The following is a 115,343-nucleotide window of genomic DNA, read 5'->3' as shown; positions in this document are numbered from 1 at the left end:
GTAGTGCCTCTTAGCTCTCGAGTTCGCTCCGAAGAAGCTGGTTCACGTCGCCGGGATCCGCGCTGCCGCCGGTCTTCTGCATGACCTGACCCACGAGGAAGTTGATTGCGCCGTCGTCGCCGCTCTCGTAGTCGTCGACGGCGTCGGGGTTCTCGTCGATCGCTTCGACAACGGCCTGCTGGACTTCGTCTTCGTCGGTCTTCCCCAGCCCCTCCTCTTTGACGACCTCGTCTGGCGTCCGGCCATCGTCGAGCATCGACCGCAGGACGGTCTCGCGGGCGTTTTTCGCCGTGATCTCGTCGTCGGCGACGAGTTCGACGAGTCGTTTGACCTCCTCGAGTCGGCTCTCGATCCCGGTGATTTCGATGTCACGATAGTTGAGTTCGCCCAGCAGGTTGTCCGCGACCCACGTGGCGGCGAGGTCGGGGTCGAACTCGCCTGCGACGTCCTCGTAGAAGTCCGCGACCTGCTTGGTCGAGGTGAGCTTCGAGGCGGCTTCCTCGCTCAGGCCGTATTCGGCCTGGAACCGCTCGCGGCGGGCGGAGGGGAGTTCCGGAATCGAAATCTCGTCTTTCCAATGCGAGACGCGAAGCGGCGGTAAGTCGGCCTCCTCGAAGTATCGGTAGTCCTTCTCCTCCTCTTTCGAACGCATCGAGACCGTGATTCCGCGGGACTCGTCCCAGTGGCGGGTTTCCTGTTCGACCGCGCGCCCGCGTTGGATGGCGTTCTTCTGGCGGGTCTCCTCGTAGGCCAGGGCCTTCTCCGCGCCCTTGTGACTCGAGATGTTCTTGACCTCGGTCCGATTCGCGGCCTCGAGTGCGTCCATCCCGATTTCGTCGGTATCGTCACCGTCGATATCTTCCTCGGGGATGATCGAGAGGTTGGCGTCGATGCGTAGGCTGCCGTCGCGCTCGGCGTCGAAGACGCTCAAGTACTCGAGGACTTCCTCGAGTTCGGCGAGGAAGGCCCGAACCTCGCTCGGACTGCGGAAGTCGGGTGCCGTGACGATTTCCATCAGGGGCGTGCCCGCGCGGTTGTAGTCGACGAGGGTGTACTCCGCCGAATCGATACCGCCACCGCCGCCGACGTGCTGGAGACTACCCGGGTCTTCCTCGAGATGGGCGCGCTCGATCGCGACGGAACGGCGCTGGCCCTCGACGGCGACCTCAAGTTCGCCGTCCTGACAGATCGGCTCGTCGTACTGGGTGATCTGGAAGTTCTTGGGCAGATCGGGGTAGTAGTAGTTTTTCCGGTGGAACCGCGTCTCTTCGGGGATGTTGGCGTCGATCGCCTTACCGATTTTGACGGCAGCCTCGACGGCGGCCTCGTTGAGCACGGGCAACGCCCCCGGCAGCCCGAGACAGACGGGGCAGACGTTCTCGTTCGGTTCGTCGGTCGGCTCGGTCGAACAGCCACAGAAGATCTTCGTGTCGGTCTCCAGCTGGACGTGGACCTCGAGCCCGATGACGGTCACGAGGTCGCCCTGCTGGGCGGTCTGGGCAGTCATTGGACCTCGATTCGGGCCGGGTGGGGTAAAACGTAACGGGACGCGGTTGCGAGCCGGTGCTGGGTGAGTGGGTGCAGATTGAGAGACCGCACAGCCGAGCGAGACGAGTCTCGGGGTCCGTCAGTATCGCCGTTCGAACACCGTCCCCGACTCGCCGACGACCAGTTGCGGCGATCGAGCGGTCCCGAGCGCGACCGCGAGCAGTTCGTTCCCTGCCTCGAGCGCCACGGGTTCGGTCCAGCCGTCGAAGCCGCGTTCGTAGATCACCCCCGCCGACGAGACCGCCAACGCGGTGTCGCGGTCGCGCGCGAGCGCTGCAATCGGCTGCTCGCCGAGGGTCGTTCGCGACCAGTTGACGCCGTTGTATGCGTAGACGACGCCGTTCCCGCCGGCGACTGAAACATGACCGCTATCCGTCGCCGCGACCGTTGCGAAGTCGATTCCCGCTCCCTCGAGCCCGATGCGAGTCCAGGAGACGCCGCCGTCTCGAGACTCGAAGACACCGCTGTCGGTGTCGACGACGTAGCCGTACCCGAGCGGCGTGAGGTCGATATCGGTGACGCTCGAGCCGCTGCCGGGCTTGGTCACGTCGCCCCACGCGACGTCCGCGCCGTCGCGCCGACCTCGAAGGAGTTCGCCGGAGCTGTTGATCGCTGTGAGTCGTTCGTCGCCGGCCAGTCCGGCGGCCGCGATCGCCGTCCAGGAGGTCGTCTTCTCCTTCGGAGCCGAGAAATCGACGGCGCGGTCGGCGACGACGTCGTAGAGCCCGAGCGCGCCGCTGTCGCCGGCGACCCACATCGCTCGTCCGTTACTCGTGACCGCCGTGGAGCGCAGGCCATCGCCCCGTCCGCCGAGGCCGTGCTCGAGGCGGACGGTCCACTCGTCGCCATCGCGGGCGAGGACGGTTCCGTTTTCGCCGACGGCGTACGCTCCGTCGGCGGTCGTCACGACGTCGTACAGTGTCGCGTCGGTGGGAACGTCGGCGGGGACCCACTCGCTGTCGGCATCGATGCAGCCCGCGAGCGACAGCGACCCGGCTGCGGTGCCGACCATTGCGAGGAAGGCGCGACGGGACGTGTGGCGGCCGTCGGTCGTCATTCGTCGTCACGCGCCGGAGATTCGGCGTCGTTCGTCCGGTTCGGTCGATCGGAATCGGCCCGTCGGACCGTGCCTCGCGCGTCGTTCGTCCGGTGGTACTCACCCGGCGGCGTGAATGCACCCGGTGCGGAGGTCCGTTTGAGGATCGCCGAGATACGAACGACGTACGCGAACAGCACCGCGAGCGGGCTGAACGCGACCGCGAGCGCGAGGCTCACGAGCACGAGCAGCCACCCCTCGAAGGCGACCGGCGGGTAGCCGCTCGCGTAGATCATAATGACCAGCGTCGAGAGCAAGATCGCGGCGGTGCCGCTGTAGGTGATCAGCCGCGATAGTCGCGCGAGTTCGCGCTGGAGGTAGATCGTCGTGAAGTACTGTCGCGTCGCGTCCGCAGTGACGAACAGTTCCCGGAGTTCCGAGAGCAGCGACGCCGCTCGACCCGATAGCTGCTCGTCGAACCGCTGCTCGAGCCGTCGCGCCTCGTTCGCAGCGCCGGCGTAGTCGTGGTCGATTGTCGGGAGCACGACGGCGAACACCGACGTCGTCTCGCCGGTGAGCCGCGCGGAGAGGTCGCGGGTGTGCTCGCGGGTTCGCGCGGCGAAGCCACAGATCGACTCGAGGGCGGAAATCGGTGTCTCGTCGGGCCGATCGACGCCCGTTCGACTGCGCTCGTTACTGTCGTCTGTCGGCCGATCCGCGTCCCCGCACTCGGTCGCGAGTTCGTCGGCGCGGCTTCCGAGCGTACCGGCAAGCCGAGCGAGGAAGGGGGCGGGATCGGTTGGGCTGACGCCGTCGCCCTCGGTCTGGGTCTCGACGCGGCTGCGAAACTCCTGAACGCCGTCGATGCGGTCGGTGAGTCGATCGGGCGTCCCGAACAGCCGGGAGATGATCAATTGGTTGACCGCGACGACGATCGGGATGAACGAGAACAGCCCCGCGATCATCGTACTGAACATCGTCGTGACGAACCGGCTCTCCCGGACGCCGATGACGTCGCTCACGCCGAGGAGGAGTGCGATGGCGAAGATGCCGGCGACGAATCCGCCGACGATAACCCGCCGATCACCCTCGAGCAGGAGCCATCGCTGGCCCCGGCGACGCGACGGCGTGTCGGTGACGTACTGGAAACCAATCCGGACGCCGGTCCAGAGGAGGCGGCCGCTGACCACCAGCGCGGCGGCCGTCAATCGGAGCACGTAGCCGACGAGGGAGAGACCGAGCGAGGACTCGTTCTCGGTATCGTGGTCGTCGCTATCGCGGCCGTCACCAATGCGGTCGTCGCCGTCACTGGGGACATCGGTACCGGCGTTCTCGGTGACGCTCGAGGGACCGCTATCGGTCCGTTTGGCTCGGTCGTCGGAGTCATCGCTCGAGCGGCCGGATTCTCCGGCCGCCTCGGAACCGGGGGTAGTTCCTGCCTCGGGAGGTGGGGACGAATCGTGACCGTGTTCGGAATCGGACTGTGGGGGGTCGTCAGTCATGAGTGTTGAGTGTCGGAATGGGTCAGAGGCCGTCGGAGACGACCTCGAGGAGTCGAATCGCGACCAGTAGCAGCGCCGTCAGCAGGACGACTCGCCGGAGGATGGCACCTCTGGTCGTTCGGATGCGCGAGCGGTCCGAAGGGTGAAAGCCCACGGTCCACAGGGTCGCGATCGCGCCGACGTTGATCGCGATGACGTTGACCGCGACGACGACGAGCGAGCCGAGGACTGCCGTGGGTTCGGTCCAGGCGACGCCGACACCGACGACGCCGATTGGGGGCATGATCGCGGCCGCGATCATCACGCCGATGAGATCCGTGATGCCGGTGGTCGCCATCCCGAGTCCCGCGGCGATGCCCGAGCAGACCGCGACGGTCACGAGCAGCGACGGCGGCAGGCCGTGGCTGCCGAGTCCGAGGCTCGCCTGGAGGTCGACCGCGGCCGTGATAACCGCTGATGTCCGCGCGAACGCCGCGAAGGCGAGGGAGCTCGTCATGGCGACGCCGATCCCGACGAGCTGGAGCTTGACCCCGCGGACGAACAGCCGGCGCTCGTCGAGGACAGTTGCGGCGCTCGAGGCCATCGCCGGCCCCAGGAGGGGTGCGATCACCATCGCGCCGACCAGGACCGCCAGCGAATCCAGCAGGACGCCGGTCGTGGCGACGACGCCACTGATCGCCGTCATCGCAGCGAAGATGACGAATGATGGCAACTGCGACTGGGCCTTCGATCGCAGCTCGCTCCGCGAGATGCGTTCGAACGAGAGCCACTCGCGTCGCCGGTCGAGCGGTGAGTCGTCCCAGTCGCTCCCGACGATCGCCATCGGTTCCTCGACGACAACAGTGACGTCGCCAGTGACCGTTGCCAGATCGTCCTCCAGCGGTTCGACCGCGTGTGCGGGAGCAGGGACGGTGATCGTCCTGCATTCGCCGTCCGTGTGGTCGGTGAGACTGTACTCGAGATCGTGGCGCTCGATGATGGCCGTGACCTCGTCGGTGTTCGACTGCGAGGCGGTGAGAACCGTCAGGAGTCGCATATTCGACGTTCCCGTTGCAAGGGTAGACCGGCGATACCCGTCGCGGTCGATCACAGTAGTGTGAGTGCATCGGAGTCTGGGGTCGGATCGTCGGGGAAGGTTCGCGCGAACAGCGAGCAGACGGTCTCCCGGATCGTTGTGAGCCGATCGTCACGGGTCCCGTGGCACGAGCCGCCACAGTGACCGATCGGTCCGTCGGGCCCCGCGACGTACGTCAACCGGCCGCCACACTCCGGACACCGCGGTTCGGCGTGGGATGTCATCCAGGTCACGCTGAATCCGTCGCGGGCCAGCCGTTCGCCCAGCGCGTACCAGACGATGACGTCGCGCTCCTGGCAACCCGTCGCCGCTCGTTTGAGTCGGGCGAGCAAGAGCGCGGCGTGACAGTAGAGGTCGTCGTTCGCGTCGGCGTGTCGGCGGTGACACCGCCGGAAGTATGTCGTGAGCGCGCGCCTCGAGGAACGACGTTTCCCCATCGTGAGCGGGGCGTCGAGGGATGCGTTCGGCGAGAGGTCGTCGGACTGTGGAACGCGTTCCGGACGGCCGCGTTCGTCATAGTGAACCTCTCGTGAGAGAGATGCACCGCTGGTCGGACAGAATGCGTGTTCACCGATCATTTGTCTGGGGGTCGATCGAACCGTCAGCGCGGTCCGACCGGGTACACCGGGATAGCGGTGCCAGCGCCATAAGGTGACACAATACTGAGAGTATTTAGAATAAAGATCCGGACCCATTGCTTGCTATAGGCGTATTTCTCGGTTATTTTGTGCGATTATATTATGAATCTAGACACCTTATCAAGGGGCAGTCCATACGGCGGATGCGTCATGTCACGCGGTGATCTCACAGCCGTCGATCCGACCGATCGCGCGCCGTGGTATTGGTACGTCCTAATCGGCTATCCCGTCCTGAGTCTGCTCGGGATCGTCTCGCTCGCTCGCCTCACCGGCGGTGGCTCGGTGCTGGCCTCGAGCCTGGGGAGCGTCGCTCTCCTGATCGCCATCGCCGCCGCGGGAGCCGTCACGCTCCCCGCGATTTGGCGCGACGTCGAATTTGTCGCGGACGAAACCGACACATGGTCGCCTGACCGGCAGATCTACGTCGGGGCAGCGGTCGCTGCACCGCTGCTTCTCGGTGTGCTCTCCGGGCTGGCGGCCGGATTCGGAATCGCGATTGCGATCGCCGTCTTCGCATTTCTCCTGTCGACCGTGGCGGTCTGTATCGCCTACCTCTACAATCGCCACCGTGCGATCGGGTTGTTGACCCGCTGAAGACCGATTCGGCGAGCCGCGGCTCGTGAACGAAGCGGCCCCGACTCGTCGCTCACTCGGTCCACATCCTCTAGGTTTCGCCTATTTTATAGGGTACAGACTATTGGTTATGACTGTTGGCTGGCCCGGACGACGCGCCCCCGGCGCGGATGATCTCCCGGCCCGACAGCATAGCCGCCACTGTCCGATCGACGGCCGTGGTCGGACGCCCCGCTTCCTTCGGTCCTCGACGATCACTTCGCGCTCCCACTATGCTCTCAGCGTTCCACCCCATGACCGACGCGTCCAGCCTCGCGCTACAGGGACGACCGCTCGCCTCGCTGGCCCTGACGGTGATCGAGCACGGACAGGGCCGTCCGGTCTCGATCGGAGGGCAGCTAGCTAGCACCGGGATCGTCGTCCCGAACGACGGCGGACTCGATCTCGCAGCCCGGCTCGTCGGACTGTTCGGTGCGTTCTTGCTGGCCATCGTCGAGGGCACGATCATCGCGTTCGAGATGGCCTGGGAGACGTGGTGGGCGCTCGTGCTCGGCTTCACGCTCTCCGGCGCGATCCAAGAGTTCCTCTCCGAGGACCAGATCACTGGCTACCTCGGCGACGACAGCTGGCGAGCCGTCGCCTACGGCTCGTTCTTCGGCGCGTCGTCCTCGAGCTGCTCGTTCTCGGCAGTCTCGATGACCCGGTCGCTGTTCACGAAGGGTGCCTCGGCCGCGGCCAGCCTGGGTGCGTTCCAGTTCGCGAGTACGGATCTCGTGCTGGAACTCGCCTTGGTCGTTCTGCTCCTGCTGGGCTGGCAGTTCGCCGTCGCCGAGATCGTCGGCGGCCTCGTGGCGATCATCGTCCTCGCGATCGTCTACCGTCGGTTCGTCCCCGAGGCGTGGATCGAACGCGCACGAGAGCACGCCCGGGCGCTCGAGGAGACCGAGTGTGCCACCTGTGGCATGCGTGCGGATCCGGCCGACGAGGACACGATCGTACGGGAGGTCGATGGCGAACGGCGGTACTTCTGCTGTGAGGGCTGTCGGGGCGCGTACGATCCGGCGACTGACCGAGAGGCAGTCACCGCCGGTCCCGAACTTCTCTCGGGCGACCGCTGGCAGGCGGCGGCCGCGAATACGATCCGCGAGTGGGACATGCTCTGGCGGGACATCCTGCTGGGCTTTCTCATCGCCGGCCTGCTGGCCGCGCTGGTGCCGAACGCTTGGTGGACAGCCGTCTTCGGCGTCGGTGCCGAGGGCAGCGTCGTTTGGCTCGTCTCGAACGTCATCCTGGGTGCTGTCGTCGGCGTCGTCACCTTCCTCTGTTCGGTCGGGAACGTCCCCTTCGGGGTCGTCCTCTGGCAGAACGGCGTCTCCTTTGGCGGCGTCCTCGCGTTCATCTTCGCGGACCTGCTGATCCTCCCGCTGGTTCAGGCCTATCGCCGCTACTACGGGGCCCGGATGGCTGCCGTGATCTTCGTTGCGTTCTTCCTCGCAGCAGTGACTGCCGGTCTCGCCGTCCAACTGCTGTTCGGCGGGCTCGGGCTCATCCCGCCCGTGAGCGCAGCCGGCGGCACCGTCCCCGGGACGTACACGGCCCTCCTCAACGCCGTCACCGTCCCGATCCTCGCGGTGCAGGTCTACGTTGCCCTCGAGCCGGACCAGCGTGCCCGACTCGGTAACCGGCTCGCACCCCACGTCGCCGGCGTCCTCTATCACGCCCACAAGGCCCTCGAGCGGATCGCCTACGCGCTCGAGGACCGCGGGCTGAAGTGATTTTGCGCCGGTCAAGCCCGACTCTCATCACGTCCCATCCGTCCATCCAGCGGTGGCTGTCCGAAGACAGCAATCACCCGCGATGCGTCGCCGCGCGGGCACTCCTGCAGACGTCGCTTCCCACGACTCGCGGCGACCGCATTACAGCCGCCAACCGACGACTCGAGACGCCCGCAACTCCAGCCGATTCCCTGTTCCAAGTACCCATGACCCCACGATCGATAGATACCGTCGAACGGAGCGATCCAGTCCGACTCATCTGCCTCGCCACGCTCGTGTCGACACACGGGCTGGTTCGGCTGGCCGAACGCTACCTCCCCGAGTTCCTGTCCGCGCTCGGCTACGGGCCAATCGTCGTCGGCTCTCTGGTGAGTCTCGGCCTCGGACTGACCGTCGCCGTCTCCGAATACTCGAGCGGCTCGATCGATAGCGACGCGACGTCAGGCCTCGAAACGGCGGCGGTCGCGGTGCTGTCAGCACTGCTCGCCGCGGTCGGCCTGCTCGCCTGGGCGGGCGCGCCCACGATCGATTCGCTGCTGGGGACCCCCCTGTCGGCGCTCGGCTGGCTCACGGTCGGTATCGTGCTCCTTCAGGTGTGGCACGTTCGCGGTCCTACTCGGGAGCTGTGGCCCACCGATAGCCGCGCGACGCCACCACCCTCGAACGCCGCCGACGATGACCCCGATCGATCGAACCGGCGAGCGGTCGTTCCCGACCGGCGGACGCACATCGTCCTCGGAGCGCTCGGCGTCGTCGCTGCAGCGGTGTTCGCCACGACGGCCGTCGCGAGCGTCGACACCGTCCATGCGGGCTTCGCGCTCGTCGCTGCCACCGGTGCCGCGGTCGCGGTCGTTGGCGCGGTCGCGCGCGGAACCCTCGGCGATCGATCGCTGCTCCTCGGTGACCGATCGGAGAGCGAGGGGCGAGCGGACGGCGCAGCGACGGACGACGATCCGTCGCTCGAGGTCGTCCGGCGCGCCGTCTCGCGGTTACCAGACCGCCGTCGATGGGCTGTCATCGGCGACGCGCTCGTTCGGGTTGCAATCGCCGGAATTGCGCCGTTTCTGGTCCTGCTGGTCGTCGAGTACCGATCGATCGTCCTCTCAATCGGCGGACTCTCGCTCGCGCCAGCCGCCGTCTTCGGGCTGTTCGTCCTCGCGGAGGGCGTTGGCGCAATCGCCGGCGCGGTTTCGTTCCCGGCGCTCGCCGCACGCGTCGACCGTCGAGCACTCCTCGCTGTTGGCCTCGCGGTCGTCTCGCTGCTCCCGATAGCGCTCGTGGCGGCACCGGCCAGCGCCGGCGTCGTCGCCGTTCTGTTCGGGTTGCTCGGCTGTCGCACCGCGATCGAGCCGCTCCGACCGACCGTCGGCACGAGCGCTCAAGCGGCACCGATCCCCGGCCCGCGGCTCCCTGACGAAATCCGGACGGCGGTTCGAATTGCCGTCGTCCCCGCGCCGCTGGTCGGTGGGCTGCTGTACGCGATCAATCCCCTCGTAGCGTTCACCTTTGCGTCGACGGTCGGCCTGCTCGGCGTCCGTGAACTGGGTCGCGCGTTCTCGTTCGGACGGGACCGATGACGCGATCGTCCACGCCCAGACGCGCACTCGAGGAGGCGAGCGGCTCGCTTGCGGGCCTCTCGAGCGTCGATCATCGGCGGATCGCCCGCTGGCACCTCGTGTTCGCGCTGGTGATGGGGTTGTGGGGTGGGCTCGACGCCCTGTTCCTCCGAACGGCACTCGTCACGCCGGGACTAGACCGCTGGACGGCTGAGACCTACAACGCGTTCTTCACGACCCATGGGCTGACGATGCTGTTCCTGTTCGTACTGCCGGCGATCTGGGGGTTCGCGTACGCCGCCGTCCCGCCGCTGATCAAGGCCGAGGGGACCGCGTTTCCGATGCTCGGTGTCTGGGCGTTCTGGCTGCAGGTACCGGCGGCGCTGGCGATTCGAGCGGGTACCATCGGCGGCATTCTCGGATTGGCGGGGCTCGAGCCGGTCGCGAGCGGATGGACGCTGTACCCGCCGCTAAGCGTTCTGTCACTTAATCCCGCGGTCGACGCGCTGCTCGTCGGCCTCCTGCTCGTCGCGGTCGGGACCGCGGTGACGGCGGGGAACCTCGCCGTCACGGTCCTGCAGTGTCGCGGGATCCGGTGGCTCGACGTCGATACGTTCACCTGGACGGTACTGACGGCCAGCGCGATGGCAGTGGTCGCGTTCCCGGTGCTAGCCGTGACAGTCGCGCTGTTACTCGCCGACCGGTCGCTCGGAACCGCGTTCGTCGTCGGCGGTGGCGGGCCGCTGGGCTGGCAACACCTGTTCTGGTTTTTCGCCCATCCGCTGGTGTACGTGCTGGTACTGCCGCCGATGGGAATCGTCAGCCACGTTCTGCCACGCTTCGCCGGGCGGCGGCTGTTCGGCCGTCGATCGTCGGTGTACTCGACGCTCGCGATCGGCGTCGTCTCGTTCACCGTCTGGGGTCACCACCTGTTCGTGACAGGGATGAGCCCATCCGTTCGGACGGTCTTCATGCTCTCCACGCTGGCGGTGGCCCTGCCGAGTTCGGCGAAACTCTGTACCTGGCTCGTGACGCTGTGGGGCGGCTCAATTCGATACACTGCCCCCATGCTCGCGACCCTCGCCGCCGTCGGCTTCTTCGTCGTCGGCGGCGTCACCGGTGTCTTCCTCGCCGCCGTGCCGATCAACATCCGCTACACCGGGACCTACTACGTCGTCGCCCACTTCCACCTGCTGCTCGCCGGCTTCGTCGGGCTCGCGCTCGTCGCCGGCGCGTACTACTGGTTCCCGCTCCTGACCGGTCGCCGGCTCGAGCCGGGGCTCGCCCGCTTACACGGCTGGCTCACGGTCGTCGGCGTCGCCGTGACCTTCGGTGCGCTCCTGCTCGTCGGGCTCGCACAGCTCCCCCGGCGCGTCGCGACCTATCCAGCGGCGTACGCGCCCCTCCACCAACTCGCGACCGTCGGCGCGTACGTCATCGCCGCCGGCCAACTTGTCTTCCTCTTGGCCCTCGGCCGGTCGCTGTGGGTCGGCGAACCGGCCCCCGACGATCCGTGGGACCTCGAGGGTGCCCCTTCTCACACGCGCGAATGGCGGTAGAGCCGGCTTCCGACACGGCCGGGTTCGCCGCCCGCGCGGCCGGTGGACGGAATCCGACTATCGACCAGCCGAATCGACGGCTGACCGTCTCGATCGCACCGAGAGCCGACCGTACTCAGTCGTATTGCCCACTGATTGTCGCAGTTGCGCGCGATCCGACCACCTACGTAGCACCCAAAGTCAAACCATGTCAACGACTGCCAGTACTGACGTCGCACTGATGCTCCTGCAACTGATCGCCCTGACGATTCCGCCGGTCGTCGTCCTGATTCGATTGCTGAACCGCTCGGAGAACCTCACGTGGCAGTTCCGAAAGCTGAGCTTTGGCCTCGTGGTCTCGAGCGTGGCGCTGTTGATCGCGGCCGCGATCGCAGTCATGGCCTACTTCGTCGCGAGCGTTCAACTGCCCGGAACCGTCGTTGTCGGGCTGTTACTCGTCATTATCGGACTCTTTCCGCTCGGGGCCTTCCTCGCCATTCTCTACCGAGAACACCGGAAGGAATACGGCCCCTGACGCCGCTCGCTACGCTCGGATCTGGCCGGCTGCGGGTTCGATCCCCGCGCGTAGTTTCGGCGGTTCCGCCGCCGATGACGAACCGATGTCCAATCACACCCCACCGAACACTGACGGCGGTGACGAATCGAGTCCCAACGACAGTGACGAGCCGCTTCCCGACGACGGCGAGCACCCGGCGACGGACGACGGCACAGACCCTCAGCCGTTGACGAACCTGACCGGCTTTAAGCGAGATCAGCTGTTCGTCATTCGGATGCTCGCGGACCGCAATCCGCACGGCCTCGTTATCAAGGACGAACTCGACTACTACTACGACGATGAGATCACCCAGGGACGGCTCTACCAGAACCTGGCGGAACTCATCGAAGAAGGGTATGTCGAGAAACATCCTCTCGACGGCCGAACCAATGCCTATCGGCCGAGTACGCGCGGCAACGAGCGCCTCGAGGAACACTACGAGTGGGAGCGGCGCTGTCTCTTTTGCGACTGCCCATGAGCGTCAGCCGTCCGCGTTCGCACCGGGTAGCGGTCGCGGACGGCTACTCGAATCAGCGCCGCAACTCGACCGTGTGAACCGGCTTAACCGACCGGTTCGAGGTCGACCGATGGGTTCGGTCGACTGACCGAACGGGTCGGCCGAACTGACGACCCGATCCATTCACGATGACAACAGACACAGATCCTGCCAACGACGAACAGAGTCGGACAGATCCCGATCTCGACGCCCCATGGACGTACGCGATGACCGCCGCGCGGCGGCTCTCGCTTCCAGACGAGATCGAGCAGCGACTCCTGTATCCGCGTCACCGCCAGCGGATCACGGTCCAGTTCGAGCGCGACGACGGCACGCTCGGCACCTGTGATGGCTACCGTGTCCGCCACGACGGCGTTCGCGGACCGTACGTCGGACCGCATCGATATACCCCTGGGCTAACCGGTGACGATTGCGCCGGGCTCGCGGCCGCAACGACCGTCAGCGCCGCGCTCGCAGGAATCCCGTTCGGCGGCGCGGCGGGCGGGGTCGCGGTCGATCCGGCGACCCTCTCGCGGGACGAACGCGTCCGCCTCACCCGATCCTACGCGGCCAGCGTTACCGGCGTTGGTCCCGACAGCGACGTCTTCGTCCCGGACGTTGGGACCGACGAGCGCACGATGGCGCAGTTTGCCGACGCCGTCGCCGACCGTGTCGACGGTCCGCGCAACGCGACGGTCGCCGGCAAACCGCCGGCAATCGGTGGATTCCGAGAGATCACCCGGGCGAGTGGGCAGAGCATCGCCCACGTGACACAGGACGTCCTCGAGACGGACCGCGACCGGTCGCTATCCGACGCGACGATCGCCGTCTACGGTACCGGCCCCCTCGGCGCGACGGCCGCCCGCCTGCTCGAGTTTCGGGGTGGCACCGTCGTCGCGATGTGCAGCGATCAGGCCGGCCTCACCGCTCCCGACGACGAGGACGGGCTCGACGCGGACCTCGCCCCGAGCTATCTCGAGCGGCCGGGAGCGCTCGCCGAGTACGACGACGGAGAGATGATCGGTACCCGGAACGTCCTCGAACGGAACGTCGACGCGCTGGTCCTTTCGGCACCCGCGACGGTGGTGACCGCGAAGAACGCGGACGCGATTCAGGCCGATCTCGTCGTCGAAGGCGCGACAGGGAGTGTAACCCCCGGCGGCCAGCGCGCCCTTGAAGACCGCGATATCGCCGTCATTCCCGACGTGCTGGCGACGGCCGGGACGATGATCGCGGCCCACCTCGAGTGGGTCCGGAGCGTCGGTCGCGACCGACAGAGCGACGCCCGCGTGAGCAACGAGTTCGGCTACGCGCTCACGGACGCGGTCGATGACGTTCGAGACCGCCGCAAGCGGTGCGAACTGAGCTGGCGAGAGGCCGCCTACAGCGTCGGCGTCTCGCGAGTCGCAGCGGCACACGAGGTGGTGCAATGATCGACCGGTTCGACGAGTCACTGTCCGACGCGATCGACTGGCTCCAGCGCGTCAGCCCGGTGGTAGCGGACGAGGGCGACGAACCCAGCGGGAACGGCGACGCCGAGGGAACGCGGCGGTCCAACGGTGGGTCCGCGACCGAGGGTGAACCCCGCTCCGACGAGCGCGAGCGCGCCGACGAACGGCCGACCGGGAACGAAGCTGGCGACGAGAGCGATGACGAGCGAGGCGGCTGGTCGGCGGTCGAGTCGCCGACATCGCGGACGCTCCACGGCGTCGCTCACGGACAGGACGGCCCCTACGCCTGCGGCGAAGGTGGGCTCTTGCTCCACCGGACCGCTGAGGGGTGGCGCGTCCTCCTCGAGCGCGGGCCGGGCGTCTCGGAGAACACCCTCCGATCTATCGCGACGACCGACGACGACTGCCGGCTCTGGTTCGCCGGCGATAGCGGCGCGCTCGGCTACTATGACGTGGCCGACGGCCACCTCAGCGACTACTCCGCGCCGATGGAGAAGACGAGCACCTGGGAGGCGATCGCCGTCACCGGTTCGACCGGCGAAGAGCGGGTACGGGTCGCGAACGGCTCCGGGGAAGTCCTCGACTGTCTCGTCGAAGACGGGTGCCCAGTCTGGGGTGACGTAGTCAAACCCGGCGGCGGGTCGACGATCCCCGGCCTGACGGCGGGGCCGGACGGGTTCTACGCCGTCGACACGAGCGGTGGGGCCTACTTCGAATCCCGGAACGACGAGTCGGCGGACAGCGACGCCGCAACTGACAACTCGACGGATAGCGGTCCCAGAGACGGCGAGCCAGCGGATACTGAACCCACGGACAGCGATCCGGAAGACGAGTGGGAGCGGATCGGCGTCCGAAACGCACAGGTCGACTTCCAGGACATCTGGGCCGACGACGGCTCCGTGTTCATCGCCGGTGCCGACGGAATCGCCTACCGGTACGACCCCAAGTGCGAGAACTGGACTCCGCTCTACGTCGGGCAGGGGGCGCTTCAGGCGATCCGGTCGGTCGGAACGGACGCGATTGCGGTCGCGACCGGTGGCCGGATCTACGAACGCGAGAAGAGCGTCCGCTGGACCGAACTCGAGGCTCCCACCGAACAGTCGCTGCTGGACCTTGCGCTCGCCCGCTCGAGCGCCGACGTCGATGACGGGCTGGCGACCGTCTCCGTTGACGTCGCCGTCGGCGCAGGCGGTGCCATCCTCGAGCGTGATCGACGAGATCGGTCGAACGGTAGCGACAGAAGTCCGTAACCTGCCACCGCGATTGCGACGGCCAACACCCCGTCTCCGGGGCCGACTCCGAATCGAACTGACAGCCCGTCGACCGTCCCGCTGCGCACCCGATGATTTCGATAATACATTCCCGTTCAGTGATCGTATCGATTTCGACACCCTCCCGGTCGCGGACACGCTCGTCCTCTCGCTGTCCGCCCTGCTGTGGCTCGTCCTCTTCGAGGAATGGCTCCCCGGGCTCGGACCGGCCCCGGCCGGACTCGAGGCACCGATGCGCGCTCCCGGCGTTCCCGAGGCGCTGGCCGCGGCGAACGGATTTGCCGGCGTCGCGGCGTACCTCCTCATGTGGGGACGATGATGCTGGCGATGATGCTCCCGGCGCTCGTCCCCGCCGTTCGTCGGTATCGGGACGTCTTGTGCGACGAGCCGTCCGTCTTCCTCCCCTCGATCGCCGCGTTCCTCGGGGCGTACGGCCTCGTCTGGACGCTGGTCGGCGCAGTCCCGCTGGCGATCGAGTTCCTCGTCTCGATTCACGGCCTACTGACCGCGACGGTACTGGGCGTCAGCGTCGGCACGTTCGTGGTCGGCGGGCTGCTCGCGTTCGCCGGCGGCTACCAGTTCACGTCGCTGAAACGCGACGTCCTCGAGCGGTGTGGCTGCTGTCGGTCCGTCCCGCACCGTCCCGCAGCCACCCACATGGCTCGCGACGGCCTCGAGTACGCTGTGAACTGCGTCACCTGTACCTGGCCGCTATTCGCGCTCATGGTTGTGCTGGGTACGATGAATCCCCTCGTGATGGTCGGCCTGACGCTCGTCGTCTCGCTCGAACGGCTGGCTCCCGACGGCGAGGACGTCGCTATTGCTCTGGGCGTGGTACTGCTCGGAGCCGCCGCGTTCACGCTCCTGTTCGGTGTTCCAGGTCTCTGATCTCGGGTCCAACTCACTACTGGGAGCGCCCGGTTCACTGCGCTCGTCTCGGTCATCGTACTCGGGCACTCACATCCCGTTCGTCCGCCACAGCGGTGTCGGTATCGGAAGCGTTTCCGACGACGGTCACCCGTTTTTGAACTGCGATACGATAGACGAGAAGGCGTGTTAAATGGCAACAAGCACCGCTAATTGTTCTGGCAACGATACCGCTCGGTCCCGATCGTCTACCGAATCGGCGCGGCGTTCGTGTTGGGATCGATCGTCGGCTTGCTCGTCGGTGAGCCCGCGACGAGGCTCGACCCGCTCCAGTCCCTTTCTTCGATGTAGTTGCCATGCTCACTCACCAGACTAATTGCGGACCGTTGCACGAGGGCGTGAAAAGTGCTGGGTCAATGCGGGGCAGCCCGAATCAGATACTAGAACGCCCCCTCCTCCCAGAGTATAACGATTCCCCACACCGTCGGGAGAGACCAGCCCGTCAACAGGACGGCGACCCGGTGTCTACGGCGCGGTTGAATTCCTGCGACCCCAGTTCTATCGCGCGTCCTCGAGTTCCTCGAGCGCTTTGGGATTCTCGATGCTGCTCATGTCACCGAGGTCCTCGTTGGTATAGGTGGCCTGGATGGCCCGCCGAATGATCTTGCCGGACTGCGTTTTGGGGAACTCGTCGACGAACAGCACCTCGCGCGGGCGGAACGGTTTCCCGAGTTCCTCGCCGACCTGAGCGCGCAGTTCCTCGCGGAGATCGTCCGTTTCCTCGACCCCCTCCTTGAGGACGACGTAGGCGACGACGGCAGTCCCAGTGGTGTCGTCGGGCGCACCGATGGCGGCGGCCTGGTTGACGGCCTCGTGGTCGATGAGCGCGCCTTCGACCTCCGCCGGACCGACCTTACGCCCGGCGACGTTGAGCGTGTCGTCGGCCCGACCGTGGAGGAACCAGAAGCCGTCCGCGTCCTTCTGGGCCCAGTCGCCGTGGTTCCACATGTCCTCGAAGGTCGACCAGTACTCGTTGAGATAGCGCTCGTCGCCCGACCACAGCGACTTGGTCATCGACGGACAGGAGTCTCGAGCGACGAGGTAGCCGCGCTCGTTGTCCTCTCTGATGGAGTTCCCTCGCGATCGACGATATCGATATCCATCCCGAGACCGGGACCGCCGAGCGTACAGGGTTTGAGCGGTTCCGTCGGCATCGGCATCAGGAAGCAGCCACAGATTTCGGTGCCGCCAGAGATGTTGATGATCGGGCACTCGCCGCCGCCGATGGTCTCGTAGAACCAGTGCCAGGACTCGGGGTCCCAGGGTTCGCCCGTCGAGCCCAGAATCCGCAACGAGGAGAGGTCGTGGCCCTCGAGCCAGTTGTCCTTTCCAACTCCGGCGGAGCCGGCTGGCCCGTCAGACGTCGTCTGACGCTTGCCGTGCTTTCGGAGCGCACGAATCGCGGTCGGTGAGATGCCGAACTGGGTGAGGTTGTGGCGGTCGATCATCTCCCAGAACCGATCGGGCTCGGGGTAGTCGGGCGCGCCCTCGTACATGAAGACGGTCCCGCCGAACGTGTGGGTGCCGATCAGGCTCCACGGGCCCATCATCCAGCCGATATCCGAGACCCAGAAAAAGCGATCCGCGGGTTTGAGATCCATCCCGAAATAGACCTCCTTGGGACACTGGACCTGGATGCCTGCGTGTGTGTGAACGATTCCTTTTGGTTTCCCAGTCGTGCCCGACGAGTAGAGCAGCATCGACTCCTGGCTCGAGTCGAGTGATTTCGTCTCGTACTCGTCGTCCTGCGTTTCGACGGCGTCGTCCCACCACTCGTCGCGGTCGTCTGTCCACGGAATTTCGTGTTCGCTCGTCTTGGCGCTTGAGCCAAGCCGATCAAAGACGATCGTCTGCTCGACGTGGCCGGCCTCTGCGATCGCCTCGTCGGCCGCGGACTTGAGAAAGATCGGGTCGCCGCGGCGGTAGAAGCCGTCGCCGGTAAAGAGCACGGAACACGCCGAATCCGCGATCCGGGTGGCGGCCGCGTCGACGCCGAAGCCCGAGAAGATCGGGACCGCGATCGCGCCGACCTTGAAACAGCCATAGAGGATCGAGACGACCTCCGGTACCATCGGCATGTAGAGCCCGACGGTGTCGCCCGTTCCGATGCCGCGTTCCGCGAGTGCGTTCGCGACCTGATTCGCTTGCCGGTGGAGTTCGTGGTACGTTATCTCCCGAATCTCTCCGTGTTCTCCCTCCCAGATGGTCGCGACCTTGTTTCGTCGCTCCTCGTCAACGGCCGCGTGGCGATCCACGACATTGTGGGCGATATTGAGTTCACCGCCAGGGTACCAGTCGGTGAACTGCGGCCCCTCGCTATCCTCCCGGATCTCGTCGTACGCCTCATAGAACTCGATCCCGAGGTAGTCGACCAGTTCGTCCCAGAACCAGTCGACGCCGCTGTCGGGCTCGCCCTCGAGATCCGTCGTCGTCCGTTCGATCAGTTCCTCGTAGTCGTCGATACCGTACTCCTGCATGAAGTCATAGACGTTCGTGGACTCGACGAACTCCTGGCTGGGCTCGTGAGCGATCTCGTCGATGTCCTCGAGACTAGGACTAGTGTTTCTCGCCATCCTTACTTGGTGGTAAGAGACATGCCACCATCAAACAACAGGTCACCCCAGGGTGTCGTTCCCGATCGGCGATATCGGACGGAGTCCACATCGATCGATTCCGACAGCGCCGTCGCACAAGACTGCCGAGCAGACAACCGACGGTCGCCTCGTTGAGACTCGCTCAATGACGGATCTCGACCGTCATTGGCGCCCTCTCTGATGTCTCCCCCATCGACCAAGGGCTCGAGCCGCCGTCCAGAAACGGTGACGACCGTCTCGAGCGGGCGAGACGCTGCTTGCGAGCGGCAAGGGTTTTTTGCTACTCAGTGGGTATCAAGACGACATGAGTACTCGAGCGGACGCGGACAATGCGGTATTCTGGGGGGATGTCGACGACGATGTCGCGCTCAACCGCTATCGGACGCTCGTCAACACGATCGACGACGGAATCTACCAGCTCGATGCCGACGGGCACTTCGTTGCGGTCAATGATGTTATCGTCGAGACGACCGGCTATACGCGCGAGCAACTCCTCGGCGAGCACATCTCGCTCGTGCTCGGGGACGACGATATCGACCGTATCAAACGCGAAGTCGCGAGCCAGATCGAGGCGAACGACGACGACGATATCGCGACCTTCGATCTCGCCGTTCGAACCGTCGACGACGACACGATTCCGTGCGAACTGCGCGTCAATCTGTTGGTCGAGGACGGCGAGTTCCAAGGGACCATCGGCGTCGCTCGCGATCGCTCCGAGAAACACCGTCGACAGGACACGCTCACATCGGCAGTGGCATCCTATGAATCGATCACCAGCATCATCGACGAGGCCGACATCGGCGTCGTCGTCCTCGACGAGGAGTACGAAATCGAGTGGGCCGACGAGACGATCGAACGATATTTCGACCTCGATCGAGCGGCCCTCATCGGGCGAAACAACCATACGGTGGTCGACGATGATCTCAAACACCGGTTCGCCGACCCCGGCTCGTTCGCGGCGACCGTCCTGTCGTCGTACGATGACGATCGCTACGTCGACCACTTCGAGTGTCGGGTCGTCGGCGACGGGGATGACTACGAGGACCGCTGGCTCAGGTACCAGAGCAAATCAATCGAATCGGGCGAGTTCGCTGGTGGACGGGTCGAGTTCTATTACGACATCTCCGAGCAGAAGCAGTCGGAAGCGGACCTTCAGGAGAGCGAAGATGCGTTTCAGTCGCTGGTCGACGCCGTCGAGGAGTACGCGATCTTCCGGTTAGATACGGCGGGGACCGTCATCAGTTGGAACAGGGGCGCACACAAGATCAAAGGATACGACCGCGAGGAGATCATCGGCGAACACTTCTCGGCGTTTTACACCGACGCGGATCGAGCGGCGGACGTTCCCGAACGGAACCTCGAGCGGGCGCTCGAGAACGGCTCCGTCGAGGACGAGGGGTGGCGCGTCCGTAAGGACGGCACGCGGTTCTGGGCGAACGTCACGATCACGCCGGTTCGGGACGACGACGGAACCCATCAGGGCTATCTGAAAGTGACCCGTGATATGACGGATCGGTGGGAGCGCGAGCAGGAACTCGAAAGCGAACTCCAGCGTATCCTCGGGCGGATTTCCGACGCGTTCTACGCGGTCGACGACGAGTACCGGTTCACGCACGTCAACGACCGCGCTGCGGAACTCCTCCAGCACTCCGAGGCGGAACTCCTCGGGGAGCGACTTTGGGACGTATTTCCGGACCTACACGAGATCGACCCGGTCTGGGACGCCTTCCACACGGCCTTGGAAACACAGGAGCAGACCAGCTATGAGCTCTACTACGACACGCTCGATTTCAGAGTCGAGGCGAACCTCTATCCCTCCGAGACCGGTATCTCGGTGTACTTCCGCGACGTCACCGAGCGCCGGGAACGCGAACGCGAACTCGAGGAGTCCGAACAGCGTTACCGCACCCTCGCGGAGCACTTCCCGAACGGGATCGTCACCCTATTCGACCACGACCTCGAGTACACGCTGGCGGCGGGGCAGGGCTTCGACAAGATACCGGTGGACCCGGCGGAAGCCGAGGGAGAACAATTCGACGATGTCTGGCCTGACGAGACGAGCGACGTGCTCGAACCGGTGCTCCGAGCCGCACTCGAGGGCGAGGAGCGATCGGTCGAACTCGAGTACGCTGACCGCGAGTGGGTGATCTACACGGTCCCGATCACCGATAACCGGGGCGACGTCTTCGCCGGGGTGACGATGGCCCACGACATCACCGAACGGAAGGAGTACCAGAGCAGACTCGAGGAGACGATTTCGCGACTCGAGGAGTCCAACAAGCGCTTAGAGCAGTTCGCCTACGCGGCGTCGCACGATCTACAAGAGCCCTTGCGGATGGTCTCGAGTTACCTCCAGCTCATCGAGAACCGCTACGCCGACAAACTCGACGAGGACGGTGAGGAGTTCCTCGCATTCGCGGTCGACGGTGCCGACCGGATGCGTGACATGATCGAGGGGCTACTGGCGTACTCTCGAGTCGAGACGCAAGGAGACCCGCTCGAACCCATCGACCTCGATTCGGTCCTCGAGAGCGTGTTGGCGGACTTACGGCTCCAGATCGAGGAGACGAACGCAGACATCGAGACCGAGAGCCTGCCCCGCGTCGATGGTGACGCCAGCCAGTTGCGGCAGGTGTTCCAGAACCTCCTGAGTAACGCGATTGAGTACAACGGCGACGAGCCACCGCGGATTTCCGTCGACGCCGAGCGCCACGGACAACAGTGGACGATTTCGGTCCACGACGAGGGCATCGGGATCGATCCCGCGGATCAGGACCGCGTGTTCGAAGTCTTTCAGCGTCTCCACAGTCGGGAGAACTATTCGGGTACCGGGATCGGCCTTGCCCTCTGCCAGCGGATCATCGAACGCCACGGCGGAGAAATATGGGTCGACTCCGAACCGGGTGAAGGGGCGACGTTCTCGTTCACGCTGCCCGTAGCGGAGAACACCGCGCAGTGACACGACCACGACAGGCTTCTAGCTACGCGGACCCGCCTGACGGACACTGAAACTGCCGCCCGTCTCGAGTGAGTCGGTCACTGCCGGTAACGTACTAAATATAAATAACCTATGCTAGTCTGACGTACGTTTATGTGGCCAGACGGACCCCTAGCGGATATGTCGAACAATCGCGTCGAGCAGCTCGAATCAACGGTTGCGGAACTCGAGTCGACGGTAGAAGGCCTGACGGACGAACTCATCGAGGCAAAAGAGCGGATCCGCGTGCTTGAGGCGGAGCTCGATGCCGACACGCCGACGCGCGTTCCCGAACGCCGCGGCGAAGAGACGGGAACGACGACGGTCAACGAGAACGAAACACCCGAAGCCGAACCCAATGAAGTTGCCGAGGCAGCGGCCAACGCCGAGAGCGAAGAGGAGACTGCTGGCGACGAAGCGGAAGACTCAGGTAGCGACGACATCATTGTTGCATAACTGCGGATGACGCCGTGAGCGGGGAAACGCGGATGGTAACTTCACCCCGATTGACGGCTGCTGGCTATACGGAGGTCTCGCAACAAGATGTATATCAAGGCGATCGTCCTCGACGATTTCAAGAGCTTCGGCCGAAAGACGAAGATCCCGTTTTACGAGGATTTCACGGTCGTAACGGGCCCGAACGGTTCCGGCAAGTCGAACATCATCGACGCCGTCCTCTTCGCGCTCGGGCTGGCCCGGACCCGCGGGATCCGCGCCGAGAAGCTGACCGACCTTATCTACAACCCCGGTGACGAGGATGCGGACACCTCGAGTGGCCCCCGCGAGGCGACCGTCGAGGTCATCCTCGACAACTCCGAGGGCACCCTCGAGCGCTCGCAGGTCGTCAACGCCGCGGGGAGTGAGGACATCGGCGATATCGACGAGATTCGTATCCGTCGCCGGGTCAAAGAGACCGAGGACAATTACTATTCCTACTACTACCTGAACGACCGCTCGGTCAACCTCTCGGACATTCAGGACCTGCTCGCACAGGCGGGCATCACGCCGGAGGGGTACAACGTCGTCATGCAGGGCGACGTCACCGAGATCATCAATATGACGCCCTACGCCCGCCGGGAGATCATCGACGAAATCGCGGGCGTCGCGGAGTTCGACGCCAAGAAAGAAGACGCCTTCGAGGAACTCGAGACGGTTCAAGAACGGATCGACGAGGCCGAACTCCGCATCGAGGAGAAACGCGATCGGCTCAACCAGCTCGCGGACGAACGCCGGGAAGCCATGCGGTACCGGCGGCTCCGCCGCGAGAAAGAGGAGTACGAGGGGTACAAGAAAGCCAGCGAACTCGAGGAGAAACGCGCCGAACTCGACGCCGTCCAAGACGAGGTCGATGACCTCGAAGACGAACTTCGGGAGCTCCAGCGCGAACTCGACGAGCGCGAAGGCAAAGTCGTGCGCTTACAGGAGGATCTCGAGGATTTAAACGCCGAGATCGAGCGCAAGGGCGAGGATGAACAGCTCCGGATCAAAAGCGAAATCGAGGAGATCAAAGGAGAGATCTCGCGGTTCGAGGACAAGATCGAGGCCAGCGAGGAGGCGATCGAGGACGCCGAGTCCGAGCGCCGCGAAGCCTTCGTCCAGATCGACCGCAAGCAGGAGACGATTGACGACCTCGCGGACGAAATGCGCGAGCACAAACTCGAGAAGGCCTCGATCACGAGCGAGATTCAGGAACGCGAGCGAGAGCGCGACGAACTCGAGGCCGAGATCGAGGCTGTTGACACCGAGTTCGACGAGCTCAAGGCCGACCTCGCGGAGCACAAAGACGAACTCGAGGAAGCGAAGACCGAGAAGAACGACCTCCAGCGCGAGCAAGACCGCCTGCTCGACGAGGCTCGACGGCGCTCGAACGCCATCGAGGAGAAAGAGGGGACCATCGAGGAGAAACGCGAATCGATCCCCGAACTCGAGAGCCAGCGAAGCGACTTAGAGCGAGAACTGGAGAAGGCCGAGCGGAACCGCGCGAACATCGCGGAGGTTGTCGACGACCTGAAAGGCGAGAAGCGCCGGCTCCAGTCCGATGTCGACGATCTCGACGACGAAATCCAGGCGAAACAACAGGAGTACGCCGAACTCGAGGCCAACGCCGGCGAGAGCGGCGACTCCTCGTTCGGTCGTGCGGTGACGACGATCCTCAATTCGGGAATCAACGGCGTTCACGGCGCGGTCGCACAACTGGGGACCGTCCCCGGCGAGTACGCGACCGCCTGCGAGACCGCCGCGGGCGGCCGGCTGGCCAACGTGGTTGTCGACGACGACGTTATCGGCCAGCAGTGTATTGAGCACCTCAAGTCGCGCAACGCGGGCCGAGCGACCTTCCTGCCGCTGACGGACATGAGCCAGCGCCGGCTGTCATCGGCTCCAAGCGATCCGGGCGTCGTCGGCTTCGCGTACAACCTTGTTGACTTCGACGATGAGTACGCTGGCGTCTTCTCCTACGTCCTCGGCGATACGCTGGTCGTCGAGGACATCGAGACCGCCCGTTCGTACATGGGCGACTACCGGATGGTCACCGTCGATGGCGACCTCGTGGAGAAGAGCGGTGCGATGACCGGCGGCTCCGGCGGCGGCTCGCGGTACTCCTTTACCGGCGGCGGCGAGGGCCAACTCGAGCGCGTCGCCAAACAGATCACGGAACTGCAAGAGGAGCGGGAATCCCTCCGCGAGGAACTCCGCGGCGTCGAGGAGCGCCTCGACGACGCTCGCGATCGCAAGAGCGACGCGGCCGACGAAGTCCGCTCGATCGAGTCCGAGCTCGAGGGGCTCGACGACGAGCGCGAGGCCATCGAGGCAGAGATTGAGGACTTGCAAGAGGGCTTGGAGGAACTCCGCGAGGAGCGGGAATCCGTCGACGAGCGGATGAACGAGATTTCCGCGGCGATCGAGGCGAAGACGGCGACGGTCGAGGAACTCGAGGGCGAGATCGACGAGCTCGAAACCGAACTCGCGGACTCGAAAATCCCTGAGTTGACCGACCAGATCGAGGAACTCGAGGCGGAGATCGACGAACGCGAAGACCGGGTTCAGGAACTCGACACCGAACTCAACGAGTTGAGCCTCGAGAAGGAGTACGCCGAGGACGCCATCGAGGACCTCCACGACGATATTGAGGCCGCCCAGAACCGCACGGCCGAGCATGAAGACCGGATCGAGGAGTACGAGGCGGATATCGAGACGAAACGCGAGGGGCTCGAGGAGAAACGTGAGGCCGTTGCGGAACTCGAAGAAGAACTCACGGAGCTGAAAGCCGAACGCAGTGACCTCAAGGAGGAGCTCTCCGAGGCCCGGACGAACCGCGACCAGCAGCAAGACCGAGTCAACGCCGTCGAAAGCAAACTCGAGGACGCACGCGAACGTGCGAACAGCCTCGAGTGGGAGATCGAATCGCTGGAGTCCGAGGTCGGCGACTACGATCCGGAGGACGTGCCCGACCACGAGACCGTCCTCGAGATGATCGAGTACCTGCAGTCGGACATGGAAGCGATGGAGCCCGTGAACATGCTCGCAATCGACGAGTACGACGAGGTCCGCAGCGATCTCGACGACCTTGAGGAGGGGAAGGAAACGTTAGTCGAGGAGGCCGACGGCATCCGCGACCGAATCGAGCAGTACGAGTCCCAGAAGAAGCAAACGTTCATGGACGCCTACGATGCAATCGCTTCCCACTTCACCGAAATCTTCGAGAAGCTCTCGGAGGGGACCGGGTCGCTGCACCTCGAGAACGAGGAGGACCCGTTCGACGGCGGGCTGACGATGAAGGCACAGCCGGGCGACAAGCCGATCCAGCGCTTAGACGCCATGTCCGGCGGCGAGAAGTCGCTGACTGCGCTGGCCTTCATCTTCGCGATCCAGCGGCACAACCCGGCCCCGTTCTACGCACTCGACGAGATTGATGCCTTCCTCGACGCGGTCAACGCCGAACGGGTCGGCGAGATGGTCGAGGAACTCGCCGGCGACGCCCAGTTCGTCGTCGTCTCCCACCGCTCGGCCATGCTCGACCGCTCCGAGCGGGCGATCGGCGTGACGATGCAACAGGACAACGTGAGCGCGGTGACCGGGATCGATCTGAGTAGTGGGGAGGTTCCTGCTGATGACTAGGGAGCCGCTACGCGGCTCCGATATGTCGAGCGGGGAGCGAAGCGACCCGCGAGACAGCGAGGGCTCCGAAGAACCAGAGGCGACGCAGGAGCCCTCGAACAAAGCGAGCGGCGATAGGAGTGAGCCGCGAGCCGTCGACAGCGACCTACGAACCGACGGCGGCGACGACATTCCCCTCGATATCACCGGCCATGACGAGCGGGAGCGTCCGAGCGAGTCATCGCCGGGCTCCGTTCTCGAGCCGAAGTCGGGCGCGAGCGCAGGGAGCGACAAGGGCCGCGAGGACGAGTCCGGTGAGTCTATCCTCGAGTTCACGGACATCGAGACGGCCGACGGTGCGGAAGACGAGGACGAAGTCGAACCCGTCGAACTGCTCGTGCAACTCGCGAAGGACGGCGATATCGACCCGTGGGACATCGACATCGTCGACGTTACGGACACGTTTCTCGAGGCGATCGAGGACGTGGATCTGCGGACGTCCGGACGGGCGCTGTTCTACGCGAGCGTCCTCTTACGGATGAAAAGCGACGAGTTGTTCGCGACCGACGAGCCGGACGAAGAGGAACTCCCGCCTTGGGAAGCGCCCTTCGCCGAAGACGGGGCGATGGACGCGGCGGGCGACGATGAGCGGGAGTATCCGCCCGGGTTCGATCCCGTCGAGAACCTCGAGGAAGAGATGGAGCGCCGCCTCGAGCGCAAGCACGCCCGCGGGAAACCGGAGACGCTGGACGAGCTCGTTCGAGAGCTCCGGTCCGCCGAACGGGGCACATGGTGGAAGGAGTCCCGAAGTTACGACACAAGCGACTCGCCAAAGGGGTACGACCGCGGCGTTCAGGAGCTGAACTACCACTCCGGCGACGACTTCCGGGTTGACGACGAGCCGACAAGCGACGACGTCACGCACACGACTCACGAGGTGGACATCGAGGCGGTTATCGACGACGTCGAAACCGAACTCGAGGTCCACTACGAGAACGGGCGCGACGAGGTGCTGTACGCCGAGATCGACGACGTCGGTGGCTCTCGTGTGATGACCTATCTCGCCCTCCTCTTCCTGGCCCATCGAGGCCGAGTGACCCTCGAGCAGGACGAACTGTTCGGCGATCTCTGGATCAGAGACGACGCAGTGGCGTCGGACACGAGCGAAGCAGTCGCCAGCTGAGTGATTGTCTCGACTGTCGTCGCTCGGCTCGAGTAGCCGATAGAAGTCACAGCTCGTAGTAGCCGTTCTACACGGCGGTCGCCTCACGTCTCGACGGGATTTTCAGGAGATCACGGTATCACTTCGGATTGTGCAACCGGTATGCGGTAGTGCGCGCTGTCCGCGAGGCGCGACCGGAGAGCGCCTCGGAAGCAAACGGAGAGCGAAGCGAGCCGTGAGCGGGCCGGCCGAACGAGAGTGAGAGCGGCCGACAACACTGCGCGAGGTCTTCGTGAACACAGGCGTGGAAGACGCGAAGCGTCTTCCTGTGAATGAGCGAAGGAACGAAGTGACTGAGCGTTAGCCCGGAACCGGAGGTTCCGCGAACCATGCGAGCGGGCCGTCGGCCCGCGAGCAGAAATCGGCTGGGGAGGGCGTGGCGATTCCCTGTTGCCGCGCTAGCAGGACACTTTTTCACTGATCCCACTCAGAACCCACTGTCCCATTCACCGCTGCACGGAACGACATGGACTGCTTCGATGCTGACGGTTTCGAACTGAGACTGTATCCCCTCGAGCGAACGCGGTGAACGGCAACCTTCTATACTCGAGGCGGTCAACCGGGGGCCATGCGAGATGTTTGCATCGTCGGCGGGGGCGTCGCCGGCCTCACCGCCTCGATCTTTACCGCTCGCGCAGGACTGGATACCCTCGTCGTCGACGGCGGGGAGTCCATCCTCGCGCGCAACGCCAGCCTCGAGAACTTCCCCGGGTTCCCGGACGGGGTCGACGCCCGCCGGCACCTCCAGTTGACCCGCGAGCAGGCTCGAACGGCGGGTGCCGAGTTCGAACTCGGGCGCGTGACTCACGCCGAACCGGTCACTGAGGGAGCACTCGAGGAGGGGTTCGTCCTCGAAACCGAGGGCGGCGAGCCCCTCGAGGCGCGTCGCGTCATCGCCGCCTCGTGGCCGAACAGCGACTACCTCGAGCCGCTGGACGTCGGCCGGATGCAGCGGGGCAGCAAACACTTCGTGAGCGTCGACGAGGGCGGGCGGACGGCGGTCGACGGCGTCTACGCCGCGGGCCGGATCGCGGACGAACCGCATCAGGCGATCGTTGCGGCCGGCCACGGTGCGAAAGTTGCCCTCGCGGTCCTCTACGATGCCGACGTTCCCTTCTATCAGGACTGGGTTGTCCCCGAGGGCTACTTTACCGGCCGCGATCGCGACGTGCCGCCGGGCTGTGAGGAGATCGATAACGAAGAACGACGGGAGCGTGACGAGCAGGCACGGGAGACGATCCGGGAGGCGTTCGCCGAACCACTCGACGAGGAGCCAACGATGCATCCGAGTGTCGACCGGGACTGACCGGGACACCGGCGTTTTCACGGCGTTCGAATCCGCATCAGTCGTACTCTCCCTCCCACACCCCCACATCCCCCGTGAGTTAACACAGCGCGTACCGAAGCCCGTACTGGCTGTTTTGACCCATGAACGGGACGAATCGACGGAACGAGAGTCGCGGATCACTCGCTACGGCCGCGGAACGGGCCGCGTTCGGTGTCGCGACGCAATACGCTCGAGCGCACGATCTCGCGACGCCGGCCGAGACGGCCTATTTCGAGGCCCTCGAGAGGGCTCGCCGCGACATCCTGCATCGATTCATCCACGGTGTGGTGCGTGGCGACCCAGCCGAACTGCCCGACACCCGGTTCGTGGCCCTCGGATCGTCGACGGCTCCAACGGTCCCGGACGAGCCCGAACCGCTCTCGACGCTCGAGGGAGACCACCTCCAGTTGATTCTCGAATCGTTCCCCGACGAGTGCCGGCAACTCGCACTCGTTCCACTGCCCGCATCCGGCTCCGTCCTGATCGCCGGGATCGCCGCGAGACATGGCTACGACCGATTCCGGCTGGTCGGCGCGATCCAGCGGTGGTCGACAGCCGAGACGACAGACTCGGTCTCGGCTGCTATCGATCCCGTCTCGCATCCGGTGGATCTCGTCCCGTTACTCGAGTGTGAGGGTGCGTTCAGTGACGCCGAGCAGGCTGAGCGGATCCGAGCGGAGGTGGCTGAGAGCGTCGCCAATCTCGCGCTCGCACGGCTCGCGGCGGCCGTTCACGCTCGGACGGAACCGGACCCCGAATCGGAGTCACCGCTCGAGGCCGTCGCTACCAGAATTTCCGCCGCCAACGCCGCTACATCGTTCGAGCGGATCGTCACCGACGGTCACCCGTTCCATCCCGGCGGCAAGATCCGGCGCGGGATGACGCCCGGCGACGGACTCGCGTACGCGCCGGAGTTCACGGATCGAATCGACCTCCGATTCGTCGCGATCGACCGCAAGTACGCCTTCGAGACGCGAGCGACCGATTCCGCGGGCCTGACCGATCGGCTGCTCGCGACGTTCGCGGGGCTCGAGGGCGCGCTCGAGTCTGCGCTCCCCGACGGACGCACGACTGACGAGTACGCCGTCGTTCCCGTCCATCCGTTCCAGTACCATCGCACAGTTCCGGACCGTTACGCCGGCCAGCGTGCCGACGACCGCGTCGTTCCGCTCCCCGAGTACGCGCATTCGGTGACGCCACAGTTGAATCTCCGAACGGTAGTTCCATATCGGACCGACCGAACCGGCGACGGCCCGCTCCCGCACTGGAAGCTCGCGATCCCCGTCCAGACGACGAACGTCGTCCGGACGCTCTCACCACAGGCCGTGACTAACGGGCCGCAGGTAACCGACATCGTGCGAGGGATTGAGGAACAGGAGTCGCTCGAGACGCTGGGACTGCTGGCCGAGCCCGCGGCGACGTGTTATCACCCGCCCGGCGGTCCCCACCCCAGCGGCGAGGGGTACGACGACGCTCGCCACCTCTCCGGACTGGTGCGGACGCCGCCCGAGGCCCACCCGCTCGCCACGGACGGGACGTACCCGGTGGTGGCCGCGAGCCTCGTCGCCGACGCGCCGACCTCGGGACGGCCCCTGGTCTGTGACCTCGTCGATCAATACGGGGAGAACCGGGACACGACGAGCACCGCGGACGCGGCGCTCGCGTTCGTTGCCGAGTACGCCGGCGTCGTCATCCCCGACCAGCTTCGACTGCTGTGTACCTATGGGATCGCCCTCGAGAGCCACCTCCAGAACAGTCTGATCGTCTTCGACGCTGACGACGCGCGCCCGATCGCGACGCTGGTTCGTGACCTCGGCGGGATTCGCGTTCACGGCGACCGGCTTACGGAACGCAGTTTCTCGCTCGAGCCGTATCCGGAGTCGGATCTGGACGCCGACGGCGAGGCGGACTGCCACTGGAAGCTGTACTACGCACTCTTCCAGAATCACCTCGCGGAACTCGTCGCGACGATCGGTCACGAACTGGGCGTCGACGAGCGAGCCTGTTGGGCGCGGATCCGCGAGCACTGCGAGCGATCCTTCGAGCGGCTCCGAGCGGACGGCGACATCCCCGAAGCGCGGATCCGGCGGGACGAACGGGCGCTGTTCGCGGAGCCGACGGTCCACAAGGCACTGACCGTGATGCGGCTGCGGGGCAAGCGCCACGAGTACGTGACGAGCGAGGTTTCGAACCCGCTCTCCGAGGCGGGTCGCCAGCAAATCGACGGTCCCGACTCGAGGCGGTAATCGAGGCGAGCCGGCTCGACGAGCCGAAAATACTGGGTTCGAGACCGGTCGCCGATCAGTTCGCCGCGAGGGTACACATGGGACGACAGAATCCCTCGCTCCGCGGTCTCGGCGTCCGGATATGCCTCGAAATCGTCACCACACTGCTCGCACGTGACGGTTTCGAAGTCAGACAGACTCGGTCGAGAATTCGCCGTTCGAAAATGAAACCATGTTGGAATCGGTTCGATGGTGGCGAATCGCCTGCCTACGGTGCATCGTTTCAGCGCTGGAAACAGTCGGGTTTGGTTTCGATCCGGTTCCCGTTCCGCGTCCGTTCCGTTCGACCGCGAGACCGATCAGGTACTCGTTGTGCAACGGACGATGCTCTTATATAGCCAGATACTGTGGTAGTGCATAGCATGAACGGTGTCCTGAACGAGACGACGGACAAGATCCACAAGTACGAATCCGGGCAGTCCGACTTTCAGACGACCTGTGGAGCAACGTCGCACGTGGCACACGAGCACCTCCGACTGGTTCCCGTCGAGCAGGCCGTCAGCGATGGCGACGTGATCCGATGCGGTCGCTGTTTTACCGACGGAGACAGTTACTGACGATCGGTCGGGGTCCGGGTATCACAGTACCCGCAGCTCCGTCATCCAGAACGAGTGAACGGCATCCTCGAGCGCCGGCTCCGGATCGCCGGTCGCGTCGACGGCAGCCGTCGCGGTCGGCTCCAGCCCAGATTCCGTGACGAGCGTCTCGACGATGCCGCGCTGGCCGACCAGGTAGAGCGGCGTGTCGGCGGCCTCACCATCCGGTTCGTACGCGGCGAGGGCGTCCCTGCAGCGCTCGAGGTGATCGTCGATCTGGCCGTCCCGAATCCGTTCGAAGCGGGCCTGGGAGAAGCCACCCTTGGAGTGGCTGCCCTTGACGTCGCTCTCGAAGCCGCGATAGTCGACGCGCTCGTCGCCCTCGTAGATGCCAAGGGCGAACAGATCGGTCCGGACGAGCGCGACCGCGTGGCGGCCGGTCGGCAGAAACCACTCGCGATCGAGGGCGAACCGATCGCGCCAGGTCACGTCGAGAGTGGGGACGGCCGGCGGCTCGAGGGTCACGGCGAGCAGGCCGGCATCGTCAATGCAACATAGGCAGGGCGCACCGTCCTCGACGAGTGCGATCTGATCACCGAGAACTGGTTCCAGTTCCGCGCGCACGGACTCGGTAATCCCGTCGTCGTCCACGCTGACGGTCAGTGCACCCTCGGGGTCCGTTCGAAACGACGCGAGGCGGTCGAACACCGCCTCGAGACGGGTACCCCGCAGTTGGTCGCGGTGCCGGACGGTCAGCCCGGTCTCCTCCTCATCGGCCCGTTCGAGTTCGCCCTCGAGTTGGGCGATCCGATCCTCGAGCCGGTTGATCCGTTCTTCGGCGTCCTGTCTGGCGGTGGCGGCTTCGGCCCGGCGTTCGGATTCGGCCTCGTACCGCTTCCGTAACCGCTCGTTTTCGTCCTCGAGTTCGTCGATTCGGTTCTTGAGCGATGCGCGGCCAAGCAACTCGTCGAGCATCCGGCCGAAACCGGGAAGCGAGCCTACTTCTAGGTTCCGGCGTTTCGCAGATCGTCGATCGGGTTGCCGTCGACCGATGCCAGCCGGCCGCCGGCGAGTTCGAGCAACTGCTGGGCCCGTTCCCGTCGGGCGAGAAACACCTCCCGGAGCGAGGGCGGGTTCCGAACGTCGGTCCCCTCGAGCATCGATTGGGGCAACGCGAGCGTGTTCGTCGGGACATCCGCTGCCCCGTGGACCGGGAAGTGCCGGGACTCGAATTTCATCACCAGCGGAGTGTCGAGGCGCTCGAGTCCGTCACCGGTCGCATACACTTCCTCGTTGATCCGCTCGTGTTGCTCGCTGTGCATGAGTGCGTGCTCCCCATCGGTAGGGGTCACGTAGAGACGTCCGAGATAATAGCTTCGGGAAAACACCTCGAACATGCTAATTAATACCATGGTCCGAATCGACATAACTGTTTGCGAATACGTTTAAACAGTCGCGCTATCAGACCGATCTCTCGAGCCCCGGTATCGATCACGGGTCGTGGAATCCAAGTACACGGTGTCGAGCTGTCGGACAGTTGTCCCTCGGACGGTTTCGCGTTCTGTTTATACGGTTCGTAGTGCGTTATTGATTCGTTCTCGACTGCATGAAACGGTTCGAATGGTGAGCAACGGTCGTCCGACTTGAGGTTCGAAGTATCCCATTGAACCGGCCGAGTTACGGGAACTACTGCCGCCTTGAACGCTCAAAACGTCTCTGGCCTGCTCACCGAACGGAGTAAACGATTCGAACGAAGGTCCGTCTTTTTAGTATGTTCTGGACAACAACAAAGCTGATGACAACCACTCGGTCGGTCGCTCTCCTCGTGGCCATCACCGTTGTCGGACTTACGGTCGCACCGCTTGCGAGCGGTACCGCCATGAGTTCGTTGGCGGCCAGCCATGCGTCCCAATCCGACCACTCCGAGACGGCAACGACAAACGTGTCCGTCGGAACGCTGATGCAAGCGACGGCGGCTGATACGGAGGAAACGGTCGAAAGCGGAATGTTCGAAGCGGCGTATGAAACCGCGGACAACGAGAGCCAGGCGGCTCTCGTCGGTGATCGGACGGCCGAACTCGACGCACAGTTGAACGCCATTGAGGCCGAACGCGCCGAGCTCCAGGACCAACAGGAGGACCTTTCACACGGTGTCTATCGGTCCCGAATGGCGAAATTAACCGTCGAAATAGCCAGTCTCGAGCGGTCGGTCGAGCGAACAAATAGCACCGTTGACGACAGCAGTCTCAACGAGACCGAACTCGCGACGCTTCGGGAGAACGCGACGAAGATCCGGCAAAGCGTCTCGGAACAGGCCGGGCCGGACGTCGCCGCGGTCGCTCGAGGACTGTCCAAGTCGAACGGTTCACCCGGAGTCGGAGCAGGGCCGCCCGACGACCGCGGTCCATCCGCCGATAAGGGGGACTCGAGCGGCGATAGTACACCCGGAAATAGCGAGAGTGCAAGAAACGCTACTGGTCCCGGAAATAACGAAGCAACAGGCAACGGTGACGCTAGTGGCGGCGCACCCGGAAATAGCGAGAGCACGAGAAATAGCGGGAGTACAGGAAATGGGAACGGGCCCGAGAACACTGAAGGTGCAGATAACCGTAACAAATCCGGGGACGACGAGGGAGGTGACAACGGGAACGGAAATGGAGCCGAGAACAGCGAGACGGGCGATGACAGTACTGGCTCTGCGAGCAGTGAGAAACCCAGAAACGAGAACGGGGCCGAAAACAGCGAGCAGAACGGAGACGATAGCGGATCTGAGAACAACGAGGGCGGAGACAACGAAAAGAACTCCGAGAACAGCGAGAAAAGCGGAACCGATAGCGGCTCCGAGAGCAACCAGGGAGTAGGAAACGATAGCGGCTCCGAGGACAGCGAGGAAGCCGAAACCGGGAACGGGAACTCCGCCGGCAATGCAGACGACGAGCGATCAACGGGACCGCCGTCTGACTCCGGTTCACGGAACGACGATTCGGCGGACAATGGGCCGGGAGCGGACACGGGCAGTGGGAACGATACCGGCCGCTAGTCCCGGAGACGGCTCGATCGGACCGGCTCTTCCGCGAGTACAGTAAGCAGACACGCTTTTCAGCGGTGATCACTAACCCTCTCTCGATGGACTCCGCCGCGTTGTTGGATTTACTCGGGAACGAAAACCGAAGACGGATCCTTCGGTTGCTCGCCCGCAAACCCTGTTACGTGACCGAAATCTCGGAATACCTCGGCGTGAGTCCCAAGGCTGTTATCGAACACCTCCGGAAACTCGAGGAGGCGGGGCTGATCGAGAGCCGTGTCGACGACCAGCGGCGAAAATACTTCCATATCGCCCGGAACGTCCGTCTCGAGGTGACCGTCTCACCCTATGGCTTTGCGAGCAAGAGCGCCTATCCGGCGAACAACACATTCGATATCACGACCTGTCGACACCTCTCGCTCGATGTCTCCTGGGACGACACCGACGATCTCAACGACCTGCTTATCGCCTTAGAAGATCTCGAACGGCTCGAGAACGAACTCTCGCTGGCCCAGCGATGGGTTCAGGGGCGGCTCTGTGACGTGCTCGATGATATTTCCGATACCGTCGGTGCTGGCCCGGAGAGCCGGATCTACGCCGACTTGCTCGCGAGCGTCCGTGCCGAGCCGAAATCGGTCGGCAAACTCAGCGAGGATATCGACGCGCCCCGCGAGGTCGTCGCCGAGTTGCTCGAGGTAATGGCCGACAACGGAGTCGTGCGTCGGACCGAGCGCGGCTGGGAACTGACGACGAACGCGTGAGGCTGACGGCGCAACACGGCTCATACGGATTACTGTAACGATTTACCGGCGCAACCCCAGAGCGGACGGGGTTGCGCCGGCAACGACTGACAGTAGACCGTATCAGTCGATGTCCTGTGAGAGCCCGGCGCGGAGATCGCGACCGAAGTAGTAGCCCACGACGGACGCGAGGAGGCCAACGGTCGCGCCGACGGCAATCAGCGTTTGCCCGGAGCCGACGGCGGCGATGACGACGTTGGTGAGAACCGCCGCGACGCCGCCGACCGAGACGCCGGCGACGCCCATCTCGAGGTAACGCCGCTTCGAGGTGAGGAGCCCGACCGTGAAGGCGACGGCGAACATGCCGATCATGCGACCAGCGAACGGCAGCGCGGTCTCGCCGGCCAGTAAGCCGGCGCTGAGCACACCCACGAGCGCAATGTAGCCTTTCGGCGAGAAATATCGCCCGAGCGAGAGCCGTGAGGTAAGCGGGGAGAGCCACGAGCGCGATGAATCGCTCTCGGACCGGTCGGCCGGTTCGTCGGCGGCCGTGCCGGTGGGTCCACGATCGAGGCCGGTCGGAGCATCCAGAGGATCGGCATCGACGGACGGATCGGATGAGCCAGCGGACTCGGGCGAGGCGTCGCCGACGTCGGCACCCGATTCAGAGAGTAGGTGGTCCGTCTCCTCTAAGAGGTCATCAGTGGCGGGAGGGTCTCGGTCCCGGCTCTCGGTCACCTCGTCCGAGCGGTCACTCATATGTTAACTGAGGTCAGCCTGCACCATGGGCCTTTCCCCGCGGCCGCAGGGGAGCGGGCAGTCGGCGTTCCGCCGAGAGTGTGATCTAGACCGCAACTGCCGCGTTCGGGCAGTGTACCATCGGAATCGCCGTATTCGTCTCCGTGCTCATCGAACCTCGAGCCCCAGTCCGAGTAGCCGACGCTGATGACGGACGCTTGTGCCCGTTCGGGTTCGTGATCCGTGCAGTCGCTGTCGGGGTCGTCTCTCGCGTCGCCGCCGGTCAGGCTGACCGTGGTGACGGGCTGTCGGTTCGATTTTCTCCCGAAACGCACCGCTCGAGCCGACTGACGGACGATGCAGAAAATGCGACGGGGCGGGTTATCTGACCGAGTCGAGGAGGAGCTTCTGCTCGACGCGTTTGACCTCGTGTTGGACGTCGCGGACGGCGTCGATGTTCGCCGAGATCGACGTGATCCCTTCCTTGGCGAGGAACTGGACCATCTCGGGTTTGGAGCCGGCCTGTCCGCAGATACTCGTGTCGACGTCGTGTTCGCGGCAGGTTTCGATGACGTCACCGATCAGACGCAGAACGGCGGGGTGGAGTTCGTCGAAGCGGTCGGCGACGTGCTCGTTGTTGCGGTCGACCGCGAGCGTGTACTGGGTCAGGTCGTTGGTCCCGAAGGAGGCGAAGTCGATGCCCGCTTTGGCCATTTCCTCGACCGACAGCGCCGAGGCCGGCGTCTCGATCATCGCCCCCCACTTTCGCTTCTCGGGGTCGATGCCCGCCTCTTTCATGCACTCTTTGGCCTGATAGATGTCCTCGGCATCGTTGACCAGCGGGAACATGATCTCGACGTTGTCGTAGCCCATCTCGTAGAGCCGGTGGAACGCCTCGAGTTCGTGGGCGAAAACGTCAGTGCGATCGAGCGAGCGGCGGATCCCTCGGTAGCCGAGCATCGGGTTGTGCTCCTCGGGTTCGTTTTCGCCGCCCTCGAGCTGGCGGAACTCGTCGCTCGGGGCGTCGAGGGTGCGGACGCGAACGGGCCGCGGGTAGAACTCGTCGGCGACGCCGCGGATGCCCTCGACGAGTTCCGTGATGTAGTCGTCCACGCCGTTTTCCTCGATGAACTTCTCTGGCGTCTGGTTCAGCGAGAGGATCATGTGCTCGGTCCGGAGCAGGCCAACGCCGTCGGCACCCGTCGCGGCCGCGCGTTCGGCGGCTTCGGGAATGGAGACGTTGACCTTGACTTCCGTCGCGGTCATCGGCTTGACCGGCGACTGCGGTCGGACCTCCTCGACAGGTTCGGTCTCCTCTTCTGGCTCGACTTCGCTCCCCTCAAGGACGGAGCCCTTGTCGCCGTCGAGCGTGACGACCTGGCCGTCCTCCAAGACGGTCGTGGCGTTGGTCGTGCCGACGATGGCGGGGACGCCCAGTTCGCGGGAGACGATGGCGGCGTGGCTGGTCATGCCGCCCTCATCGGTGATGATCCCCGAGGCCCGCTTCATCGCGGGCACCATGTCGGGCATCGTCATCTCGGTAACGATGATGTCTCCCTCACTGACCTTGGCCAGGTCATCGAGCTTGGTGACGATCTTCGCAGGGCCGCTGACCGTCCCCGGGCTCGAGCCCAGGCCGTCGACGATGACGTCCCCGGTGCCCGACCCACTCGAGTCAGTATCGGCGCTGCTACTGCCGCCTTCGGCGGTCTGGACGCTTCCGCTGCCGTCAGTTAGGCCCTTTGTGGCGTCAACGGTGCCGGTGGCGTCCGTGGCATCGTCGGTGCCCTCGTCGATCGTCGTGATCGGCCGGGACTGGAGCATGTAGACATCACCATCGACGATGGCCCACTCGACGTCCTGCGGTTCGTCGTAGTGGTCCTCGACGCGCTCGCCGAGGTCCATGAGATCGTCGATCTCGTCGTCGGAGATGACCCGTGCGTTGCGCTTGTCTTCGGGGACCTCGCGCTCGACGGTCTGGCCGGTCGCCTCGTCTTTCTCGTGCATCACCTTCTTCTCGGCGACGGTCACGTCCATCGAGCGGTCCTCGCGATCGATGACGTAGTTATCCGGCGAGACGGCACCGGAGACGACGGCTTCGCCTAGTCCCCATGCGGCCTCGATGATCATCGTGGGATCGCCCGTCGAGGGGTGGCTCGTGAACATTACACCTGACTTCTCGGCGTCGACCATCTGCTGGACGACGACCGCGATGTTGACCGCCGAGTGATCGAACCCCTGCTCCTGGCGGTAGTAGATCGCCCGCTGGGTAAACAGCGAGGCCCAACACTCCCGAACGCGGTCGAGCAGGTTTTCCTCGGTGACGTTGAGGAACGTCTCCTGTTGGCCCGCGAAGGAGGCGTCGGGCAGGTCCTCGGCCGTCGCCGAGGATCGAACGGCGACGAACGCCTCACCGTTGCCGACCTCGCCGTAGCTCTCGAGGATCTCCGCCCGAAGCTCGTCGGGGAACGGCGTCTCGAGGATGAGTTCTTGTGCGCGGTCCGCGGCGTCGGCCAGCGCAGCCGAGTCGTCGACATCGACGTCGACGGCCGCGAACAGCTCCTCGTCGATTTCAGCCTCTTCGATAAACGATCGATAGGTCCCGGCGGTTACGACGAATCCCGGTGGGACGGGCAGCCCCGCGCCCGTCAGCTCGCCCAGGGAGGCACCTTTACCGCCGACCGTCTCGAGGTCGCCGGCACTGATCTCGTCCAGCCAGAGTACAGCCATTGCTATTGAGTCCGTCACTGGAACGAATAAAGAAGGTTGCGAACGGGCTCTCCCAGTCGAAACTCGGACATGAGTAAATATCGTGCCGACTGTGGAGTGACAGTCTCCAGTCGAACTATTCGCGTACTAACTGAACGGAGGTCTCGTGCTGATGGTGGCGGTCGGCGGGATCCACTCTCTTTCCGACGACGACCGCGCGGTCAGGCCTCGAGGATTTCGTCCTCGTCGGTCTCAGGAACGACGATCGACCCGTCGAGGACGGTCACGCCGCGGCCGCCGACCTGGACCGCGTCGTCGAGGCGAGCGCGAACGATCCCCGGCCGGTCGATGTAGTGGCCCTGCTCGAGTCGGAGTTCCTCGGGCAAGTCGTCGTCGAACGCGCCGAAGCGATCGAGATACGCGCTGACGGCCCCGCTCGCGGTGCCGGTGACGGGGTCCTCCGGGACGCCGGCCCCCGGCGCGAACATCCGTCCGTGGACCGTCGACTCGGCTTCGAGCGCATCGAACGTGAAGAGATAGACGCCCGTCGCGTCGACATTGTCGGTGAGCGCGTCAACTGCGTCCATATCGGGTTCGGCGTCGCCGACGTCCGAGAGATACGTGATCGGGGTGATCAGGAACGGAAGGCCGGTCGAGGCCACCGCGAGCGGAATATCGTCGCTCGCTCCCTTGAGCGCAGCCCGATCGACGCCGAGCGCGTCGGCCACGCGGTCATAGCCGATGTCGACCTCGCGAATCGTCGGCTCGTCCTGTGTCATCCAGACCGTGCCGTCTTCCTCGACCTCGATCTCGAGCGTCCCGACGTTCGTCTCGAGGGTCGTCGTACCGGGCTCGAGGCCCTCGTCGCGGAGGTGGGCGAAGGTTCCGATCGTCGCGTGGCCACAGAGGTCGACCTCCTGTGTCGGGGTGAAGTAGCGGATTCGATGGTCAGCGGTCTCGCTCGATCGGAGAAAAGCGGTTTCGCTGACGGCCATCTCGGCGGCGATCGCCTGCATCTGATCGGCCGAGAGACCGTCCGCGTCCGGGACGACGCCCGCCGGGTTCCCCGTGTGTGGTTCGTCAGTGAACGCGTCGACCTGTAAGATTCGAGTCGTCTCCATACGACGTGGGTCGGGCGACCGGTGTATGAATCCTCGGTCGTGTCGCGCGTCACAGACCTCGACCACATCATCAGAGCTCGTCGATCCAGCCAGTGAGATCGTCGACGACGTCCGCGGCGACGTTGTTTTGGACGGCGTACGCGAACTCCACCGACGGCCCCTTGCCCGGCATGAACAGGTGGTTGAGCCCGTCGTAGGTGTCGAATGTCGTGTCTGACCGCCCCTCGAGTTCGGACTGCCACTGCTCGAGGTCGTCAGCGACGCTAACCTGAAAGTCGCGAGTCCCCTGCAGGAACAAGAGCGGCGCGTCGAGTTCCGTCACAGTCTCGAGGTGGTCGTACGCCGCGAGACTGTCCCAGAACGCGCCGGGCTTGTTCAGAAGCGTTTCGTCCGCATCGTATTCGTCCGATCGAATCGATTCGATCTCGTCAGTCCATGTCTCGTAGACGTTCACCAGGTCCGCCCACTCGTGGTCGCCGATGGATACCTTGTGCTCGAGTTGTGCGAGGGTCAGTTCGTGAAACGGACGCGCCGGCGCGGCGAGACCGACGACGCCCGCGAGATCGCCGTCTCGAGCGGCGATTCTCGGTGCCGCTCGGCCGCCGAGGCCGTGGCCGACGACGACGATCCGATCCGAATCGACGCCCTCGGCCCCCCGAAGCTCCTCGATCGCGACCAGTGCGTCGTCGACGGTGACGCCATCGAGCGTGTATTCGCCGGGGGAGACCTCACATGCGGGCAATCGCTTATCATACCTGAGAGTCGCGATGCCTTGCGTCGCGAGTCCCTCGGCTAGATCCGTAAACGCCTGCGTCCCGCCGCGGGCGGTATCCTGGGTCACTGGCCCGGAGTCGTGGACGAGGACGACCGCGGGAGCGTCGCCGCCATCGTCCGCGGGCGTCGTGACGGTGCCGGAGAGCGAACAGCCCTCGACCGCGAGGGTGACGTCCTCGGTGGCGACCGCGCTCGAGTCGACGTACGCCGGCCGTTCGTACTCGTCGGCGACGCCGCAGTCGACGAGTCGCGACTGCCTGTCGATGACGACGCGACAGTCGTGTTCGCCGCGGGCAAATGAGAGCGTCACGTCGACCGCGGTAGCGTTATTTCCAGTTCTCGTGGCCGTATCGACGATCTTCTCGAAACTCCCACTGACCGCGCCGTACCCCATCCAGAACCGCTCGAGACGGCCGGGGTCGCCGCGTCGCTCTCGTTCGTCCGCGACGAATCGATCGCTGGCCGCGTCGAACTGATCGTTCGCGAGGTCCTCGATGAACGCCGTTGTCGCGTCGCGCTGGTCCTCCGGATCACTTTCGTCTCCCGTTATGTTGGCGAGCATATCGGTACAGCCGGCCGCTGCCGACGCCGTTGCCGCCGATACAGCCGCCAGTACGGTCCGTCGTCGGGGTGCCATCAATACCGAACCGACCACGGTCTGTCGGATAAAGATGAGGTCGTTTCTCTGTGACTGTATTCGATCGCTATATGTATCGTGGCTCAGGTCTCAGTCATCTCCCGGTTCCTCGAGTGGGTCGCCGCCCTCGTGATCAGCCATCGGCGGTAACTCGCCCGACTGGTGCGTTCCCACAGGCGGCCGGTTGACCTCCGCGGCCGGCGAGGACTCGAGGTCGGTGCGTTCCTCGCCCTCGATCGCTTCCATCTCGCCGTCCTCGCGTGCATCCTGATCGATCCGCATCGAGCAGAATTCGGCCCCGCACATCGAGCAGAACCGGGCCTCCTTGTAGTTGTCTCCGGGCAGAGTCTGGTCGTGGAACGAACGGGCGCGGTCGGGATCGAGCGCGAGATCGAACTGTTCGCGCCAGTCGAACTCGTAGCGCGCTTCCGAGAGCGCATCATCCCAGTCGCGTGCGCCGGGGCGTTCATTGCCCACGTCGCCGGCGTGGGCGGCGATCCGGTAGGCCGCGAGCCCGTCGCGGACGTCTTCCTCCTCGGGGAGGCCGAGGTGTTCCTTCGGGGTGACGTAACACAGCATCGCCGCGCCGGCCTGGGCCGCCATCGCGGCACCGATGGCGCTGGTGATGTGGTCGTAGCCCGGCGCGATGTCGGTCACCAACGGCCCGAGGACGTAGAACGGCGCGCCGTCGCAGACCTCCTGCTGGCGCTCGACGTTCTCCGCGACCTTGTGCATCGGGACGTGGCCCGGCCCCTCGACCATCACCTGCACGCCGTGGTCCCAGCCGACGCGGGTCAGTTCGCCCAGGGTATCGAGTTCGGCGTACTGGGCCTCGTCACAGGCGTCGGCCAGACAGCCGGGTCGGAGGCTGTCTCCGAGGCTGAAGGTGACGTCGTGCTCGGCGAAGATTTCACAGATCTCGGAGAAGACCTGATAGAACGGGTTCTGTTCGCCGTTCTCTTCCATCCACTTGGCCATGATCGACCCGCCCCGCGAGACGATCCCCGTCTTCCGCCCGTCGGTCAACGGCAGATGTTCGGCAAGAATCCCCGCGTGGATCGTCATGTAGTCGACGCCCTGTTTCGCCTGCTTCTCGATGATCTCTAGCAGCAGATCTGTCGTGATGTCCTCGGGACTGCCGGCCTGCTTGACAGCCTCGTACAGCGGCACCGTGCCCAACGGCACAGGCGAGTGCTCGACATGGGCCTCCCGGATCTCGTCGAGATCGCTGCCGGTACCGAGATCCATCACCGTGTCCGCACCGTAGTGGACCGCAGTGTGGAGTTTCTCGAGTTCCGTCTCGAGGTCACTGGTCGTCTCGCTGTTGCCGATGTTGGCGTTGACCTTCGTCGCGAACTCTCGCCCGATGATCATCGCGTCGAGCGCGTCGTGGTTGACGTTTGCTGGAATGACGGCCTGTCCCTCGGCGACCTGCTCGCGGACGACGTCCGGATCGCGGTTCTCTCGCTCGGCGACGCGTTCCATCTCGGGTGTCACCGTCCCCTCGCGGGCGGCCTGGATCTGTGTGTGCGCCATCGATAACTAGGTTGTATGATCGAGTTATAAATAACTACCTTCGTGCTTCGAGGGGACAGTCGAATCGCTCTCGAGGGAGTTTGTGGCCGTAAAACGGATTCTATCGCGTCGATCGGTGACGGTGAGCGGTGGCGGTGAGTAGGGCGACCCCGCTATGAGCGCTCACTTCAGTTCGGCGACCGGGCCGCCTCGAAGCTGAACGGTCAGCGTCCCGGTCGAGTCGGCGGGGACCGAGACGGGAAGTCTCGCCGTCGCTCGTCCACGCGAGCCGTCACCATCCGGGATCGAAACGGTCGCCCGGTCGTCGTCGATTCCGAGCCAGTACCTGCCCGGGTCGCCGGCGACGGTCGCGGACACGTCGACGGTCTCGCCCGGCTGCAGTTCGTCCTCGAAGGTGACCGACTCGAGGGCCAGCGTCGGCTCGTCGAGGTCGACCTCGAGCGTGTGGTCCATCGTCGTCCTGTAGACCGGTACCGTTTCGTCGCTGCCCGGGTCGGCGGTGAGTATCTCGACGCCCAGTTCGCGCTCGACGTTTCCGATTCGGTTACAGATCGTCTGCCGAGAGGAACCAGCGAAGAGCAGTCCGACGAGTGTTCCGTCCTTGAGGAAGACCGGCGAGCCGCTGTCGCCGGGCTCGGACATGGGGCCGGCGACGAGCTGGTCGCGGAGGAGGACAGGTCCCTGGTCGGGGTACTCCACGCGGACGCTCGCGCTCGTCGCTTCGATCACGGCGCTCGTGACGCCCGTCGTCCGACCCGTCTTCGTGACAGTCGAGCCGCGGAGGTCATCGTACCCCTCGCGGCGCACGCCGGTCGGCCAGTCCTCGTCGAGCCCGAAGTACGTCGCCGATTCCCGGTCGGGATCGACCGAGCGGGCGGCAGCGTCGACGAGGCTGCCGTCCTCGATCGGGACGTAGCCGACGATGTCGCCCACTTCGTCGTCGGCGTCGCCACCGTCGACTGGTGACGGCTGGAGAATCGGTTCACCGAAATCGGCCGCGTTTGAGCGGGCGTAGACGTGATTGTTCGACAGCCGAACGAGATCACCGGCCTCGACGGCGTCGTCCCAGGTCGCGGTTCCGGCGGACGCATCCTCGACGCGAGCCGGATACGGGCCGCCGGTGCCGGCCGTCGAGTTCGCGTTGATCTCACTGACGCCGGCGGGAACGGGCCGGTGGCGGCCCTGCCGGTCCTCGGCGGCCTCGGGCATCGGCTCGAGGGTCGACAGCGCGTCGAACCCCTCCCGTTTCTCGTCGTATCCCGAATCGACGACGCTGACGTCGACGTCATCGCCGGCCTCGGCCACGCGCGTTTCGATGTCGTCCTCGTCATTGAGACAGTCTCGCGGTCGCTTCTGCGAGACGAACACCGTGACCCGATCTTCGTCTTCGTCGTAGTCGACGCCGATCACGTTCTTGCACTCGAGCAGGTACTCGTACGCTTGTGTGGAGGACATATCCGGTCAGTACGTTGGATGTTCATACCGTTATTACTGTTCACTATTCGTTAAGGTTCCCAGCTGCTCTGTCGGAACCCGTTTCAGCCAACTTAAGGGGACTGCGCTCGAGACACCGGGTAGGTGGCCATCAGATGTCCGATCTACCGGACGATTTCGACTGTACGATAACTAACTGGGAGTACATTTACGGCCTGTGTCGAGACGTCGCCGACGACGTGCGCGACGACGAGTTCGAACCGGATGTCGTCGTCGCCTTGGCCCGGGGCGGCTGGTTCGCTGGCCGGTGTCTCTGTGACTTCCTCGGCATGGACGACCTGACGAGCCTGAAGATGGAACACTACGTCGGCACCGCCGAGAAGTCCGGCGAGCCGACCGTCCGCTACCCCATGCCCGAGGGGAGCGTCGAAGACAAGGACGTGCTCATCATCGACGACATCGCCGATACCGGCGGCTCGATCCAGCACGCCTACGAGTACGTCGACGACCGCGACGCCGGCGAGGTCCGCACGGCAACCCTTCAGTTGCTCGGCACCAGCGAGTTCGATCCCGACTACGTCGGCGAACAGCTCGAGGAGTGGACCTGGGTCGTCTACCCGTGGAACTTCATCGAGGACATGGTCGATCTGATCACCAGTGCAATGGAGAAAGCGGAGCAGGGACCTTCACGATCGAAGAAATTCGTCACTACCTCACCGAACACCACGGCATCGAGCGCATCGAGATGGAGATCGCCCAGCCCGACCGGCTGTCCGAGGTCCTGAGTGAGATGGAACGACGCGAAGTGCTCGAGTCTGTCGATGGCAACGAGTGGGCGCTCGCGGCCGAGTAACGCCTGCAGACCGATTTGGTCGTCCCGTTCCGATGGAGACGACTGTCGATCGAATCGATCCGAGATCAGCAGTCATAACGATATCTGCACGCTGGTGTCAACAATACAAGTATTTAAGCGACGGCTGAGACAGCTATCATCGGATGAAACGAGTACTATCGAGTCTCGGTATCGGTGCTGCAACGGTCGATACGGTCCTATCGACGACGCTTACGGCCGGTAAATCAGTCGACGCGCGTGTCGACATCACCGGCGGCAACGAGACACAGGAGATCGACGGCATCTACTTCGCACTCGCGACGCGCTATGAAACCGACGAGAGCACGAGAACGGCGAAGATCGATACGTTCCGCGTGGCGGACTCGTTTACGATCGAGCCCGACGAGGAGCGCTCCCAAACCGTGTCGATCGACGTCCCCTATCACACGCCCGTTACGATGGGGAGGACGAGCGTCTGGCTCGATACCGGTCTTGACATCGACTGGGCGGTCGACCCGGACGACCGCGACGCCCTCGAGATCGAGCCCGATCCACTCCGCCGGGCGTTATTCGACGCCGTCGACTCGCTCGGATTCACGCTTCGGACGGCACAATGCGAGTCGACGGAGTCGCTATTCTCCGATCACCGCTTCGTCCAGGAGTTCGAGTTCGTCCCCCGGTCCGGTCCCTTCGCGGGCGAACTGGACGAACTGGAAATCGTCACGCTGCCGGAGGGTGACGGCTTCGATCTGGTGATCGAGGTCGACCGCCGGGGTGGCCTGCTGGCGGAACAGTTCGACACCGACGAGCGATACGAGCGCCTCTCGCTTCGATCCGGTGACGAGGGCGATCTCGAGGAGCGATTGCGAGCGACGATCGAACGGAATCTCTGATTCTGGCGGTCTGCTCCGTTCTCGAGGAATCACGCGTGGTTGACTCGATCAACCATCATTCCGCGGTCGACTCGGTCTCAGCCGTTCCCGTCGGTCCGTCCGCCGTCCCCTCGTCTCTCTCGTCTGGTTCGACCAGCGACTTCTTCCACGTGCCGCGCGTGAACCACGCGACGGCGGCGATCGCGCCGACGATATCGCCGATTACGACGCCCGTCCAGATGCCCGTCGTTCCCCAGCCGGCGACGAAGAGCAGATAGTACGTGACGGGGACGCGAACGATCCAGAGTCCGAGCACCGCAAAGGCGAGCGCTGTTTCGTGTTGCCGGCCCCGCGGAAGGCTCCTTGAATCACCTGTAACACGCCCATAAAGGCAAAGCCGACCGCGGCGAACCGGAGGTAGGTCACGCCGTAATCGATCGTCGCCGCCGTCCCCGCCGCGTCGGCCGTGACGAACACCGAGACGAACGGCTCCGGGAAGAGGAAGGCGAATACACCCGCCGTGAGCATGACCGCACCGATCACGCCGGCGGCGATCCGGACCGCTCTCGCCGCCCGGTTGGGCTTTCCAGCACCCAGGTTCTGGCCGACGATCGTGTCCGTCGCCTGCCCCATTCCCAGCGCCGGGAGGAAGGCTAGCGAGATCAGCCGGTTCCCGAGTCCGTAGGCCGCGACCACCGCTGGCGGGAAGGTGACGACCATCGCCGTCATCGCGACCAGCGCCAGCGCCGTCATCGACTGCTCGAGCGCCGTCGGAATCCCCAGTCGCGTGATCTTCGTGACGTACTCCCGTCGCGGCCGGAGGTGAGCCGCCCGAATGTTCGGGCCCACATCTGTGTAGTACAGCAGGTAGAAGCCAATAGCCGTCGCGATCCCCCGCGAGATGAGCGTCGCGACGGCGGCTCCCTGGACCTCGAGGCGCGGAATCGGCCCGACGCCGAAGATGAGCAACGGGTCGATCACGAGGTTGATGACAACGCTGACGAGCATGACGCGCATCGGTGCGCGGGTGCTGCCGTAGCCGCGCATGAGCGCGACGAAGACGAAGAAACCGAAGAGGAAGGGCAGTCCGAGGAAGAACACCCGCAGGTACTCGGCGGCAAGCGGGATGATCGCGGCTTGAGTCTCAGCGTCGGCGGGCAACGCGGCGAGCATCGGCTCAGTCGCGAGAAATCCGAGCGCACTCAGTCCGACAGCAACCAGCGAGACGAACGAGAGCGTTTGCCCCGCAATCAGTCCGGCCTCGCCGCTCTCCGCACCAGTGTGTTGGGCGATCAGGATCGCACCGGCCGTCGTGAAGCCACCGCCGACGGCGATCAGCAAGAAGAGGAGCGGAAAGGCGAGACTCACCGCCCCGACCGCGTCCGGCGAGAGCGCACCCAGCCAGAAGGTATCACCGACGTTGTAGGCGACCTGTAACAGCTGGATGACCACCAGCGGCCACGCCAGCCGGATCATCGGCCGAACAAGAGGGCCGTCAGTAAGGCCACCACCTGACTCCTCGTCGGACGACATACTCGAGCAGTCACGCCGACTCCACTTGGGTTCTCGTGAGTCATGGTATCGATAGTCACGCCGATGACACGACACGGATCGTCTCATCGCGGCACATTCGGGCCGGGAACCGGTCCGTTTACGGCACTGGTCGTTCCATCCGTCGTCATGACGATCGGCGTTATCGGCGGCAGCGGCATCTACGACGCACTGCCGCTCGAGGCGGTCCGGACCGAATCGGTGTCGACGCCCTTCGGCGAGCCCAGCGACGACCTGACGACCGGGACCCTCGCGGGGACCGAGATCGTCTTCCTACCGCGTCACGGTGAGGATCACCAGTACTCGCCGACGGACACGCCCTATCGCGCGAACATGTACGCGCTGAAAGCGCTGGACGTCGATCGAATCATCGCCACTAACGCGGTCGGCAGCCTCCGCGAGGACCTGCCGCCGCGGACGCTCGTGATTCCGGACCAGACGTTCGACCGAACCAAACACCGCACCCCCACGTTCTTCGGCGACGGCATGGTCGTTCACATGGGCTTTGCGAACCCGTACTGTCCGGCGCTGTCCTCGCATCTCTCGACGGCCGCGCGAGAGGCCACCGATGCGGCCGTCGAGGCGGACGGCACCTACGTCTGCATTGAAGGACCACAGTTCTCAACGAAGGCCGAAAGCGAGTTCTACCGCGACCAGGACTGGGACGTCGTCGGTATGACCGCCATTCCGGAGGCCAAACTCGCTCGCGAGGCCGAACTGAGCTACGCCACCGTCGCCGGCGTCACCGACTACGACGTCTGGAAGGCGGATAGCAAGGTCTCCCTCGAGGAGGTCCTCGAGAACGCGGCGGCCAACCGGGACGCGATCAACGCGGTCGTCGAACACGCCATCCGGACGATGCCCGACGACTTCGAGAGCGATGCCTGGAACGCGCTCGAGGGAACGATCAACACGCCACGAGAGGCGATTCCCGAGGAGACCAGAGAGCGCGTCGAACTGCTGGCCGGTGACTATCTATAGTAGCCACTAACAGTCACTGCACACCCGATCGCACGACAGCTGTGCGATCGGTGGTACCTCGTTTCAATTTTATTATAGAGTGAGCCGCTCGATGGCACGAAGGGGTGTCGCGGTCGCCATCGACTCGAGCCGCCATCGTTGATCACGGGCGAGCCCGGTCACTGACGGGTCGATGCCGCTCGAGTCCGACTGATAGTATGGCAATCCTTACTTTCGAACCCGTCGTACGGCCGGTGTGGACAGAATTCTCCTCAGTACGCTCGCACATCGGTCGCCCGAGGAGGTCTTCCCGTACGTCCAGTCCTTTACCGACTACCCGCGGTACACGGACCACCTGAAGGAGGTTCGAGTCAACGGCGATGATGGCGTCGGTTCCGTCTACGACCTCAAGTTGGCGTGGTGGAAGCTCAGCTACACCGCTCGTTCGCGGGTGACCGATATTTCGGCCCCCGAGTCGCTCACGTGGCAGCTGGTCAACGACATCGACGCCCGCGGCGAGTGGCGCGTCGAACCGGAGCCCGAGTCCGCACCGCCGGACGCGGAGACGGCGAGCCGGATCTACTTCGAGGCCGTTTACGATCCGCATTCGGCGGACAAAAACGCCATCTCGCTCCCGCGGTTCGTCTCGCTGGACTGGGTCGTCAAGAAGGTCCAACCCAAACTGCTCGGCGAGGCTCAGACGGTCGTCGAGCGACTGGTTGCAGACATCGAGGGCCGCCCGCGAGACGTCGAGTTAACAATTCACGAGATGCCGTGAACGTCCCTTTTTCCGCCTCGGGTTCGCTCGCAGTGCTCGCTCACCGCTCGTCTGCTCACGGACCATTGGCCCGTTCGCACGACCCTGAACGGAGTAACGCTAAGCGGGAGCGAAGTCGTTCGAGACGGCTCCGCCGTCTCGTGATGACGAAAGGTCCAAACGCACCTTTCGAATCACTCTCGCGAGGTCAGCGGGACGGACGTCCCGCTAAACTTCGCGAGGTCGTCGGCGTGGCCCGAAAATCGAAGATTTTCGGTATCACGAACGATCTTCGGTCGTTCTAGCGACTTCGCACCGACTGCTCGAGGGATCGGAGATCTCTCGCCGTCCGTGAACCCGAAGATTTCGCTTGATGCCGAGAGAGCAACGCTCTCTCGTAGCAACCGCTCGCTTCGCTCGCGGATGCCCGTTGCGGTAAGTCCCTGGCCTGTACTGTCCTGATCAGGCCAAACCCACTTACTGCTCGGCAGCCGACACTGCTGACATGAGGGGAATCTGTGCCGACTCGAGACAGCGATCCCCGCGGGTGAGGTCCTGATGCGTGTGATCGTCATCGGTGCGGGCGAGGTCGGATCGAACATCGCTGCGAGCCTTGACGACGACCATCACGTGGTCGTCATCGACACGGACTCCGATCGCGTCGAGTCGATCACCTACTCCTATGACGTGTTGGCGATTCAGGGCGACGGGACCTCGATCGAGACGCTGCGAGAGGCCGACATCGAGAACGCTGATCTGGTCATCGCGAGTACCGACGTCGACGAGACGAACATCGTCATCTGTGGGGCTGCGAAGGCCGTCGGTAATCCGTTCACGATCGCCCGCGTCAAGAAAACGAACCTCCTTCGGACCTGGGAGCAGTCGAAAGGGGCGTTCGGCATCGATTTCATGGTCTGTACGGATCTGCAGACCGCCGAGACGATCGTCCGAATCGCCGGCTTACCCGGCGCACACGACGTTGAGACCTTCGCTGGCGGACTCATCCAGATGGCCGAGTTCGAAATCGGATCGGATAGTCCCATCGCCGGCGAGACGGTTTCCGAGGCCGACCGGTTCGAGTCGTTGACCTTCGCCGCGTTGCTGCGCGACGACGATGTCATTATCCCGCAGGGGGAGACGGTCATCAGAGCGGGAGACGCCGTCGTCGTTATCGGCTCGCGGGAGAGCGTCCGCGCCTTCGCGGGGTCGCTGACGCCCGGACCGACCCTCGAGGACGCACACGAGATCGTCATCGTCGGCGGAACCGAGATCGGCTATCAGACGGCTCGGCTCTTCGAAGAGGAGGGACTCGAGCCGCGACTAGTCGAACAAGATCCCAAGCGGGCACGGGAACTAGCCGAGAAGCTCCCGGGGACGCTGGTCTTAGAGAGCGACGCGACCGACATCGACTTCCTCGTCCGGGAACACGTCGACGAGTCCGACATCGTCGTCGCCGCGCTCGAGGGCGACGAACGGAACCTGCTGGTCTCCCTGCTGGCAAAGCGGATCGGCGTCGAGCGCACCATCGGGATCGTCGAGTCCGGCGAGTACGTCGACCTCTTCGAGACGGTTGGGATCGACGTCGGCGTCAACCCCCGGCTCGTCACCTCCGAGGAGATTACCAGATTCACTCGCGAGCAGCGGACGGAAAACGTCGCCATGCTCGAGTCCGACCGCGCGGAGGTCCTCGAGATCGAGATCGACGCCGACAGCGCCCTCTTCGAGCGACGGATTCAGGACGCGATGGCCAAGCTACCCGACGGCGTCGTCGTCGGTGCGATCAGCCGCGCGGGGGAGTTGATCACGCCGCGTGGCGAGACGGTCGTCGAGGGCGGCGATCACGTCGTCATGTTCGTCGATACCATGGTGCTGGACGAGGTGACGGCAGCGTTGTGAGTCGGCTCTCAGTCGGCGTCCGCTATCCTATCGGCGACCTCGAGGCCGTTCCGGAGCGCTGCATGGAGTCTGGCTTCGCCAGTGACCCAGTCGCCGAGACAGTATAGCCCTCGGCCTCGGCCAGTTGGAATGGGTCGCGGGCGACGCCGTCCTCGGGTAACGCGTATCGCCATCCCTGATAGTCGGTCCAGTCCGGTTCGCGCAGTCGCTCGTCGTCCAGCAAGTCGGCGGTCAGGGCCGCGAGCCGTTCACAGTTCGCTTCGGGGGGCTCGTCGTAGCGATCGACTGACCACTCGTGATTGGCCTGGACGATCAGCAGCGACTCGCCGTTGGGACGTGACCGGGCTTGCACTCCTCGCGGCCGATCCAGCCCACTTCGTGGTCCTTGTCCGTATTGACGAGGGCGTAGTAGGGCCGCTCGAGTTCGAGCGGATAGTGAAAGACCCCGGTCCAGACCGTCCGGAAGGGAACGTCCTCAACGGCGTCCGCGAGCGAATCGCAGGCGTCGGCGTCCCACTCGGCCGACCGCAGTAGGTCGGCGGTCTGCGGTGCCGGCGGGTTCAAGAGGAGGACATCGAAGGGGCCCCACCGGGTTCCGTCGGTGTCCTCGAGGTGCCAGCGACCGTTTCCGTTCCTGCTATCACCCTCGTCGTTTCGGATCACTATCTCGACTCGAGTCTCTCGCTCGACGGTCGCGTCGGTCCGGGCGAACAGTCGCTTTGCGATCTGGGTCAGTCCCTGCCGGTAGGTCCACTTGTGCTCGTTTCGGTCGTCGCCCTCGGAAACGTCACCGTCGCTGTCAAAGATCCAGACCGGGTCCGTGATATCGACTAGTCCCTCGGTGTCCAGCGTCTCGGTCAGCAGATCGACCACTCGCTCGTCGTCGGACGTGACGTAGTTCGCGCCGTAGTCGTAGACGACCCCGTCCCGTCGTCGCGTCGCGGCTCGGCCGCAGAGCCCGCGGGACTTCTCGAGGACCGTTATCTCCGTCTCGATTGCGGTTTCATCGAGGGCAGTGGTTGCGGCCGCGGCGGCCGCTCCCGCGCCGACGATGCCGATTCGTACCATAGTCAGTGGTTCGGACTCGAGGCATGAAATATAGTGGTCCGAACCCGTCGGTGCCCGACGGGTGACCGACACATGCGGTCACTGCAGAAAGTTGCCGATCCATCGGTACGGCCGCGGGAGCTGGAGATACCGTTTCTGTTGGGCTTGCACCCAGCCGATCGTCGTGAGGGAGCCGGCGACGAGCGGTGCGACCGACGCGGTTCCGGCGAAGAAGATGTTGCTTCCGATGATTGCCACGGTCGTCGCGCCCCCAGCGATGGCGTAACTGCGCGTGTACTGGATGTCGGTCTCGCGTCGCCACGCGAGGCCGAAGAGGATCGTGCCCGCCCCAAACAACGCGACGAGGAACGCCGTGTGAATCCAGTAGCCGACGTTCGGTTCGATGACGGTGAACGCCAGGGAGTCGGACGAGCTGCTAGCGATCTCCCAGTACAGTGCATGTGCCGGGTTGGTAATCGCGAGTGCGATCTCGAGTCCGGCCAGCAGCGCGACGACCCGATAGACTGTCTCTTGATAGGGGATCGACGGCGTGCTGCTTGCCGTGCTGGCGAACAACAACCACCCGACCCCGGCCAAGACGGCACCCAATGTCGCGATGCTGAAGAAGAACCCTTTCACGATCGGTCTCGGGTCCATCACCTGTGCGGCAAACAGGCCGTTCCAGACCGCGACTCCCATGAGGAAGACAATATATGAGAGGCCGTTATCGCGGTCCCGATAGGCGATTCCGGTCGCCAGATACGGATATGTTGTCAGGACGACGAGTACAGCCCCAGTTGCGAGCATCACTGGTATCAACTGGGCGGAGTTCATACACTCTGTCTCAGTGGAATTGACTTGTATATTCTGGCAGAGCGTCGAGGCCACTCGACCGCCGGCCCGTGATCGGCAGGTCACTCGAGTCAGTCGATCGAACGGCTTTTGCAACGTCGGGAGGTAGAAGCGGCCGATGGACGTACTGATCGTCGGCGCGGGGTCGATGGGGACGTGGTTCGGGGACGTCGTCGACGCCCGAGTCTCGTTCGCCGATCTCGACCGAGACGCGGCGGCGGCCGCAGCCGATTCGATCGGGGGAGCCGTCGCCGACCTCAAGAGCGAGACGACGTACGACGTCGTCTGTCTCGCGGTGCCGATGACTCACGTGGCCGACGCGATCGCCGAACAGGCCGATCGGGCCGAGCGGGCGATCGTCGATGTATCCGGCGTTATGGAGCCCGCAATCGCGGCGATGGAGCGTCACGGCCCCGACTTGGAACGAGTGAGCCTGCACCCGCTTTTCGCACCCGATCGGGCACCCGGATCGATCGCCGTCGTTCGGAATCGATCAGGACCCGTAACGGATGACCTCCTCGCGAGCCTCGAGTCACGGGGCAACGCACTACTCGAGACGACCGCTATAGAACACGACGAGGCCATGGAGTCCGTGCAGGCGGCGGCTCACGCCGCGGTCCTTTCCTTTGCGCTGGCCGCGGAGTCGGTTCCGGCGGGGTTCGAAACTCCGATCTACCAGGGGCTGCGGCGACTCACCGAGCAGGTGACCGGCGGCACGCCGCGGGTCTACGCGGACATTCAGGAAGCCTTTGACGGTGCGGACGCGGTCGCCGACGCGGCCGCCGAGATTGCCGCTGCCGATGCCGACGAACTCGAGTCGCTGTATCGGGAGGCGGCAGCGGGCTGGCAGGAGCAACGCGGCGAGGGGCGCGACAGCGATACCGGAGGTGACACCGAGTGAGCGACCAACGCGAATCCATTCGATCGAATGCGAAGTATCTGCGTAATGTCCGGCCGATCGACCCCGAGGAAATCTGTGAGTATGTCGCGGGGAACCCGCATCCGGCGGTCGTCAGGCAACAACTCCGCGAGGAGGCCGCTGACCTCAGACTGATCGAACAGGATGACGGCACGTTCGTCCCTGCCGACGACGAGCCTGTTTCGCCCCGTCGAGGACCGGTCGAGCGGTTCCCCGCCGAGTACGAGCGCCGCCTCGAGGACCTGCTCGTCGAGCGCTACGGGCCGAACTGGGAGGACGGAGCGTCCGGGGACCTGCTCCGGTCGACGGTCCGCCGGTTCAAAGCCGACTACCTCGACGGCCGGCCGGTCGAGTACAACGACGACGTTGCGGCGGGCTATGCGATCTATCACCTGCCGGGGTACTACGCGGCGATCCAGTACGCGCTCGACGACCTCGCGGATCGCGGGCTGCTCGACCGCACCCTCCGTGTCCTCGATCTCGGTGCGGGCGTGGGCGGTCCCGCGCTCGGCCTCTGCGATTATTTGCCCGACGACGCCCTACTCGAGTACCACGCAGTCGAGCCGAGCGCCGCCGCGGATGTGCTCAAGGATCTGCTTGCCGAGACGGGACGGAATACCCACCCAACGATCCACCGGACGACCGCAGAGGCGTTCGATCCGAGCGAGGCCGTCAGCGGTGACGGAAGCAGCGACGGGTTCGATCCAACCGCGCCCGACGATGGTTTCGATCTCGTCCTCGCCTGTAACGTCCTGAGCGAACTCGACGATCCCGTCGACGTCATGCAGTCGTATCTCGAGACGCTCGCGCCGAAGGGCACCTTTCTCGCGATGGCACCTGCGGACAAGAACACCAGCGTGCAACTGCGCGAGGTGGAACGCGAACTCGAGGAGGAGCGACTCTGGGACCGGGACGCCGTCGACTTCGAGACGAGCGCCGCCGGGGACGCGGAGCGGTATCGGCGCGGCGAAGTGACCGTCTACGGCCCCACGGTCCGGCTCTGGCCCGGCGAAACGCCGTCGGATCGCGGCTGGTCGTTCGACGTTCGACCCGATTTAGACGTGCCGGCAGTGCAGCGGCGACTCGACGAGAACGCGCCAGACGACGGCGAGCATGCGCCCGGTGAGTTCGTCAACGTCGATGTGCAGTTCTCCTACTCGCAACTACGGCTCGACGGCCGGCGGCGGATCGACATGGCCCTCGAGACCAACGAGTGGGCAAAGATGGCCGAGATGGAGCGCCACGTCACCGAGCGGATCGACCTCGTCGCAGCGAAGCTCAGTCGATCGCTTTCCGGTGGCGACGGCAACGGTGGTCGCGGGAGCGGGCGGTCGAACCCCCTGTTCAAGATCAGCGACGGCAGCGAGGACACCGATCACTACGCCGTCGTTACCACGGAGACCGCGCTCAACCGACCGCTGCTCGAGGCCGGCTATGGTGACGTCTGTTCGTTCGAGGGAATCCTCGCGCTCTGGAACGACGACGAAGAAGCGTACAATCTGGTCGTCGACGAGGAGACGATCGTCGACCGGATCACCTGAGCAGAGTTCAGAAACGGTGGGCTTTTCGCACCGCCGCCCGACCGGCGTGACATGAGCGACGACTGCGAGATCCTGTTGACCAACGACGACGGGATCGACAGCACCGGTATCAGGGCGCTGTACGACGCCCTCTCCGAGCACGCCAACGTAACCGTCGTCGCTCCGGCCGACGACCGGAGCGCCTGCGGCCGGTCGCTCTCCCACGAAGTCGAGGTCGACGAACGCGAGCTGGGCTATGCCGTCCACGGGACGCCGGCCGACTGCGTCGTCGCCGGCCTCGCCGAACTCGGCCCGTATCCCGACCTCGTCGTCGCGGGCTGTAACAAGGGCGCGAACCTCGGGGAGTACGTCCTCGGGCGGTCGGGAACGATCAGCGCGGCCGTCGAGGCCGCCTTCTTCGATGTCCCCGCGATCGCGACGTCGCTGTACGTTCCCGTCGATGACACGCCCTTCGAGGACGTCGACGTGACGGCCGAGGAGTACGCCGAAGCCGCGCGTATCACCTCGTATCTCGCCGAGAATGCGCTCGAGGCGGGCGTCTTCGATCACGCGGCCTATCTCAACGTCAACGTCCCGCTGCCGGACGGCGAGCCCGCGCCGATCGAGATCACGCGCCCCTCGAAACGCTACGAGATGGACGCCGAACGCGAGGGCGGCCACGTCACGCTTCACGACCACATTTGGGAGGACATGGACCCCGACTCGCTTCCCGATCCCGAGGGAACCGACCGCCGCGCCATCGTCGAGGGCCGTATCAGCGTTTCGCCGCTGACCGCACCCCATACGACGAACCACCACGAGGCCCTCGACGCGCTCGCCGACGCCTACCGCGACGCCGTCGTGCCGACCGACCGCTGACCGATGTCGATCGCGAGCGAGCGCGGGCCGATCGCGGTGTCCATCCGCTCACGGGTTGTGTCGCCTCTCTGGTCGGCAGGCGTGGAAACCGATGGCTACCGGGCTGTCGGCCGTCTGGCACGTGCCATCGGTCACTCGGGGTGCGTTAGTCGGCGAGCCTGTCGGTCGCTGAAAGTGATAACTGACTTGCGGGTCGCAAGGCGGTCGCTATTCGACAGCGGCACCGTCACGATAGTCATACCGTAATTGACGGGAATCGGTTATGGCACATTCAAAACATAAAATCAAGGTAGGTGGGCGTTCAAGCTGTGGTAGTCCCAACGGAGCGTGATCCATAGATGGTATTCAATACACTCTGGGCTCGTCTATCGTCTCTCTGGAGCGGGTCGACCGACGACTCCCCATCGGACGAGTCCACGACAGCCGCCGAGGTATCGAGCGAGGAATCCGAGGATGAAACGTTAAGCTACGCCGAAGAAATCGAGTACGGCGTCGACGAACGCGACCTCCCCGACGAAGATAAGGTTCTCAGATTGCTTGTCAAACGCGGCGGCCGCGTCGACCAATCGACCGTCCGCGAGGAGACCGGCTGGTCGACGGAGCGCCTTGAGGATGTCATCGACCGCATGGAAGACGACGATCAGATCAGCGCCATCACCGTCGGTCGCAAGCGCGTGATCTGCCGGCGCGGGTTCGAACCCAAGGGCTATCGTGGTCATCTCAACGAGTAACGTGGCCATTGGCCGCGACCAGCGTTCGGTTCCACTGTCAGGGCGATTCGACTCGAGTCCACCGATAGATTGCGACTGTTCTCTCTCCGGCTCTCCAGTTCCCGCTCGGGCTGGATCCGACCAGTGACTCTACCGGTATCGAATTCGACTGCGGCGGTTCAGCGTCCTCATGGTATCGCGACCCGCTCGGCCACCCGGCCGTCTCCCGGCCCAATTTTATCCGTGCCATCGGTGTAGGGCGAACCGATTCCGATGGATCTCACGATTGAAGACGCCCAGGTCGTCGTCGACTATGAGGGTACCGACTACGCGTTCGAGGTCGTTGGTGACAACGAACTCGAGTACGACGATACGAGCGGTTCGGACGCGACAGTTCCCGACGCGGTGGTCGAGGAACTCGAGACGCGCGGGTACGTCGTCTATCCCGAGTGAGTTCAGGGCCGTCGTTTTGGCTGCCGGCTCCGGGTTCGGTTCCTCGTGAACGTTCCGCGAGTGGAAACGTTCATTCTACCTTCTGCTAGATTCCCAGTGGGGATGGCACACAAAGACGACGTAACACGGGTGCTTGCAGCGTGCACGGAGTGTGGATCGATCTATGCGGCCCGACAGTGGCCCACTGGCGAGATCCGAATCATCGGTCAAGATGGCTGTCCGTGCGGAGCGACCGAGTTCGACCTCGTCGAAGAATCCGACGACGATCCGGAGGGTAGTTCCGAGGACGGGTGAGCGGCTGCCCATCGTCTCGATCGCGGATCGACCGCGGTCGAAACTGATGTCTCTGTTTGGATCGGTCGACCAGCCGCGGGTTTCTCACTCGGCTCGTCCTCGAGCCGACAGTCGTCGTGACCGTCTCGCTGAATGGATCATCACGTTTAAGCGACCGAATTACGATCACCGCCTATGGACGACGAATTCCTCGACGGCGAATCGCTCACCGGACGACAGGCGGGACTGATCTTCATCGGATTCCTCAGCTTTATCGTCCTCTCCGGGGTCGCCCTGGTGCTTCTCAAAGGGCTGTTCTAACCGGCGGTCCGTGCGCGTGACTCAGGTCGGTCGCGCTACTCATAGTGGCGACTCGAGGGCTCGAGAACTGCGGGAGTGTCGGTGTCAGGTGCGTAATCGCGCGGGCCGACGGCGTCTCGGTCCGTTCGGGCGACTGTTCGCACTCGTTCGTCGTGCGATCGATGGTGAGCCGGCCGACGAGCGATACGTTTCGCGTGGTCGGGCTTACGATCCCGTTTCGACGAGCTCCGCTTCCCCGTGGGTCTCGTCGATAGAAGTCACGCGAACCGTAGCCTCGATCGCCGCGATGTCTGCCTCGAGAAAGAGGACGAAACCGCTCTCGGTCTTGCAGACGAGCGTGCCGTCGGACTTCTCGTCGACGATGTCGACGGTGACCTCGTCACCGACTTCGGGTTTCCCGCCGAGGGATTCGCCGCATCGCCAGCAGTCAGTGTCGTACTCCGCTGACCCTTCCGGCGCGTTGTTCGCCCCGCAACGGGGCGTATCGCACTTGATGAACGAGTCGTGTGTGCCCGGCTGATAGCGTCCCACGTCGCCATCGATGCGTCTGTTTCGTAAAAGGGTGCCGCTCGGCGTGATAGTGGTGTTTGGTCGCGGGCTCGAGAACCTTCTCGAGATCGGGTGATACGCCACGATTTCTGTCCAGTTGGGGTATTGACCCAGACGACCGGCCAGCCGTCGTGCCAGTACCAGCCCGCGGTGCCCGGTCCCCGCGTGATCGCGATCGCCCTCGCGAAGGCGACCGCGAGGAGATTCCGGTCGTGGTAGACGTCATTGATGCCCTTCTCGTCAGTCAGTAGCGGATTTTCTGCATCCATGGTTCGATGGGACTCGAGAGGAAGAGATAGCGGTCGGGAATATAATAGTCTCGTACTAGTGAGACCAATGTTTTAACAAATTCGGGGCCTGTTTCGAACGTAGATATGCTGATCCATCAGTTGGTACAAGTTGGTCGTACAGTCCTGAAGCACAGCAACGTGAACGCAGCAAAGTCGACTGGCTGTAGTGTTCTTCATTTGAATATTGGGTGGTCTCACTACCAGAGGTAGTATCGACAACGGAATTCTCGAAGCCCAATCTCACTCGACAAAATCGCATAACGAATCCATTGACATCTTGAACTTCCGATATACGTCGATATTGAATACAGGAGATGTATATTATCTCTCCTGTCTACCATTTACCGTCGTAGAATAGATCACTCAAAACTAATTTAACGATAGCAATCATATATGAGCGACATGGCAAATGCTATCGCAGACATTCTTGTCAGAGGAGCCTACAATCTCGTAGGATTGGACTCCCCGTTCTCGGCGAAAGAATACGGTTCAAACTGGACGAAGCAACAACGGAAATGCCTCAAGCGGGATGATCGACAATGCCGGGTATGCGGGAAAACTGAAGAGGAAATTGGCAGAGCCCCCGCCGTCCATCACATCACACCGCGGACCGAATTCGACAACGGCGAATGGCGGAAAATGAATGAATTGTCTAATCTCATTAGCCTCTGTCACTCCTGCCATGGGCAACTCGAGGGAAAATACACAAACTGTTCTCCAGAAGAGTTCGCGGCAAAAGCTAGTCAGAATAACTAAGTATTCGAAGTCTAGACGTTCGGCGTATGGATATAACCGATTCGAAGTCAAATGTAAATCCTGTGACGGAATAGTAAAACCAGACGGACCACAGCATCAGTTGAAATTCGCGATAGGCATTGCTGCCATCTTCACCCTGTTCTTCGGGGTTGGCGTCGGCGGGACAATCGGGATCGCGACGGCTGGACTCGGAATCGCAGCAACTCTTCCTCTCGGGGTTCTGGGTGCATACTTCGGCTATAAAACTGGTAATTGGGTAGCCGGGAAGCGCGATGGCATTTCCTGTCCAGAGTGCGGCGGTTATTTAATTGAGCCCTTGAAAGACTGTACCTGAAGGTCTAACTTATTTCCCACCGTCTGATGGTGAGCGCTGCTTCTTGTGTATCCCTGTCTTCTGGATAGTGGATACATCTCATTCACCGATCTTGGGTGTCGATTTCCCTATAAAACATCAGAATAACTGATACGTAGTAGTTGAGGAGACGGCGTCGGTCGATTCCCAACATTGGGCTCGCCGTCGAGATACTCTTTCCCCTCGCAGGTAATCTCGTACACATTGCTGTCCTCGAAGAGCGGGGCAACGAGCCCAACCTGAGAAAGGAGTTGACACCGTTCATTAACCCACCCACGCGATGCGATAAGTTTGACGACTTGATACATATGCCGTGGTGTAGACCACGGAACGTCCGAGAGATGCTCAAGAATCCGTTCATCAAGCGTGCACATCAGCGAGCGGGTTTCCGGTTCATTACGATCCGTGGTTGACTTGCAGCTGGGCCGTCTTGTGAGCCGTTTCCGTTGAGGTAAACCTCGTTTTTAGCGTCGTACTCCTCATCGAGGTACGCTTTTCCTCGATCGGTGATTGTGTAGACTCCGGTTCCGAGAGGAGTGAGTAATCCATGCCATAATTTGGATCCGAAGGAAGACGGTCGCTCGCGCTTCGACTTCTAGGGCTTCAAATCCCGCCTTCGACGACGATTCGCGCCGCTCGCGAATTTACTGCGGCGCAAGAATAGTGGGCTCGCCGGGATTGAGCAAACCCGAAGGGTTTGCGATGTTCGGCGAGTCCACGACTGAACGAGCGAAGCGATGTGAAGAAGTGGACTCGCCGGGATTTGAACCCGGGGCCTCTCCCATGCCAAGGGAGTGATCTACCCCTGATCTACGAGCCCTCGTACGCATCCCACAGTTCCCCTCGGGAATAGATAAACCCCTCGAATTCCTCGAGCCCCCGTCACGGACCCACATTCTCATCGACAAACGGTTGCGATCGGCTCGAGCAGACCCGCTCAGACCCTCGGGGACCAATAATTCCAGTAGATATAAGTTACACTACAGACACTATATCGATGGAAGCGACGTTTCCGAAACCACCACGAGGGGCATGCGTCGAAATGCCCCGGGTGTTGCAGCACCCGAGACGTGGCTTCCAAGCGTGCAGCTCCGAAGCCATGATTCAGTTCATTCTACCGAGACATAAACGTCTCGCACGACAGCAGTACCGTCAGCACCGTCCACGCTCGAGCCAACACCCAACCCCCGACGGAGCGCTACAGTGACCGACGGCGATTCGGACGCGTCCGAGCCCGTCGCCACGGATGCGTCCACCGACGCCGACGACGCTGCGTCGGACGGCCACTCGAGCTTTCCGCCGTGTCCCCACTGCGATGATCGGGTTGTCACGGTTACGTCTCGAGGGCCGATGACCCACGTCGCGGGCCCCTGCGGTTGTCGACTCACACCCGGCGAAGCCCGTCGGCTCTGACTCACCTCCACCACGATCGTGATCGCACCCTGAACGCCAGCCCCTTTCAGCCACACCCGAATCGGCTGGCAAGGGTGCCACCGCGGGGTGGGACTGAAAGGGGCTGACGGCTCCGGGAAGACGGACGACGCAAGCACGTGACCTGCGCGTTCGCGCGGTGTAGCCGCGCGAACACGAAGGGAGCGCGCAGCGAGTTCTTTGCGAGCGGAGTGAGAAAAGAGCAGCGAGACGCATCGCGTCTCGCTTGTCCCTCGACTGGAGCCGTCAGGGGCTTTCGTAGTGTTCGTAGTCTTTCCTGAGTATGGCAGTAGTCTCGAAGCACAAATCTGACTGCGTTTACGAACGCTTTTTGCGCGTCCCCCGACGAAAGCCGACGATGGCCGGGGATCAGGATCGAGAGCCGGATCGAGACGAAACCGCCCGACGCGCGGACGTGCGCGACACCTATGACCGAATCGCGACCCACTTCGCGTCCACGCGGGAGTACGCCTGGCCCGAGGTCGAATCCTTCGTCGACGCCCATGCAAGCGCCGACCGAATCTCCGACGGCGTCGGGCTCGATCTCGGCTGTGGCAACTGCCGCCACGCCGAACTGCTGGCCGCCGACTGCGAGTCCGTCGTCGGACTCGACGCCAGCCGGGGCTTGCTCGAGACGGGCCGGGAGCGCGCCCATGACCACGAGTTCACTGTCGAACTGATCCAGGGCGATGCGGCGACGCTGCCGCTGGCCGAGAACAGCGTCGATATCGCAGTATACGTCGCGACGCTGCATCACCTGCCGACGCGGGCGGCTCGCCGGGACAGTCTCGACGAGCTTGCACGGGTGCTCTCCCCCGACGGCCGCGCACTCGTCAGCGCGTGGTCGACTGCCCACGACCGGTTCGACGCGACCGAGGGCTTCGACACGACGGTCGAGTGGACCCTCCCCGGCGGCGAGCCGGTCGACCGATTCTATCACATCTACGCGCCCGACGAGTTCGAGGCCGACCTCGCCGAGAGCGACCTCGCGCTCCGCGAGTGGGAACTCTCGAGTGGCAACTGTTACGCGACGGTCGCGGGTGCAGGACCAACTGCGTAGTTGCGCTCGAGGCCGACACCTGACCCGGAGGCGACTCGAATCGACCCGCGGCTGATGCCAGACCGTTTTTTCACCCGGCGATGTGACCGACGCGGTCCGAATCGGTAGCTGTGACTCGATTCGAAAAGGAAGAGCCTTAAACATGGAACGGAAATCGGAAGATGAGCGCGGATGGTCTAGTGGTAGGACCTGAGCCTTCCAAGCTCATGGCCCGGGTTCAAATCCCGGTCCGCGCACTCCTCAGCCGTTCTTTCGTTGGCTTTTGGCGTTCCAACAATGGCCAGACTGTGCCATTCGCAGCTTACGTATCGAATACGAGATGCATCTGGATGACCGACGAGACGACGTCCGAGACGGTCGAATCCCAACAATCGTCACCTGCAAGAAGAAATTCCTCCCTTGATTCAGACCGCCTCAACGCGCTCGAACAGCGACGCGCCGATCGCGACCATCACGGCCGAGGAGACGACGAGCGCGCCGAAATCGAGCCAGACGGAAAACGACGATGTGCCGACCAGCACTCCACGCAGACCGTCGACGCCGTAAGTCAACGGGTTCGCGTACGCCAGATACCGCACCGAACTCGGGAGTCCCTCGAGCGGGTACAGCGCACCGGAGAGGAAAAAGAGCGGGAAGATGACGAACTGGACGATCAGGCCGAACCCCTCGCTGTCGCTGAACTGCGAGGCGAGCGCGATTCCGAAGCCGACGAACGTGATCGCGAGCAGGGCGAGGAAGACGACGGCGATCGGTAACGAGAGCAGGCTCACGGGGGCGAAGCCGAGTGGGATCGAGAGCCCAAGGATCAACAGCGCCTGGACGAGCGCCGTCGTCGACCCGCCCGCGATCCGGCCGAGGACGATCGACGTGCGGCTCACGGGGGCGACGAGAATCTCCTTTAAGAAGCCGACTTCCTGGTCCGCGAGAATCGAGAGGCCGGCGAACGAGGCTCCAAACAGCATGGTGAAGCCGACGATCCCTGGCACGAGATACTGCAGATAGTCGACGTCCTCGGGGAGGCCGGGGATCGCCGCACCCGAAAACCCGAATCCCATGAAGACGAGAAACAGCAGCGGCATCGCCAGCGAGCCGACGATCCGCGACGGCGTCCGGAGGAACCGCTTGGTATCACGCAGCCAGAGCCCGTAGATCGCCTGTCCGTCGACGACGTTCATGGCCGATCCTCCGTGGACACTGCACTCGAGCGATCATCGTTCGACGCCGTACTCGAGCGGTCCGCGTCCGAACCCACGGTCGACTCGTCCACAGGTGATTGGCCCGCGCGATCTGCATCGGGACCGGACTCGAGACCGGTCGCACGCTGGTCGTCGGTCGCCGCCGACCGGTCGGTCACGTCGAGGAAGACGTTCTCGAGGGTCGGTTCCCGGAGGTCGATTGCGGAGATCCGAGCGCCGGTTCCGTCGGCAAGCCTGACGAGGTCGGCGATCCGCGCGTCGCCGTCGTCGACCGTAACGCGGACGACGTCGTCAGTAGCGGTGTGTTCGCGGACCCACGACTGCTCCGCGAGTCGCTCGCCCAACGCGGGCGGAACGTCGCCGTCTGTGAACTCGAGGACGACGACGTCGCCGCCGAGCGATGCTTTGAGCGCTGCCGGTGAGTCCATCGCGACGATGTCGCCGTCGTCGATGATCGCCACGCGATCACAGAGGTGCTCTGCCTCCTCGATGTAGTGGGTCGTCAGGACGATCGAGACACCAGCTGTCTCGTTCAATTGCTCGATGTACTCCCACATGTCCCGGCGGGTGCGCGCATCGAGGCCGACGGTCGGTTCGTCGAGGAAGAGGATCGCCGGTTCGTGGAGCAGGCCGCGACCGATCTCGAGGCGGCGTTTCATGCCGTCCGAGTAGGTGCCGACGGGGTCGTCACGTTCCGCGGAGAGCCCGACGAGCTCGAGTACCTCGTCGATGCGGGCCGCTCGTTCGACTCTGTCCTGTCCGTACAACCGGGCGTGAAAGGCCAGGTTCTCCGCGCCGGTGAGTTCTTCATCGAGGGCGGGTTCCTGAAAGACGATTCCCAGACTGGACCGGACGGCCCCCTTTTCGGACCGGATGTCGTGTCCGTTGACGATTGCGGTCCCAGCCGTTGGCGGCAGGAGCGTCACCAGCATGTTGATCAGCGTGGATTTGCCGGCCCCGTTCGGGCCGAGCAGGCCGAACAGTTCGCCGCGCTCGACCGCAAACGACAGGTCGTCGACTGCGGTAACGCCGTCGAACTCCCTGGTGATTCCGTCGATGTGTATTGCATTCATGGGAGGGGGGGGACTCTCTATCTTTGACTGAACGGTCAGTCGCTAAACGCTCGTCGGTTCTGGTAAATTTTCTACATTTCCGCAGTCCTGCTCGAGACAGTGATAGCCGAATAGCCGGCTAAAACGGATCTGCAGACGTTCTATCGCGCAGATCGACGGCTGCCGCGAAGATGACTCCCAGAACGGTTCCGAACAGGAGGTGGCCGAGTAGACTGCCTGCAGCGACCGACGTCAGTGCCTCTGCACCACTGCCCCCGACTGTACGTATCCAGATGGGGAGGACAAGCAGCGGCAGGACCGTCCAGACCGCGAGCCCGAAGACGAATCCGGCAGCGACAATCCGAAAGACGATACCGGTCCGGGAGAGCACGTCGGTCTCGACATCGGTCCGAAGGACGCCGAGGAGCAGGGGGCGCGTGACCAGCAGCCCGAAGACGATTCCCAGAATGGCCCCGTGAGCGATGTGGATTCCCCAGCCGATGAAACCGGCGGGTTCGATACCGTAGAGTGCAGGAATGGCAGCGGTGAGGACGTCGGGATCGAGCAGCCACATGACGATTCCGAACGCGATCGCGCCGATTGCACCGCCGAGTGCACCGCCGACGAGCCACCCAGTGTCACCGCTGAGTCCGGACGCAGCCATGGTATTGGATTCGCTACTCATCGTGAGTCGGGTACCACAAACGAGTCCAAAAGTGTTGGTTATGTTAGGGATTCGGCATCTCAGGACGGACGAAACGTTCCGATCCCATGCCTTGTAGTGCCTCGCCAGCCAAGCAGGCCCGTGGAGTACGAACTGCTCGAGTGGCCGCCCGACGGGCCGAAGCTCCGACTCGATTACAAACGGTTCAGTTACGCCGGCAAGTTCGTCATGACGAACACGGGGAAGGCGGTGGCTCGAGCGGCCGACGGCCGGATCGTCGCGGCCGTCGCGTTCAACGTGGATCGCACGGACGAGGACACGCTGTGGCTGCGCTACGTGACTGTCGACCGCGAGCGCCGCGGCGAGGGGATCGGTCCCCGACTCTGCCGACTGGTTCGTGACCGTGCCATCGAACGCGGCTATGATCGCCTCCGGATCGCCGTCAACAACCCCTTCGCCTACGAGGCGCTCTACCGGACCGGATTTTCCTACACCGGCGAGACGACGGGTATCGCCGAACTGATTCTCGAGTACCCGGCACCGACTGCCGATGCCGACACGGACTGGGACGTACGGGAGCGGTATCAGGCTGGCCTCGCAGAGTTTCGCGACCGGGACCTCTCCGAGGAGGAGACGGAATTCCTCGAGTCGCGGCGTGACAGCGAGCCGCCCGCCCCCGAATCAGGGAAATGAGGGGGCGAATATCGCGATGGCGGGCTATCTCAGCGGTGAGCCGACGGGACAGTGTGACGCGACGGGACGACTCGGGGCCGACCGACTCGCTGCCAGCGTCCATAGCAAGTCCGTTAAACGGCGTCGGAACAGTCGAGTGATATGAGTAGTTCAGCACTGGGACGGCGGGACCTCCTCGTCGCAGCGTCGAGCGGATGCGTTGGGCTCGCGGGATGTACGGAGGCCGGATCATCGGACACCGAGGCAGAGACGACGGCCACCGGCTACGGAACGGCGTACGGGAATGAATACGGTACCGAGTAACGATGGCGGACGAGACACCGCGGCTCGGGTTGGGGACATACGAACGGGGCGACGACTGGGACCACACCGACACGGTCGAGGCCCTCGATGAGCACGCGATCGTCCGCGGACCGATCGCCGAGCGGCCGTCCGAGGGCGACTACGACGACGAACTGTTCCACGCGACCGACCAGGGGATCACCTGGCGCTGGGACGCCGCGAGCGAGGACTGGGAGTACTTCAGCGGACGGGGAAGCGACGATCAGCCGATACCGGGGACGAGTCACTTCGAGGCGGCACAACTGGTCCACGCGCGAACCAAGGAGACGCCCGTCTGGAACGTCGAGGCCCACGGGATCGAGGGCGACGGGACGACCGAGGTCGGACAAGCCGTTCACGACCTCCTCGAGCGGGTCGACCAGGCCGGCGGCGGGATCGTTTACTTCCCGCCCGGGCACTACCTCCTCGAGCGGACGCCACTGATCGGAGACGACACGATACTGCTGGGTGCCGGTCGCTCGACCGTTTTCGACGGGCTACGTCCCGACGGTGACGAGGGGCGGGCGCTGCTCTCGAACAAAGGGTTCGACGCGACCGGATACGACGGCGCGTCGAACTGGGGAGTCTGCAACGTCCGAATCGACGCGCCGGACGCGACCGGGATCATGCCCGCGCACGCGGACAACGTCCGGTTGGAGCGCATCTACGGCGACCGCATTTACTATCACCACATCGACGTCGTGTCGTCGAAAAACGTCACCATCGACGGGTTCTGGGCGACCCGCGGCGGGGAGGGCGACTCGGACGCGCCGGTCCAGTTCGACAGTCAGAACGCGGGGACGGGCTGGAACAGCGTATGGGACGGACGGAGCGACGCGCTCGTTGAGGACGATGATACTCCATGCAGAAACTGCACCCTCACGGACTTTGAGATCGATCCGTCGAACGACCCGGCGTACGGCGTCCACTTCCATCGCGGCACCAACGAGTCGATCACTATCGAGGACGGATACATCACTGGGTGCCAGTATACGGCCATCAGGGCTGATCCGGACGAGGTCGTATCGGACCTGACTATCGACGGTGTCTCGTGCGTCGGGAACGCGCGCGGGATCACGCTCAGCCGCGTCGAGAGCGGACGGCGAGCACTGACGATCAGTAACGTCACGATCAGGACAGACGACGATAGCGTCGCTGGGGGCTCGGGACTATACGCGGCCGGATTCGACGGCGCTGCAATCTCGAACGTCACCGTCGACGGCGAGTTCACGAACGCCATCATTTTCGACGACATGACTGATCTGAAGCTGAGCAACGTGACGGCGACGGGAGCGCGACACCAGGCGTTTCGCTTCCGAGAGAACGTCGACGCGACGCTCACGACCGCTCGAGCGGCGGACTGTGGCACTGTGGGCGTCTACTCGGGGCCCGACAGCAGCGTCGCCTACGGCGGCGTCACGTTCGATGACGTCGGGAGTCGGGTCGTCGTCGACGGGGAGATACGAGACTGGGTCGCGTCGTCGGAATCGTCGTAAGCGCGAACGGGCCGACCGGGAAGCCAACGATTCAAATCCCAGTCCGCCCAACTGCCCCCAATGGGAAACGCTGCACTTCGTGACATCGCCGTCATCGAGGACATCCCCTTCAACGAGATTGAGGGCGTCGTCGCCGTCGACGCACACAACTGGCTCTACCGATACCTGACGACGACCGTCAAGTGGACCAACAGCGGCAAGTATACGACCGCGGACGGGACCGAAGTCGCCAATCTCGTTGGCATCGTCCAGGGATTGCCCAAGTTCTTCGAACACGACATCACGCCGGTGATGGTCTTCGACGGCGGCCCCTCCGATCTCAAGGACGACGAGATCGAGTCCCGTCGCGAGCAACGGCGGAGCTACGAGGACCAACTCGAGACCGCCCGTGAGGAGGGCGACGAGGTCGCCATCGCGCAACTCGAGTCGCGCACACAGCGGCTGACGTCGACGATTCAGGAGACCAGCCGCGAACTCCTCCGGCTGCTCGACGTTCCGATCGTCGAAGCGCCGGCGGAGGGCGAGGCCCAGGCCGCCCACATGGTCAAACGGGGCGACGCCGACTACGTCGGCTCTGAGGACTACGACGCCTTGCTCTTCGGCTCGCCGCTGACGCTGCGCCAACTGACGAGCAAGGGCGATCCCGAACTGATGGATCTCGAGGCAACTCTCGAACACCACGACCTGACCCTCGAGCAGTTGATCGACGCGGCGATCCTCATCGGGACGGACTTCAATGAGGGTGTCTCCGGCATCGGTCCGAAGACGGCAATCAAAGCGATCACCGAGAACGGCGATCTCTGGAGCGTGCTCGAGGCCCGCGGCGCACACATCGAGTACGGCGACCGCGTCCGGCAGCTGTTCCGCGACCCCAACGTGACCGACGACTACGAGTTCGACACGGCCATCGACCCGGACCTCGAGGCCGCGAAATCGTACGTGACCGACGAGTGGGGCGTCGACGCCGGCGAGATCGAGCGCGGCTTCGAGCGCCTCGAGGAGAGCGTCACGCAGACGGGCCTGGATCGCTGGACGTAGCTCCAGAACGCTCTCGCTGTTCGTCGGGCGTCGGGCGTTGGGCGTCGAGCATCGAGCGTCGCTCGTCGATCAGTTGTCCGGCGTTCACCGCTTCTTGCGGAGCCAGCAAAACGGTCGCCGGGCGGCAGACCGAAGTCCGGCGGGACGTTGTCTGCCACTGATGAAGGCCTACGAAGTTCAAGATGCTTCGAGTGACTACGAGGGAGTCGTGCAGGTCGAGCGAGATCGGCCGACACCAGACGCCGGCGAGGCGCTCGTCCGGATTCGCGCGGCATCGCTCAACTACCGCGATCTGGCGATCGCGAACGACGAACTCGCCTATCCGGGTGCGTCGCTTCCGGTTGTCCCCCTCTCCGACGGTGCCGGCGAGGTCGTCGCAGTCGGCGACGACGTCGAGCGGCTCTCGGACGGCGACCGTGTCGCGACGCCGTTCGCCCCCGACTGGATCGAGGGGGAGGGACCCGCGAGAAGATGGCGCGGACGACCGGCGGCAACGTCGACGGCGCGCTGTCCGAGTACGCGACCTTCCCCGCGGAGAGCCTCGCAGTCCTCCCCGGCCACCTCTCGGACGAGCAGGGCGCGACGCTGTCGTGTGCCGGCCTGACTGCGTGGCGCGCGCTCGTCGAGGACGGCGGACTCACTGCCGGTGAGAGCGTCCTCACGCTCGGGACCGGCGGCGTCTCGACGTTCGCACTCCAGTTCGCCACAATGCAGGGGGCGAGCGTCATCGTCACCTCCTCGAGTGACGACAAGCTCGAGCGCGCTCGCGACCTCGGTGCCGCGGCAACGCTCAACTACGAGGAAAATCCGGACTGGGGAGAACTCGTTCGCGAGCGGACTGACGGCGGCGTCGACCACGTCATCGAGGTCGGTGACCCGGGGACGCTCGAGCAGTCCCTCGATGCGGCCGCGGTCAACGGGCACGCCCACCTCATCGGCGTGCTCGCCGGTCAGGAGGGACAGGTCCATCCAGGGCCGATGCTCCACAAGGCGCTGACTGTCGAGGGCGTGATGGGTGTCGGCAGCCGCGCGATGTTCGATCGGATGAATCGCGCGATGGCCGCGACGGAAATGGAGCCCGTTATCGATCGCACCTTCGATTTCGACGAGGCCCGCGAGGCCTACCGCTACGTGGAGGCCGGCGAGCATCAGGGGAAGGTCGTCGTTTCGGTCGAATAGGGCGCTCGAGCGTGCCGGCTACATGCCGTCCGCTCACTGATCGCGCTGGAATCGCTCCGGGACGAGTTCCCGATATGCGAGCCCCGCTGTGTTTTCGACGTCACTGACGGCGGAGAGATAGCCGAGACCGATGGTCGTCTTCAACGCCTTCGCCGGCCGTCCCGTGAGGACTCGGGAGCCGACCGTCGCGACCGCGTCGTCGCCGACGCTGACCACCCAGCCGGGCGAGTCGAACGTGAACGCCTCGAGGGGTGCGGCCGACGCTTCAGTGCCGGTCTCCGACTCGATGTCAGCTGTGCTGAGGGCAGCGATGTTCTCCGCGACCGTCCGCGCTTCCCGCACGGCGGCCTGTGCGCTCGCCGGGACCGGTTCCTCGTCGGCATCGACCGCGCGAACGGCGTCCCCGAGTGCGAACGTCCGATCGTCAAGCCGGAGGTCGCTCTCGACCGTCGGGCGCTCCCCCTCGAGCGCGTCCGCGCCTCGAATCCCACCGGTCCAGACGAACTGATCGTATGGAACACGCTCGCCCGACTCGAGGTGGACGTGCGTCTCGTTGGCTCGCAGCACGGCCGCGTCGGTCCGGACATCGATCCCCTGCTCCTCAAGCGTTTCTCGGACCGCCCGCTGGAAGTTCGCAGGGAAGTTCGGTGCGACGTTCTCGAGTTGCTCGAGGATCGTGATCGTCGCCTCGCTGCGTTCCTCGCGGGCGAGTGCTGCCAGTTCGCCCGCGACCTGAACGCCCGAGAGGCCGGCACCGCCGACGACGATTCGGGGATCGTCGGATCGGAACGCCCCGAGCGCTCCCGATCGGATTCGACTCGCGTGCAAGAGTCGCTTGAGCGGCGTCACATGCTCGCGAACGCCCTCGAGCCCGTAGTAGGCCGTCTGTGCGCCGAGACAGACCGCCGCCACGTCGTAGGAAAGCGCGCCGGTCGAGAGGGAGACGACCCGCTCGTCCCGATCGATTTCCTCGACGCTGGCGACGTGAACGGTGGCTCGCTCGAGCACCTCTGGTAGCCCGACCGTGATTGCGGCGACCAGTTCCGGCCGGCGAATCACCCGATGGAGTTCGTGCTGGACGAGATGGTCCGGCGACTCGTTGACCAGCGTGATAGCTGCCTCCTCGGGGAGGTCCTCCTCGAGCAGCCGCGTTAGGGTCAGCCCCGCGTACCCCGCGCCGAGGACGACGACGTGCATGGGTCGGCGTAGGTGCTCGAGTGGTATAGATGTACGCGGGGGACTGTTCTCGGTTCGAAGAACAGCAAGTAGAACATGGCCGGGAGCGGTTCCGAGCATCGCGAGGTGCCCGTAACTCGGGGACGGGCAGGCAATTTACTGAGGCTCGCCGCAAGCGACCGTAGGGAGCGAGCGGGCCGACGACCGATATGGAGGGACGCATAGCGTCCCGGAACAGAAGAGGAGTGTCTTCGTGAGCGTCGCGAACGACGGCTCGGAAGTCCCAGCCAGCGAGGGATCTCCGATCCCTCGGGCAGTCGGCGCTTCGTGCCGACGACCTCGCGAATCGGAGATTCGCTCAGTCACGAGAGAGCTTCGCTCTCTCGAACGACAGAGCAAAACGTCGTTTTAGAACAAGTGCTCGTCCTCGTCGAGCAGCTGGGCGGGACCGCCGACGTCCCACGTAGTCGTCGAGACGCCGCAGTCAGAGACGGCCTCCTCGACTTCCTCGGCGTGCTCCTCGGTGGTGTTGACGTAGACACTGGCTCCGGTGTCGGTCGAGAAGTAGACAGGAATGTCCTCTTCCTCGCGGAGTTCGCGCACCGTGTTGAAGACGGCCAGGGTAGCGGGCTGCCAGTAGACCCAGCCCGAGGGGCCGGTCATCGTGGTTGCCGCGAGCGACAGCGAGTCGTGTTCGGCGAGTTCGAACGCGGTCTCGAAGTCGCCGTTACGCAACGCGTCGCGCATCTCGGCGATCTGGCCGTGAATGTGGGCATTCCGCGCCTGGAACATGTGGCTGTCAGCGGCCTCTCGGTGAGCGTCCTCGGTTTCCTTGTGGTAGGGGACGAGGCCGACGATAATCTTCAGATTCTCGTGGAGGTCCGACGGAACCCGTTTGGAGCGACAGTCCTCATCGTTCAGACCCGTATGCAACTGCGAGAACGCGCCGGTGACCGCACGCGCGGCCGAGGCCGAGCCGACGCGGGCGATCGTTGAGATTTCCTGTTTCGAGGCGTCAAGCTCGGCTGCCTCAGCCAGCGCCATTGCCGCGGCCGCGAATCCGGACGACGAAGAGCCCAGCCCGACGTTCGAGGGGAAGCTGTTCTCGCTCTCGAGGCGGACGGGATACACCGTATGCGCGGCGTCGGACTTCGAGCGGGCCTTCTCGACGACGGCCTCAACCCGTTCGTACGCGCGCCCGTCGAGTTCCTCGCCGTCGACGACGAAGGTGTCCTCTTCGTAGTCCATGGAGAACTCGACAGTCGTCCGCGTGTGGCTGGGGGCCGTACAGACGCTGATGCTGTCGTGATAGGGGAGTCGCTTGATATCGTCGCGCATCCCGTGATACTTGACCAGCCCCTGAATGGGGTGGGCCATGGCCGTGGCTTTCATACCCACATAGGTGGCTGAGGGCCGCTTAAACCTCACGGCATCCAGCGATCGGTTTCGGTTCGGGACTGACTCGAGTGCGGGAGTTCCGCTACCACTTGATCCGGAACCCGAACGCTGAAACGAACCGGTTCCCACCACCCTCCTATGGGAACCCCACGCGAGACGACGCAGGCGCAAGCCGAGGCGGTCGTCGATCGCCTCGAGGAGGAGTATCCGGATTCGACGATTTCGCTGCGGTACTCGAACCGCCTCGAGTTGCTGATCGCGGTGATCCTCTCGGCGCAGTGTACGGACGAGCGGGTGAACAAGGAGACGAAGCACCTCTTCGAGACGTACGATGGGGCCGAGGACTACGCGAACGCGGATCAGGACGAACTCGCGGAGGACCTCAACTCGATCACCTACTACAACAGCAAGGCGGAGTACATCCGCGACTCCTGTGCGACGATCCTCAAGGAACACGACGGCGAGGTGCCGGACACGATGGACGAGCTGACCGAACTCTCCGGCGTCGGTCGGAAGACGGCGAACGTCGTCCTCCAACACGGCCACGACATCGTTGAGGGGATCGTCGTCGACACGCACGTCCAGCGGCTCTCGCGGCGGCTGGGGCTGACCGAGGAGACGTATCCTGAACGGATCGAACAGGACCTGATCGAGATCGTCCCCGAGGACGACTGGCAACAGTTCACTCACCTCTGTATTGATCACGGGCGAGCGGTCTGTACGGCACAGAACCCCGACTGTAGCGACTGCGTGCTGGCAGATCTCTGCCCGTCCGAAAAGGGTGACAGCGAGATCGATCTCGCCTCCGGCGATCCCTGGTAACCGGCGCAAGAAGAGCGAAAACGCCCATATATTGGCCACACCGACCATCGCAAGCCCAACGTCTTTTCGGCGACCGCGGATACCCACAATCGGGATCACTATGTCCGACAACACCGACGAGCGCGACAACACCGGCAAGGACGAACACGGGCGGGACGTCCAACTCGAGCAGGAGAAGACCGATCCCGAGGAGGCTCAGGACGAGGAGGGACTCACCGAGGAAGAGAAGGAGGCCCGCGAGCAGCAGGCCGAAGAGGAGCGCAAGCAGGACATCGACGAGGGCTCCGTCGACCGGGAAGACGACGCCCTCGAAAACGCGAACCCGGACCACCATCGGGACGAGGAGCCGTACAACAGTTAGACGAGATGCAGTCGAGGTCCGGTCCCGCCCGTCACCCGAGCTAACACCGCTTTTTCGCGCTCTCCTACTCGTTCTTGAGTCGGTCGTCCGGAACGGCCAGCGTCGTGAGCGAGCCGGCGAGGGAGACCCTGACCTGCGAATCGACGGTGACCGTGCCGACCGAGCGGCCGTCGACGACGAGGGTGACGTCGCCCTCATCGCGTTCGACCGCGAACGTCAGCGCGTCGGTGGGCAGCACCCACTGACGGGTCTGCGTGACGAAGGGCCCGATCGGAGCGACCGCGACCGCGTCGGTGGCCGGCGAGAGCTGCGGTGCGTCCACCGCGCTCGCATAGCCGTGGCTCCCCGCCGGCGTCGCCGTTACGACGCCGTCGGCACGAAAGGTTGCGACATCCGACCCCCGGTCTCGGACGCTGTACTCGGAGATTCGAGCGGGTTCATCGGTGATGAGCGTCACGTCGAACAGGGCGCGCTCTCGGATCGCGGGGTCGTCCGAATCGTCAGTATCTGCCGATTCGAGGGTGACCCCCAGAACGGGGCGCTCGCGACGGACGGCGCGCCCGGAGAGAACGGCCTCGAGCGCGTCGGGAAGATGATCGCGGTCGACCGACTCGACCCCGGTGACGGAACCGACCGGAAGCACGGGTGAGTCGACGTCAACGCGAGCGACTGCCGACAGGGTCGCCTCGCCGACTGCCACCAGCACCGACGGCTTCGCCGCGAGAACGTCCTCGAGCGTGCCGCTCGCGATCGTTCCGTCGACGTCGGCGACCGCTGACTCGAGGGGGTCGTCGATCTCGATGGCGTCGATTGCGTCCGTCTCGGCATCGACGACGCCGACGACAGGGGAGTCGTCCCCGTCCCACGCGGCATCCATGGCCATCAGTTCACACGGCCCGCTCAAAAGCGTACGGTTGTCGGTCGCGGATCAGCGGTCGGTTCCCTGACTCGATCTCACCCGTCGTAGGGCCAGTCGCCGGTGATCCGCATCCCTTCGGCAAGGTCCTGTGATTCGAGGTCAGCTGCGATTTCCTCGCGATCGCGACGGGTAACCGTCACGTCGTCGCGAGCGAGTGCGACGACGTATTCGGTCAGGAGGATCGCCTGTTCGCGCAGGGTCCGGGGCTCGAGTTTCTCGATGGTATCGGCGAAGGTGTGGCCCCAGCCCCGACCCGCATCGTCCGACATCGATTTGACGTGACAGCCCGGTACGCCCCACTTGACGAACGACCAGTGATCGCTGTGGGGGCCGAGCTTGGGGACGGTTCCGATCGGGTGATCGTACCGATCCGCGATATCGTTCGCGACGTCCTGCAGCGCGTCGAACCCGTGTGTGATAATCGAGAGCGTCCGATCGCGGACGACGCCGTCGCTGTTGACGACTGCCTTGATCGCGTCGTGATCTGCCCGCTCGGCGTATCGCGTCGAGCCCATCAGGCCGACCTCTTCCGCCCCGAAGCCGACGAACTCGACGCGGGTCTCGAGGTCGTCCTCGCGATCCGCTAGCGCGTTCGCGATTTCGACGATCATCGCGGTTCCAGCGCCGTTGTCCATCGCTCCCTCGGCGATATCGTGGGCGTCGACGTGGCTCGTCACGAGGATGCGCTCGTCGGTGTCGGGGCCGAGTTCGGCGCGAACGTTCTGGCTCTCGGCGGGATGGATGTCGGCTTCGGCTGAGACCGTGATCGACTCATCGTCGAACCGGCGACCGAGCCGCGCGCCGACCTCGCTCGAGACGCCGACGGCCGGAATCGGCCCGATCGGCTCGTCGTTCCAGCCGACGCTGCCGGTCGGCGGGAGACAGCCCTCGACGTGATTGCGGTAGACGAATCCCACCGCACCGTGCTCGACCGCGTGGTGGTACTTTTCTCGGCGGTGGATGTACCGGTCGTAGTAGGTTGGAACGTCGCTGCGGACCATGACGACCGCGTTCTCGATGTCGGTCTCCTCGAAATCATCCGGTAAGCCGTACCCGAGATCGATCAGCGGCGCGACGACGCGGTCGTCGGGACTGCGTGGGAGGGCGATACAGTCCTGGGTCGTGTCACCGGCCGTGATCGCGCTATCTTCCCGCGTCCAGCCCTGTATCTCGAACGACTCGAGGCGGGCGTTTCGTGCGCCGGCGTCGGCCAGCGCGTCCCGGGTCAGTTCGGCGGCCTCCCGTTCGCCCTCGCTGCCGGCCATCCGGTTGCCGATATCGACGAGTCCCTCAAGGTGGTCCCAGCCCACGTCGCTCTCGAAGACGGTTCCGATCCAGTCGGACATGGCTGGAACGTGGACGGATGGTCGGGTAACTGTATCGCTCGCTCGATTTGAACCGCCGGACCTGATGCGTTGGTTGCTACCATTCATTGACACGACAAACTGCGAATCTTTTTTACCCCGCTCCCTCTCGGAGTCGATATGCGGGAGACGCTTGCCGACTGGCGGCCGGCCATCGACGAGGCGATCGCCGACCTGGTCCCACGAGAGATCGATGCCGACTACCTCGAGTCCTTCTTCGGTACGCCCACCTACGAGTACGATCCCATCGGTATCCAGCGTGCGTTGGCGACGCCGCTGTGGGATCTCCTCGATCGCGGCGGGAAACGGTGGCGCGCAGTGCTCTTTCTCGTCTTCGTCGAGGGATTCGGCGAGGATCCGGCCGAGTACTTGCCCTATGCCTGTATTCCGGAGATTCTGCACAACGGGACGATCATCGTCGACGATGTCGAGGACGGAGCGACGATTCGGCGCGGCGAACCGGCGCTGCACCGCGCCTACGGACGCGATATCGCGCTCAACGCCGGCAATGCGATGTACTTCTTGCCCCTGAAGATCATCACACAGGATCCGGCTGACCTCCCGGCTGACCAGCGACTGGCCGCCTACGAGATGCTGATGCACGAACTCAATCGAACGCACCTCGGTCAGGGGATGGACATCTGCTGGCACAACGAGCGCGAGGTTCGAATTACCACTGACCAGTATCTGGAGATGAGTGCGTGCAAGACCGGCTGTCTCGGCCGGATCGTGGCCCGTCTCGCCGCGATCATCACTGCCCAGCCCCCGAGGTCGAGCAGGCCGTCGCTGAGTACGCGGAACTGACCGCCGTTGCCTTCCAGATCGGCGACGACATCTTGGACATCGAGCACTCTCTGGGTCGAGCCGGCGAGTTCGGCAAAGAGTTCGGCAACGACATCCGCGAAGGCAAGAAGACTCTCATGGTCATTCACGCGATCCAAGAGAGCGAGCCCGAACGCGCCCGACGGTTGCAGGACATCCTCGAGGCCGAGGACAACACCGACGACGAGATCCTCGAGGCCCTCGAGATCCTCGCGGACGCCGGCAGCATCGATTACGCACGCGAGCAAGCCCTCGAGTTGGCAGCCCAGGCTCGCGCCGCGATCGACGGGCTGGACTTCGACGACGAGACGACCCGGAAGCTTGAGGAGTTCACGGAGTTCGTCATCGAGCGCGACGAATAGTCGTGTCTGCGCTGCGTGACGTCGTGCAGTCGTGTGCAACCGCCGTGGACACCCAGCTGATTGCGCTCGTTTTCAGTCGCTGATGATTATCATGGAATCCGACGGGTAGGGCCAGATACTACCACCTCGACGTGGAACCCCGGGTATGGCAGACCACTCGAGGCAGGCGACGGCCGAGCGGACCGACGCCGCGAAGCCGTGGCCCGTTCTCGTCGCCGTCGGACTCGTCGGCTCGGAGGTCGGCATCGTCGTCGACCTCCTTCCCGTCGCCGTCGTCGGACTCGTGGTGTTCGCCGCGAGCGTCGCCGGCATCCTCGCGGACGCCGACTACGTCGATCGCCCGCTTGCGCTCGCAACCAAATTCGGCGTCGCGTTCGTCGTTGCCGGCGCAGTGCTGGCAGCTCACGGGACCGGAACGCTCCCGATCGGCCCCCTCGAGCCCCTCTCCGGGCTGGCGAGTCGCGGCATCGCGCTCGTCCTCGCCGGCATCGTGACGGTCGTCGGAGCGGGCCTCGTGCGGTCCCGGCAAGCCGAGGACGACGGCAGTCGCGGCGTCGAGACGTGACGTGGAACCGATCACCGACTGACTCGCTCGAGACACTCACCCCCTCCCTATGAGCCCTACCCTATGAGCCGACGCGCCTTCGACGCGGAAATCACACTGGACCTCGCAGTCAACGTAATCCCGTTTCTGATCATCGGGTTCTTCGTCGCGGTCTTCGCAGTGTTCAACCCGTGGGGATTCGACCCACTCCGGTCGACGATCCAGTTCGCCATCCTGTTGGTGACGATGGGGACGCTCGCGGTCGTGACGTATATCGCGGCTCGAGCGATCGAAACCGACGACCGAACACGACACGACACGTCCGAGACGTAGGCCGGATCGAGCCCTCGCCGGCCCGGCCTCGGCGTCAGTTGATGATGAGGACGAACCCGGTCACTGCCATCATGATCGTGATCCCGACCAGCAGGAGCAAGAACAGTTCTTTCTCCGAGAAGCGCCGATCGGAGTCGGTTGTATCGGAACGCACAGGTCTCACCGGCGGCGGTACAACGCGGTCTGACAAGAGCGTTTCCCAGAGGTAAACTCGTGATGGCGGGCCGACCGACGAGACGCTAGCTCATGAACAGCCGTCGCCCGGCGCGTTCGTGGCGCATTCCCATGATCTCGGCCAGCGGGGCAAACGAGGCCATCGCTGCGATGTCATCATCGACATGGCGCTCGCAGACCGCGGTGATCACCGGCTCCAGCGCCTCGAGTACCGACTGGATCTCGGTGTGGCCGAACCGGCCGAGCCGCTGTGCCGCGCCGAGCAGTCCCGTGACGAACGAGTGGGCGTGTGAGAGACAAGCCTCGAGTCGTTCAAGACCGCGTGCTTGAGTCACGACGCCGAACACGACCGGATAGTGCCCCGGCGTCGCGCCGGTCTCGATCGCGTCGCCGAACGCGGTCGTGAAGTCGCCGCCGTCGGCCGCCGGTGACGCCGATTCGGTCCGCTCCGCCCGTCCTTCGCCCGCGTTCGCTCCGTTCGGGGTCGCGTCCGAATCGAGCAGTTCGCAGAGCTTTGCCCCCGCCTTCGTCGAACTCTCGCGGAACTCCCGAGGCATAGTCACCGCGTGAAGTCGCTCGTCGACGGCAAGCAGTCGCCGGCGGTCGCCGTCAGCGCTGGCGGCGTGGGCGTTCGCCAGCGCAGCGGTCTCGCAGGGGCCGACTATCCGCCGCAGGTAGGCTGCCAGCAGTGCCCGGAGATCCTCGCCGGACTCGATCCGATCCTCATTGATGTACTGTTCGAGGCCGTATGAGGCCGTGTATCCGCCGACAGGGAGAAACAAGTCCGAGAGACGGAGCGCAGTCAGGAACGAACTGGGGTCAGTGGTCATGGGTGTAATCGCGGTCGTCCGTCTGTCCGTGACTGTGCTGGCCGTGATCGTGCTCGTGGGGATGGCTGTGTTCGTTCTCGTGGTTCTCGAGATCGAACGCGCCGTATCGTCCTCTCGATCACACGTAATCTTCGGATATCCGTACCTGAATAAGAGCAGCAGCAACGAACCGAAACCCGACGAGAGATCGGCGTCAGTCGTCCGAAGCGGGCTGTCCGGGACTGGTTCGCTCGCGCAGTCGATCCGAGTACGATGCCACGCCAAGTCCTGCGACGAACGAGAGGAAACTTGGGACCAGTATCCAGAGGAGATCGGGGTGCTGTGCACCGGTGTGCAGTAGGGTGTTGAGCATACACGTTCCCATGACTATAACGGCCGTGAATATCCTGATGACGGCCATATTTACCATCAACCGGTCCGCTTTCTGTACGAACGAACAGCACCGTTCCGACCGAACCGGGACGATGGCCGAGACGGCAATCAACGGCGACTGAAATGGACACACCGACAGTTCGGTGTCGACGTGAACGGACCCTGACTCCGTCCCGTTTGGCGGATCGTCTCGGTATGTCGGCCGCGATGCCGAAGGACTGCTCCGGCACAAACACCACCTTTCGGGACGGTGTACGAACGGTCGTGCTCGATGCTCGAACCATTGCAGGACGACGGGCCGTCGTCGCCCTCGCCATCGCGCTCGTCGCCGCGACCGCCGCCTTCGGCGCGCTGCTCGGCGCGACCCTGCCCGCACGAACCGGCCTCGAGGAGATCACCGTCCGCTCGATCACAGTTCCCGTCTCGCCGGTCACGCTCGCCGTCTACGGTGCCGTCGCCATGGGCGTGCTATTGGTAACACTCGGACTCGTCGTTACCGTCCTGTCGCGGTTCGACGAGGGAGCATAATACGTCTCCCAGTGTCCGGCACATCTACCTCGGTAGGGAGAGTACGACATACCCTGCTGATCTCGACAGCGAGGGCTCGGGTTCCGGCGAATAACCCCGTTTCATCCGAGATGGTAGTAACCGAACGCTTACAGTACCCCCAGTTGTCGGATCTATTGGATGATCGACACTCTCCGAGCGGCAATCGTCCCGTTCTTTATCGTCCTGTTTCCGGCGGTCTGGTACGTCAATCGGAATCTCACGACCGCTCAGCTTCCCCCGTCGACGGAGCCATCGGTCGTGCTCATTGCGGGTGGACTCGGCGCGTCGGTTGTCGGATCGGCCGCGTTCGCGGTCGCAGTCACGAGGGCCGTTTACAGGTGGTCGGACGTCGACGACGAGCGCGAATTAGTCCGGTATCAGCGCATCTTCAGGCCTGACAACACTTCTCTGGCCGTCTTCGCCGGATTCATCTCGCTCACGTTCCTGTGGGCCGTCGTCGTACTCGCGGGAGTCGGGCCAGCGTGGGTCGGTGAGCTATTGTCCGTCCCGCTCGGCCTGTTGGGACTACCGTTCGTCCTGCTCCTTCCCCTCGGAATCCGTTTCCACTGGGCCGTGGTTCTCGGCCTCGTCTGCAGCGTCGTGTGGATGATGGGGCTCGCGACGGTCCTGTCGGATACGATTCACCGGTGGAGTGCCCCTGACGCGTAACTTACGCCAGTCCGAGGTTCTCGCTGTATGCACCGTACAGGTCCTCGAAGACGCCCATGATCTCGCCCATCGTCGCGTAGGCTTTCACCGCGTCGACGATGTACGGCATCGTGTTCTCGCCGCGCTCACTGGCCTCGCGTAGCGCCTCGAGCGCCTTCTCGACCGCCGCGTCATCCCGGTCTGCTTTCACGTCCTCGAGCCGGCCGAGCTGCCGTTCGGCCGTGGTTTCGTCGATCTGGAGAATGTCGGGACTGGTGTCCTCCTCGAGGGTGTACTTGTTGACGCCGACGACGACCTCCTCGCCGCGCTCGACGCGTTCCTGGTACTCGTAGGACGCGTCCTGGATCTCTCGGAGGAAATAGCCGTCCTCGATTCCGTTGAGGATGCCGTCGCGGACCGAGCCGTCGCCCATCTCCCGGATTTCCTCGATATAGCGCATCGTTCGCTCCTCGATCTCGTTCGTGAGCGTCTCGACGGCGAAGGAGCCGCCCATTGGGTCGACGATGTCGGCCGCGCCGGACTCGTCGGCGATGATCTGCTGGGTTCGCAGCGCAACCCGGACGGCCTTCTCGCCGGGCAGGGCGAGCGCCTCGTCGAAGCTGTTGGTGTGGAGCGACTGGGTGCCCCCAAGGACGCCGGCCAGCGCCTGGATCGTCACCCGGGCGACGTTGTTCAACGGTTGCTGGGCCGTCAACGACTGGCCCGCCGTCTGGGTGTGGAACTTGAGACGTTTGGACTCGTCAGCCTCCGCGCCGTACCAGTCGTCCATCACCCGCGCGTAGATCCGGCGTGCCGCTCGGAACTTCGCGATTTCCTCGAAGAAGGAGTTGTGGCAGTTGAAGAAGAAGGAGAGCCGCGGCGCGAACTCGTCGACATCGAGCCCGCGGTCCATCGCATCCTCGACGTAGCCGAAGCCGTCCGCGAGGGTAAAGGCGAGTTCCTGAACGGCCGTCGAACCCGCCTCGCGGATGTGATAGCCCGAGACCGAGATCGGATGGAACTTCGGCGTTTCCCGCGTGCTGAACTCGAGGACGTCCGTCACGAGATCGAGCGACGGCTTGGGTGGGATCACCCACTCCTTCTGGGCGATGAACTCCTTGAACATGTCGTTCTGGAGGGTCCCGCGCAGTTTCTCGCGGGGCACGTCCCGCTGGTCGGCCAGCGCGACGTACATCGCGTAGATCACCGGCGCGGAGGGGTTGATCGTAAAGGAGGTCGAAATCTCCACTAAGTCGATCCCGTCGAAGAGGATCTCCATGTCCCGGAGCGTGTCGACCGCGACGCCCTCCTTGCCGATCTCACCTTCGCTCATTGGGTCGTCCGAGTCCAGGCCCATCAGGGAGGGCATGTCGAACGCCGTCGAGAGACCGGTCTGGCCCTCGTCGATCAGGTAGTGAAACCGCTCGTTGGTCTCCTCAGCAGTTCCGAAGCCGGCGAACTGGCGCATCGTCCACGTCCGCCCACGGTACATCGTCGGGTACGGCCCCCGCGTGTAGGGTTCCTCGCCCGGAAATCCCAAGTCCTCGAGGTAGTCGAGATCCGAAACGTCGTCGGGGGTGTAGAGCCGGTCGACCTCGTGGTTCGATACCGTCGCGAACCGGTCCCGTCGTTCGCCGCGGCGCTCGAGGGTCGGCTCGAGCGTTTCCGCCTCCCACTGCTCGCCTGCTTCGCGGATCTCATCGAGATCCTCATCGTCGTACATGGACGTAATATTTGCCGACAGCCAATGAAGGTTCGGGGCAATTGAGCGGCTCGAGAACGGCGCTACCGCATCTCGCGAGACGGATAGCTAGACCCGGCGGTGTTCATGGCCGCTCGTGAGGAGATCGTCGGCCCAGTCGATGTTGACGCGATTGGTCGGCGCACTCGACAACCCATCGCGACTGACGACTTCGACGGTCCGATTGCGTGCATCGGGCGTGAACGGCGACGCAGCCATTACCCGTGCCACGTCGGCCCGCGGGATCGACCCCGAAACGGAGTCGCCACCCTCGCCGACTACGACTTCGCCACTCGGTGGTTCGTTCGTCAGACTCCCAGGTCGAATGATCGTATACCTCAGTCCCGACCGACGAAGTGCCGTCTCGGCGTCCCGCTTGGCTCGCAACGATCCCCGGATCAGTAGCCGAGCCGGCAGCGAGAGTCCCGCTTTCGAGTTCCCGACGCCGATCGCACTTTCGAGGACGAAGTAAGAGACGTCCGCCGCAATGGCGGCAGTAACGAGGTTGATGACCCCGGTCCGATCGACGAGTTTGCCGCCGGTCACGTGGCGCAGGCTCGGCGGCGTTCCGAGCGCACAGTAGACGATATCACAGTTCTCGACCGCAGCAACGGCGTCGGACGACTCGAAGAAATCGGCGACGACCACCTCGTCGGCACCGTGGCGCTCGAGCGTATCGACGTTCGCGTACGAGCGCGTAGTCGCACGAACGGAGAGATCGGTCGGTCGCAGCACGGAGAGCAACTCCTCGCCGGTCGCCCCGCTGGCACCGGCGACGAGGACGCGATCGGGTGTTGGTGATCCAGCCATCGAGCGAGATACTGCACGGACACGGAAAACGGTCACCAGCAATCGACAGCCACGACTGTCGGTCCGTCGCGAATATGAGAACGTATCGCAATTTTTCGTACTCGTCGCCGCTTCCCCTACTCGGCCTCGTCTTCGTCCACACGTCCGCCGTCCGACTGGAGCCGCTTGGTCGTCTGGACCAACGGATGGCGCGCGTAGTCGACGACGTCGATGTCATCGATCCGCTCGAGACCCTCCTTTTCGGCCGTGCGCGCCATTCCAAGATCGATCTCGTGATCGATGACGATCACATAGGCGTCCATCTCGTCGATGTCCAACCGGTCGGCCGCGAGCACGCGGTGGTGGCCGTCCGCCAACAGGAGCGTGCCGCCGTTGTCGATGACCACCAGTGGCTCGGCCAGCCCCCGCTCGAGTTCGTAGCGCCGCCCCTCGAGTTCGTCCGCATAGACCCGGCCCTGCGTGGGGGTAAGCTCCGAGAGCGGGACGGTTCGGCGTTCCTCTGTCAGGTCAATTTCGTGGATTTGCTCTAAGGTCCGCATCAGCTTGCCGACCTTCTCGGGGGTTGCGCGTTCGATCTGACTGCGGATGACGTCGGCGTTAGAAATGATCCCCACGAGGTTGCCCGCGTCGTCGACGACGGGTAGTTTCTGGATGCCCGACCGAAGGATGACACGTGCGGCGTCGTTCACCTTCATGTCGGGGTGGGCGACGAGCAGTTCCGTCGCCATGACTTTGAAAATCGGATCGTCGTCCTCGGCGAGCAACAGGTCGCGGGCGCTGATGAAGCCCTCCACGCGGCGTCGCTCGCAGACGGGAAAGCCGCTGTGTTCCTCGCTCTCGGCGATCCGCGCCGCGACCTCGCCGACAGTCTCGTCGGGAGATACCGTCGCCACGTCGCGCGTCATGTAGTCTTTGACCTTGGGCTTCGTCCGGCCCGACACGACCTCCATACGCGGACACACGGGGGCCGCGCGCAAAAGTACTGTCACTGATGCCGTCATCACCGGTACCATCGGCGTCTCTCCGCCCGTATCGCGGCCGTCGGTACTGCGGAATCGCTCTGTCGCAGTGAGAACGGGGCTGTGTCACTCGGTCCGTCCGTTACTTACCTCACTGCTCTCGTAGCGCGTGGAGCGTAAGCGAGAACGTCGCTCCCTCGCCGGGATTGGAATCGACCCAGATGTCGCCGCCGTGGCGCTCGACAATTCGTTGACAGAGTGCCAGTCCGATGCCCGTCCCTTCGTACTCGTCGTGACTGTGGAGCCGATCGAAAACGGTGAACACGCGATCCTGATCGTCCGGATCGATACCGATCCCATCGTCCCGTACCGAGATGACCCATTCTCGGCCGCGACGGTTCGCATCGATGTGAACACGGGGCGGCGTCTCGCCGCTGTACTGGATGGCGTTATTGAGCAGGTTCTGGAAGACCTGTCGTAACTGACTGGGATCACCCGACACACGAGGGAGTCGATCGACCGTAATCTCTGCATTGCTCTCCTCGATTTGAAGCCGCAAGTCCGTGAGCACGTCGTCGAGAAGGGGGTCCAGATCGACCGGTTCGAACGGATCGCCCCGCGTTTCGATGCGAGAGTACTCGAGCAAGCCGTCGATCATGTCGCGCATCCGCTCGGCTCCGTCGACGGCGTACGCGAGGAACTCCTCGCCGTCCTCATCGAAGGCGTCGCCGTACCGCTTCTCGAGGAGTTGGAGATAGCTCGTAACCATCCGCAGGGGCTCTTGCAGGTCGTGGGAGGCAGCGTAGGCGAACTGCTCTAAGCGCTCGTTCGATTCCTCGAGCGCCTGTTCGCGACGCCTCCGTTCGAGTTCGAACGTGACCCACTGCGCCATGAGATGGTGGAACGTCCGTTCAGCGTCGGTAAACTCCCGGTCGCGCGAGTCCGTTGACATGAAGAAGAACGTTCGGTCGGGCTGGTTCTCCAGATCGATTCGCGTTCCGAGATAGGTCTCGACGCCGAACGCTTCGTACGCGAGGGTGTTCCCGAATCCGGATCGGTCGGGATCAGTAATGTCGGCTATCGTTCCGTCTCCGACCGTCGCCCGACAGTACGTCTCCGAAAGCGGTACCTCTACGCCGGGCTCAAGTCGGTCGTGGTCACCGTGCATGGCTTCCACGGTGAACGAATCGCTCGCCGGGTCGATCTGTGCGAGTCCGCCGAACTCCAGATCAAATCGCTCGCATCCCAACTCGAAGATGTCGTCCAGTTTCTCCTCGAACGGCCGACCGGGATCGGCGGCGATCCGGCTCAACGTCTGTTGGTGGCGTTCTCGCTGTTTGCGTTCGAGTTCGTAGCTGATCCACTGGCCCAGCAACTCGATGAACGTGCGCTCGGTCTCGGAGAACGACCGGTCACGTGGGTCCGTGCTCCCGAACCAAAACGTCCCGTACGGTGTCGCGCCGTTCATCACCCGCGTCCCGAGATAGCTCATCAATCCGAATTCGCGATGGATCTCGTCGTCCTCCCAGTCGGTGCCGCGGACGTCCGCCATGGCGACGGGCTCGTCGGCTTCGATGGTGGCGCGACAGAAGTGCTCGTACCCCGGATCTGACCACAGTTCGTCTTCGGGGTCGATACCGAGGCCGACTCCCTTCTCCAACCGGAACTCGCCGCCCCACGACGGCAGATGGTTCAGCCCGCCCATCTCGAGGCCGAACCACTCCTGGCCGACCTCGAGCAACTGCTCGAGTTTCTCCTCGAAGTCACGGTCGGGGTCGGCCGTGATCCGGTAACTCTCGCGGAGGAAGCGCTCGCGGCGCTGGCGCTCCAGTTCGTACTCGACCCACTGGCCCATCAGGTTGAGGAACGTCTGTTCGGCGCTCGAAAACCGTTTTTCGCGCGGTGTCTCAGCGGCGAAACACAGCGTCCCGTACTCCTCGCCGCCGGCGTGGACGGTCATCCCGAAGTAGGCATCCAACCCGAACCGTTCGTAGGCAGGATCGTCGGTCCAGCCTACCTCCACCGCATCCGGGACGGAGATCGGGCCGGGTGCTGCAAGCAACTTCTCACAGTACGTCTCGCAGAGTGACACGGTACTGCCCGGGTTGATTCTCTCGTGGTCGCCGACGGCTTCCACGATCTCGAACGCGTTGTCACCGGTCGTTTTCGTGAAGTATCCGATCTCGAGATCGAATCGGTCACAGCCCAGTTCCAACAGCTCCTCGATTTTCTCGTCGAGCGACGTGTTCGGACTGGCGATCGTCTCGTAGAGGTCTCGCTGATAGCGCTCTCGGGTTTCGATCGTCTCCCGCGCGTCGGTTCGGTCGACCAGCGTTGCCAACTTCCGGTCCAGTTCGCGCGACGGTTGATCGGGGCCGAAATATTCCTCGGGCGGGGTATAGTAGAAGTTCTGGCAGATAGTGGTGTCGTCGTAGACGAGAAACGGATGGGTCTTGAGGACGTCATGGAGAATCTCCGCCGGAAACCGACTGCGGTTGTACTGACAGAGGACAGTGTAGTCATCACCGTCATAGAGCGGATTGAGCAGTGCTTCGTACTCACAGAGTTGGTCGGCGCTTGTCTCGTCGGCCTCGAGCGCCCACGTCATCTCAGCGGCGGCTCTGAGCCCCGTAAATTCGCTTGCAGTCGCATCATCGAGGGTCTCTTCCCAAAATTCTAGCATCGCCTCGCGGTCGAACTCGCCGGTCTGGCAGTAGGTATCGTCCGGCGTGTACACCGTGAGCGCCCCCGATTCGAGGGCAGTATCGATGTCGATGCCGCGAGTTCGCATCGCATCACGCACCTCACCGACGGTATTGTCATCGGCGACGTAGATACATCGCTCGCCGCGTTCGAGCCCCTCCCGAATGAACGGGACGACCGTCTCGAACTGTTCGGCATGGTCCTCGTAAATATGCGCGAAGTGGTCGTTGTCCGCATGACCCTCGAACGATTCGATGGGGCCGCGAGTTTTGAAACTCAACTGCGAGGATTCGAATCGATTTCCGGTGGTAGACGTGGTATGCCGTTTCGTATGGTCCGAGATATGCTTACTCATGAATTACACTCCGATTGCCCAGAAACCATCTCTAAATCGGGGTCTCTGGTATTCAGCTCACTTACTCTGTGACTCTATTCGGTATATAGATCGATGAGTGCAAGCATGAAAAGAGTATCGTGGGGTGGCATTCTCGCCCGGTAGGTCACAAGAGCGCAACTCGTTGAACGGTGAGAGATCGAAGTGAGACAGCGATGCGATCTCCGACACATCCGCACTATTCCTTCGAAACGACCGCTTCGTTCCCAAATACGGAACCCGCGCTACGATCGGCTAGATCATGCCGACTCGCCGTCTTCGGGCTCGCCACGCTGGGTGAACAGCCACTCGCTGGTTTGTGTGTAGGCCCCGACCGGAACTCCCGGCCGCGTCTCGATCGCCTCGAAAAAGCGGTTCGTGATCACTTCCTCGACGACGCTAACGATCGACTCGATCTCCTTCTCATCGTCTGCACTGCCCAGAATTCCGATCTGGAGTTGTGCGCCGGCCATGTCGGCGTGGCCGCCGGCGCTGCCGATCCGGTTGAACCCGTCCCGGAGCGTCTCACCAAGATCGACGTCCGCCGCCCGCGACCGGGCTGACAGAAAGACCATCTCCTCGGCGAACCCGAAGACGAGTGTCGTCTCAATGCCCTCCATCGTGAGTAATTGGTCGGCCGCCTGGGGCAACGCGTCCCGGTCGCCGATCCGCCCGACGCTGGCGACGGCCACCGAATCGCGCTGTACTCGGTTCTTGATCGCTCGGGCGATCGTCTCGAGGGTCTCACCCTCGAGGGAGGGCTGCTCGATCTGGTCCAGCAGCGACGTGTCGACGCGGGGCCACAGCAGCGACGCGGCGCGGAAGTCCGCAGGGGAGACTTCCCGGGTAAAGTCGTTCGTGTCGACCCGGATCCCATACAGCAGCGCCGTCGCGGTCGCGGCATCGACGTCGAGATCGAATCGCTCGAGGTACTCGGTCAGGACGGTACTAGTCGCGCCCGCACCCTGTCGGAGGTCGACGAACTCCCCGGGGACCGGGCCGCGAGGTGGATGGTGATCGATGACGATGTCGACATGGAGGTCCGACGGGAGCTGGTCGTTGACGCCGGGTCGGGAGTGGTCGACCAGCGCGAAGGCCGAATACTCCCCGAGCGAATCGTCGTGAGACAAGTTTCGCAGGTTTAACTCGAGGAGGTTGACCATCGCCCGGTTCTCTTGGTGTGAAATCTCGCCAAAGTAACAGGCGTCGGCATCGACGCCGACCGACTCTGCGATGGCGACGAGTGCAACGGCGCTTGCGAGCGCGTCCGGATCGGGATTGTCGTGGGCGACGACCGCCAGCCGGCCATCGATGTCCGTGAGTTGCTCTCGGAGTTCGATGGCGGATTCGGCCAACGAGCTTGCCGTGCCGTCGAGTGCCCGATCGGCCAGCGCGGTCGTCGGGTCGACGACGGTGTCCGCCAACTCGTCGAACCGGTCGCGATCCGCCGCCGTCGCGTTCCCGCCCAGATACGCCACGATCGATGCCTCGGGGAAGCGATCCCGCGCGCCCTGGAGTGCGGTTCGATTGACGTCGGTACGGTCGCTGCCGACGAAGATCACGTCCGGCGGGTCGACGTTCGCGATGGCGTCGGGGTCGGATGGGTCGGCACTGCGAGCCGGCACGCTCTCGTCGCGCAACGTCTCGACAATGCCCTCGTCGGCGGTAATAACGAGCAGTCGGTCGCTGTCGCGCTCGGACAGTTGCTCTATGACCTGTCGGCAGACGGTCCCACAGCCGAGCACGAGCCGGAAAACCATTTATCGCGGCTTGCAACCGCGACGGGTAAAAGCTACCGGGTCTCCCGTCAGGCGACGACCGCGGCGGCCGCCTCGAGTGCAGCGTCGGCAATCGGACCGAACGCCGGCAGGATGACGACCGTCATGACGGCTGCGGCGACGATGGCCGCGTAGAGGCCGGTGGGCTGTGCGAGGCGGTCACGATCGAGGAGCGGCTCCTCGATCCAGAGCGCCTTGACCAGCCGCGAGTAGTAGTACAGCGAGAGCGCGCTGTTGATCACCAGCGCGGCGGCGAGGGCGAGCAAGATCGTGTTGTCCGCCGCCGCATTGATCGTCTCGGTGTAGAGGAGGTACTTGCTCCAGAAGCCGCCGAAGGGCGGGACCCCCGCGAGGCTGAACATGAAGATTGCCATCGCGCCGCAGGCGAAGGGTGCCCGCTCTGCGAGGCCGTTGTAGTCCTCGAAGGTCCGGCCGACGCCCCAGTGTTCGGCCAGTCCGACGAACAGGAACGCGCCCGTGTTCATGAAGCCGTAGACCAGCAGGTGCATCATGGCCGCGCCCATGACGAGTTCGCCGCCCTCGGCCGAGAGGGCCGCGAGCCCGATCAGCACGTAGCCGGCATGGCCGATCGAGGAGTAGGCGAGCATCCGCTTGACGTTCTCTTGGGTCGCCGCCGCGAAGTTCCCGAGCGTCATCGTGACGATCGCGAGAATGGCGAACGCCAGCGTCCAGTCGACGCCGATGATGTCGGCCGTCGCCCCGACCGGGAACGCCGTTGTGAACACGCGGAACGCGAGCACGAAGCCGGCGGCCTTCGAGGCCGAGGAGAGGAACGCCGAGATCGGTGCGGGCGCACCCTCGTAGGCCTCGGGGGCCCAGAAGTGGAAGGGAACGCTCGCGGTCTTGAACGCGATGCCGCCGATCAACATCAGGATGCCCAGTCCGAGCAAGCCACCCATCTCGTCGGCGGTCCCGGCGTTCTCAGCGATGACCTCGACCTCAGTTGCGATGGCCTCGAGTTGCAGTGAGCCAGTCGCGCCGTAGACCAGCGAGACGCCGTAGACGAAGATCGCCGACGACAGCGCCCCGATCAGGAAGTACTTCAGGCCCGCTTCGACGCTGCCGCGATTGTCCTTCAGGATCGCGACCAGCGCGTACGACGGCAGGCTCGTCAGCTCGAGTGCGATGAAGATCGTCACGAGACTGTTCGAGGCGGCCATCATCGACATCCCGGTCGCCGCGAGGACGACCAGCGAGTAGTACTCAGCCTGATAGGTGTGGTCCCGCAGGTAGTCGTGGCTCGCCACCGTGACGAGGGCCGTGACGACCGAGATGATGATCATGAAGTAGAGCGCCAGTTGGTCGACGACGAACTGGCCGTTCATGACGTCGATAACGCCGTAGTTCTCGATCCCAGTCGCGCCGACGCCGGCAGCGGTGTACCAGACGGCGACGGCCAACGACGACAGCGAGCCGACGATGGCGGTACCGGAAAGCAGCGTGCGGTTCGTCGAGTGCGGGTCGATGCTGTCTATCAGGAACAGGACGAGCGCCGTCCCCGCTAGGATCAGCGCCGGTGCGAGTGCCATCCAGTCGGGGAGTTCAAGAACCGCCATCAGAGACCACCTCTGATGATCGGGTCGACTGCGTCGGTTATCATGTCGAAGATCAGGTCAGGAGCCACGCCCAGAAGGATGATGAGTCCCAGCAGTACGACCATCGACGCGACGTCGTGCATGGGTGCGCGGCCGACTTCGTAGTCGGTTTCGAGTCGATACGGTCCGAACACCGCCCGCTGGAGCGCGAACAACAGGTAGCCCGCGACGATGACGATGCCGAACATCGCCGCCGCGGTAAAGAGCGGCGAGTAATCGAGCAACTCGGAGCCGAAGGTCCCGAAGAAGATCGTGAACTCGCCGTAGAAGCCACTCATTAGCGGCAGCCCCATGTATCCGAACGCGCCAGCGATCAGTATGCCCACTGCGATCGGCATCCGGTCTGCCATCCCGGACATGTCGGTGACCATCCGCGTGTGGGTCGCGTTGTAGATGACGCCGACGGCCATGAACATCAGTCCCGATATCAGGCCGTGGGAGACCATCTGGAAGGTCGCGCCGCCGACCCCGAACTGGGTATAGGCGACCAGTCCGAGGATGACGTAGCCCATCGACGAGACCGAGGAGTAGGCGACGATCCGTTTGAGGTCGGTCTGGGCGAGCGCCAGCATCGCGCCATAGATGACGCTGATCACGGCGATCGCAGCGATCGGAATCGCGTAGGTCTCGACCTGGTTCGGGAACATCGTGAAGTTGAACCGCAGCAGTGCGTAGGTCCCCATCTTCAGCAAAACGCCGGCCAGCAGTATCGAGGCCGGCGTCGGGGCCTCCACGTGAGCGTCGGGCAGCCACGTATGGAAGGGGACGATCGGCACCTTCACCGCGAACCCAAGGAACATCCCGATGAAAACGACCGATGCCAGGGTCGTTCCGCCGAGTCCGAAGAGGCCCTCGGGTCCGCCGTTGACCATCGCCGACGCGATTTCGGGCAGCGCGAAGGAGGTGACGGAGTCACCGAGCCCGAAGACGAGCATGATGAACGACCCGAACATCACCAGTGACGCCACGTTTGTGTAGACGAAGAACTTGATCGCGGCGTACTTCCGGCGTGGACCGCCCCAGATGCCGATCAGCAGATACATCGGGATCAGGACTGCCTCCCAGAAGACGAACCACAGGAAGAAGTCAAGCGCCGAGAAGACGCCAATTAGGTTCGCTTCAATGAAGAGGATGAGCCCGTAGAACTGGGATTCCCGGTCGTCGATCGGTGTCCACGAGCTGACAATCGCCAGCGTACAGAGGATCGTCGTCAGGACGACCAGCGGCAGGCTGATCCCATCAAGACCGACGAACCACGAAATCGAGTGGTTGCCGATCTCGAGCCACGCCGCCTGCGATTCAAACGCCAGTTCGCCGTCGAGTAAGGCGTTCCCGCTGCCGTCGAAGGCAGCAAACAGCCAGAGGCTGAGCGCTGCCGGAACGAGGCTAATCGCGAACGCGAGTTTGCCGGCGATTCGATTCGGCGCGACGAACGTCACCAGCGCGCCGACCAGTGCGACAGCGATAAGCGCTTCTATCATCATGCGAACCACCCTCCGATATAGCCGAGGACGAGCAGTAAGCCGATGAACCCGCCCACCAACAGCGCCGCGTAGTTAGTTACGATACCCGTCTGTACCCGTTTCAGTCGATCGCTACCGAACAGACTGACCGTCGACGTTCCGTTGACGACCCCGTCGATGACGGTCTGGTCGAAGCGGTCGGCCGCTCGAGCCAGCGGCAGCGTCAGTCCCTCTGCGATCCAGACCTGGTACTCGTCCTGGTAGTAGTTGCTCTTCAGGACGCGGTACGCGCCGCCGAGTTTCTGCATGTGTCGGTCCGGTTCGGGCACGTTGTACAGCGTGTGGGCCGTGAACGCGCCGGCCAGCGCAAGCCCGAGCGACAGGCCTGCGCTCAACAGCATTGTCGTCGTCTCGGAGCCGATATAGCCCTCTTCGAAGGCCACCGTCTCGTGGTATGCGTGGTAGGTCAGTCCCTCGACGTACCCGTACTCGCCGTCGAGCCAGAACTCGAGGAACGTGATGTCGGCGTGGAGCAGTTCGGCAACGGGCGCGAGGTTCGCGAACCCGGCGACGGCTGCGAGCGTCCCGAGCGCGAGCAGCGGGACCTTGACGGCCCAGCTGACCGAGTGTGGGTCTTCGGCCGTCTCCGACCGGGGTTCGCCGTGGAAGGTCAGGAAGACCATCCGGAACGTGTAGAAGCCGGTGAAGAATACGGCGAGAAGCCCCATCGCGTAGGCCGCGAGGATGATCGGCTGCTCCAAACCGACTGCGAGGGCGTCGAACAGCACCTCGTCTTTCGACCAGAAGCCCGAGAAGGGGACGATCCCCGCGAGCGCGAGCGCGCCGGCGAGGAATGTGTAGTAGGTGACGGGCGCTTTGTCTTTGAGCCCGCCCATCTCCCACATGTCCTGTTCGTGGTGCATCAGAATGATGACGGCACCGGCACCGAGGAATAGGAGCGCCTTGAAGAAGGCGTGGTTCATCAGGTGGAAGACCCCGGCGACATAGCCGCCGACGCCGAGTCCGAGCATCATGTAGCCGTACTGGCTGATCGTCGAGTACGCCAGCACCTGTTTGATGTCGTCTTTGACAACGGCCATCGTCGCGGCGAACAGCGCGGTGAAGCCACCGACGAAGGCGATGATCGCCAGCGCGGTCGGACTCAGCGCGTAGTAGCCAAACATCCGGGCGACCAGGTAGACCCCGGCCGCGACCATCGTCGCCGCGTGAATGAGCGCGGAGACGGTGGTCGGACCCTCCATGGCGTCGGGCAGCCAGGTGTGGAAGGGGAACTGCGCGGACTTGCCGAGGACCCCGCCGAGGACGAGCAGTCCGGTGATCGTCACCCAGGTCTCGGCGTCGAAGCCGAACAGGGTCGTGCCGTCATCGATCGCCGTTTCGGCGGCGGTGATGAACGACTCCTCGCCGGCGAAGCCGACCGTGCCGAACGTCGCCGCGATGGCGACGACCCCGATCAGGAAGAAGTAGTCACCGAATCGGGTGACCAGGAACGCCTTCTTCGCGGCCGAGGGGGCCGATTCCGTGCGGAACCAGAACCCGATCAGCAGGTACGAACAGAGCCCGACGAGTTCGAAGAACATGAACGCCATCAGCAGGTTGTCCGCCAAGACGAAGGCGAGCATGCTGAAGGTAAAGAGGCCGAGTTCGGCGTAGTACCGCCGAAGCCCGGTCTCCCCTTCGGCGTTCATGTAGCCGAGACTGAAGACGTGGACGAGCAAGGCGACCAGCGAGACGATCACGAGCATGAGCGCCGAGAGCGGATCGATCAGGATCCCGAACGTGAACGCGATCGTCTCGGGCCCGGTCTTGCTCGCAGCCGCGCCGGCCGTCCACTCATACAGCGTCGTGTGATGTGCGTTACCGCCCGCGACCGCCGCGACCATCACTAGCGAGATGACGAGCGAGCCCGCTGTCGCGAGGATGCCTGGAAGCGCGCCCTTCTTGGGCAGGTATCTGCCGAAGAGGAGCGTAATCACGAACGCCACGAGCGGGAACACGGCGATTGCCGGTGCGAATCCGAACGGTCCTGTTGCTGTTGCTGCCATCTTACCACCTCATCGTCGTTGGAACCGTGACGTCGACATCACGGAAGTTTCGGTACAGCACCAGGATGATCCCGAGTCCGACGGCTACCTCGGCAGCAGCGAGCGCCATCGTAAACAGCGCAAACAACTGCCCCGTCAGGTTGCCGTGATAGAACGCGAACGCGATCAAATTGATGTTGGCCGCGTTCAGCATGAGTTCGACGGACATCAGGAACAATAGTGCGTTGCGACGCGTCAGTACCCCGAACAGGCCGATACAGAACACTGCCATCGACAGCAGCACGTAGTACTGCACGTCGACGGTCATCGATTCTCACCTCCCGTCTCGGTCTGGGAACCGCTGTCGGAGCGTTTTCCGCCATCGGCGACGGCTGGCTCTGGTCCTTCGCTGCTCGAGGCCTCGGTGCTCGAGAGCGCGGCGACGGGTTCGCCGCCCTCCTCGCGTTTCGCGAGGACGAGCGAGGCGTCAAGCGCGGCATCGAGTGCGACCGCGACGAGCAAGACGGCGGCGAGGAACGGTTCCGTGCCGCCGATCGTCTGCAATTCGTCGAAGCCGAACAGGGCGTAGCCGAGTTCGGCCGTGATCGAGACGTCATCGGGGAAGCCGGCCCCCGCGGCCTGAGTCATCGGCTCGAAGGTCGTGTTCAGCGCGATGAGTGCCATCACGCCGAACAGCCCGACCGCGAGCAGTCCCGGAACGAGCGTCTTACCGAGTCGGAGTTTCGGACCGGTCGTCATGCCTGTACCACCTCGTCTGCGTCGGCGTCGGATTCATCGCGCTGGGTCAGCATGACGGCGAACGTGATGAGGACGAGGACCCCGCCCACGTAGACGAGGACCTGCATCATGGCGACGAATTCGGCCGCCAGCATCACGTAGTGGACCGCCACGCTGAGAAGCGCTATGCCAAGCAGGAGCGCCGAATGCCACGGGTCCTGCATGAGCACGACACCCACCGCGCTGGCCAGCGTCACGAGGGCAAACAGCGCGAACGTGATCAGCTCGTAGTTCATGTTTGTTGATAGTGCCCGTTTACGGGACGGGCGGACCCGTTACTGGTAGTCGACCTCTCCCTCACCCTCACCGACCCACGCGCCCCGGTCGGGTTCGCGGGCTGCGAGCGGGTCGATGTCCTTGTACCACGGTACAGCCTTCAGTTGCTCCTTATTGTAGACGAAATCGTGTTTCGTGTCCGCGGTGAACTCGAAATTCTCCGTGAGCAGGATGGCGTCGACGGGGCAGACCTCCTCACAGAGCCGGCAGTAGACACACTGCCCGATGTGAAGGTTGTACTGTTCGCCCTGTCGCTGATCGTTCGTGACGATCTGGATCGTGTCGTTCGGACAGACGTTCTCGCACTGGCGACACCAGATACACCGCTCCTGACTGAACTTATGGACGCCGCGAAAGCGCGGCGAGACGTCGGGTGCGGTCTCCGGATACTCTACTGTGAAGGTAGAGCCGTCCAGTGCGTGTTTCATCGTCGTTGCCATCGATTTGAGTATCCCGATCATGCTATCAGCCCCACAATTACCGCGGTCAAGACGAGATTGGCGAAGGAGAGGACGAGCAGTCCCTTCCAGCCGATCTCGATCAGTTGGTCGATCCGGACGCGGGGAACCGCCGAACGCAGCCACTGCGTCGCGAAGAATACCGCCCAGATCTTAATGATGAACCAGACGATGCCGAGCGCCGCCGGTCCGGGCCCGGCAGGCCCACCGAGGAAGATCGTCGCGATTATCGCACCGCCAAGGAAGATGTGGAGGAACTCCCCGAGGTAGATCAGCACGAAGTAGACCGAGGAGTACTCGGTCTGATACCCGGCGACGATCTCAGTCGGTGCCTCCGGCGTGTCGAAGGGGTTGCGACCGACCTCTGCGAAGTTCGCTACCAGAAAGAGGACGAACGCGAAGGGGTTGACCAGCGCGTACCACGACGGAATCGAAATTCCCACGATCGTGAACAGTGGGTCCGCCTGTGTCGAGACGATCTCGCCCATCTGTAGTGTCCCGGCGAAGATCACGACCGACATCCCGGTGATGACCAGCGGGATCTCGTAGGCGATGTTCTGTGCGACCGCGCGGAGGCCGCCGAGCAGCGAGTACTTGTTCGCCGACGCGTAGCCGGCCATCACCAGTCCGAGGCTCGCGATCCCCGAGACGGCGAAGACATAGGCCAGCCCGACTTCCGGATCAGCGAGGTGAATCCCGCTTCCCATCGGAATGACGGCGAAGCCGAGCAGCGCCGACGATGCGACGACGATCGGCGCAAGGTCGTAGGCGGGCCGATCCGCGTTTTCGGGGATGACCAGTTCCTTTGACAGGAGGCGGACGGCGTCTGCAATAATAATGAACAGTCCCGCCGGACCGAGCCGGTTGACGGCGATCCGGTCCGTGAACGCGGCGGTTATCTTCCGTTTCGCCCACGGCCCCGCGACGCCGGTCATCGCGAGCATCAGATTGCCGATGAGGAAGGCGGCGAGAAAGGTCGCGAGCAGTTCGCCGCCGAGCCCGAACCCATCGAGTCCAGTCAGTTCGCCGATCCGCTCGGGGAGCAAGACCGTATCCTGCAGCGGCACCGCCGGCAGTTCGGGTGACCCGCCGGCCGCGCCTGTGATCTGGCCACCGGTCATACTACCGGTCCACCTCCCCGAGCACGATATCGAGGCTGCCAAGCGACGCGATCAGGTCCGGCACGTACTCCCCTTCGGACATCTCGGGCAGCGCCGAGAGATTGTGGAAACACGGACTCCGGATCTTGAACCGGCCCGGCTTGTCCGTGCCGTCCGAGCGAATGTAGATCCCGAGTTCGCCCTTCGCGCCCTCGACGCTGCGGTAGATCTCCGTGTCCGCGTCCGGCTTGAGCGTCCGCGGCACGTTGCTCTGGACCGTCCGCTCGTCTTCGGGCCAGTCCTCGAGCAGGTCGATACACTGCTCGATGATCTTCGCGGATTCCTCGACTTCCTGCATGCGCACGAGGACGCGGCTGTAGTTGTCACAGCCGTCCTCGGTGACGACATCCCACTCGAGGTTGTCGTAGTAGCCGTAGGGGTCGTCGCGCCGGAGGTCGTAATCGATGCCGGAGCCGCGTGCGACGGGCCCGGTACAGCCGTACTGTTTGGCCACATCGGGCTCGAGAACCCCGGTGTCGTGGCACCGAATCTGGAAGATCTCGTTGCTGGTCAGCAGGTCGTTGTACTCGTCGACCTTGGCGGGGAGTTCGTCGAGGAAGTCTCGCGTCTTCTCGATGAACTCCTCGCGGGGCTCGGGCAGATCCCAGGCGACCCCGCCGAGCCGGAAGTAGTTGAACATGAGCCGCTGGCCGGTCAGGTCCTCGAGGATGTCCTGGACGACCTCGCGGTCGCGCATCCCATACTGGAAGATGGCGGTGAAGTCGCCGTAGACGTCAAGCGCGAAGGTGGCCAGCGCGAGCATGTGGGAGGCGATCCGGCAGAGCTCGGCACCCATCGTCCGGATGACCTGCGCGTACTCCGGGACCTCGATGTCCGCGAGGTCCTCGGCAGTGCGCGCGTAGGCCCACTCGTTCAAGAGGCCGGCCGAGACGTAGTCCCAGCGGTCCGGGTATGGCATGATCTGGTGGCGGTAGGTCCCCTGCTGGCACATCTGCTCCTCGCAGCGGTGCAGGTAGCCGATGTCGGGGTCGACGTCGACGACCGTCTCGCCGTCCAGTACCGTCTCGATGTGGAGCACGCCGTGGGTCGCCGGGTGGTGGGGACCGATGTTGAGGAACATCGTGTCCGACTCGTCGTCGTGATGGTCCGGCTGAACCGGGTTGGCGTGTTCCGTCAACGTCACGAGCTGTGGCTTCTCCTGGTCGTATCCCCGCGAGAGCGGATGGCCCTGCCAGGTCTCGGGCAGGAGGATCCGTCGCGGATCGGGGTGACCTTCGTAGTCGATGCCAACGAGGTCGAAGGCCTCCCGCTCGTGCCAGTCGGCCGTCCGGAAGGCCGGCTCGGCGGTCTGGCTGACCGGATCGTCGGTGTGCGTCGGGACGACAACCGACACCTCCTGCGTCGGGTCGGCGTATTTCCGGAGGTGATAGATCGACTCATACCGGTCTGCGTACTCTTGGGCGGTGAGATTGGCGAGGTGGTCGAACCCAGCCTCGTCTCGAAGGTCTGTGAGGACGTCCTGGACGTCGTCCGGCCGAATGACGAATCCCGGCGCATTCAGGTGATCGTCGCGTGCGAGCGCGCGATCACCGATCAGTGCCGTGAGTTCGTCTTCCGTTACGTCGACCGGTGGCTGCTGCCCTCGCTCGAGTCCCGTGCTCATGGCGAATCAGCCCAGTTATAGCGCATGACGAGGTCCTCCTCGTCGATGTCGTCCGCGAGCTTCTGGATGAGTTCGTCCTGAGGTAGGTCGCCGAACTCCTCGAGTTCGTACGGTTTGACGACGACGGGTGTCGACTCGCCGTTGCGGATCCGCTCCTGGAGTTTGGCGATGCCGTAGACCAGCGCTTCCGGTCGCGGCGGGCAGCCGGGGACGTGGATATCGATTGGGATGATCTCTTCAGCTCCCTTGACGACGTTGTACCCCTCCTGGAAGGGGCCGCCGGAGATCGTACACGAGCCCATGCCGACGACGAACTTTGGTTCGGGCATCTGGTCGTAGACCCGCTTCATACGGGGGCCGAACTTCGAGACGATCGTCCCGGGGACGATCATCACGTCGGCCTGCCGGGGCGAGGCCCGCGGGACCCCGGCCCCGAAGCGGTCCAGGTCGTGTTTGATCGCGTACGTGTGCATCATCTCGATGCTGCAACACGCGATCCCGAACTGGAGCATGAACATCGAGTTGCCCCGCACCCAGTTCATGAACTTGTCGAACTTCGTGAGGATGAACGGGGTCGACCCGAAGGCCTCGCGAAGTTTGGAGTTGAAGCGGTCGTCGGCACCCTCACCGATACGCGAGTCGCGGGTGTCGGTCGACGGTGCGGTGCTGTCGTAGATTTGTTGGCGTGGTTGTTCGCTACTCATGGTCTGTCAGTTTCCAGCTGGCGAGGTGTCCGTGCCCACTGTACTGCGCCCGTACGCCACGCCCACGCGAGTCCGACGAGCAGGATGGCGACGAACAACAGCATCGGCCCGAGCGCACGGACGAGCGGGATATCCGCGGCGAGCGCATCCTGATAGGCGACCGCCCAGGGAAACAACAGGACGGTCTCGATATCGAAGACGACGAACAGCAATGCAACCATGTAGTACTGGATATTAAACCGGATGCGCGTTCCGCCGGTCGGAATCTCGCCACTTTCGTAGGTGGCGCGTTTGCTCGTTTCGGGCACGGTGGGTCGTAGGAGATATGATACCGCCATCATCCCGAACGGTATCAGTACTCCGACGAGCGCCAGCGCCCCGATAGCGATCCAATCATTCATCTCCGTAACGTTCGAGGCTTCAAACCGCACGCACATAAGGGTTGATTCTTCGTTTTTCGGGGTAACACGGGCCGAAACGCGACTTCAGCGAGCGGAGACTCACGTAATTAATCACCGTATATTATGTATAGCTATATGGAACGTGAGCAGATCGGTAATAGCGTATTACTCGCGACCGAAATCGGTCGATCGGACGTTCGAACGATGATTTCTGGCGGCCACACTCATTCGGCTGACCGATCGACCACTGCGATGTGACCGACACCGGGTCCGAACAGTCGGTTACCGGTCCTGGTTCCGGAACGCCGGCGTTCCGCCGTCGTGGAGTTCTTGAGAGACGTCCCCAACGCCCTCGCGTAGGGCCTCGTGATAGGCGACCAGTTGATCGCGGACGTCCTCCTGCTGACGGGCGAGGATCTGTGCGGCCGACAGCGCCGCGTTAAAGGACTTGCCCGCATCAACCGCGACCAGCGGCGCGCCGGTCGGCATCCCGATGACGCTATCAACTGACTTCTCTTGGACCGGGACGCCGATGACCGGCAGCGGGTACGCGATCGATGCAGTCATGTTCGGCAGATCCGCGGACTTCCCACCGGCCCCGGCGATGATCACCTCGAGGCCGCGTTCCTCGGCGGTTTCGGCATAAGCCGTCATTAAGTCTGGCGTCCGGTGGGCAGAGGTGACGTAGGTCTCAAACGTGAACCGCTCGTCGGGCGGGCTCTCGTAATCGGTCTGCTCGGCGAAGCCGAGTTCGTCCACGAAGGCGTCGTACGCGCCGCGGCGCTCGCCGCCAGTCATCATCGTCTCGAGGTCGGAGTCACTCCCCATGACGATCCCGACATCGGGTGTTTCCTCCGCTGAACGGTCCTGCTGGGCTTCGTCATGCAGGCGGTCGATCAGTTCGGTGACGCTGTCGCTCATGGGTGGTGGTCGTCGGGGGAGTGACTTGAAACAGTGGTGAACGGGACGAGCAGCCGCGGCGATCGACGGCGAACGGCACTACGTGCGGAACGTCACGGCGGCCTCGAGATCGCGCGCGGTCTCGAGTAACTCGTCGATCGACGCGTCGGCGTCGTCCGCCGAGAGCGTCACATGCCCCAGCTTCCGCAGGGGACGGGCCTGCCGCTTGCCGTACCAGTGGAGATTCGCACCGGGCGTCTCGAGGATTTCGTCGAGATCGTCCAGCTGTGCGGGCCGTTCCTCGCTCACGTCGCCGAGCAGATTCGTCATCACTGTCGGCGAGCGGAGCGCAGTCGAGCCGAGTGGCCAGCCGAGGACGGCCCGGACGTGTTGTTCGAACTGAGAGGTTTGAGCGCCCTCGATCGTCCAGTGGCCGGAGTTGTGCGGGCGCGGCGCGATCTCGTTGAGGAGAACCTCACCGTCTGTCGTTTCGAAGAGTTCGATTCCGTAGACGCCGCGCCCGTCCATTACCTCAAGCACGTCGCGCGCGACCGCGTGAGCGCGCTCGGTGATGGCCTCGCTCGAGCGCGCCGGAACGACCGTCTCTCGGAGGATCTCTTCCTCGTGGACGTTCTCCCCGATCGGGAAGGTCTCGATCTCATCGTTACCCTTGACCGCGATGACCGAGACCTCGCGCTCGAAGTCGACGAACGACTCGACCATCGCGGGGCCGGCGACCGACTCGAGGGCCTCGTCCGCTTCAGCTTTCGACTCGACGGGGACATTACCCCGGCCGTCGTAGCCGCCGGTTCGGGCCTTGAGCATCACCGGCGCGCCGTAGTCGTCGATCGCCGCCCGAACGTCGGCGGCGTCGTCGACCTCACGGAACGGCGGTACCGGAACGCCAGCGTCCTCGAGTTCGCGTTTCTGGACGAGTTTGTCGTGAATCGTCTCGAGCGTCGACGGCTTCGGATGGACGGGCGTGTCGGTCTCCTCGCTCACTCGGTCCATCACATCTTGATCGGCGAGTTCGATTTCGAAGGTGAGCACGTCGGCGCGCGCGGCGAGCTCGCGGATCCCCGCTTCGTCGTCGAACCCGGCAACGATCTGGTCGCGGGCCACGGGCGCGGCTGGACAGTCCGGCGTCGGGTCGAGGACGACCACTTCGACGCCCAGCGGCGCGGCCGCCTCGGCGAGCATTCGCCCGAGCTGTCCCCCTCCGACTACGCCGATCGTCGGTCCCGGCGTCTGTAGCGTCGTCATTGCGTGGCGATTGTCGTCACCCGCGCTTAAGAATTCTCAAATGGCCTGCCGCTCAAGGGGGTCTCGAGACGACCTGACCCGTCACCCGAGAATCCACCTTCGCCTCGTCGTGCAACTACTCGAATGCCGGCTGGCTACTCCATTCAGTGGCTGGACTGCCCGATTCCGGTGGACTCCTTTCCTATAAAAATCTTCGTGCAGAGGACCTATGTCGGAAACTGGACGGTACTATATATCGATTTGGCAATGTACAAACACGAGTATGGGATCGAACGTCTCGCGACGGCGTGTACTCGCTGGGGGAGGCCTCGGTATACTCGCGTCGCTCGCCGGCTGTCTCGCGACCGGCCGAGGGGAAACGGAGATCGTAACCGAAACGTACGGGACCGACGACTACAGTGCGATCTCGCTGTCCGGTGAGAACGGCTCGGTGACCGTCGAGGGAGGGCAGGGGGACGCGATCGAGGTTCGCGGTCGCAAGGCAGCCCCGACCGAAGACACCCTCGAGTCGCTGACGGTTGAGACCAGCAGCGACAATAGTCACCTTGAGATTAATGCACGGCAGGAGGACGTTCCGTTCCTGTTCGGCCCCGATCCGAAACTGGACCTCGAGGCGACGGTTCCCGACGGCGTTCGAGTCGCCAGTGCGGCGACGGCGAACGGCGATATCAACGTCCGAGACGTGATCGGCGAACTGGAAGCCGACACGACGAACGGTCGAATCGACGTGCAGGGCATCGACGGCGGACTCGTCGCAGAGAGCACCAACGGTTCCGTGCAGGCAGTCGGCGTCAGCGGTGACGTTCGGGCAGAGACGACCAATGGGGACATCGAGGTCACTGCAGCGGGCAGTGACAGCGACGGCGACGTAATCGCCAAGAGCACGAACGGAGCGGTCACCGTTCGCACACCGCCGTCGCCCGATGCGACCGTCAGCGCCTTGACGACGAACGGTGCGGTTTCACTGGAGGGATTCGACAACATGAACGCCTCGAGCGACGATTCGGTCGATGTGACGCTCGGCGATGGAACGCGACGAATCCGCCTCGAGACGACCAACGGCGATATCACGGTTCGAGCCGCGGACGAGGAATAACGACGTGACACGGACGATTCCTTCTGCCCGTACGCGACCGACGAGTCGCTTTGCTGGCGACGTGTCGCCGCGAGGATACCGGAGCGGTCGCTCGAGAACGGTACCTCTTTTACCTGCCCTCCCTACCGCTCGCCTATGACCACGCTCGGACTGGTGGTCGCGGAATTCAACCGACCGATCACCGAGCAGATGGAGCAGGAGGCGTTCGAGGCGGCCACCGCCGCGGGTGCCGAGGTGTACGAGACGGTCCACGTCCCGGGGGTGTACGATGCGCCGCTGGCCGCTGACCGGCTCGCCCGCCTTGACGACGTCGATACCGTCGCCGTCATCGGGACCGTCATCACCGGTGACACGGATCACGATCAGGTGATCACCGACGCCACCGCACAGCGACTCTCCGACGTGAGTCTCGAGCGCGACACACCCGTGACCCTCGGCGTGACGGGCCCCGGCATGTCCGCCGCCGAGGCGCGCGAACGCGTCGAGAACGCGGCAAAAGCCGTCGACGGCGCGCTCGATCTCGTCGACGAACTACCCGACCCCAGTTCCGCCGTAGATTCCCACCAATGACGATGGAATTCACTGACCGCGTAAACCGAGTCGAACCGTCCGCAACGCTTGCCATCTCCGCACTCGCCACCGAACTCGAGGCCGAGGGCGCAGACGTCGTCGACCTGAGCGTCGGCGAGCCCGACTTCCCCACGCCCGAGAACATCGTCGAAGCAGGCCAGGACGCGATGGACGCCGGCCACACCGGTTACACCACCTCTGCCGGCATCCTTGAGTTGCGCGAGGCGATCGCCGACAAACTGGCCGACGACGGCCTCGATCACAGCACGGACGAGATCATCGTCACGCCCGGCGCGAAGCAGGCGCTGTACGAGATTGTCCAGTCCCTGATCGGCGAGGGTGACGAAGTCGCCCTGCTCGACCCCGCGTGGGTCTCCTACGAGGCCATGGTCAAGATGGCCGGCGGCGATCTGACCCGCGTCGACCTCTCCGAGACCGACTTCCAGCTCGAGCCCGCGCTCGACGACCTCGCGGCCGCGGTCTCCGACGAGACCGAACTGCTGATCGTCAACTCGCCGTCGAACCCCACCGGCGCGGTCTACTCCGACGAAGCACTCGAGGGCGTCCGCGATCTGGCCGTCGAGCACGACATCACCGTCATCTCCGACGAGATCTACAAGGAGATCACTTACGGCGTCGAACCGACGAGTCTCGGCACACTCGAGGGCATGGCCGACCGCACCGTCACTGTCAACGGGTTCTCGAAGGCCTACTCGATGACTGGCTGGCGGCTCGGCTACTTCGCCGGCCCCGAGGACCTGATCGATCAGGCCGGTAAACTCCACAGCCACTCCGTCTCCTCGGCCGTGAACTTCGTCCAGCACGCCGGACTCGAGGCACTCGAGACCGAAGACGCCGTCACCGAGATGACCGAGGCGTTCGAAGAGCGCCGCGATCTGGTCATCGACCTACTCGCCGAATACGATGTCGACGTCGCCATGCCCGAGGGTGCGTTCTACATGATGCTGCCGGTAGATGCGGACGATCAGGCCTGGTGTGAGGGCGCGATCGAAGACGCTCACGTCGCGACGGTCCCCGGCAGCGCGTTCGGCACGCCCGGCTACGCGCGGATTTCGTACGCCGCGAGCGAGGAACGACTCGAGGAGGGTATCGAGCGGCTGGCCGAGGAAGGCTACCTGTAACGTCTCCTGTTGCAATCGGTCCTGCGATTTCCTTTCTCACACGTGATCAGCCGCAGTTTATATACGAAGGCGAGGCCACCCCCCGCATGGACTGTCCGACGTGTGGGAAATCCCTGACCACCGAGCGAGGAATGCGACAGCACCACACGAAGGTACACGACGATCCACTTCCGAATCGGACGTGTCGCGGCTGTGGGCTCGAGTTCTACGATCCAAAAGCGCGACGCGAGTTCTGCGAGGACTGTAATCCGAACGCAGGGGAACACAACGGGAACTGGAAAGGCGGGAAGGAGATTTCGTCGTGCAATCGCTGTGGATCGACGTTCAAATACTATCCGTCCGACAAATCGGGAGTCTACTGTTCGGACTGCGTCGAAGATGCCGACGTGTTTCTCGGGACACCCTATTACGAATACTACGATATAGAACGAGTACAGCGGGTCTGTGAGTGGTGTGGGCGGATCTCAACTGTCCTCAAGTCGAAAGCTGAACGGGAGCCGGTCCGGTTTTGCAGTCAGAACTGTCTCAGCCATTGGTTATCCGATCAATGGGGAGACTCCGAAAACGCATACAATGGTCGCTGGAGGGACGTAAAGCGGAACGCACTGGAACGAGACGATCACACCTGCCAGCACTGCGGTATCACTCGTGAGAAAATTGGCCACGAACCAGACGTTCATCACATCACCCCGGTTCGAAAATTCAATGATCCGTAGCTTGCACACACTCTCGATAACGTCATTTCTCTTTGCCGAAGCTGTCATCGATACGCCGAAATTGAAATAATAGACGTTCTTTCACCCTCTCCGACTCACGGGAAACAATAACTCATAAACCGTTCTACCGACAACAGGGTATCGTAGGTCAAGTCCCGTGGTGTAGTGGCCAATCATATGGGCCTTTGGAGCCCATGACGGCGGTTCGAATCCGCCCGGGACTATTATAAATTTCTGTACATAATTAAGTATATATGTTGTTCGAGTAGAATCCAATATTGTGTTTCTTGAGTCGGACATCGAAAGTACCGGACGGGCGTGATGGTCCTCGAGTCGGCGATCGTAATGCTGCTCTTGCGTCTTGCCTTCGAGTAATGGAAAACCGGTAACGATAGTCTTTGGTCGACCTCCATTCAGCACAGACGCGAAATGTGCCTACTCTACGGGTATACTCGAAACTCCGATTAATCCTGGACGTCGTGATTGGGAACCTAATAGTCAGTGATATAGACAATTTCGTGTTGCGTTGTCGATCCATAAGTACATAAAGAAGAACAGGCCTATCGTCCTATCTATGGTGAGCGGACCCGACAGCAGCTTGACTTCGGGGCACGCGGTCACAGTCGTTGGATACGATTACGAGTCGAAGACGTGGGGTTTCGACGATCACTATTACAAGGTTCACCACGGGCAACACAAGACTAGGTCACCCGACAAGGTCGTCCACGGTAACTGGGCCGAGTCGTATCTCGTGAGAATCTGAAAAATAACGATCGACGGTGTACGTTGTCCGAATAGTTATTATAATTCAGAAGGAAACTGAAACTCATGAAGATTACCTGGTTACCTACACGTCCAGAGGGATACGCTCGCCACGCGATAGTGGCGATACTCGGTGTGGTACTGTTCATCCCCGGATATATCGTCCAGACACTGCTCTTGGGACTCCTGAGTGGAGCGATAACTAATATCGTAGAACCGTATAGTCTCCTTGTCGTGGCGATCGGACCGGCGCTCTGTATCGCTTCTATCGTCGGTTGGGTAGTGAACAAGTGGTACGGCAAATCGGCGGCGGTTGGCGTTGCAGCCGTGCTGGTGACGGTATATTCGCTCGTCTTCTATGCCATAGAGCTGGTATTGACGATCTGATCCGCCTCTCTGGCTTTGTCGTCCCAGTTGCAATCAGTACGGTAGGTCCACCAGTTTGAATAGATCGTCGCCGCGACGAGTTCGGTTCCGTTCGCTCCGAGAGACAGTTCGGCGACGATTCGATCTGGGTCTACGAACGGTTGACTGGCGATCCATCACTCTTCCACTCGAGCGCCTCAAGTCCCCTCGTTCACCATCAACGATTGGACGACGTCGGTGTCGGTCCCGAACCGGTCGAGGGCCGATGAGAGCGCTGGGCCTGATCCAACAACCGGCTAATCACGTGAGACGGTTCGGTGAGCACGGTCGCCTGTTTTTCGATGGCGACCATGTGGTGTGGCGGTAGCCGCAACCGGAGGTGTTCACCGAACGAACAGCGTCCCGCGCGTGGGCATCGCAATAGCTCGCGACTAGGCATGGGAACGGCGGCGAAAACACAGTCAGTCTCGTTCTAATAACTCCATAGTAATAAATTCACTATCAGTGACAGTCGCTATGTTTGGCACGAGCGGTATCCGGGGAACGGTCGGTGAGGATGTCACGGCTGCACTTGCGCTCTCGCTCGGTCGTGCCGTCGCGTCTGATGGCTACGATCGCGTCGTCGTCGGACGAGACGCTCGAGAGAGCGGTCCAATACTAGTCGATGCAGTAACCGCCGGTCTTCGAGAGTGCGGTGCGGACGTTCTCGAGGCCGGCGTCGCACCGACGCCGACGATTGCGAGAGCCGTCTCACGGACGGATGCGAACGCGGGTGTCGTCGTCACGGCGTCTCACAATCCCGCACCGGATAACGGGATCAAACTCTGGTCGTCGTCCGGGAAGGCGTTCGGTCCCGAGCAGCGTGATGGGATCGCTGCTCGAGTCGAACGCGACGAGTATGACCTGCAACCCTGGGACGGAGGGGGATCACTCGAGCCGGTGGGGGACGCGATCGATCGACACGCGACGGAGCTGGTCGAGGCCGTCTCGGTAGCCGACCCGCCGAGCGTCGCAGTCGACGTCGGGAACGGCACCGGTGGGATCACGGCACGCGTGCTCTCGGAACTCGGCTGCGACGTCGTCACGCTGAACGGGCAGCGAGACGGGCGCTTTCCGGGGCGGCCGAACGAACCGACTCGAGAAACGCTCGGAGAGCTCTCGTCGTTCGTCGAAGCGACGGACGCGCGGCTTGGAATCGCTCACGACGGCGACGCTGATCGGATGCTGGCCATCGATGAGACGGGATCGTTCGTCCCGAAAGACGCGCTTCTCGCCCTGTTCGCGCGTGAAGCTGCGACCGACGGCGACATCGTCGCTGCGCCGGTTGGGACGAGTATAGCCGTCGACGATGCGCTCGCAGCCGTCGGCGCGACGGTGAGTCGAACGCGGGTCGGCGACACCTTCGTGGCCGACTGTACGACGTGGCCGGACGTCGTCTTCGGCGGCGAACCGAGCGGGATGTGGATCTGGCCGGACGAAATGCCGTGCCCGGACGGGCCACTCGCTGCGTGCAAACTCGTCGAACTCGTCGCCGATCGCGGACCGCTGTCGTCGCTCGTCGAGGGCGTCAAGACGTACCCCATTCGCCGCGCATCGGTTACGGTCAAGGAGAAAACCGCCGTGATGAATCAGGTTCATGAATGCGTCTGCGAGCGGTACGATGACGTCGATACGCTTGACGGCGTCTACGTCGACGTCGACGACGGATGGATTCTCCTGCGTGCGAGCGGTACCGAACCAGTCGTCCGTCTCACGGCCGAAGCACGAGACGAGTTTCGAGCCGAGCAACTGGAAGCCGACGCCATCGGGCTCCTCGAGACCGCGATCGCGACGGTATCGGGAATCCAACCGTGAACGGTGGACTGGCGCCCCATCCCTCACACAATCCGACTCAAATCCGATCAGTCGAATCGGTCAGTAACACTGTTTTGGGCTTGCGGATTCATCCACCCCGAACCTGTCAGATTGTGGCTTGCAGGGAGCAATGACGGGTTTAACGGAGAGATAATGAAGTATTCCGTCTCCCTCGCTGGATCTAGATACGTGGTGCAACGAACGACGCCGCTGCCGTGGCATGTCGGCAGCGGTCGAACGGGAACACGGGTTACGAAAAGACAACTACAACGATGACTCGGACGTTTGGCCGTGACGACGCGACAGCAACTGGGAGTACTGAGAACGAATCGGACGGGTTGGACACGCTCCTCATCGGGATCGATGCGGGGTGTCTGCCGGTCTTCGAGCGGCTCTTCGAGGAGAACCGAATTCCAACCATCGAGGGGCTCTGTTCGACGGGAGTAACCGCACCGCTCGAGTCACAGATTCCACCGTGGACGCCGAGCGCCTGGCCGTCGATCTACACCGGTGTCAACCCCGGAAAACACGGCGTGGTCGGCTTCGTCGGCTACGACGGCTATGACTGGCACGTGACGAGCAACGACGACGTCCACGAACATTCGATGTGGACGCTGTTAGATCGACACGATCGCTCGAGCGTCGTCGTCAACGCACCGGTCACCCACCCGCCCGACGAGTTCGATGGGGCGGTGATACCCGGATTTCTCGGCCCCGAGGACCCGCCGTGCCACCCTGACGGGATTCTCGACGACGTCCGCGACGCGATCGGGGAGTACCGCGTCTACCCGAACTATACGCGGGACGACGACTCGCTCTCCGACGATGAGAAGATCGAGGAGTATCAGGAACTCGTCCGGCTGCGCGGCGAGGCGTTTCGCTACCTTGCCGACGAGTTCGAACCAGACTTTGGCTTCGTTCAGTTCCAGAAGACGGACACGGTCTTTCACGAGTTCAGCGGTGAGAAACGACATGTCGATAGCGTCTACGAGGCGACCGACGAACAGATCAGGAAATTCTCGAGGACTGCGATCCGGATCGCGTCTTCCTGGTGAGCGATCACGGAATGGGTGAGTACGGAGGCTACGAGTTCCGGGTCAACGAGTACCTCCGTGACATGGGCTACCTCGAGACGACGACCGGCGGCAAGGGGATGCCGTCGTGGACGCCGATGCGCAGACGCCTCCGCGAGGGCGAGGAGTACGACACGTGGGAGCCGGGAATGGTCGCACGCACAGCGTCGGTCGCCGCACGATTCGGCGTCACCGCCAGTCGAATACGGACTGTACTCGAGCGGGTCGGGCTGGCGGACCTCGCGATCGAGTACGCGCCCAGCGGCGTCTCTCGAACAGCGAACGAACAGGTCGACTTCGCCGAATCGGAAGCGTACGTTCGTGCGCGAACCGAACTCGGCGTCCGAATCAATCTCGAGGGACGTGACCCGATGGGTGTCGTTCCGCCCGAGGAGTACGAGGAACTTCGGGAGGGACTCATCCGGTCGCTACAGGCTATCGAGACGCCCGACGGCGAGCCGTTCTTCGAGACGGTTGCACCCCGCGAGCAGTACTTCCACGGCGACAACATCGACGAGACGGTCGACATCGTTACGATTCCCGCTGACTTCGAACACATGCTCTCCGAGCAGTTAGGCGACGGTGACTACTTCGGACCGGCCGAACCCTGGAATCACAAGCTCGACGGCGTCTTCGTCGCGGCGGGCAAGGGTATAAACGAGAACGCCGCGCTCGAGCGGGCACACCTCTTCGACGTCGCGCCGACGATCATGGCCGCGATGGGGGTCCCCTACAGCGACCGTATGGACGGCAGTGTCGTTCCTGTCGTCGATTCGACCGAACCGATGCCCTACCCAGCATACGAGGAAGGGGACGACGAGACCCGACCGGCGACGGACGAGGACGTCACCGACCGACTGGCTGATCTCGGATACATGAACTGAATCGTCGAACCGCAGGACCGGGTTGGTTCGCGCCGTTGCAATCAGCTTACCCGCGCTATAAGTATGGGCCGCTAGTTCCGACGATAGAATACGACATTGATATCGCAATGGGATTTATCGCAGCAGTCCACCTCGTCCACGATGAGCTTCCGTTAGTCCCGACGATAGAGCGCTGTTCGGACGTTACGCTCAGGTACGAGTACGGGACGACGACCGGCGAGCGACGCCTGCAGTTCGTTTCAGCCTTCAGCGACGAGCACGCGGCCCTCGAGGACGCAATGGCTGCCGATCCGACCGTCTCGGACTCGACTCGCGTCGCGACGTTCGAGAACCGGACGGTCTATCGCATTGCCGTCGATAGCGATCTCGAGATCGTTCCTGATCGCTGTGTCGAGTATGGGCTGTTTGTCTTCACGGTAACGAGCGACGACGGGGGCTGGATCGCACGGGTCCATCTCCCCGATCGGGACGCGCTGTCCGCGTTCCGGGTGCACTGTCGCGACCGCGGCATCTCGTTCCGCGTGAACCAGCTGTACGACTCGTCGGCGACCGACGATCGAACCTACTCCCTGACCGAACGACAGCACGAGATCCTCACGATGGCGTACTACGCCGGCTACTTCGAGGTACCGCGGCGAGTCACTCAGGACGATCTCGCAGATCGGCTCGGTATCTCGGATTCAGCGGTCTCCCAGCGGATTCGGCGCGCCGTCACCGAACTGATCGCCACAACGCTCGAGAATGATCGCACGCCTGATGAATACGGATGAGCCTGACCGACTCACAGTCCCCTATGGGCCGCTTGAATCCCCCGGTTGGATTACCACTCGAAGGACGTTGATTCCGGCTATGAGGTGTTTAACAGGCTATTAAAACTCCATCTGGAACGCTGAAAAACCGACGATATCGCGGTCGGAACGGCCGATTGTAATTTGCACAACCGTTCTGTCAATCGGGAACGTGATGGCCGTTCTGAGCATTCCGATTAGCGATTCGGGTTTAAAAGCTTGCTATCCGAATCCATAGATACTGGTCCCCGCCATCATTCACAATAAATTGAATTTCAATGTCGGAACGAAGTGGTATGCAGCGCTCGAATCGTGATGTTTCTCGTAGTTCTCGGTCGGCTGACGGGCAAGATAGTCAGACATCTCTCGACGAGTCGACTTCGCAGACACGATCGCGAAGGACGTTCCTGGGAGGAGCTGTGGCCGCATGTGCCGCCGGAATCGGACTGACCTCGACTGCCAGCGCATCCTCGGAGCCCTACGGGTACTACTACGACAACTACGGAACCGTCGTAGACGTCACCGAGGCGGGAGCGGATAACACTGGGACCGAATCGATCACCCCCGTTCTCGAAGAACTCCGCAGTGACGATACACTGCTCGTGTTTCCCGAGGGGGAGTATTACATGGACGAACAGTTCAGGTTCACGGGCTTCGATAACTTCGGCGTCGTCGGCGAGAACGCGACGCTGATCCCGGCGGACTACCACGAGTTCAACGGGCCACAGTATCGACTGTTCCGTCTCGGTGTCTCGTACAGTCCCGGGGGAACGCTCCGCTTCGAGGGGTTCGACGTCGATCAGACGGCACCTGATACAGGGATCAGAACGATCGAGGCCTACGCCGACGACCGACTCGAGGTGCGCGACGTGACGATCAACGGGTACCACGACAGCGGGACGTGGGGTCCGGGACTGTTCAACGTCACCGACCCCGACGGTCGAGGCATTGTCGAACGGTTCCGAGCACCGGACGGTGGCGCGTGGGTGAACAATACGCCGAACGCAGGCAACCGCTGGCGCGGCCCGATCGGCATCGAAGCGAACGAAAACGAGGGAACGCTCGAGTTCAGGCGCTGCTTGCTCGGCGGGTTCCCAAACAACGGCCTCTACGCGGCGGGCGGCAACGGGACGGTCATCGTCAACGGGGGCCTCTATCGGAACAGCAACGGTGCGAACATTCGCGTCGGCGGCCGAGACAGTGAAATTCGATGGCCGACGGTCAAAGTTGACTCGACGCGGCCGGAGGACAAGACCCAGCGTGGCATCCGAATCGAGAACGGTCGAAACATGGAGATCTACGGCGCTGCCGTCGAGATCACGTCACCCAAACCGACCAGCCACGCGATTTCGGTGATGAATACCTGCGAAAGCGCTCGAATCGATACCACTCGCCTGCAGCTCCAGGGAGAAGACATCAACCATGGGATTGTCCTCTCGCCCGAGTGCGGTGAGGCGACGATCGTCGACACGGAGATCACCCACGAAACCACGGGCGGCTATCCGCTCTGGATTCAGGACAGCGACCGCACCGAGCAGATCCTCACAGAGCACGTCACGATTTCGGGGCGCGCAGGCGATGCCAGCGGTTTCCGAGACGGCATTCGCTGTGAACGGGATAACTGTCGGTTCAGTAACGTCGACGTCACGCAGCACGGACGTGACGGAGTGGATCGAAACGCCATCGTCAACACGGGTGAGGATATGACTGTCTACCAGAGCGAGCTGCGGGCCAGTCAGTATCCATACGTCGACCTCGGATCCAGCATACTCGTTCGTGACTCGACGCTCGAGTCGTCGACCGGTAATGAGGCCGTCTGCCTCTATCCGTCGTCGACGAATCCTACCTTCAAGAAGAATCGGTTGGTCGGCGGGATTCGTGACCTTGGCGCGAGCGGTGTCACGACCTGGGAGAATACGTACGAGTAGTCGGCATTGGACGGCCGATATAGGTTCGTTCTCCCCTTCTTCACCGTAAATTCGCTTCTCGAGTTCGTTTAATGCCCGTATAATAACGCCACGCTGTCGCCACGGGCCTACTACAGTGAGTACGTCGGATCGCGACCGATCGTCGGCGAACGGGCCTATCGATCGGCGGCTCGAACGTGCGAGGGGGAAGCCGTGAACAGAAGTATTGCGAGCGGCGTCGTCTCGGTCGTCAGTGCGAAAGTCGTCGTTCTCGTCGTCACTGCGCTCTCAACGCCGCTGCTCTACCGATTTCTCGGCGCATCGGCGTTCGGCGAGTATTCGCTTTTGCTGTCCGTCTTTGCGATCTATATGATCTTCGTCAGTTCCGGGATTACCGATGGAGTCCGGAAATTCCTCGCAGAGGACCGCGCCGCGGCGAACTGGAGCGAGCACGTCGTTGGCTTCTACTTCCGGCTGGCGGTCTTTCTCTCGATCATCGGGGCCCTCCTGCTGATAGCTGCGACCCGATTCGGGATCGTCTCCCTCGCGTTCGGGTCCGATCTGACGACGTATTTCTACGTTCTTGCCGCGCTCGTGATTTCGGCACAGTTTCGCGATTACACGCGGAAGACGCTCATGGGATTCGGACTCGAGCGGTACTCGGAACCGCTCAAGGTTCTCGATAAGCTCGGCTTCGTCGTGGTCGCGATTCCGCTGACCTACGTCGGCATCGGCGTGATGGGAGCGCTCGCGGGCCACCTGTTCGCGAGCATCCTTGTCGCCGTGGTCGGGCTCCTCCTCGTCCACCGACGGATTCCGCTGTCGTGCGTGTTCACCAGCCCGTCGAAGCGGTTTCCCCGGAGAGAGATGCTCACGTTCAACTCGATGAGTATCGCGCTGATTTTCCTGCTGATGTCGCTCTATCACATCGACATCGTGATGCTCCATCGGTTCCGGACGGACGCGGCGGTTGGTAACTATCGAGCGGCACTGACGATCGCCGAGTTCCTCTGGTTCGTTCCGATGGCGATTCAGACGGTGTTCGTTCACTCGACGTCGGAACTGTGGTCACAGAACCGCTACAGGAAGATTTCGGCGCTCGTCTCACGGACGACGCGCTACACGTTTCTGCTGACGGCCGTTATGGCGGTCGGGCTCGCGGCGCTGGCAGACGTCGCCGTCCCGATCTACTTCGGTGCCGAGGCTGAGCCGGCGATCACGCCCCTGTTGCTGTTGCTCCCCGGAGCACTCGGTTTCGCCCTCGCGCGACCGGTTCTCGCGGTTTCACAGGGGGAAGGGACGCTCCGGTATCCGGTCGTGGCCACTGGCGGCGCGGCGCTGATCAATCTGGTACTCAACGCCGCCCTTATTCCGCGGTACGGGATGCAAGGTGCGGCTGTCGCGACCAGCATCGGATACGGGTCGATGTTCGTCTTCCACTGCTGGAGCGCTCGACTCGTCGGCTTCGATCCGCTCGCGGACGCACGGCTCGGTCGCGCGGCTCTGACGACCATCCTCGCAGCGGTTCCGATCGTTGCTCTCTCGACGGCGATCTCGAACCCGTGGCTCGCACTCGCAGTCGTCCCGCCCGTCGGATTCGTGATCTTCGTCACGTTCGCGCTCCTCATCGGTGCACTGGATCCCGCCGAACCGTTCGAGGTGCTGTCAGCGTTTCCGGACCCGATCGGGTCGACGGCGGACGGGATCTCCAGTCGAATTGCGGGCATCAGGAGCGATGGGTCGAATCGTAACTGGTTGCAGATCCTCTTGTTCGTCGCCGGGCTGTCCCTGCTCGTCTCGGGGCTCGCACTGGGAGTACTCGATTCCGGCGTGTGAGTGTCGCTCCCCGACGCGAGACGAATCGAAAGTCGTCATTCCTCGCCCCGTCGACCGACATTATCGTTTCGCAGCCGTCGCTCGAGCGAGATGAGCCTGCTCTCACCACAACACCGCTAGCGGGGAGAATTAGAGGGGTAAAGTCGGACAGAAACCGGGACGGCTGCGACCCACGACGCTATCGCACCTGTGTCTCGAGGGGTTCGCTCTCCGCCATGTCGAACACCATTGCGAGCAGGAGGAACGCGGTTCCGGCGACGAACAGCAGCAGGCTCGTCGCGCTCTGGACGGCCGGAACGTCGCCGCTCGAGAGCAGGGAAACCAGCGACGTTCCGGCACCGAGAACGGCGGTCGAAGCCGTCGCGGCTCCGAACAGGTAGAGCAGCGCGAGCGGGTGGAAATCAAGTACGAGGTATTTGGTTTGCAGCCGCCACAGGAAGTTGCGCAGCAACATCAGCGACACCTTCGGAATGTATCGCGAGTACGTGATACTCGACTCCTCCTCGCCGTAGACGGCCGGCATCGCCACGTCGGCGACGCGCATCCCGTGGACGTTCAGTTTGACCAGCAGGTCGTTGCAGTAGCCGTAATACTCGTAGAGGGCCGGCACGTCGATCGCCGCGAGCGCGTCGTGCGAGATCGCCGTATACCCGTTTTGGGGGTCCATCGTCTTCCAGTACCCGGACGCGATCTTCGTCAGGAATGTCAGGGTCGTGTTACCGATGAACCGAAACCGCGGCATGGCCGCTCGATACTCCCGGGACAGGAGCCGGTTCCCCTTCGCGTAATCGGCCTCGCCCTCGACGATCGGGTCGAGGAGCCGCTGCATCTGGGAGAGATCCATCTGACCGTCCGCGTCGACGGTGACCGTCGCGTCCACCCCGTCCGCGAGCGCGGCAAGATAGCCGGTCTTGATCGCACCGCCGGCACCGCGGTTCTCGCGATGCTCGATCGGGACGACCCGACCAATGGTGTCGCGGACCGTCGCTCGG

Annotated in this window: 93 protein-coding genes, 3 tRNA genes and 8 pseudogenes (1 of these 104 cut by a window edge); 57 read left to right on the top strand and 47 right to left on the bottom strand. The window is 63.6% G+C overall.

Features of this window, described 5'->3' with window-relative positions; genetic code table 11:
* Positions 1–10: 10 nt before the first annotated feature.
* The 5 genes from gatB to K6I40_RS14775 all read right to left on the bottom strand — a co-directional run bounded on the left by gatB (position 11) and on the right by K6I40_RS14775 (position 5,739).
* A complete protein-coding gene (gene gatB, locus K6I40_RS14795; RefSeq protein WP_222919792.1) occupies positions 11–1,507 on the bottom strand; it encodes an Asp-tRNA(Asn)/Glu-tRNA(Gln) amidotransferase subunit GatB in 1,497 nt (498 codons plus the stop codon).
* Between the two features lie 120 nt (positions 1,508–1,627).
* The gene (locus K6I40_RS14790; RefSeq protein ID WP_222919791.1) at positions 1,628–2,605 is read right to left on the bottom strand and encodes a hypothetical protein; all 978 of its coding nucleotides are present in this window, start codon (positions 2,603–2,605) and stop codon (positions 1,628–1,630) included.
* Positions 2,602–4,086 carry a hypothetical protein gene (locus K6I40_RS14785; RefSeq protein WP_255682066.1) on the bottom strand — a complete coding sequence of 495 codons (1,485 nt, stop codon included), beginning with the start codon at positions 4,084–4,086 and terminating at the stop codon, positions 2,602–2,604. The genes K6I40_RS14790 and K6I40_RS14785 overlap by 4 nt, the downstream gene beginning before the upstream one ends.
* 22 nt (positions 4,087–4,108) lie before the next feature.
* On the bottom strand, positions 4,109–5,122 hold the full coding sequence (locus K6I40_RS14780) for a TIGR00341 family protein (RefSeq protein WP_222919790.1): 1,014 nt from the start codon (positions 5,120–5,122) through the stop codon (positions 4,109–4,111).
* Positions 5,123–5,172: 50 nt separating this feature from the next.
* A complete protein-coding gene (locus tag K6I40_RS14775) occupies positions 5,173–5,739 on the bottom strand; it encodes a hypothetical protein (RefSeq protein ID WP_222919789.1) in 567 nt (188 codons plus the stop codon).
* A 210-nt stretch (positions 5,740–5,949) separates the two neighbouring features.
* Between K6I40_RS14775 and K6I40_RS14770 the strand changes: the two genes are divergently transcribed.
* The 10 genes from K6I40_RS14770 to K6I40_RS28485 all read left to right on the top strand — a co-directional run bounded on the left by K6I40_RS14770 (position 5,950) and on the right by K6I40_RS28485 (position 15,903).
* Positions 5,950–6,393: a hypothetical protein gene (locus tag K6I40_RS14770; protein ID WP_222919788.1), complete on the top strand. Its 444-nt coding sequence runs from the start codon at positions 5,950–5,952 to the stop codon at positions 6,391–6,393.
* Positions 6,394–6,644: 251 nt separating this feature from the next.
* Positions 6,645–8,147 carry a permease gene (locus K6I40_RS14765; protein ID WP_222919787.1) on the top strand — a complete coding sequence of 501 codons (1,503 nt, stop codon included), beginning with the start codon at positions 6,645–6,647 and terminating at the stop codon, positions 8,145–8,147.
* A gap of 2 nt (positions 8,148–8,149) precedes the next feature.
* Complete coding sequence (locus K6I40_RS14760; protein WP_255682064.1) at positions 8,150–9,724, top strand: transporter; 1,575 nt, start codon at positions 8,150–8,152, stop codon at positions 9,722–9,724.
* Complete coding sequence (locus K6I40_RS14755) at positions 9,721–11,262, top strand: cbb3-type cytochrome c oxidase subunit I (RefSeq protein WP_222919786.1); 1,542 nt, start codon at positions 9,721–9,723, stop codon at positions 11,260–11,262. Before K6I40_RS14760 ends, K6I40_RS14755 begins: the two co-directional genes overlap by 4 nt.
* 187 nt (positions 11,263–11,449) lie before the next feature.
* Positions 11,450–11,776: a hypothetical protein gene (locus K6I40_RS14750; protein ID WP_222919785.1), complete on the top strand. Its 327-nt coding sequence runs from the start codon at positions 11,450–11,452 to the stop codon at positions 11,774–11,776.
* An 85-nt stretch (positions 11,777–11,861) separates the two neighbouring features.
* On the top strand, positions 11,862–12,275 hold the full coding sequence (locus K6I40_RS14745) for a PadR family transcriptional regulator (RefSeq protein WP_222919784.1): 414 nt from the start codon (positions 11,862–11,864) through the stop codon (positions 12,273–12,275).
* A gap of 167 nt (positions 12,276–12,442) precedes the next feature.
* Positions 12,443–13,726: a Glu/Leu/Phe/Val dehydrogenase dimerization domain-containing protein gene (locus tag K6I40_RS14740; protein ID WP_222919783.1), complete on the top strand. Its 1,284-nt coding sequence runs from the start codon at positions 12,443–12,445 to the stop codon at positions 13,724–13,726.
* Positions 13,723–14,994 carry a hypothetical protein gene (locus tag K6I40_RS14735; protein WP_222919782.1) on the top strand — a complete coding sequence of 424 codons (1,272 nt, stop codon included), beginning with the start codon at positions 13,723–13,725 and terminating at the stop codon, positions 14,992–14,994. The genes K6I40_RS14740 and K6I40_RS14735 overlap by 4 nt, the downstream gene beginning before the upstream one ends.
* The gene (locus K6I40_RS28490) at positions 14,951–15,334 is read left to right on the top strand and encodes a hypothetical protein (RefSeq protein WP_255682184.1); all 384 of its coding nucleotides are present in this window, start codon (positions 14,951–14,953) and stop codon (positions 15,332–15,334) included. The genes K6I40_RS14735 and K6I40_RS28490 overlap by 44 nt, the downstream gene beginning before the upstream one ends.
* Positions 15,331–15,903 (top strand): DUF2182 domain-containing protein, encoded by a 573-nt coding sequence (locus tag K6I40_RS28485; protein WP_255682147.1) that lies wholly within the window; start codon positions 15,331–15,333, stop codon positions 15,901–15,903. Before K6I40_RS28490 ends, K6I40_RS28485 begins: the two co-directional genes overlap by 4 nt.
* Before the next feature lie 537 nt (positions 15,904–16,440).
* Here K6I40_RS28485 and K6I40_RS14725 read toward each other — a convergent pair.
* A pseudogene (locus K6I40_RS14725) lies at positions 16,441–18,515 on the bottom strand (AMP-binding protein).
* A 325-nt stretch (positions 18,516–18,840) separates the two neighbouring features.
* Between K6I40_RS14725 and K6I40_RS14720 the strand changes: the two are divergent.
* The 7 genes from K6I40_RS14720 (at position 18,841) to K6I40_RS14690 (ending at position 30,999) form a co-directional block, all read left to right on the top strand.
* Positions 18,841–21,495: a PAS domain S-box protein gene (locus K6I40_RS14720; protein WP_222919781.1), complete on the top strand. Its 2,655-nt coding sequence runs from the start codon at positions 18,841–18,843 to the stop codon at positions 21,493–21,495.
* 159 nt (positions 21,496–21,654) lie between these two features.
* Positions 21,655–21,969, top strand: coding sequence for a hypothetical protein (locus tag K6I40_RS14715; protein WP_222919780.1), 315 nt, complete (start codon positions 21,655–21,657; stop codon positions 21,967–21,969).
* An 87-nt stretch (positions 21,970–22,056) separates the two neighbouring features.
* Positions 22,057–25,629: a chromosome segregation protein SMC gene (gene smc / locus K6I40_RS14710; protein WP_222919779.1), complete on the top strand. Its 3,573-nt coding sequence runs from the start codon at positions 22,057–22,059 to the stop codon at positions 25,627–25,629.
* A complete protein-coding gene (locus tag K6I40_RS14705) occupies positions 25,622–26,791 on the top strand; it encodes a ScpA family protein (protein ID WP_222919778.1) in 1,170 nt (389 codons plus the stop codon). The genes smc and K6I40_RS14705 overlap by 8 nt, the downstream gene beginning before the upstream one ends.
* Before the next feature lie 607 nt (positions 26,792–27,398).
* Positions 27,399–28,136, top strand: coding sequence for an NAD(P)/FAD-dependent oxidoreductase (locus tag K6I40_RS14700; protein ID WP_222919777.1), 738 nt, complete (start codon positions 27,399–27,401; stop codon positions 28,134–28,136).
* A gap of 122 nt (positions 28,137–28,258) precedes the next feature.
* Positions 28,259–30,403, top strand: a complete 2,145-nt coding sequence (locus K6I40_RS14695; protein WP_222919776.1) for an IucA/IucC family protein — start codon at positions 28,259–28,261, stop codon at positions 30,401–30,403.
* Between the two features lie 401 nt (positions 30,404–30,804).
* A complete protein-coding gene (locus K6I40_RS14690; protein ID WP_222919775.1) occupies positions 30,805–30,999 on the top strand; it encodes a hypothetical protein in 195 nt (64 codons plus the stop codon).
* Between the two features lie 21 nt (positions 31,000–31,020).
* Here the strand turns inward: K6I40_RS14690 and K6I40_RS14685 are convergent, their stop codons facing one another.
* Positions 31,021–31,953 (bottom strand): Vms1/Ankzf1 family peptidyl-tRNA hydrolase, encoded by a 933-nt coding sequence (locus K6I40_RS14685; protein WP_222919774.1) that lies wholly within the window; start codon positions 31,951–31,953, stop codon positions 31,021–31,023.
* A 29-nt stretch (positions 31,954–31,982) separates the two neighbouring features.
* Entirely contained in the window at positions 31,983–32,375 is a 393-nt protein-coding gene (locus K6I40_RS14680; protein ID WP_222920378.1) for a DUF5802 family protein, read from the bottom strand.
* 398 nt (positions 32,376–32,773) lie between these two features.
* Here K6I40_RS14680 and K6I40_RS14675 point away from each other — a divergent pair, with 398 nt between their 5' ends.
* Entirely contained in the window at positions 32,774–34,018 is a 1,245-nt protein-coding gene (locus tag K6I40_RS14675) for a hypothetical protein (protein WP_222919773.1), read from the top strand.
* 86 nt (positions 34,019–34,104) lie between these two features.
* Complete coding sequence (locus tag K6I40_RS14670) at positions 34,105–34,764, top strand: metalloregulator ArsR/SmtB family transcription factor (protein WP_222919772.1); 660 nt, start codon at positions 34,105–34,107, stop codon at positions 34,762–34,764.
* A 102-nt stretch (positions 34,765–34,866) separates the two neighbouring features.
* Here the strand turns inward: K6I40_RS14670 and K6I40_RS14665 are convergent, their stop codons facing one another.
* The 6 genes from K6I40_RS14665 to K6I40_RS14640 all read right to left on the bottom strand — a co-directional run bounded on the left by K6I40_RS14665 (position 34,867) and on the right by K6I40_RS14640 (position 43,713).
* Complete coding sequence (locus K6I40_RS14665) at positions 34,867–35,502, bottom strand: DUF456 domain-containing protein (protein WP_222919771.1); 636 nt, start codon at positions 35,500–35,502, stop codon at positions 34,867–34,869.
* Positions 35,503–35,862: 360 nt separating this feature from the next.
* A complete protein-coding gene (gene ppsA / locus K6I40_RS14660) occupies positions 35,863–38,211 on the bottom strand; it encodes a phosphoenolpyruvate synthase (RefSeq protein ID WP_222919770.1) in 2,349 nt (782 codons plus the stop codon).
* A gap of 200 nt (positions 38,212–38,411) precedes the next feature.
* Positions 38,412–39,311, bottom strand: coding sequence for a PhzF family phenazine biosynthesis protein (locus K6I40_RS14655; protein WP_222919769.1), 900 nt, complete (start codon positions 39,309–39,311; stop codon positions 38,412–38,414).
* Between the two features lie 70 nt (positions 39,312–39,381).
* A complete protein-coding gene (locus tag K6I40_RS14650; RefSeq protein ID WP_222919768.1) occupies positions 39,382–40,722 on the bottom strand; it encodes an alpha/beta hydrolase in 1,341 nt (446 codons plus the stop codon).
* 90 nt (positions 40,723–40,812) lie between these two features.
* Positions 40,813–42,258, bottom strand: a complete 1,446-nt coding sequence (gene thiC / locus K6I40_RS14645) for a phosphomethylpyrimidine synthase ThiC (protein WP_222919767.1) — start codon at positions 42,256–42,258, stop codon at positions 40,813–40,815.
* A gap of 162 nt (positions 42,259–42,420) precedes the next feature.
* On the bottom strand, positions 42,421–43,713 hold the full coding sequence (locus K6I40_RS14640; protein WP_222919766.1) for a S1 family peptidase: 1,293 nt from the start codon (positions 43,711–43,713) through the stop codon (positions 42,421–42,423).
* 134 nt (positions 43,714–43,847) lie between these two features.
* On the opposite strand from K6I40_RS14640, the pseudogene K6I40_RS14635 reads away from it, so the two are divergent.
* Positions 43,848–44,545, top strand: a pseudogene (locus tag K6I40_RS14635) (phosphoribosyltransferase).
* A gap of 143 nt (positions 44,546–44,688) precedes the next feature.
* Positions 44,689–45,417, top strand: coding sequence for a sporulation protein (locus K6I40_RS14630; protein ID WP_222919765.1), 729 nt, complete (start codon positions 44,689–44,691; stop codon positions 45,415–45,417).
* 55 nt (positions 45,418–45,472) lie between these two features.
* Here K6I40_RS14630 and K6I40_RS14625 read toward each other — a convergent pair.
* A pseudogene (locus K6I40_RS14625) lies at positions 45,473–46,929 on the bottom strand (MATE family efflux transporter).
* A 147-nt stretch (positions 46,930–47,076) separates the two neighbouring features.
* Between K6I40_RS14625 and mtnP the strand changes: the two are divergent.
* From mtnP to trkA, 3 genes are all read left to right on the top strand, one after another.
* Complete coding sequence (mtnP, locus tag K6I40_RS14620; protein WP_222920377.1) at positions 47,077–47,928, top strand: S-methyl-5'-thioadenosine phosphorylase; 852 nt, start codon at positions 47,077–47,079, stop codon at positions 47,926–47,928.
* Between the two features lie 235 nt (positions 47,929–48,163).
* The gene (locus tag K6I40_RS14615; protein WP_222919764.1) at positions 48,164–48,685 is read left to right on the top strand and encodes an SRPBCC family protein; all 522 of its coding nucleotides are present in this window, start codon (positions 48,164–48,166) and stop codon (positions 48,683–48,685) included.
* A gap of 537 nt (positions 48,686–49,222) precedes the next feature.
* A complete protein-coding gene (trkA, locus tag K6I40_RS14610) occupies positions 49,223–50,560 on the top strand; it encodes a Trk system potassium transporter TrkA (protein ID WP_222919763.1) in 1,338 nt (445 codons plus the stop codon).
* An 8-nt stretch (positions 50,561–50,568) separates the two neighbouring features.
* Here trkA and K6I40_RS14605 read toward each other — a convergent pair.
* Both K6I40_RS14605 and K6I40_RS14600 read right to left on the bottom strand, forming a co-directional pair.
* Positions 50,569–51,628: pseudogene (locus K6I40_RS14605) on the bottom strand (NAD(P)-binding protein).
* A gap of 78 nt (positions 51,629–51,706) precedes the next feature.
* Positions 51,707–52,414: a histidine kinase N-terminal 7TM domain-containing protein gene (locus K6I40_RS14600; RefSeq protein WP_255682059.1), complete on the bottom strand. Its 708-nt coding sequence runs from the start codon at positions 52,412–52,414 to the stop codon at positions 51,707–51,709.
* 163 nt (positions 52,415–52,577) lie between these two features.
* On the opposite strand from K6I40_RS14600, the gene K6I40_RS14595 reads away from it, so the two are divergent.
* From K6I40_RS14595 to K6I40_RS28480, 7 genes are all read left to right on the top strand, one after another.
* Positions 52,578–53,360 carry a prephenate dehydrogenase/arogenate dehydrogenase family protein gene (locus tag K6I40_RS14595; RefSeq protein WP_222919761.1) on the top strand — a complete coding sequence of 261 codons (783 nt, stop codon included), beginning with the start codon at positions 52,578–52,580 and terminating at the stop codon, positions 53,358–53,360.
* Positions 53,357–54,919 (top strand): class I SAM-dependent methyltransferase, encoded by a 1,563-nt coding sequence (locus K6I40_RS14590; protein WP_222919760.1) that lies wholly within the window; start codon positions 53,357–53,359, stop codon positions 54,917–54,919. Before K6I40_RS14595 ends, K6I40_RS14590 begins: the two co-directional genes overlap by 4 nt.
* Before the next feature lie 51 nt (positions 54,920–54,970).
* Positions 54,971–55,777 (top strand): 5'/3'-nucleotidase SurE, encoded by an 807-nt coding sequence (surE, locus tag K6I40_RS14585; RefSeq protein WP_222919759.1) that lies wholly within the window; start codon positions 54,971–54,973, stop codon positions 55,775–55,777.
* Positions 55,778–56,115: 338 nt separating this feature from the next.
* Positions 56,116–56,508, top strand: a complete 393-nt coding sequence (locus K6I40_RS14580; RefSeq protein ID WP_222919758.1) for a hypothetical protein — start codon at positions 56,116–56,118, stop codon at positions 56,506–56,508.
* 252 nt (positions 56,509–56,760) lie between these two features.
* Positions 56,761–56,940, top strand: a complete 180-nt coding sequence (locus tag K6I40_RS14575; RefSeq protein ID WP_222919757.1) for a hypothetical protein — start codon at positions 56,761–56,763, stop codon at positions 56,938–56,940.
* Positions 56,941–57,042: 102 nt separating this feature from the next.
* Entirely contained in the window at positions 57,043–57,234 is a 192-nt protein-coding gene (locus tag K6I40_RS14570; protein WP_222919756.1) for a hypothetical protein, read from the top strand.
* 174 nt (positions 57,235–57,408) lie between these two features.
* Positions 57,409–57,534, top strand: coding sequence for a hypothetical protein (locus K6I40_RS28480; protein WP_255682055.1), 126 nt, complete (start codon positions 57,409–57,411; stop codon positions 57,532–57,534).
* Positions 57,535–57,738: 204 nt separating this feature from the next.
* Here K6I40_RS28480 and K6I40_RS14565 read toward each other — a convergent pair whose 3' ends face one another.
* Positions 57,739–58,065 carry a TRAM domain-containing protein gene (locus K6I40_RS14565; protein ID WP_222919755.1) on the bottom strand — a complete coding sequence of 109 codons (327 nt, stop codon included), beginning with the start codon at positions 58,063–58,065 and terminating at the stop codon, positions 57,739–57,741.
* A gap of 2,164 nt (positions 58,066–60,229) precedes the next feature.
* A tRNA-Ala gene (locus K6I40_RS14555) sits at positions 60,230–60,301 on the bottom strand.
* Between the two features lie 383 nt (positions 60,302–60,684).
* On the opposite strand from K6I40_RS14555, the gene K6I40_RS14550 reads away from it, so the two are divergent.
* From K6I40_RS14550 to K6I40_RS14540, 3 genes are all read left to right on the top strand, one after another.
* Complete coding sequence (locus K6I40_RS14550; RefSeq protein WP_222919753.1) at positions 60,685–60,894, top strand: hypothetical protein; 210 nt, start codon at positions 60,685–60,687, stop codon at positions 60,892–60,894.
* Positions 60,895–61,270: 376 nt separating this feature from the next.
* Positions 61,271–61,972, top strand: a complete 702-nt coding sequence (locus K6I40_RS14545) for a class I SAM-dependent methyltransferase (protein WP_222919752.1) — start codon at positions 61,271–61,273, stop codon at positions 61,970–61,972.
* 165 nt (positions 61,973–62,137) lie between these two features.
* Positions 62,138–62,208: transfer RNA gene (locus K6I40_RS14540), tRNA-Gly, on the top strand.
* 168 nt (positions 62,209–62,376) lie between these two features.
* On the opposite strand, the gene K6I40_RS14535 is transcribed toward K6I40_RS14540, so the two are convergent.
* The 3 genes from K6I40_RS14535 to K6I40_RS14525 all read right to left on the bottom strand — a co-directional run bounded on the left by K6I40_RS14535 (position 62,377) and on the right by K6I40_RS14525 (position 64,905).
* Complete coding sequence (locus K6I40_RS14535) at positions 62,377–63,147, bottom strand: ABC transporter permease (RefSeq protein WP_222919751.1); 771 nt, start codon at positions 63,145–63,147, stop codon at positions 62,377–62,379.
* Positions 63,144–64,241 carry an ATP-binding cassette domain-containing protein gene (locus K6I40_RS14530; protein ID WP_222919750.1) on the bottom strand — a complete coding sequence of 366 codons (1,098 nt, stop codon included), beginning with the start codon at positions 64,239–64,241 and terminating at the stop codon, positions 63,144–63,146. Before K6I40_RS14530 ends, K6I40_RS14535 begins: the two co-directional genes overlap by 4 nt.
* A gap of 118 nt (positions 64,242–64,359) precedes the next feature.
* Positions 64,360–64,905 (bottom strand): hypothetical protein, encoded by a 546-nt coding sequence (locus K6I40_RS14525; protein WP_222919749.1) that lies wholly within the window; start codon positions 64,903–64,905, stop codon positions 64,360–64,362.
* Between the two features lie 120 nt (positions 64,906–65,025).
* On the opposite strand from K6I40_RS14525, the gene K6I40_RS14520 reads away from it, so the two are divergent.
* From K6I40_RS14520 to K6I40_RS29010, 5 genes and pseudogenes are all read left to right on the top strand, one after another.
* Positions 65,026–65,577 (top strand): GNAT family N-acetyltransferase, encoded by a 552-nt coding sequence (locus tag K6I40_RS14520; RefSeq protein WP_222919748.1) that lies wholly within the window; start codon positions 65,026–65,028, stop codon positions 65,575–65,577.
* A 141-nt stretch (positions 65,578–65,718) separates the two neighbouring features.
* The gene (locus K6I40_RS14515) at positions 65,719–65,880 is read left to right on the top strand and encodes a hypothetical protein (protein ID WP_222919747.1); all 162 of its coding nucleotides are present in this window, start codon (positions 65,719–65,721) and stop codon (positions 65,878–65,880) included.
* A gap of 2 nt (positions 65,881–65,882) precedes the next feature.
* Positions 65,883–67,394, top strand: a complete 1,512-nt coding sequence (locus K6I40_RS14510) for a glycosyl hydrolase family 28-related protein (RefSeq protein WP_222919746.1) — start codon at positions 65,883–65,885, stop codon at positions 67,392–67,394.
* A 60-nt stretch (positions 67,395–67,454) separates the two neighbouring features.
* On the top strand, positions 67,455–68,432 hold the full coding sequence (fen, locus tag K6I40_RS14505) for a flap endonuclease-1 (RefSeq protein ID WP_222919745.1): 978 nt from the start codon (positions 67,455–67,457) through the stop codon (positions 68,430–68,432).
* Positions 68,433–68,592: 160 nt separating this feature from the next.
* A pseudogene (locus K6I40_RS29010) lies at positions 68,593–69,611 on the top strand (NAD(P)-dependent alcohol dehydrogenase).
* Between the two features lie 33 nt (positions 69,612–69,644).
* Here the strand turns inward: K6I40_RS29010 and K6I40_RS14495 are convergent.
* Both K6I40_RS14495 and mvaD read right to left on the bottom strand, forming a co-directional pair.
* On the bottom strand, positions 69,645–70,808 hold the full coding sequence (locus K6I40_RS14495; protein WP_222919744.1) for an FAD-dependent oxidoreductase: 1,164 nt from the start codon (positions 70,806–70,808) through the stop codon (positions 69,645–69,647).
* Between the two features lie 387 nt (positions 70,809–71,195).
* A complete protein-coding gene (gene mvaD / locus K6I40_RS14490) occupies positions 71,196–72,179 on the bottom strand; it encodes a phosphomevalonate decarboxylase MvaD (protein ID WP_222919743.1) in 984 nt (327 codons plus the stop codon).
* A gap of 144 nt (positions 72,180–72,323) precedes the next feature.
* Between mvaD and nth the strand changes: the two genes are divergently transcribed.
* Together nth and K6I40_RS14480 are read left to right on the top strand one after the other, a co-directional pair.
* Positions 72,324–73,007, top strand: coding sequence for an endonuclease III (nth, locus tag K6I40_RS14485; RefSeq protein WP_222919742.1), 684 nt, complete (start codon positions 72,324–72,326; stop codon positions 73,005–73,007).
* 100 nt (positions 73,008–73,107) lie between these two features.
* Positions 73,108–73,368 (top strand): hypothetical protein, encoded by a 261-nt coding sequence (locus tag K6I40_RS14480; protein WP_222919741.1) that lies wholly within the window; start codon positions 73,108–73,110, stop codon positions 73,366–73,368.
* Positions 73,369–73,432: 64 nt separating this feature from the next.
* On the opposite strand, the gene K6I40_RS14475 is transcribed toward K6I40_RS14480, so the two are convergent.
* Together K6I40_RS14475 and K6I40_RS14470 are read right to left on the bottom strand one after the other, a co-directional pair.
* Positions 73,433–74,245: an NAD(+)/NADH kinase gene (locus tag K6I40_RS14475; protein ID WP_222919740.1), complete on the bottom strand. Its 813-nt coding sequence runs from the start codon at positions 74,243–74,245 to the stop codon at positions 73,433–73,435.
* A gap of 77 nt (positions 74,246–74,322) precedes the next feature.
* Positions 74,323–75,633 carry a M28 family metallopeptidase gene (locus K6I40_RS14470; RefSeq protein WP_222919739.1) on the bottom strand — a complete coding sequence of 437 codons (1,311 nt, stop codon included), beginning with the start codon at positions 75,631–75,633 and terminating at the stop codon, positions 74,323–74,325.
* A 138-nt stretch (positions 75,634–75,771) separates the two neighbouring features.
* Here K6I40_RS14470 and K6I40_RS14465 point away from each other — a divergent pair.
* The 3 genes and pseudogenes from K6I40_RS14465 (at position 75,772) to K6I40_RS14455 (ending at position 77,712) form a co-directional block, all read left to right on the top strand.
* Positions 75,772–76,835: pseudogene (locus K6I40_RS14465) on the top strand (polyprenyl synthetase family protein).
* 145 nt (positions 76,836–76,980) lie between these two features.
* Positions 76,981–77,400: a hypothetical protein gene (locus K6I40_RS14460; RefSeq protein ID WP_222919738.1), complete on the top strand. Its 420-nt coding sequence runs from the start codon at positions 76,981–76,983 to the stop codon at positions 77,398–77,400.
* Positions 77,401–77,463: 63 nt separating this feature from the next.
* Positions 77,464–77,712: a DUF6684 family protein gene (locus K6I40_RS14455; protein ID WP_222919737.1), complete on the top strand. Its 249-nt coding sequence runs from the start codon at positions 77,464–77,466 to the stop codon at positions 77,710–77,712.
* 239 nt (positions 77,713–77,951) lie between these two features.
* Here K6I40_RS14455 and K6I40_RS14450 read toward each other — a convergent pair whose 3' ends face one another.
* Positions 77,952–78,716 (bottom strand): urease accessory UreF family protein, encoded by a 765-nt coding sequence (locus K6I40_RS14450; RefSeq protein ID WP_222919736.1) that lies wholly within the window; start codon positions 78,714–78,716, stop codon positions 77,952–77,954.
* A gap of 193 nt (positions 78,717–78,909) precedes the next feature.
* Complete coding sequence (locus tag K6I40_RS14445) at positions 78,910–79,068, bottom strand: hypothetical protein (RefSeq protein ID WP_222919735.1); 159 nt, start codon at positions 79,066–79,068, stop codon at positions 78,910–78,912.
* Between the two features lie 284 nt (positions 79,069–79,352).
* On the opposite strand from K6I40_RS14445, the gene K6I40_RS14440 reads away from it, so the two are divergent.
* Complete coding sequence (locus K6I40_RS14440) at positions 79,353–79,616, top strand: hypothetical protein (protein ID WP_222919734.1); 264 nt, start codon at positions 79,353–79,355, stop codon at positions 79,614–79,616.
* A gap of 159 nt (positions 79,617–79,775) precedes the next feature.
* Positions 79,776–80,306 (top strand): hypothetical protein, encoded by a 531-nt coding sequence (locus K6I40_RS14435; RefSeq protein WP_222919733.1) that lies wholly within the window; start codon positions 79,776–79,778, stop codon positions 80,304–80,306.
* Between the two features lies 1 nt (position 80,307).
* On the opposite strand, the gene K6I40_RS14430 is transcribed toward K6I40_RS14435, so the two are convergent.
* The 18 genes from K6I40_RS14430 to K6I40_RS14345 all read right to left on the bottom strand — a co-directional run bounded on the left by K6I40_RS14430 (position 80,308) and on the right by K6I40_RS14345 (position 101,357).
* A complete protein-coding gene (locus K6I40_RS14430) occupies positions 80,308–82,008 on the bottom strand; it encodes a methylmalonyl-CoA mutase family protein (RefSeq protein WP_222919732.1) in 1,701 nt (566 codons plus the stop codon).
* Positions 82,009–82,095: 87 nt separating this feature from the next.
* Positions 82,096–82,836, bottom strand: coding sequence for an NAD(P)-binding oxidoreductase (locus K6I40_RS14425; RefSeq protein ID WP_222919731.1), 741 nt, complete (start codon positions 82,834–82,836; stop codon positions 82,096–82,098).
* Positions 82,837–82,952: 116 nt separating this feature from the next.
* A complete protein-coding gene (locus K6I40_RS14420; protein ID WP_222919730.1) occupies positions 82,953–83,786 on the bottom strand; it encodes a CBS domain-containing protein in 834 nt (277 codons plus the stop codon).
* A 160-nt stretch (positions 83,787–83,946) separates the two neighbouring features.
* On the bottom strand, positions 83,947–86,778 hold the full coding sequence (locus tag K6I40_RS14415; RefSeq protein WP_345779437.1) for an MEDS domain-containing protein: 2,832 nt from the start codon (positions 86,776–86,778) through the stop codon (positions 83,947–83,949).
* A gap of 353 nt (positions 86,779–87,131) precedes the next feature.
* Entirely contained in the window at positions 87,132–88,631 is a 1,500-nt protein-coding gene (locus tag K6I40_RS14410; protein WP_222919728.1) for a DHH family phosphoesterase, read from the bottom strand.
* Positions 88,632–88,678: 47 nt separating this feature from the next.
* Complete coding sequence (locus K6I40_RS14405) at positions 88,679–90,226, bottom strand: NADH-quinone oxidoreductase subunit N (protein ID WP_222919727.1); 1,548 nt, start codon at positions 90,224–90,226, stop codon at positions 88,679–88,681.
* Entirely contained in the window at positions 90,226–91,749 is a 1,524-nt protein-coding gene (locus tag K6I40_RS14400) for a NuoM family protein (RefSeq protein WP_222919726.1), read from the bottom strand. The genes K6I40_RS14405 and K6I40_RS14400 overlap by 1 nt, the downstream gene beginning before the upstream one ends.
* Positions 91,746–93,794: an NADH-quinone oxidoreductase subunit L gene (gene nuoL, locus K6I40_RS14395; protein WP_222919725.1), complete on the bottom strand. Its 2,049-nt coding sequence runs from the start codon at positions 93,792–93,794 to the stop codon at positions 91,746–91,748. Before nuoL ends, K6I40_RS14400 begins: the two co-directional genes overlap by 4 nt.
* A 1-nt stretch (position 93,795) precedes the next feature.
* Positions 93,796–94,101 carry an NADH-quinone oxidoreductase subunit NuoK gene (gene nuoK, locus K6I40_RS14390; protein ID WP_006181260.1) on the bottom strand — a complete coding sequence of 102 codons (306 nt, stop codon included), beginning with the start codon at positions 94,099–94,101 and terminating at the stop codon, positions 93,796–93,798.
* Positions 94,098–94,532 carry a hypothetical protein gene (locus K6I40_RS14385; protein WP_222919724.1) on the bottom strand — a complete coding sequence of 145 codons (435 nt, stop codon included), beginning with the start codon at positions 94,530–94,532 and terminating at the stop codon, positions 94,098–94,100. The genes nuoK and K6I40_RS14385 overlap by 4 nt, the downstream gene beginning before the upstream one ends.
* Positions 94,529–94,807 (bottom strand): NADH-quinone oxidoreductase subunit J, encoded by a 279-nt coding sequence (locus K6I40_RS14380; protein WP_222919723.1) that lies wholly within the window; start codon positions 94,805–94,807, stop codon positions 94,529–94,531. The genes K6I40_RS14385 and K6I40_RS14380 overlap by 4 nt, the downstream gene beginning before the upstream one ends.
* Positions 94,808–94,846: 39 nt before the next feature.
* Positions 94,847–95,308: an NADH-quinone oxidoreductase subunit I gene (locus K6I40_RS14375; RefSeq protein WP_222919722.1), complete on the bottom strand. Its 462-nt coding sequence runs from the start codon at positions 95,306–95,308 to the stop codon at positions 94,847–94,849.
* Positions 95,305–96,426 carry a complex I subunit 1 family protein gene (locus K6I40_RS14370; protein WP_222919721.1) on the bottom strand — a complete coding sequence of 374 codons (1,122 nt, stop codon included), beginning with the start codon at positions 96,424–96,426 and terminating at the stop codon, positions 95,305–95,307. Before K6I40_RS14370 ends, K6I40_RS14375 begins: the two co-directional genes overlap by 4 nt.
* 1 nt (position 96,427) lies before the next feature.
* On the bottom strand, positions 96,428–98,089 hold the full coding sequence (locus K6I40_RS14365; protein ID WP_222919720.1) for an NADH-quinone oxidoreductase subunit D: 1,662 nt from the start codon (positions 98,087–98,089) through the stop codon (positions 96,428–96,430).
* Positions 98,086–98,793, bottom strand: coding sequence for an NADH-quinone oxidoreductase subunit B (locus tag K6I40_RS14360; RefSeq protein WP_222919719.1), 708 nt, complete (start codon positions 98,791–98,793; stop codon positions 98,086–98,088). The genes K6I40_RS14365 and K6I40_RS14360 overlap by 4 nt, the downstream gene beginning before the upstream one ends.
* Entirely contained in the window at positions 98,790–99,194 is a 405-nt protein-coding gene (locus tag K6I40_RS14355; RefSeq protein WP_006185419.1) for an NADH-quinone oxidoreductase subunit A, read from the bottom strand. The genes K6I40_RS14360 and K6I40_RS14355 overlap by 4 nt, the downstream gene beginning before the upstream one ends.
* Positions 99,195–99,476: 282 nt before the next feature.
* Positions 99,477–100,115 carry an AIR carboxylase family protein gene (locus K6I40_RS14350; RefSeq protein ID WP_222919718.1) on the bottom strand — a complete coding sequence of 213 codons (639 nt, stop codon included), beginning with the start codon at positions 100,113–100,115 and terminating at the stop codon, positions 99,477–99,479.
* A gap of 78 nt (positions 100,116–100,193) precedes the next feature.
* Positions 100,194–101,357, bottom strand: a complete 1,164-nt coding sequence (locus K6I40_RS14345; RefSeq protein WP_222919717.1) for a 5-(carboxyamino)imidazole ribonucleotide synthase — start codon at positions 101,355–101,357, stop codon at positions 100,194–100,196.
* A 262-nt stretch (positions 101,358–101,619) separates the two neighbouring features.
* Between K6I40_RS14345 and K6I40_RS14340 the strand changes: the two genes are divergently transcribed.
* The 11 genes and pseudogenes from K6I40_RS14340 (at position 101,620) to K6I40_RS14290 (ending at position 114,351) form a co-directional block, all read left to right on the top strand.
* Complete coding sequence (locus K6I40_RS14340; RefSeq protein ID WP_222919716.1) at positions 101,620–102,453, top strand: DUF4097 family beta strand repeat-containing protein; 834 nt, start codon at positions 101,620–101,622, stop codon at positions 102,451–102,453.
* A 135-nt stretch (positions 102,454–102,588) separates the two neighbouring features.
* The gene (gene ribH, locus K6I40_RS14335) at positions 102,589–103,023 is read left to right on the top strand and encodes a 6,7-dimethyl-8-ribityllumazine synthase (RefSeq protein WP_222919715.1); all 435 of its coding nucleotides are present in this window, start codon (positions 102,589–102,591) and stop codon (positions 103,021–103,023) included.
* A complete protein-coding gene (locus K6I40_RS14330) occupies positions 103,020–104,165 on the top strand; it encodes a pyridoxal phosphate-dependent aminotransferase (RefSeq protein ID WP_222919714.1) in 1,146 nt (381 codons plus the stop codon). The genes ribH and K6I40_RS14330 overlap by 4 nt, the downstream gene beginning before the upstream one ends.
* A gap of 86 nt (positions 104,166–104,251) precedes the next feature.
* A pseudogene (locus K6I40_RS28460) lies at positions 104,252–104,992 on the top strand (HNH endonuclease).
* Positions 104,993–105,032: 40 nt separating this feature from the next.
* A tRNA-Gln gene (locus K6I40_RS14325) sits at positions 105,033–105,105 on the top strand.
* A 604-nt stretch (positions 105,106–105,709) separates the two neighbouring features.
* On the top strand, positions 105,710–106,030 hold the full coding sequence (locus K6I40_RS14315) for a hypothetical protein (protein WP_222919712.1): 321 nt from the start codon (positions 105,710–105,712) through the stop codon (positions 106,028–106,030).
* Between the two features lie 495 nt (positions 106,031–106,525).
* Positions 106,526–107,863, top strand: coding sequence for a phosphoglucosamine mutase (gene glmM, locus K6I40_RS14310; RefSeq protein WP_222919711.1), 1,338 nt, complete (start codon positions 106,526–106,528; stop codon positions 107,861–107,863).
* Positions 107,864–108,135: 272 nt separating this feature from the next.
* Positions 108,136–109,820 (top strand): annotated as a pseudogene (locus K6I40_RS14305) (alkaline phosphatase family protein).
* A gap of 107 nt (positions 109,821–109,927) precedes the next feature.
* Entirely contained in the window at positions 109,928–110,590 is a 663-nt protein-coding gene (locus K6I40_RS14300; RefSeq protein ID WP_222919710.1) for a helix-turn-helix domain-containing protein, read from the top strand.
* A gap of 437 nt (positions 110,591–111,027) precedes the next feature.
* Positions 111,028–112,536, top strand: a complete 1,509-nt coding sequence (locus tag K6I40_RS14295) for a right-handed parallel beta-helix repeat-containing protein (RefSeq protein WP_222919709.1) — start codon at positions 111,028–111,030, stop codon at positions 112,534–112,536.
* Between the two features lie 192 nt (positions 112,537–112,728).
* Positions 112,729–114,351 carry a polysaccharide biosynthesis C-terminal domain-containing protein gene (locus K6I40_RS14290; protein ID WP_222919708.1) on the top strand — a complete coding sequence of 541 codons (1,623 nt, stop codon included), beginning with the start codon at positions 112,729–112,731 and terminating at the stop codon, positions 114,349–114,351.
* Positions 114,352–114,529: 178 nt separating this feature from the next.
* Here K6I40_RS14290 and K6I40_RS14285 read toward each other — a convergent pair whose 3' ends face one another.
* Positions 114,530–115,343 carry the 3' portion of a glycosyltransferase family 2 protein gene (locus tag K6I40_RS14285; RefSeq protein WP_222919707.1) on the bottom strand. It continues 260 nt past the right edge of the window, so only the last 814 of its 1,074 coding nucleotides appear in the window; its start codon lies off the right edge, out of view; it ends in the stop codon at positions 114,530–114,532.

The sequence above is a fragment of the Natrinema sp. SYSU A 869 genome (assembly GCF_019879105.1).
Taxonomy (GTDB): domain Archaea; phylum Halobacteriota; class Halobacteria; order Halobacteriales; family Natrialbaceae; genus Natrinema.
This window is presented reverse-complemented; position numbering and strand designations above follow the sequence as displayed.

Coding starts and splice junctions, on each gene's coding strand:
- gatB (WP_222919792.1), bottom strand. CDS start 1,507: ATGACTGCCCAGACCGCCCAGCAGGGCGACCTCGTGACCGTCATCGGG.
- K6I40_RS14790 (WP_222919791.1), bottom strand. CDS start 2,605: ATGACGACCGACGGCCGCCACACGTCCCGTCGCGCCTTCCTCGCAATG.
- K6I40_RS14785 (WP_255682066.1), bottom strand. CDS start 4,086: ATGACTGACGACCCCCCACAGTCCGATTCCGAACACGGTCACGATTCG.
- K6I40_RS14780 (WP_222919790.1), bottom strand. CDS start 5,122: ATGCGACTCCTGACGGTTCTCACCGCCTCGCAGTCGAACACCGACGAG.
- K6I40_RS14775 (WP_222919789.1), bottom strand. CDS start 5,739: ATGATCGGTGAACACGCATTCTGTCCGACCAGCGGTGCATCTCTCTCA.
- K6I40_RS14770 (WP_222919788.1), top strand. CDS start 5,950: ATGTCACGCGGTGATCTCACAGCCGTCGATCCGACCGATCGCGCGCCG.
- K6I40_RS14765 (WP_222919787.1), top strand. CDS start 6,645: ATGCTCTCAGCGTTCCACCCCATGACCGACGCGTCCAGCCTCGCGCTA.
- K6I40_RS14755 (WP_222919786.1), top strand. CDS start 9,721: ATGACGCGATCGTCCACGCCCAGACGCGCACTCGAGGAGGCGAGCGGC.
- K6I40_RS14750 (WP_222919785.1), top strand. CDS start 11,450: ATGTCAACGACTGCCAGTACTGACGTCGCACTGATGCTCCTGCAACTG.
- K6I40_RS14745 (WP_222919784.1), top strand. CDS start 11,862: ATGTCCAATCACACCCCACCGAACACTGACGGCGGTGACGAATCGAGT.
- K6I40_RS14740 (WP_222919783.1), top strand. CDS start 12,443: ATGACAACAGACACAGATCCTGCCAACGACGAACAGAGTCGGACAGAT.
- K6I40_RS14735 (WP_222919782.1), top strand. CDS start 13,723: ATGATCGACCGGTTCGACGAGTCACTGTCCGACGCGATCGACTGGCTC.
- K6I40_RS28485 (WP_255682147.1), top strand. CDS start 15,331: ATGATGCTGGCGATGATGCTCCCGGCGCTCGTCCCCGCCGTTCGTCGG.
- K6I40_RS14720 (WP_222919781.1), top strand. CDS start 18,841: ATGAGTACTCGAGCGGACGCGGACAATGCGGTATTCTGGGGGGATGTC.
- K6I40_RS14715 (WP_222919780.1), top strand. CDS start 21,655: ATGTCGAACAATCGCGTCGAGCAGCTCGAATCAACGGTTGCGGAACTC.
- smc (WP_222919779.1), top strand. CDS start 22,057: ATGTATATCAAGGCGATCGTCCTCGACGATTTCAAGAGCTTCGGCCGA.
- K6I40_RS14705 (WP_222919778.1), top strand. CDS start 25,622: ATGACTAGGGAGCCGCTACGCGGCTCCGATATGTCGAGCGGGGAGCGA.
- K6I40_RS14700 (WP_222919777.1), top strand. CDS start 27,399: ATGCGAGATGTTTGCATCGTCGGCGGGGGCGTCGCCGGCCTCACCGCC.
- K6I40_RS14695 (WP_222919776.1), top strand. CDS start 28,259: ATGAACGGGACGAATCGACGGAACGAGAGTCGCGGATCACTCGCTACG.
- K6I40_RS14690 (WP_222919775.1), top strand. CDS start 30,805: ATGAACGGTGTCCTGAACGAGACGACGGACAAGATCCACAAGTACGAA.
- K6I40_RS14685 (WP_222919774.1), bottom strand. CDS start 31,953: ATGCTCGACGAGTTGCTTGGCCGCGCATCGCTCAAGAACCGAATCGAC.
- K6I40_RS14680 (WP_222920378.1), bottom strand. CDS start 32,375: ATGTTCGAGGTGTTTTCCCGAAGCTATTATCTCGGACGTCTCTACGTG.
- K6I40_RS14675 (WP_222919773.1), top strand. CDS start 32,774: ATGACAACCACTCGGTCGGTCGCTCTCCTCGTGGCCATCACCGTTGTC.
- K6I40_RS14670 (WP_222919772.1), top strand. CDS start 34,105: ATGGACTCCGCCGCGTTGTTGGATTTACTCGGGAACGAAAACCGAAGA.
- K6I40_RS14665 (WP_222919771.1), bottom strand. CDS start 35,502: ATGAGTGACCGCTCGGACGAGGTGACCGAGAGCCGGGACCGAGACCCT.
- ppsA (WP_222919770.1), bottom strand. CDS start 38,211: ATGGCTGTACTCTGGCTGGACGAGATCAGTGCCGGCGACCTCGAGACG.
- K6I40_RS14655 (WP_222919769.1), bottom strand. CDS start 39,311: ATGGAGACGACTCGAATCTTACAGGTCGACGCGTTCACTGACGAACCA.
- K6I40_RS14650 (WP_222919768.1), bottom strand. CDS start 40,722: ATGGCACCCCGACGACGGACCGTACTGGCGGCTGTATCGGCGGCAACG.
- thiC (WP_222919767.1), bottom strand. CDS start 42,258: ATGGCGCACACACAGATCCAGGCCGCCCGCGAGGGGACGGTGACACCC.
- K6I40_RS14640 (WP_222919766.1), bottom strand. CDS start 43,713: ATGTCCTCCACACAAGCGTACGAGTACCTGCTCGAGTGCAAGAACGTG.
- K6I40_RS14630 (WP_222919765.1), top strand. CDS start 44,689: ATGAAACGAGTACTATCGAGTCTCGGTATCGGTGCTGCAACGGTCGAT.
- mtnP (WP_222920377.1), top strand. CDS start 47,077: ATGACGATCGGCGTTATCGGCGGCAGCGGCATCTACGACGCACTGCCG.
- trkA (WP_222919763.1), top strand. CDS start 49,223: ATGCGTGTGATCGTCATCGGTGCGGGCGAGGTCGGATCGAACATCGCT.
- K6I40_RS14600 (WP_255682059.1), bottom strand. CDS start 52,414: ATGCTCGCAACTGGGGCTGTACTCGTCGTCCTGACAACATATCCGTAT.
- K6I40_RS14595 (WP_222919761.1), top strand. CDS start 52,578: ATGGACGTACTGATCGTCGGCGCGGGGTCGATGGGGACGTGGTTCGGG.
- surE (WP_222919759.1), top strand. CDS start 54,971: ATGAGCGACGACTGCGAGATCCTGTTGACCAACGACGACGGGATCGAC.
- K6I40_RS14580 (WP_222919758.1), top strand. CDS start 56,116: ATGGTATTCAATACACTCTGGGCTCGTCTATCGTCTCTCTGGAGCGGG.
- K6I40_RS14575 (WP_222919757.1), top strand. CDS start 56,761: ATGGATCTCACGATTGAAGACGCCCAGGTCGTCGTCGACTATGAGGGT.
- K6I40_RS14570 (WP_222919756.1), top strand. CDS start 57,043: ATGGCACACAAAGACGACGTAACACGGGTGCTTGCAGCGTGCACGGAG.
- K6I40_RS28480 (WP_255682055.1), top strand. CDS start 57,409: ATGGACGACGAATTCCTCGACGGCGAATCGCTCACCGGACGACAGGCG.
- K6I40_RS14545 (WP_222919752.1), top strand. CDS start 61,271: ATGGCCGGGGATCAGGATCGAGAGCCGGATCGAGACGAAACCGCCCGA.
- K6I40_RS14535 (WP_222919751.1), bottom strand. CDS start 63,147: ATGAACGTCGTCGACGGACAGGCGATCTACGGGCTCTGGCTGCGTGAT.
- K6I40_RS14530 (WP_222919750.1), bottom strand. CDS start 64,241: ATGAATGCAATACACATCGACGGAATCACCAGGGAGTTCGACGGCGTT.
- K6I40_RS14525 (WP_222919749.1), bottom strand. CDS start 64,905: ATGAGTAGCGAATCCAATACCATGGCTGCGTCCGGACTCAGCGGTGAC.
- K6I40_RS14515 (WP_222919747.1), top strand. CDS start 65,719: ATGAGTAGTTCAGCACTGGGACGGCGGGACCTCCTCGTCGCAGCGTCG.
- K6I40_RS14510 (WP_222919746.1), top strand. CDS start 65,883: ATGGCGGACGAGACACCGCGGCTCGGGTTGGGGACATACGAACGGGGC.
- fen (WP_222919745.1), top strand. CDS start 67,455: ATGGGAAACGCTGCACTTCGTGACATCGCCGTCATCGAGGACATCCCC.
- K6I40_RS14495 (WP_222919744.1), bottom strand. CDS start 70,808: ATGCACGTCGTCGTCCTCGGCGCGGGGTACGCGGGGCTGACCCTAACG.
- mvaD (WP_222919743.1), bottom strand. CDS start 72,179: ATGAAAGCCACGGCCATGGCCCACCCCATTCAGGGGCTGGTCAAGTAT.
- nth (WP_222919742.1), top strand. CDS start 72,324: ATGGGAACCCCACGCGAGACGACGCAGGCGCAAGCCGAGGCGGTCGTC.
- K6I40_RS14480 (WP_222919741.1), top strand. CDS start 73,108: ATGTCCGACAACACCGACGAGCGCGACAACACCGGCAAGGACGAACAC.
- K6I40_RS14475 (WP_222919740.1), bottom strand. CDS start 74,245: ATGGATGCCGCGTGGGACGGGGACGACTCCCCTGTCGTCGGCGTCGTC.
- K6I40_RS14470 (WP_222919739.1), bottom strand. CDS start 75,633: ATGTCCGACTGGATCGGAACCGTCTTCGAGAGCGACGTGGGCTGGGAC.
- K6I40_RS14460 (WP_222919738.1), top strand. CDS start 76,981: ATGGCAGACCACTCGAGGCAGGCGACGGCCGAGCGGACCGACGCCGCG.
- K6I40_RS14455 (WP_222919737.1), top strand. CDS start 77,464: ATGAGCCGACGCGCCTTCGACGCGGAAATCACACTGGACCTCGCAGTC.
- K6I40_RS14450 (WP_222919736.1), bottom strand. CDS start 78,716: ATGACCACTGACCCCAGTTCGTTCCTGACTGCGCTCCGTCTCTCGGAC.
- K6I40_RS14445 (WP_222919735.1), bottom strand. CDS start 79,068: ATGCTCAACACCCTACTGCACACCGGTGCACAGCACCCCGATCTCCTC.
- K6I40_RS14435 (WP_222919733.1), top strand. CDS start 79,776: ATGATCGACACTCTCCGAGCGGCAATCGTCCCGTTCTTTATCGTCCTG.
- K6I40_RS14430 (WP_222919732.1), bottom strand. CDS start 82,008: ATGTACGACGATGAGGATCTCGATGAGATCCGCGAAGCAGGCGAGCAG.
- K6I40_RS14425 (WP_222919731.1), bottom strand. CDS start 82,836: ATGGCTGGATCACCAACACCCGATCGCGTCCTCGTCGCCGGTGCCAGC.
- K6I40_RS14420 (WP_222919730.1), bottom strand. CDS start 83,786: ATGGAGGTCGTGTCGGGCCGGACGAAGCCCAAGGTCAAAGACTACATG.
- K6I40_RS14410 (WP_222919728.1), bottom strand. CDS start 88,631: ATGGTTTTCCGGCTCGTGCTCGGCTGTGGGACCGTCTGCCGACAGGTC.
- K6I40_RS14405 (WP_222919727.1), bottom strand. CDS start 90,226: ATGGCGGTTCTTGAACTCCCCGACTGGATGGCACTCGCACCGGCGCTG.
- K6I40_RS14400 (WP_222919726.1), bottom strand. CDS start 91,749: ATGATGATAGAAGCGCTTATCGCTGTCGCACTGGTCGGCGCGCTGGTG.
- nuoL (WP_222919725.1), bottom strand. CDS start 93,794: ATGGCAGCAACAGCAACAGGACCGTTCGGATTCGCACCGGCAATCGCC.
- nuoK (WP_006181260.1), bottom strand. CDS start 94,101: ATGACCGTCGACGTGCAGTACTACGTGCTGCTGTCGATGGCAGTGTTC.
- K6I40_RS14385 (WP_222919724.1), bottom strand. CDS start 94,532: ATGACGACCGGTCCGAAACTCCGACTCGGTAAGACGCTCGTTCCGGGA.
- K6I40_RS14380 (WP_222919723.1), bottom strand. CDS start 94,807: ATGAACTACGAGCTGATCACGTTCGCGCTGTTTGCCCTCGTGACGCTG.
- K6I40_RS14375 (WP_222919722.1), bottom strand. CDS start 95,308: ATGATCGGGATACTCAAATCGATGGCAACGACGATGAAACACGCACTG.
- K6I40_RS14370 (WP_222919721.1), bottom strand. CDS start 96,426: ATGACCGGTGGCCAGATCACAGGCGCGGCCGGCGGGTCACCCGAACTG.
- K6I40_RS14365 (WP_222919720.1), bottom strand. CDS start 98,089: ATGAGCACGGGACTCGAGCGAGGGCAGCAGCCACCGGTCGACGTAACG.
- K6I40_RS14360 (WP_222919719.1), bottom strand. CDS start 98,793: ATGAGTAGCGAACAACCACGCCAACAAATCTACGACAGCACCGCACCG.
- K6I40_RS14355 (WP_006185419.1), bottom strand. CDS start 99,194: ATGAATGATTGGATCGCTATCGGGGCGCTGGCGCTCGTCGGAGTACTG.
- K6I40_RS14350 (WP_222919718.1), bottom strand. CDS start 100,115: ATGAGCGACAGCGTCACCGAACTGATCGACCGCCTGCATGACGAAGCC.
- K6I40_RS14345 (WP_222919717.1), bottom strand. CDS start 101,357: ATGACGACGCTACAGACGCCGGGACCGACGATCGGCGTAGTCGGAGGG.
- K6I40_RS14340 (WP_222919716.1), top strand. CDS start 101,620: ATGGGATCGAACGTCTCGCGACGGCGTGTACTCGCTGGGGGAGGCCTC.
- ribH (WP_222919715.1), top strand. CDS start 102,589: ATGACCACGCTCGGACTGGTGGTCGCGGAATTCAACCGACCGATCACC.
- K6I40_RS14330 (WP_222919714.1), top strand. CDS start 103,020: ATGACGATGGAATTCACTGACCGCGTAAACCGAGTCGAACCGTCCGCA.
- K6I40_RS14315 (WP_222919712.1), top strand. CDS start 105,710: ATGAAGATTACCTGGTTACCTACACGTCCAGAGGGATACGCTCGCCAC.
- glmM (WP_222919711.1), top strand. CDS start 106,526: ATGTTTGGCACGAGCGGTATCCGGGGAACGGTCGGTGAGGATGTCACG.
- K6I40_RS14300 (WP_222919710.1), top strand. CDS start 109,928: ATGGGATTTATCGCAGCAGTCCACCTCGTCCACGATGAGCTTCCGTTA.